General features: G+C 73.4%; 97 protein-coding genes and 2 riboswitches (2 of these 99 cut by a window edge). Of the genes, 52 read left to right on the top strand and 45 right to left on the bottom strand.

The features are described 5' to 3' along the window. The 4 genes from DTB53_RS12005 to DTB53_RS11985 all read left to right on the top strand — a co-directional run. Positions 1–272 carry the final stretch of a LysR family transcriptional regulator gene (locus DTB53_RS12005; protein WP_012378319.1) on the top strand. 622 nt of this gene lie to the left of the window's left edge, so only the last 272 of its 894 coding nucleotides appear in the window; the start codon falls outside the window, past its left edge; the stop codon is at positions 270–272. 507 nt (positions 273–779) lie between these two features. After that, the gene (locus DTB53_RS11995; RefSeq protein ID WP_042495682.1) at positions 780–2,579 is read left to right on the top strand and encodes an AMP-dependent synthetase/ligase; all 1,800 of its coding nucleotides are present in this window, start codon (positions 780–782) and stop codon (positions 2,577–2,579) included. A 141-nt stretch (positions 2,580–2,720) separates the two neighbouring features. Next, complete coding sequence (locus DTB53_RS11990) at positions 2,721–3,557, top strand: aldo/keto reductase (RefSeq protein ID WP_003965020.1); 837 nt, start codon at positions 2,721–2,723, stop codon at positions 3,555–3,557. A 129-nt stretch (positions 3,558–3,686) separates the two neighbouring features. Further along, positions 3,687–4,163, top strand: coding sequence for an RICIN domain-containing protein (locus DTB53_RS11985; RefSeq protein WP_042498202.1), 477 nt, complete (start codon positions 3,687–3,689; stop codon positions 4,161–4,163). A gap of 24 nt (positions 4,164–4,187) precedes the next feature. On the opposite strand, the gene DTB53_RS11980 is transcribed toward DTB53_RS11985, so the two are convergent. Together DTB53_RS11980 and DTB53_RS11975 are read right to left on the bottom strand one after the other, a co-directional pair. Then, positions 4,188–5,120 (bottom strand): class I SAM-dependent methyltransferase, encoded by a 933-nt coding sequence (locus DTB53_RS11980; protein WP_012378322.1) that lies wholly within the window; start codon positions 5,118–5,120, stop codon positions 4,188–4,190. Further along, complete coding sequence (locus DTB53_RS11975; protein WP_012378323.1) at positions 5,117–6,127, bottom strand: AraC family transcriptional regulator; 1,011 nt, start codon at positions 6,125–6,127, stop codon at positions 5,117–5,119. The genes DTB53_RS11980 and DTB53_RS11975 overlap by 4 nt, the downstream gene beginning before the upstream one ends. Positions 6,128–6,321: 194 nt before the next feature. Here DTB53_RS11975 and DTB53_RS11970 point away from each other — a divergent pair, with 194 nt between their 5' ends. Next, positions 6,322–7,248, top strand: a complete 927-nt coding sequence (locus DTB53_RS11970) for a Rossmann-fold NAD(P)-binding domain-containing protein (protein WP_042495687.1) — start codon at positions 6,322–6,324, stop codon at positions 7,246–7,248. A gap of 114 nt (positions 7,249–7,362) precedes the next feature. After that, on the top strand, positions 7,363–8,325 hold the full coding sequence (locus tag DTB53_RS11965; protein ID WP_003965025.1) for a LysR family transcriptional regulator: 963 nt from the start codon (positions 7,363–7,365) through the stop codon (positions 8,323–8,325). Positions 8,326–8,395: 70 nt separating this feature from the next. Here the strand turns inward: DTB53_RS11965 and DTB53_RS11960 are convergent, their stop codons facing one another. Beyond that, positions 8,396–8,701: a 4a-hydroxytetrahydrobiopterin dehydratase gene (locus tag DTB53_RS11960; RefSeq protein WP_012378325.1), complete on the bottom strand. Its 306-nt coding sequence runs from the start codon at positions 8,699–8,701 to the stop codon at positions 8,396–8,398. A 99-nt stretch (positions 8,702–8,800) separates the two neighbouring features. On the opposite strand from DTB53_RS11960, the gene DTB53_RS11955 reads away from it, so the two are divergent. Further along, a complete protein-coding gene (locus DTB53_RS11955) occupies positions 8,801–9,622 on the top strand; it encodes a helix-turn-helix domain-containing protein (protein WP_003965029.1) in 822 nt (273 codons plus the stop codon). A gap of 77 nt (positions 9,623–9,699) precedes the next feature. Here DTB53_RS11955 and secD read toward each other — a convergent pair whose 3' ends face one another. The 4 genes from secD to ligA all read right to left on the bottom strand — a co-directional run bounded on the left by secD (position 9,700) and on the right by ligA (position 16,325). Further along, positions 9,700–12,075 carry a protein translocase subunit SecD gene (secD, locus tag DTB53_RS11950; RefSeq protein ID WP_012378326.1) on the bottom strand — a complete coding sequence of 792 codons (2,376 nt, stop codon included), beginning with the start codon at positions 12,073–12,075 and terminating at the stop codon, positions 9,700–9,702. Between the two features lie 35 nt (positions 12,076–12,110). Continuing rightward, positions 12,111–12,716 (bottom strand): hypothetical protein, encoded by a 606-nt coding sequence (locus DTB53_RS11945; RefSeq protein WP_236586254.1) that lies wholly within the window; start codon positions 12,714–12,716, stop codon positions 12,111–12,113. A 29-nt stretch (positions 12,717–12,745) separates the two neighbouring features. Beyond that, positions 12,746–13,450 (bottom strand): rod shape-determining protein, encoded by a 705-nt coding sequence (locus DTB53_RS11940; RefSeq protein WP_012378328.1) that lies wholly within the window; start codon positions 13,448–13,450, stop codon positions 12,746–12,748. A gap of 736 nt (positions 13,451–14,186) precedes the next feature. Continuing rightward, positions 14,187–16,325, bottom strand: a complete 2,139-nt coding sequence (gene ligA / locus DTB53_RS11935; RefSeq protein ID WP_042495692.1) for an NAD-dependent DNA ligase LigA — start codon at positions 16,323–16,325, stop codon at positions 14,187–14,189. Positions 16,326–16,542: 217 nt separating this feature from the next. Between ligA and DTB53_RS11930 the strand changes: the two genes are divergently transcribed. From DTB53_RS11930 to DTB53_RS11920, 3 genes are all read left to right on the top strand, one after another. Next, positions 16,543–17,481, top strand: coding sequence for a DUF1996 domain-containing protein (locus tag DTB53_RS11930; protein ID WP_003965034.1), 939 nt, complete (start codon positions 16,543–16,545; stop codon positions 17,479–17,481). Positions 17,482–17,572: 91 nt separating this feature from the next. Beyond that, positions 17,573–18,208 carry a DUF305 domain-containing protein gene (locus tag DTB53_RS11925; protein WP_012378330.1) on the top strand — a complete coding sequence of 212 codons (636 nt, stop codon included), beginning with the start codon at positions 17,573–17,575 and terminating at the stop codon, positions 18,206–18,208. A gap of 34 nt (positions 18,209–18,242) precedes the next feature. Beyond that, positions 18,243–19,295, top strand: coding sequence for a LacI family DNA-binding transcriptional regulator (locus DTB53_RS11920; protein WP_003965036.1), 1,053 nt, complete (start codon positions 18,243–18,245; stop codon positions 19,293–19,295). A 119-nt stretch (positions 19,296–19,414) separates the two neighbouring features. Here DTB53_RS11920 and DTB53_RS11915 read toward each other — a convergent pair whose 3' ends face one another. Next, positions 19,415–21,592, bottom strand: coding sequence for a phage holin family protein (locus tag DTB53_RS11915; protein WP_003965037.1), 2,178 nt, complete (start codon positions 21,590–21,592; stop codon positions 19,415–19,417). 227 nt (positions 21,593–21,819) lie between these two features. On the opposite strand from DTB53_RS11915, the gene DTB53_RS11910 reads away from it, so the two are divergent. Both DTB53_RS11910 and DTB53_RS11905 read left to right on the top strand, forming a co-directional pair. Continuing rightward, positions 21,820–22,602 (top strand): MBL fold metallo-hydrolase, encoded by a 783-nt coding sequence (locus DTB53_RS11910; protein WP_003965039.1) that lies wholly within the window; start codon positions 21,820–21,822, stop codon positions 22,600–22,602. Next, complete coding sequence (locus tag DTB53_RS11905; RefSeq protein WP_003965041.1) at positions 22,599–23,237, top strand: DedA family protein; 639 nt, start codon at positions 22,599–22,601, stop codon at positions 23,235–23,237. Before DTB53_RS11910 ends, DTB53_RS11905 begins: the two co-directional genes overlap by 4 nt. Positions 23,238–23,243: 6 nt before the next feature. Here the strand turns inward: DTB53_RS11905 and DTB53_RS11900 are convergent, their stop codons facing one another. Further along, on the bottom strand, positions 23,244–24,557 hold the full coding sequence (locus DTB53_RS11900) for an aminotransferase class I/II-fold pyridoxal phosphate-dependent enzyme (protein WP_012378331.1): 1,314 nt from the start codon (positions 24,555–24,557) through the stop codon (positions 23,244–23,246). Between the two features lie 377 nt (positions 24,558–24,934). Between DTB53_RS11900 and DTB53_RS11895 the strand changes: the two genes are divergently transcribed. The 3 genes from DTB53_RS11895 to DTB53_RS11885 all read left to right on the top strand — a co-directional run bounded on the left by DTB53_RS11895 (position 24,935) and on the right by DTB53_RS11885 (position 27,752). Beyond that, positions 24,935–26,395, top strand: coding sequence for a bifunctional phosphatase PAP2/diacylglycerol kinase family protein (locus DTB53_RS11895; protein WP_003965043.1), 1,461 nt, complete (start codon positions 24,935–24,937; stop codon positions 26,393–26,395). 125 nt (positions 26,396–26,520) lie between these two features. Continuing rightward, positions 26,521–27,330, top strand: a complete 810-nt coding sequence (locus DTB53_RS11890; RefSeq protein WP_003965044.1) for a class I SAM-dependent methyltransferase — start codon at positions 26,521–26,523, stop codon at positions 27,328–27,330. Positions 27,331–27,398: 68 nt separating this feature from the next. Further along, on the top strand, positions 27,399–27,752 hold the full coding sequence (locus DTB53_RS11885; protein WP_003965046.1) for a VOC family protein: 354 nt from the start codon (positions 27,399–27,401) through the stop codon (positions 27,750–27,752). A 26-nt stretch (positions 27,753–27,778) separates the two neighbouring features. On the opposite strand, the gene DTB53_RS11880 is transcribed toward DTB53_RS11885, so the two are convergent. From DTB53_RS11880 to DTB53_RS11845, 8 genes are all read right to left on the bottom strand, one after another. Beyond that, the gene (locus DTB53_RS11880) at positions 27,779–29,758 is read right to left on the bottom strand and encodes a DUF5107 domain-containing protein (protein WP_042495696.1); all 1,980 of its coding nucleotides are present in this window, start codon (positions 29,756–29,758) and stop codon (positions 27,779–27,781) included. Between the two features lie 153 nt (positions 29,759–29,911). Then, the gene (locus tag DTB53_RS11875; protein WP_042495699.1) at positions 29,912–30,820 is read right to left on the bottom strand and encodes an arginase family protein; all 909 of its coding nucleotides are present in this window, start codon (positions 30,818–30,820) and stop codon (positions 29,912–29,914) included. 87 nt (positions 30,821–30,907) lie between these two features. After that, the gene (locus tag DTB53_RS11870) at positions 30,908–31,147 is read right to left on the bottom strand and encodes a LapA family protein (protein WP_003965049.1); all 240 of its coding nucleotides are present in this window, start codon (positions 31,145–31,147) and stop codon (positions 30,908–30,910) included. A 143-nt stretch (positions 31,148–31,290) separates the two neighbouring features. After that, entirely contained in the window at positions 31,291–33,048 is a 1,758-nt protein-coding gene (locus DTB53_RS11865; RefSeq protein WP_042495701.1) for a CocE/NonD family hydrolase, read from the bottom strand. 247 nt (positions 33,049–33,295) lie between these two features. Beyond that, entirely contained in the window at positions 33,296–34,258 is a 963-nt protein-coding gene (locus DTB53_RS11860; RefSeq protein ID WP_012378336.1) for a S66 peptidase family protein, read from the bottom strand. Beyond that, positions 34,255–36,270, bottom strand: a complete 2,016-nt coding sequence (locus DTB53_RS11855) for a S9 family peptidase (protein WP_012378337.1) — start codon at positions 36,268–36,270, stop codon at positions 34,255–34,257. The genes DTB53_RS11860 and DTB53_RS11855 overlap by 4 nt, the downstream gene beginning before the upstream one ends. 42 nt (positions 36,271–36,312) lie before the next feature. After that, positions 36,313–37,656 carry a M20/M25/M40 family metallo-hydrolase gene (locus tag DTB53_RS11850; RefSeq protein ID WP_012378338.1) on the bottom strand — a complete coding sequence of 448 codons (1,344 nt, stop codon included), beginning with the start codon at positions 37,654–37,656 and terminating at the stop codon, positions 36,313–36,315. Beyond that, a complete protein-coding gene (locus DTB53_RS11845) occupies positions 37,649–38,482 on the bottom strand; it encodes a M55 family metallopeptidase (protein WP_012378339.1) in 834 nt (277 codons plus the stop codon). The genes DTB53_RS11850 and DTB53_RS11845 overlap by 8 nt, the downstream gene beginning before the upstream one ends. A 279-nt stretch (positions 38,483–38,761) precedes the next feature. On the opposite strand from DTB53_RS11845, the gene DTB53_RS11840 reads away from it, so the two are divergent. Next, positions 38,762–40,234: an alpha/beta hydrolase gene (locus tag DTB53_RS11840; protein ID WP_012378340.1), complete on the top strand. Its 1,473-nt coding sequence runs from the start codon at positions 38,762–38,764 to the stop codon at positions 40,232–40,234. 118 nt (positions 40,235–40,352) lie between these two features. Further along, positions 40,353–42,038: a purine-cytosine permease family protein gene (locus tag DTB53_RS11835; RefSeq protein WP_012378341.1), complete on the top strand. Its 1,686-nt coding sequence runs from the start codon at positions 40,353–40,355 to the stop codon at positions 42,036–42,038. A 24-nt stretch (positions 42,039–42,062) separates the two neighbouring features. Here DTB53_RS11835 and DTB53_RS11830 read toward each other — a convergent pair whose 3' ends face one another. After that, entirely contained in the window at positions 42,063–43,067 is a 1,005-nt protein-coding gene (locus DTB53_RS11830) for an aldo/keto reductase (RefSeq protein WP_042495713.1), read from the bottom strand. 111 nt (positions 43,068–43,178) lie between these two features. On the opposite strand from DTB53_RS11830, the gene DTB53_RS11825 reads away from it, so the two are divergent. Further along, on the top strand, positions 43,179–44,120 hold the full coding sequence (locus DTB53_RS11825; RefSeq protein ID WP_012378343.1) for a LysR family transcriptional regulator: 942 nt from the start codon (positions 43,179–43,181) through the stop codon (positions 44,118–44,120). Between the two features lie 29 nt (positions 44,121–44,149). Here DTB53_RS11825 and DTB53_RS11820 read toward each other — a convergent pair whose 3' ends face one another. The 3 genes from DTB53_RS11820 to DTB53_RS11810 all read right to left on the bottom strand — a co-directional run bounded on the left by DTB53_RS11820 (position 44,150) and on the right by DTB53_RS11810 (position 47,969). Then, on the bottom strand, positions 44,150–46,636 hold the full coding sequence (locus tag DTB53_RS11820) for an MFS transporter (protein ID WP_042495716.1): 2,487 nt from the start codon (positions 46,634–46,636) through the stop codon (positions 44,150–44,152). A gap of 246 nt (positions 46,637–46,882) precedes the next feature. Further along, on the bottom strand, positions 46,883–47,326 hold the full coding sequence (locus DTB53_RS11815) for an SRPBCC family protein (RefSeq protein WP_003965062.1): 444 nt from the start codon (positions 47,324–47,326) through the stop codon (positions 46,883–46,885). Between the two features lie 250 nt (positions 47,327–47,576). Beyond that, positions 47,577–47,969 carry a VOC family protein gene (locus DTB53_RS11810; RefSeq protein ID WP_012378345.1) on the bottom strand — a complete coding sequence of 131 codons (393 nt, stop codon included), beginning with the start codon at positions 47,967–47,969 and terminating at the stop codon, positions 47,577–47,579. Between the two features lie 131 nt (positions 47,970–48,100). Between DTB53_RS11810 and DTB53_RS11805 the strand changes: the two genes are divergently transcribed. Together DTB53_RS11805 and DTB53_RS11800 are read left to right on the top strand one after the other, a co-directional pair. Then, entirely contained in the window at positions 48,101–49,132 is a 1,032-nt protein-coding gene (locus DTB53_RS11805) for an Rv2578c family radical SAM protein (RefSeq protein ID WP_003965064.1), read from the top strand. Positions 49,133–49,288: 156 nt separating this feature from the next. Next, entirely contained in the window at positions 49,289–50,875 is a 1,587-nt protein-coding gene (locus DTB53_RS11800; RefSeq protein ID WP_012378346.1) for an alpha/beta hydrolase, read from the top strand. A gap of 122 nt (positions 50,876–50,997) precedes the next feature. Here the strand turns inward: DTB53_RS11800 and DTB53_RS11795 are convergent, their stop codons facing one another. Then, positions 50,998–51,570, bottom strand: coding sequence for an adenylosuccinate lyase (locus DTB53_RS11795; protein ID WP_012378347.1), 573 nt, complete (start codon positions 51,568–51,570; stop codon positions 50,998–51,000). 356 nt (positions 51,571–51,926) lie between these two features. On the opposite strand from DTB53_RS11795, the gene DTB53_RS11790 reads away from it, so the two are divergent. Continuing rightward, positions 51,927–53,708, top strand: coding sequence for a 3-hydroxyacyl-CoA dehydrogenase family protein (locus tag DTB53_RS11790; RefSeq protein WP_012378348.1), 1,782 nt, complete (start codon positions 51,927–51,929; stop codon positions 53,706–53,708). 91 nt (positions 53,709–53,799) lie between these two features. Continuing rightward, entirely contained in the window at positions 53,800–54,618 is an 819-nt protein-coding gene (locus DTB53_RS11785) for a TetR family transcriptional regulator (protein WP_003965068.1), read from the top strand. Here DTB53_RS11785 and DTB53_RS11780 read toward each other — a convergent pair. Then, positions 54,605–55,390: a restriction endonuclease gene (locus DTB53_RS11780; protein WP_012378349.1), complete on the bottom strand. Its 786-nt coding sequence runs from the start codon at positions 55,388–55,390 to the stop codon at positions 54,605–54,607. The genes DTB53_RS11785 and DTB53_RS11780 overlap by 14 nt on opposite strands. 154 nt (positions 55,391–55,544) lie before the next feature. Between DTB53_RS11780 and DTB53_RS11775 the strand changes: the two genes are divergently transcribed. The 8 genes from DTB53_RS11775 (at position 55,545) to pssA (ending at position 64,467) form a co-directional block, all read left to right on the top strand. Beyond that, positions 55,545–56,342, top strand: a complete 798-nt coding sequence (locus DTB53_RS11775; RefSeq protein WP_012378350.1) for a GNAT family N-acetyltransferase — start codon at positions 55,545–55,547, stop codon at positions 56,340–56,342. A 355-nt stretch (positions 56,343–56,697) separates the two neighbouring features. Beyond that, entirely contained in the window at positions 56,698–58,035 is a 1,338-nt protein-coding gene (gene ccrA / locus DTB53_RS11770) for a crotonyl-CoA carboxylase/reductase (RefSeq protein ID WP_012378351.1), read from the top strand. A 9-nt stretch (positions 58,036–58,044) separates the two neighbouring features. Beyond that, positions 58,045–60,057 (top strand): protein meaA, encoded by a 2,013-nt coding sequence (locus DTB53_RS11765; RefSeq protein ID WP_003965072.1) that lies wholly within the window; start codon positions 58,045–58,047, stop codon positions 60,055–60,057. Further along, a complete protein-coding gene (locus DTB53_RS11760) occupies positions 60,054–61,028 on the top strand; it encodes an HpcH/HpaI aldolase/citrate lyase family protein (RefSeq protein WP_003965073.1) in 975 nt (324 codons plus the stop codon). Before DTB53_RS11765 ends, DTB53_RS11760 begins: the two co-directional genes overlap by 4 nt. A 2-nt stretch (positions 61,029–61,030) precedes the next feature. Continuing rightward, on the top strand, positions 61,031–61,534 hold the full coding sequence (locus DTB53_RS11755; RefSeq protein ID WP_003965074.1) for a MaoC family dehydratase: 504 nt from the start codon (positions 61,031–61,033) through the stop codon (positions 61,532–61,534). Positions 61,535–61,583: 49 nt separating this feature from the next. Further along, entirely contained in the window at positions 61,584–62,789 is a 1,206-nt protein-coding gene (locus DTB53_RS11750; protein WP_003965075.1) for an acyl-CoA dehydrogenase family protein, read from the top strand. A 180-nt stretch (positions 62,790–62,969) separates the two neighbouring features. Beyond that, entirely contained in the window at positions 62,970–63,617 is a 648-nt protein-coding gene (locus DTB53_RS11745) for a phosphatidylserine decarboxylase (protein WP_003965076.1), read from the top strand. A 22-nt stretch (positions 63,618–63,639) separates the two neighbouring features. Beyond that, positions 63,640–64,467 (top strand): CDP-diacylglycerol--serine O-phosphatidyltransferase, encoded by an 828-nt coding sequence (pssA, locus tag DTB53_RS11740; RefSeq protein WP_030700577.1) that lies wholly within the window; start codon positions 63,640–63,642, stop codon positions 64,465–64,467. 94 nt (positions 64,468–64,561) lie between these two features. Here the strand turns inward: pssA and DTB53_RS11735 are convergent, their stop codons facing one another. From DTB53_RS11735 to DTB53_RS11725, 3 genes are read right to left on the bottom strand one after another with little or no spacing between them, the layout of a single operon-like run. Further along, a complete protein-coding gene (locus DTB53_RS11735; RefSeq protein WP_012378353.1) occupies positions 64,562–65,314 on the bottom strand; it encodes a PIG-L deacetylase family protein in 753 nt (250 codons plus the stop codon). Further along, on the bottom strand, positions 65,299–65,967 hold the full coding sequence (locus DTB53_RS11730) for a DUF1796 family putative cysteine peptidase (RefSeq protein WP_012378354.1): 669 nt from the start codon (positions 65,965–65,967) through the stop codon (positions 65,299–65,301). The genes DTB53_RS11735 and DTB53_RS11730 overlap by 16 nt, the downstream gene beginning before the upstream one ends. A gap of 11 nt (positions 65,968–65,978) precedes the next feature. Continuing rightward, positions 65,979–67,127 carry a hypothetical protein gene (locus tag DTB53_RS11725; RefSeq protein ID WP_012378355.1) on the bottom strand — a complete coding sequence of 383 codons (1,149 nt, stop codon included), beginning with the start codon at positions 67,125–67,127 and terminating at the stop codon, positions 65,979–65,981. A gap of 431 nt (positions 67,128–67,558) precedes the next feature. On the opposite strand from DTB53_RS11725, the gene DTB53_RS11720 reads away from it, so the two are divergent. Both DTB53_RS11720 and DTB53_RS11715 read left to right on the top strand, forming a co-directional pair. Continuing rightward, positions 67,559–68,407, top strand: a complete 849-nt coding sequence (locus tag DTB53_RS11720) for a hypothetical protein (protein WP_042498208.1) — start codon at positions 67,559–67,561, stop codon at positions 68,405–68,407. 55 nt (positions 68,408–68,462) lie between these two features. Continuing rightward, positions 68,463–70,652, top strand: a complete 2,190-nt coding sequence (locus DTB53_RS11715; RefSeq protein WP_012378357.1) for a bifunctional serine/threonine-protein kinase/ABC transporter substrate-binding protein — start codon at positions 68,463–68,465, stop codon at positions 70,650–70,652. 33 nt (positions 70,653–70,685) lie between these two features. Here the strand turns inward: DTB53_RS11715 and DTB53_RS11710 are convergent, their stop codons facing one another. Genes DTB53_RS11710 through DTB53_RS11690 form a run of 5 tightly spaced genes read right to left on the bottom strand, consistent with a single transcriptional unit; the run spans position 70,686 to position 75,558 of the window. Continuing rightward, entirely contained in the window at positions 70,686–71,939 is a 1,254-nt protein-coding gene (locus tag DTB53_RS11710; protein ID WP_012378358.1) for an ABC transporter substrate-binding protein, read from the bottom strand. After that, positions 71,936–73,087, bottom strand: coding sequence for a branched-chain amino acid ABC transporter permease (locus tag DTB53_RS11705; RefSeq protein ID WP_012378359.1), 1,152 nt, complete (start codon positions 73,085–73,087; stop codon positions 71,936–71,938). Before DTB53_RS11705 ends, DTB53_RS11710 begins: the two co-directional genes overlap by 4 nt. After that, positions 73,080–73,970: a branched-chain amino acid ABC transporter permease gene (locus tag DTB53_RS11700; protein ID WP_012378360.1), complete on the bottom strand. Its 891-nt coding sequence runs from the start codon at positions 73,968–73,970 to the stop codon at positions 73,080–73,082. The genes DTB53_RS11705 and DTB53_RS11700 overlap by 8 nt, the downstream gene beginning before the upstream one ends. Next, positions 73,967–74,767 (bottom strand): ABC transporter ATP-binding protein, encoded by an 801-nt coding sequence (locus DTB53_RS11695; RefSeq protein ID WP_012378361.1) that lies wholly within the window; start codon positions 74,765–74,767, stop codon positions 73,967–73,969. The genes DTB53_RS11700 and DTB53_RS11695 overlap by 4 nt, the downstream gene beginning before the upstream one ends. Beyond that, complete coding sequence (locus DTB53_RS11690; RefSeq protein ID WP_030700585.1) at positions 74,764–75,558, bottom strand: ABC transporter ATP-binding protein; 795 nt, start codon at positions 75,556–75,558, stop codon at positions 74,764–74,766. Before DTB53_RS11690 ends, DTB53_RS11695 begins: the two co-directional genes overlap by 4 nt. 265 nt (positions 75,559–75,823) lie before the next feature. Here DTB53_RS11690 and DTB53_RS11685 point away from each other — a divergent pair, with 265 nt between their 5' ends. Continuing rightward, the gene (locus tag DTB53_RS11685) at positions 75,824–76,546 is read left to right on the top strand and encodes a PucR family transcriptional regulator (protein WP_012378363.1); all 723 of its coding nucleotides are present in this window, start codon (positions 75,824–75,826) and stop codon (positions 76,544–76,546) included. A 270-nt stretch (positions 76,547–76,816) separates the two neighbouring features. Here DTB53_RS11685 and DTB53_RS11680 read toward each other — a convergent pair whose 3' ends face one another. After that, a complete protein-coding gene (locus DTB53_RS11680; RefSeq protein WP_042495726.1) occupies positions 76,817–77,935 on the bottom strand; it encodes a glycerate kinase in 1,119 nt (372 codons plus the stop codon). 139 nt (positions 77,936–78,074) lie between these two features. Here DTB53_RS11680 and DTB53_RS11675 point away from each other — a divergent pair, with 139 nt between their 5' ends. After that, positions 78,075–78,572, top strand: a complete 498-nt coding sequence (locus tag DTB53_RS11675; RefSeq protein WP_012378365.1) for an NUDIX domain-containing protein — start codon at positions 78,075–78,077, stop codon at positions 78,570–78,572. Positions 78,573–78,599: 27 nt separating this feature from the next. Here DTB53_RS11675 and DTB53_RS11670 read toward each other — a convergent pair whose 3' ends face one another. Continuing rightward, positions 78,600–78,800 carry a type II toxin-antitoxin system VapB family antitoxin gene (locus DTB53_RS11670; protein WP_003965093.1) on the bottom strand — a complete coding sequence of 67 codons (201 nt, stop codon included), beginning with the start codon at positions 78,798–78,800 and terminating at the stop codon, positions 78,600–78,602. Positions 78,801–78,974: 174 nt separating this feature from the next. On the opposite strand from DTB53_RS11670, the gene DTB53_RS11665 reads away from it, so the two are divergent. From DTB53_RS11665 to DTB53_RS11635, 7 genes are all read left to right on the top strand, one after another. Continuing rightward, positions 78,975–79,766 carry a CoA transferase subunit A gene (locus DTB53_RS11665; protein WP_012378366.1) on the top strand — a complete coding sequence of 264 codons (792 nt, stop codon included), beginning with the start codon at positions 78,975–78,977 and terminating at the stop codon, positions 79,764–79,766. A gap of 1 nt (position 79,767) precedes the next feature. Further along, on the top strand, positions 79,768–80,460 hold the full coding sequence (locus DTB53_RS11660; protein WP_003965095.1) for a 3-oxoacid CoA-transferase subunit B: 693 nt from the start codon (positions 79,768–79,770) through the stop codon (positions 80,458–80,460). A gap of 174 nt (positions 80,461–80,634) precedes the next feature. Further along, the gene (locus DTB53_RS11655) at positions 80,635–81,975 is read left to right on the top strand and encodes an extracellular catalytic domain type 1 short-chain-length polyhydroxyalkanoate depolymerase (protein WP_042495729.1); all 1,341 of its coding nucleotides are present in this window, start codon (positions 80,635–80,637) and stop codon (positions 81,973–81,975) included. A gap of 28 nt (positions 81,976–82,003) precedes the next feature. Then, on the top strand, positions 82,004–83,473 hold the full coding sequence (locus DTB53_RS11650; RefSeq protein ID WP_236586255.1) for a 3-hydroxybutyrate oligomer hydrolase family protein: 1,470 nt from the start codon (positions 82,004–82,006) through the stop codon (positions 83,471–83,473). A 127-nt stretch (positions 83,474–83,600) separates the two neighbouring features. Next, on the top strand, positions 83,601–84,398 hold the full coding sequence (locus DTB53_RS11645) for a 3-hydroxybutyrate dehydrogenase (RefSeq protein WP_042495731.1): 798 nt from the start codon (positions 83,601–83,603) through the stop codon (positions 84,396–84,398). A gap of 182 nt (positions 84,399–84,580) precedes the next feature. Continuing rightward, positions 84,581–85,969, top strand: a complete 1,389-nt coding sequence (locus DTB53_RS11640; RefSeq protein WP_003965098.1) for an MFS transporter — start codon at positions 84,581–84,583, stop codon at positions 85,967–85,969. A gap of 89 nt (positions 85,970–86,058) precedes the next feature. Then, positions 86,059–87,963 carry a helix-turn-helix domain-containing protein gene (locus DTB53_RS11635; RefSeq protein WP_012378370.1) on the top strand — a complete coding sequence of 635 codons (1,905 nt, stop codon included), beginning with the start codon at positions 86,059–86,061 and terminating at the stop codon, positions 87,961–87,963. Between the two features lie 31 nt (positions 87,964–87,994). On the opposite strand, the gene DTB53_RS11630 is transcribed toward DTB53_RS11635, so the two are convergent. Continuing rightward, on the bottom strand, positions 87,995–88,399 hold the full coding sequence (locus DTB53_RS11630) for a (2Fe-2S) ferredoxin domain-containing protein (protein ID WP_003965101.1): 405 nt from the start codon (positions 88,397–88,399) through the stop codon (positions 87,995–87,997). A gap of 376 nt (positions 88,400–88,775) precedes the next feature. On the opposite strand from DTB53_RS11630, the gene DTB53_RS11625 reads away from it, so the two are divergent. Further along, complete coding sequence (locus DTB53_RS11625; protein WP_012378371.1) at positions 88,776–89,360, top strand: TMEM165/GDT1 family protein; 585 nt, start codon at positions 88,776–88,778, stop codon at positions 89,358–89,360. 42 nt (positions 89,361–89,402) lie between these two features. On the opposite strand, the gene DTB53_RS11620 is transcribed toward DTB53_RS11625, so the two are convergent. The 5 genes from DTB53_RS11620 to DTB53_RS11600 form a co-directional block, all read right to left on the bottom strand. Further along, positions 89,403–89,930, bottom strand: a complete 528-nt coding sequence (locus DTB53_RS11620; protein WP_012378372.1) for a methylated-DNA--[protein]-cysteine S-methyltransferase — start codon at positions 89,928–89,930, stop codon at positions 89,403–89,405. A 12-nt stretch (positions 89,931–89,942) separates the two neighbouring features. After that, a complete protein-coding gene (locus DTB53_RS11615) occupies positions 89,943–91,415 on the bottom strand; it encodes an AlkA N-terminal domain-containing protein (protein ID WP_012378373.1) in 1,473 nt (490 codons plus the stop codon). A 130-nt stretch (positions 91,416–91,545) separates the two neighbouring features. Next, positions 91,546–92,079 carry an O-acetyl-ADP-ribose deacetylase gene (locus tag DTB53_RS11610; RefSeq protein ID WP_003965106.1) on the bottom strand — a complete coding sequence of 178 codons (534 nt, stop codon included), beginning with the start codon at positions 92,077–92,079 and terminating at the stop codon, positions 91,546–91,548. A gap of 45 nt (positions 92,080–92,124) precedes the next feature. Beyond that, on the bottom strand, positions 92,125–93,540 hold the full coding sequence (locus DTB53_RS11605; RefSeq protein WP_012378374.1) for a phytoene desaturase family protein: 1,416 nt from the start codon (positions 93,538–93,540) through the stop codon (positions 92,125–92,127). A gap of 93 nt (positions 93,541–93,633) precedes the next feature. Then, a complete protein-coding gene (locus DTB53_RS11600) occupies positions 93,634–94,479 on the bottom strand; it encodes an inositol monophosphatase family protein (protein WP_012378375.1) in 846 nt (281 codons plus the stop codon). 271 nt (positions 94,480–94,750) lie between these two features. On the opposite strand from DTB53_RS11600, the gene DTB53_RS11595 reads away from it, so the two are divergent. Next, positions 94,751–95,446: a type 1 glutamine amidotransferase domain-containing protein gene (locus DTB53_RS11595; protein WP_042498215.1), complete on the top strand. Its 696-nt coding sequence runs from the start codon at positions 94,751–94,753 to the stop codon at positions 95,444–95,446. Between the two features lie 40 nt (positions 95,447–95,486). Here DTB53_RS11595 and DTB53_RS11590 read toward each other — a convergent pair whose 3' ends face one another. Together DTB53_RS11590 and DTB53_RS11585 are read right to left on the bottom strand one after the other, a co-directional pair. Then, positions 95,487–95,870 (bottom strand): Zn-ribbon domain-containing OB-fold protein, encoded by a 384-nt coding sequence (locus tag DTB53_RS11590; protein ID WP_003965112.1) that lies wholly within the window; start codon positions 95,868–95,870, stop codon positions 95,487–95,489. Between the two features lie 110 nt (positions 95,871–95,980). Then, entirely contained in the window at positions 95,981–96,820 is an 840-nt protein-coding gene (locus DTB53_RS11585; RefSeq protein WP_042495736.1) for a TetR family transcriptional regulator, read from the bottom strand. A 169-nt stretch (positions 96,821–96,989) separates the two neighbouring features. On the opposite strand from DTB53_RS11585, the gene DTB53_RS11580 reads away from it, so the two are divergent. Together DTB53_RS11580 and DTB53_RS11575 are read left to right on the top strand one after the other, a co-directional pair. Further along, a complete protein-coding gene (locus DTB53_RS11580) occupies positions 96,990–97,775 on the top strand; it encodes an electron transfer flavoprotein subunit beta/FixA family protein (protein ID WP_012378379.1) in 786 nt (261 codons plus the stop codon). A gap of 75 nt (positions 97,776–97,850) precedes the next feature. Beyond that, positions 97,851–98,813 carry an electron transfer flavoprotein subunit alpha/FixB family protein gene (locus tag DTB53_RS11575; RefSeq protein WP_012378380.1) on the top strand — a complete coding sequence of 321 codons (963 nt, stop codon included), beginning with the start codon at positions 97,851–97,853 and terminating at the stop codon, positions 98,811–98,813. A gap of 74 nt (positions 98,814–98,887) precedes the next feature. Here DTB53_RS11575 and DTB53_RS11570 read toward each other — a convergent pair whose 3' ends face one another. The 3 genes from DTB53_RS11570 to metE all read right to left on the bottom strand — a co-directional run bounded on the left by DTB53_RS11570 (position 98,888) and on the right by metE (position 104,615). Further along, positions 98,888–100,279 carry a lysine N(6)-hydroxylase/L-ornithine N(5)-oxygenase family protein gene (locus DTB53_RS11570; protein WP_012378381.1) on the bottom strand — a complete coding sequence of 464 codons (1,392 nt, stop codon included), beginning with the start codon at positions 100,277–100,279 and terminating at the stop codon, positions 98,888–98,890. A gap of 70 nt (positions 100,280–100,349) precedes the next feature. Continuing rightward, positions 100,350–101,891 (bottom strand): pyridoxal phosphate-dependent decarboxylase family protein, encoded by a 1,542-nt coding sequence (locus DTB53_RS11565; RefSeq protein ID WP_012378382.1) that lies wholly within the window; start codon positions 101,889–101,891, stop codon positions 100,350–100,352. Positions 101,892–102,290: 399 nt separating this feature from the next. Beyond that, complete coding sequence (metE, locus tag DTB53_RS11560) at positions 102,291–104,615, bottom strand: 5-methyltetrahydropteroyltriglutamate--homocysteine S-methyltransferase (RefSeq protein ID WP_012378383.1); 2,325 nt, start codon at positions 104,613–104,615, stop codon at positions 102,291–102,293. A 180-nt stretch (positions 104,616–104,795) separates the two neighbouring features. Continuing rightward, a riboswitch (cobalamin riboswitch) is annotated at positions 104,796–104,985 on the bottom strand. 340 nt (positions 104,986–105,325) lie between these two features. Between metE and DTB53_RS11555 the strand changes: the two genes are divergently transcribed. Beyond that, positions 105,326–105,523, top strand: a complete 198-nt coding sequence (locus DTB53_RS11555) for a hypothetical protein (RefSeq protein WP_003965122.1) — start codon at positions 105,326–105,328, stop codon at positions 105,521–105,523. A 78-nt stretch (positions 105,524–105,601) separates the two neighbouring features. Here DTB53_RS11555 and cobF read toward each other — a convergent pair whose 3' ends face one another. Then, positions 105,602–106,390 carry a precorrin-6A synthase (deacetylating) gene (gene cobF, locus DTB53_RS11550; protein ID WP_012378384.1) on the bottom strand — a complete coding sequence of 263 codons (789 nt, stop codon included), beginning with the start codon at positions 106,388–106,390 and terminating at the stop codon, positions 105,602–105,604. A 259-nt stretch (positions 106,391–106,649) separates the two neighbouring features. Next, a riboswitch (cobalamin riboswitch) is annotated at positions 106,650–106,828 on the top strand. A 228-nt stretch (positions 106,829–107,056) separates the two neighbouring features. On the opposite strand from cobF, the gene DTB53_RS11545 reads away from it, so the two are divergent. From DTB53_RS11545 to lplAB, 6 genes are all read left to right on the top strand, one after another. Next, a complete protein-coding gene (locus DTB53_RS11545) occupies positions 107,057–108,559 on the top strand; it encodes a CoA-acylating methylmalonate-semialdehyde dehydrogenase (RefSeq protein ID WP_012378385.1) in 1,503 nt (500 codons plus the stop codon). Further along, entirely contained in the window at positions 108,556–109,710 is a 1,155-nt protein-coding gene (locus tag DTB53_RS11540; protein WP_003965125.1) for an acyl-CoA dehydrogenase family protein, read from the top strand. The genes DTB53_RS11545 and DTB53_RS11540 overlap by 4 nt, the downstream gene beginning before the upstream one ends. Further along, positions 109,707–110,774 carry an enoyl-CoA hydratase/isomerase family protein gene (locus DTB53_RS11535; RefSeq protein ID WP_012378386.1) on the top strand — a complete coding sequence of 356 codons (1,068 nt, stop codon included), beginning with the start codon at positions 109,707–109,709 and terminating at the stop codon, positions 110,772–110,774. The genes DTB53_RS11540 and DTB53_RS11535 overlap by 4 nt, the downstream gene beginning before the upstream one ends. Beyond that, entirely contained in the window at positions 110,771–111,697 is a 927-nt protein-coding gene (mmsB, locus tag DTB53_RS11530; RefSeq protein ID WP_012378387.1) for a 3-hydroxyisobutyrate dehydrogenase, read from the top strand. The genes DTB53_RS11535 and mmsB overlap by 4 nt, the downstream gene beginning before the upstream one ends. Continuing rightward, complete coding sequence (locus tag DTB53_RS11525) at positions 111,694–112,503, top strand: enoyl-CoA hydratase (protein WP_012378388.1); 810 nt, start codon at positions 111,694–111,696, stop codon at positions 112,501–112,503. The genes mmsB and DTB53_RS11525 overlap by 4 nt, the downstream gene beginning before the upstream one ends. A gap of 246 nt (positions 112,504–112,749) precedes the next feature. Then, positions 112,750–113,294, top strand: partial view of a lipoate-protein ligase LplAB gene (gene lplAB / locus DTB53_RS11520; protein WP_012378389.1) — the 5' portion only. It continues 520 nt past the right edge of the window; the window shows 545 of its 1,065 coding nt (coding positions 1–545); the start codon lies at positions 112,750–112,752; the stop codon falls past the right edge of the window.

Below are 113,294 nucleotides of genomic sequence, written 5' to 3'. Positions count from 1 at the left end.
GGCTCGCGTGCACGAGTACGAGCCTGAGCGGTCTGGTCGCGGCGGCGCGGGCGGGCCTGGGGGTGATGGCGCACTCCCGGGGGATGATCCCGCCGGGGCTGGCGCCGGTGCCGGCCCGGTCGGGGCTGCCGGAGCTCGGCGGCGTCGACTTCGTCCTGCTGCACGGGAACCGCCGGGGCGCGGCCCAGGAGGCGGCCGACGCGCTGGCCTCCGCGATCCTGGCGGGCGGCGACCGGCTGCATCGCGGGACCAGCGTCGGGGAAGGGCCTTAGGTGCTGTCGTCGAACTGCCGTCGTCGCCCGAAGGGCGGCCCTGCGGGGTCAGGCGGCAGTTCGACGACAGCACTTAGCGGCCCGCACCGGTCGCCGAGGTGGTCGCGGTTTCGCGATGGTGGGCGAGGATCGCGGTGACGGCGGTGACGGCGGTGACGGCGGTGACGGCGGTGACGGCGGTGACGGCGGTGACGGCGGTGACGGCGGTGACGGCGGTGACGGCCGAGGTGACACGGTGGTCACGACGATGGCGACGGTCGTGGGTGGGCGCCGCGGTCGGATTCGGTGGAGATTCCGGCGCGAGCCGCTTACCCCGCCGTCAGAACTGGACCGGGCCGACGCCCGAGCCTTGCCCATCTGGCCGGATTTCGACGGTTGACCTGGGCGGACGACCCGGTGTCCGAAGGGTCCTGGCCCCTCCCGCCGGGGCCCCGCTTGGGGTAGCGTCGCGGCGCTGTGCGGAGCGCCACGAGGAGCATGTCATTGCGCGATTTCACTGTCCCACCGATGCCGGCGGCGCCTCAGGTCGGCGGTCTGGCCGATGTGGTCTTCGACTACGCGGAGGACGATCCGCACCGCGTCGCGCTCGGCCGCAAGGACGCCGGGGGCCAGTGGCGTGATGTGACCTCTGCGGAGTTCCGCGATCAGGTGCTGGCGCTGGCCAAGGGTCTGATCGCGCACGGGGTGCGGTTCGGCGACCGGGTCGCCCTGATGTCCCGTACCCGCTACGAGTGGACGATCTTCGACTTCGCGCTCTGGACCGTCGGGGCCCAGTCGGTGCCGGTCTACCCGACCTCCTCCGCCGAGCAGGTCCTGTGGATGCTGCACGACGCCGAGGCGGTGGCGGTGATGGTCGAGCACGAGGACCACGCGATGACCGTCGGCTCGGTGATCGACCGGCTGCCGCGCCTGAAGCGGCTCTGGCAGCTGGACGCCGGGGCGGTGGACGAGCTGTTCGGAGCGGGCGCGGACATCGACGACGAGGTGGTGCAGCGGCACCGTCGCGCGGTGACACCCGACTCCGTGGCGACCGTCATCTACACCTCGGGGACGACGGGCCGCCCCAAAGGGTGCGTGATCACCCACGCGAGCTTCATGTTCGAGAGCGACACGATGGTCACGCGCTGGGAGCCGGTGTTCCACTCCAAGCCCGGTGACGAGGCGGCCACCCTCCTCTTCCTGCCGCTGGCCCATGTCTTCGGACGGATGGTCGAGATCGCCGCGGTCCGTGGCCGGGTCAAGCTCGGGCATCAGCCGGAGCTGTCCGCGAACGCGCTGATGCCGGACCTGGTGACGTTCCGGCCGACGTTCATCCTGGCGGTGCCGTACATCTTCGAGAAGGTGTTCAACGGGGCCCGGCGCAAGGCCGAGGCGGAGGGCAGGGCCGGGCCGTTCGACAAGGCCGTCGACATCGCGGTGAAGTACGCGGAGGCCCTGGAGCAGAAGGCGTTCGGGGCCGGCCCCGGTCCCTCGGCCGGGCTGCGGATGCAGCACCAGTTCTTCGACAAGGTCGTCTACAAGAAGGTCCGCGACGCGATGGGCGGCCGGGTCCGGCACGCGATGTCGGGCGGTTCGGGCATGGACCGCCGGCTCGGACTGTTCTTCGCGGGCGCCGGGGTGAGTGTCTTCGAGGGGTACGGGCTCACCGAGTCGACCGCCGCCGCGACGGCGAACCCTCCCGAGCGCACCCGGTACGGCACGGTCGGCCAGCCCATCCCCGGCACCTCGGTGCACATCGCGGACGACGGGGAGGTGTGGGTGCACGGGCCGAACGTCTTCTCCGGCTATCTGGGCAACCCCGGGGCCACCCGGACGGTGTTGCGGGACGGCTGGCTCGCCACCGGGGACCTCGGTTCGCTGGACGAGGACGGCTATCTGACGATCACCGGGCGGAAGAAGGAGATCCTGGTGACGTCCGGCGGCAAGAGCGTCTCCCCGGCCGGTCTGGAGGAACGCGTACGGGCGCACCCGCTGGTGGCGCAGTGCATCGTCGTCGGCAACGACCGCCCGTACATCGCGGCGCTCGTCACCGTCGACCAGGAGTCCGTGGACCACTGGCTGTCGATGCAGGGCCGCACCCCGCTCGGCCCGGCCGAGCTGGTGCGGGACCCGGACCTGGAGATGGAGGTCCGCCGGGCGGTGGTGGCCGCCAACACGGCGGTGTCCCAGGCCGAGTCGATCCGTACGTTCCGGATCCTGGCGCATCCGTTCACCGAGGAGACGGGGCTGCTGACGCCCTCGCTGAAGCTGAAGCGCAAGGCGATCGAGACGGCGTACGCGGTCGAGGTCGACGCCCTGTACCACTAGGCCCTGTCGTGTCCGCAAAATCTCGTCCGGCCCGCGACGCGGCGAGCCGGTCGAGGCTGCCGGACGGGGGCGGGAATGCTCGGGCTCGCCCGGGCGTTGTCGTGGGGAGTCAACAACCGACGACGTTAGGATCGATCGCTCGTGAGCCAGGTCCCCTCCATCACCCTCAACAACGGCGTCGACATGCCGCAGCTCGGTTTCGGTGTCTGGCAGGTGCCGGACGACGAGGCGGAGAAGGCGGTCGCCACGGCCATCGAGACCGGGTACCGGAGCATCGACACCGCCGCGATCTACGAGAACGAGACCGGCACCGGCAAGGCCATCGCCGCCTCCGGCGTCGCCCGTGACGAGCTTTTCGTCACCACGAAGCTGTGGAACAGCGACCAGGGACACGACAGCACCCTGCGCGCCATCGACGCCTCGCTGGACAAGCTCGGTCTGGACTACGTCGACCTCTACCTCATCCACTGGCCGATCCCGGTGAAGGACGCGTACACCGACACCTACCGGGCGTTCGAGAAGATCCTCGCCGACGGCCGTGCGAAGGCCATCGGCGTGTCGAACTTCCACCCCGAGTACCTGAAGCGGCTGCTCGCCGAGACCTCCGTGGTGCCGGCCGTCAACCAGATCGAACTGCACCCCCAGCTCCAGCAGGCCGAGCTCCGCGCCTTCCACGCCGAGCACGGCATCGCCACCGAGGCGTGGTCGCCGCTGGGCCAGGGCAAGGGCCTGCTGGAGGTGCCGACGGTCGTCGCCGTCGCCCAGAAGCACGGCCGTACGCCCGCCCAGGCGGTGCTGCGCTGGCACCTCCAGACCGGCAACATCGTGATTCCGAAGTCCGTGACCCCGTCGCGGATCAAGGAGAACCTGGACGTGTTCGACTTCGAGCTGGACGCCGACGACCTCGCCGCCTTCGCGGCCCTGGACGAGGGCAAGCGGATCGGCCCCGACCCGGCGGAGTTCAGCGTCGGCGCCTGAGCGTCCCGACGACGGCGCCCCCACCGCATCACGGTGGGGGCGCCGTCGTCAGCCGCGCGCCGGCGGCGCAACAGCGGCACCGCGGTACGGCACTACCGCGACACAGGTCGAAGCGGGGAGATGGGGAACATGAGCGGCGAACTCGCGCCCGTCGTCGAGGCGGGCGCGTACCGCCTGCGCAACGTCGGCAGCAAGCTGGTGCTGGAGGTGTACGGCGCGGCCAGGGGCAGCGGGGCCCGGGTCCAGCAGGGCGCGGACGACGGAACGGCTTCGCAGGTGTGGCGGCTGGCCCCGGTGCACGAGGGCGCGGCCCTCTTCCACCTGGTCAACGAGCACAGCGGGAAGCGCTTGGACGTGGCGGGCGCCGCCACGGAGAACGGCACCCGGATCCAGCAGTGGAAGGCCAACAACTTCGGCGCCCAGGAGTGGCTGATCGAGCAGCACCCGGAGGCTCCCGGGACGGTGACGCTGGTGAGTTTCGTCAGCGGCCTCGTCATGGAGGTCGCCGACCGTTCCACCGCCGCCGGGGGCACGGTCCAGCAGTGGGAGGACACCGACTCCCCGTTCCAGTGGTGGCGGTTGGAGCCGGTGCCCCAGGACGGCTGAGGAGCCCGGGACGGTGGCGCCGGTTCAGTCGCGGCGGCCCAGGTGGACCGTGCGCGCGGCGAGGAGGTGGACGTCGGGGCGGTGGTGAAGGCCTTCGGGGTCCCGCGGGTCCAGCATCCGGTCCAGTACGGCGCTGTCCTCGGCCGACAGCAGGTCGCCCAGGATCTCCCGCTCGCGGGTGATGCTCGCGACGACATGGTCGCGGGCGGGGCCGGAGAGCGGGGCGGGCAGGTCGAGGAGGAAGCTGCGGGTGCCCTGCGGCACGAGGCCGACGGCGGTGAACAGCGCGGCCCAGTCCTCGGTCTCCCGCTTCGCGCCCGGGAGTTCGGACCGCATGCGCTCGAAGCGGGTGGCGGAGGCCGCGCCCATACGGGCCTCCAGGCCGGGCTCTCCGATGCCGATGTCGCGCGGGAGCCGCCGGGTGGGCAGTCCGCCCTCGACGAGCGCGACCGTGCCGCCGGGCCGCAGGAGTCCGGCGAAGCCCGCCAGAGCGGCGCGCTGGTCGCCCAGGTGGTGCAGCGAGTTGCCCGCCCAGATCAGGTCGGCCTCGCCCAACCGGTCGAAGTCCGCCGGGAGTTCGGCCTCCAGGGTCCGGAACCGGTCGCTCAGGCCGAGGCGTCGCGCGCGGTCCTTCGCGCGGTCCAGGAGGGCGGGTGTCGCGTCCACCGCCACCACCTCGGCCTCCGGGAAGACCTCGGCGAGCAGGCAGGAGACGACGCCGGGGCCGCTGCCGATGTCCAGGACCCGGCGGACCTTCGGTGCGGTGGGCAGGCCGGCGATCCAGCGGGCCGCCTCCTCGTACGGGACGCCGTTCAGTTCGGCCTCCTGCTCCAGCAGGGGCCCGAGGACGTCCCAGTCGATGTCCGTCGCCGGATCGCCGCCCGATCCGTGGGCATGCGCGTGGGCGTGGGCGGGTGCGTGCGCGTCGTGGTGGCCGTGACCGGCGTGGCTGCTCATGGGACCAGCTTCTCCAGCGGGCGCCCGTCCGGCAATCTTCTTTGCCGGACCGGCAAATCGAGGTGATCCTCCGGCGGGCTGCCGCGGTACTCCTGCGGGCTGACGCCCCTGACCCTCTTGAACGCCGCGCTGAAGGCGAAGGGGGTGCTGTAGCCGACCTTCCGGGCCACGGCCTCCACCGTGGCGTCGCTCTCGCGCAGCAGGTCGGCCGCGACGGCGAGCCGCCGCCCGGTCAGGTAGGCCATCGGCGGCTCCCCGACCAGTCCGGTGAACCGCCGGGCGAGGCCGGCCCGGGACACCCCGACGCGGGCGGCGAGCGAGGCGACGGTCCAGGGGTGCGCCGGGTCGTTCCGCAGCAGCCGCAGCGCCGCGCCCACGACGGGGTCGCCCATGGCGCGGTACCAGGAGGGGGCGTCGGCCCCGGGCCGGGCGAACCAGGCGCGGAGCACGGCGATGAGCAGCAGGTCCAGCAGCCGGTCCAGGACCACGCGCTGGCCCGGCTCCTCCTGGGCGATCTCCGCGTCGAGGAGGTCCAGCAGCGGCCGGGTCCGCGCGTCGGCGGGAACCGTGAGCAGCGGGGGCACGGCGTCCAGCAGCCGGCTGCTGATCTCGCCGTCCAGCAGATAGGTGCCGACGAGGACCGCCGTGGCGCCGTCGGCCGCGTTCCCCCACGTCCGTACGTTCAGCACCATGTCCTGGGAGAGCGGCCGGCCGTGCAGCGTGGTGCAGACGCCGCCGGGACCGACGAGCGCGTGGGGCGTCGTCCCGGGTGCGTCGGCGACGGTGTACGGGTCGGGGCCGCGGACCACCGCGATGTCCCCGGGGCCCAGCCGGACCGGTTCGCCTCCCCCGGACGGGACGACGAAGGCCGTTCCGCGCCGGACCGACATGAGGCAGATCGGGGCCCGGTCCTCGACCCGTACCGCCCAGGGCGGATCCATCACCATGCGGAGCAGGAACGCGCCCCGGGCCCGAGGTCCGTCCAGGAGTCCGGCGAGAGCGTCCATGGCCGCCAGCCTAGGCCCTGTCGTCGCACTGCCGCCCGCCCCGCGGGCGACGACGGCAGTGCGACGACAGGGCCTGGACGCGCGGCCCCGGACGGAGAAGCGCACCGAGGGGCCCGCGGAGACGTGGACGCAGACGTAGGCGGCTGAGCCTTTGGAGCATGTCCGGGCGGTCGCGGAACCGGGAGGCTGGAGCCATGACGGAGAACGCGATCACGCGGCGGGACGACAACGGCGGCGACGGCGGGAACGGCGGACGGGGCGGGGGACGAGTGGCGGAGCGGGACGCGGGAGTGGCCGCGGGAACGGTTCTGGTGACCAGCGGAACGGGGAAGACCGGCCGTCGCGTGGTGGAGCGGCTGACGGCCCTGGGGGTGCCGGTCCGTTCGGGTTCCCGCACGGGCGAGGTGCCGTTCGACTGGCAGGACGAAACGGGCTGGGCGGCGGCGCTGCGCGGCGTCCGGGCCGCTTATGTGGCGTACTACCCGGACCTGGCGGTGCCCGGAGCGGCGGAGGCCATGGCCGCCTTCGGGCGGACCGCCGCGGCGTGCGGGGTGCGGAGGGTGGTGCTGCTGTCGGGTCGCGGCGAACCGCGGGCGGCCGTCGCCGAGGAAGCGCTGCGCGGGGCCGCCGGGGCGGCGGAGGTCACCGTCGTCCGGTCGGCCTTCTTCGCGCAGAACTTCAGCGAGAGCGCGCTGCTGGAAGGCGTGCTCGGCGGCGAGGTGGTGTTCCCCGCGGGTACGACGGCGGAACCCTTCCTGGACCTCGACGACCTGGCCGACGTGGTGGTGGCCGCGCTGACCGGGGAGGGGCACGCGGGGGCGGTGTACGAGCTGACGGGCCCCCGGAGCCTGACGTTCGCGGAGGCGGCCGAGGAGCTGGGCCGGGCGTCGGGCCGCGCGGTGCGGTACGTGCCGGTGACGGCGGACGCGTACGCGTCGATGCTGGCGGAGTTCGAGGGGTTCGACCCGGAGGCGGAGTTCCTGGCCGAGTTGTTCGCGGCACTGCTGGACGGCCGCAACGCGGGGACGACGGACGACGTGAAGCGGGTGCTGGGCCGGGAGCCGAAGGACTTCTCCGTCTTCGTGTCCGAGGCCGCGGGGGACGGCGCCTGGCACGGCTGAGCCGGAATTCCGCTTCCGGCCGGGGCCCGGCGGCGTACGCCCCGTGTACACCGACCGAACGGTAGGCGGAGCGCACATATTGCCGGGGTGCGCTTGGGCCCATAACTTGCCCTTATGGAGCTGGAGTTGCGCCATCTACGAACGGTCCGTGCCATTGCCGACACGGGCAGCCTCACCAAGGCCGCCGCCACGCTGGGGCTTGCCCAGCCTGCCCTCAGCGCTCAGCTGCGGCGGATCGAGAAGGCCCTGGGCGGTGCTCTCTTCGACCGCGACCACACCGGGGCGCGGGCCACGCCGCTCGGCGAACTGGTGCTGGAGCGGGCCCGGGTGGTGCTGCCGGCGGTCAGTGAACTCCAGGCGGAGGCGGTCCGGTTCGCCAATGCCACGGGGTCGCTGGACCGGTTCCGGCTGGGCGGCACACACGGCCCGCTGCTCGGCGGCCTGGTGGACCGGATGGCCGCCGCGCACCCGTCGGTACCGGTGTCGACGTACACCTCGTGGTCGGTGGCCGAGATCGCCTCGCTGGTGATCGACGGCCGACTCGACTTCGCGCTGATCGGGACGTGCGGTGAGAGTCCGCCGCCGCTGGCGGACCGGCTGGCCTGGGAGGTCGTCGGGGTGGACCCGGTCTTCGTGATGCTGCCGGAGGATCACGCGCTGGCCCATGAAACGGAGTTGGAGCTGGCGGCCCTCGCCGACGAGTGCTGGGCGGACGTGCCCGGGGACGGCTGCTTCGCCGACTGCTTCACCTCCGCCTGCGCGCGGTCGGGGTTCACCCCGGTGTCGGTGTACGAGACGGACACCTCGTCCGTCGTCCATCTGGTCCAGGTGGGGCGGGCGATCGGACTGTGCCGGGCGACGTTCCCGCCGACGCCGGGTGTGGTGACCAGGCCGCTGGCGGGCGCGCCGCTCAGCTGGCGCCATCTGGTGGGCTGGCACCCGCACTCCCCCGCCGCGGACGCCGCGGCGGGGACGGTGGCCGGAGCGACCCGCGCGGCCTACGCCGAGGCGGTGTCGCGCAGCCCGGGCTACGCCCGGTGGCTCGGCGCGCACCCGAGGTTCGGCACCGTGGCCTGAGCCCCGGGCCGGGGAAGGGGCCGGGCAGCCCGTCGTGGCGCGGCCCGGTGGACCGTTCGGCCCCGCCCCGCTATTCCGCTCCGTGGGCCGGGGCGGCGCTCGCCACCCGTTCGGCGAGCGCGAGGTCCTTCTCGGTGACCGCGCCTCCCGCGTCGTGCGTGTGGACGGAGAGGGCGACCGTGTTGTATCCGAGCGTCAGGTCCGCGTGATGGTTCAGCTCGTCCTGGATGCGCGCGATGTGGACCGTCAGCGCGGCGGCGGCGAAGTGCGAGGGCAGCCGGAAGGTCCGGGTGATCCGGTCACCCTCCAGCGCCCAGCCGGGCAGGCTCTCCAGCCGGCGGTCGATCTCGTTCGGCGACAGCGGCTCTGCACTCATGGAACGGCTCCCGTGGGTCTCGGTGGATCGGCCTGTGCGTCACAGCGGGCCGGGCGGCCCGCAACGGCCCCGGCCCGCCGGTGACGTTACGGTCTTGGCATGACGACTGTCTTGCCCGACACGGGAGTGGGGCCGCTGCTGCGGGACTGGCGCGAGCAGCGGCGCATCAGCCAGCTGGAGCTGGCCCTGCGCGCCGACTCCTCGGCCCGCCACATCTCGTTCATCGAGACGGGCCGCTCCCGGCCCAGCGAGGACATGGTCCTGCGGCTGGCCGAGGAACTGAACGTCCCGGTCCGTGAACGCAACGCCCTTCTGGTGGTGGCCGGTTACGCGCCCCGGTACGCGCAGACGCCGCTCGACGACCCCGCGATGGCCTCCCTCCGGGAGGGCCTCGACCGGCTGCTCGCGGCGTACGAGCCGTATCCGGCGCTCGTGGTGGACGGCACCTACGGGGTGGTGGCGGCCAATCGGGGGATCGCCCTGCTGCTCGCGGGGGTGCCGGAGAAGCTGCTGGCCCCGCCGGTGAACGCCATGCGGCTCACGCTCCACCCGGAGGGGCTCGCCCCGCGCATCGTGAACCTCCCGGAGTGGCGGGCGGACCTGCTGGCCCAGATGGACCGCCAGATCGCCCTCGTACGCTCGCCGGAGCTGCGTGCGCTGTACGACGAGGTGGCCGCCTATCCGGTCCCGGAGCGGGCGGCCGGCGCGGACCGGCGCACCGGCGGTGCGGGGCACAGGCGCTCCGCCGCGTTCGCGCTGCCGATGCTGCTCGAACACGGGGGCCGGATTCTGTCGTTCGTGTCGTCGATCGCGACGTTCAACACACCGATGGACGTGACGGTGGCCGAGCTGGCCATCGAGACGTTCCTCCCCGCCGACCGGGAGACGGCCGCCTACCTGCACGCCCACGTCCCGTCCTGACCCCGGGCACAAGGCCCCTCCGGCGCCACGACCCGCCGGGGGGGGGCGGGTCGTGGCGCCGGGGGCGCGGGGTCGCCTCAGACGCGTGCCCCGTTGTCGAGCGGATCGCGCCGGGACGCGCCCGCGCGCCCGCGCGTCGAGCCCTTCCCCTTCCGCTTGCCGGGGACGGGCGGCGGGGTCTTGGCGTTCCGTTCCAGGAGAAGGGCCCCGGGCACGGCGGTGAACACCGAGGACCAGGTGCCGACGACGATGCCGATGAGCAGGGCGAGCGCGAAGTCGGCCAGCGAATCGCCGCCCAGCACCGCGAGGGCGGCCAGGATGAACAGGGCGCCCATCCCGGTGTTCACCGTGCGCGGGACGGTCTGGAGGACGGCCCGCCGGGCGATGGTGTCCAGCGGTGTCCGACGGTTCGCCCCCCACAGCTCCCGTACCCGGTCGAAGACCACCACCGAGTCGTTGACCGAGTAGCCGATCACGGTGAGCAGGGCCGCCAGGAAGATGCCGTCCACCGGCCGCCCCAGCCAGGCGAAGGCCCCCACCACCAGGATCACGTCGTGCACCATCGCCGCGACGGACGACACCGCGAACGTCCAGCGGAACCGGACCGCCAGGTAGGCCAGCTGGACGGCGACGGCGACCCCCAGGGCGATCAGCGCGTTGCGCCGGAGTTCGTCGCCGAGGCTCGGGCCGATCAGCTCGTCCCGTACCTTCGTCGTCTCGCCGCCCTCCTCGGCGAGGGCGGCGCGCAGGGCGTGTTCGCCGTCGTTGTCGAGCTTCCCGGTGCGTACGGACAGGTCGCCGTCGCCCGCGGTGGTGACCTCGGCGTCGCCGAACCCGGCGGCGGCGAGCGTGTCCCGGGCCGTCTCGACGTCGACCGGCCGGCTGGTGGAGTACTCGACCAGCCGGCCCCCGGTGAACTCCACGCCGAGGTCGACGCCGCGCACCACGATCCCGGCCACCGCGACGGCGACCAAGGCCGCCGAGACGACGAGCCAGCGGACCGGTTTCCGGAAGATCTGCGGGTCCTTGCGTGTCAGCCAGGTGCGCACGGCGCCGGGGCGCGCGATGCCGTTGACGTTCCGGTAGTCGCTGACGAAGCGGGAGTTGGCGGCGATCTCGGTGAGCGCGCGGGCGATGACCAGCGCGGAGAACATCGAGGCGATGACCCCGATGGCGAGGGTGACCCCGAAGCCCTTGACGGGGCCCGAGCCCAGGAAGAACAGCAGTCCGGCCGCGATCAGCGTGGTCGCGTTGGAGTCGGCGACCGCGCTCCACGCCTTCTGGAACCCGGTGGTCAGCGCGGAGCGCAGGGAACGTTTCGGCCGGTCGGCGCACTCCTCCCTGGCCCGTTCGAAGACCAGGACGTTCGCGTCGACCGCCATCCCGATCGCGAGGACGAAACCGGCGAGCCCGGGAAGCGTCAGCGTGACACCGAGGGCGACGAGCGCGGCGTAGGAGATCACCCCGTACGCGCCCAGCGCCACGGCGGCCAGCGCACCGAAGAGACGGTAGACGATCGTGATGAACAGCGCGGTGGCGGCAGCGCCGATGAGGGCCGCCTGCGCGCTCGCGTCGATGGCCGCGGCGCCGAGCGTCGGGCCGACGGTCCGCTGCTCGACGATCTCGACGGGCACGGGCAGGGCTCCGCCCTTGATGAGCAGCGCCAGATCACGTGCCTCGTCCGCGCTGAAGGAGCCGGTGATCTGGGTGGCCCCGGACGGCAGTCCGGCCCCGCAGCCGACCGAGGGGTCGACCTGCGGCGAGGAGATGACCTTCTGGTCGAGGACGATGGCGACCCTGCGGCGGTCGTCGCCGGCGGGATGACAGGCCGCTTCGCCGGTCAGCTTCTTCCATTCCTGACCGGCGTCCTTGCGGAATTCGAGCGAGACGCTCCAGCCCGCGCCGCCCTGCGCCTCGAAGCCCGCGGTGGCGTCCTCGACGCCGGCCCCGGAGAGCCGGGAGGGGCCGAGGTCGAGGACGCGGCCCTGCTCGTCGGGGAGGGTCAGCCGGTCGGGGTCGGGGGTGGAGCCGGGTTCGGCGGGGGAGCCCGGTTCGGCGGTCGGGTCGGAGCCCGAGGGCTTCTTCTCCGGTTCCTCGGCCGCCGGTCCCTGGACCGGGTGGAAGGTGAGCTGAGCCGTCCGGCCGATCACTTCGGCGGCCTGGCGCGGATCCTGGACGTCGGGCAGTTCGACGATGATCCGGTCCTCGCCGGAACGGGTCAGGGTCGGCTCGGAGACGCCCAGCGAGTCGATGCGCTGCCGGAGCACCTCCAGGGTGCGGTCGGTGGTCTCCCGGTCCGCCTCGACGGTGGCGGTGTCCCGGGCCTGGAGCACGATACGGGTGCCGCCCTGGAGATCGAGGCCGAGTCTGGGCGACATGGTCAGGCTGATGTAGACGGAGACGAGCAGGACGGCGACAGCCAGAACCGCTCGCACCGCGGTGGCGCGAGTCATGGAAATCCTCCGGTGGGGCGCCCGGCGCCCTCACCTCAGTGAGGACGCGGCGCCGGATCGGCAGAACAGGACGGCTGACCGGTCGTGGGACCGGTGGTCCCGCCCGGAGGCCCCCGTACGCCGGGGAGCGCACCCCTGCGGCCGCCGGGCACGTCGGAGGAGTCCGCGGCGACGTGGTGGACGCCGGGGCGCGGCTCGGACGGCCCCGGCGGAGTGGGCGTCAGCGCGTCGTGCGGCGGCGGTGGCGCGTGGAGAAGCAGGTACGGCCGGCCGGTGCCCGCCCGGGGGGCCTGCGCCGGATCGGCCGCCGCCCTGGGCTGCTCGTGCGCGGCACGCGCCGTCGCCTCCGCGCCCGGCTCGGCCACGGCTCCGCGTGCGCGGTCCGGCCCCGCGCTGCCGGATGCCGCGAGGTGCCCGGCGCGGTGCCGGGAGTCATGGCCGGCCCGGTGCCGGACGTCGTGTCCGGCGTGCCGGATCTGGGGGGCGGTGGGCGCCGAGGCGGCGGTGGTGACGGGCGCGGGGCTCCGGGAGGCCGACGGGGCGAGCGCGGCACCGGCCGCCGAGGCTCCGCCGCCGACCAGGGTGAGGACGGTGAGGAGCGCGAGGACCAGCGCGGCCGACAGAGACCGCGCCCGGGCCACGCGCGACCGGGACGGCCGCGGGCGCGGCGTCACTTCGGTGGGCCGAAGGTCTCGGGCGAGGCGGCCGGACGGCGCAGCACGGAGCTGAGGATCTGTCCGGCGCCGCGCACGACGGTGGTCGACGGGTCGTCGGCCAGGCGCACCCGGGTGCCGAGGCAGCGGGCGATGCGATCGGGGACGTCGGCTCGCAGCGCCCCGCCGCCCGCGAGCACGGGCCCCTTGCGCAGGGCCCCGCGGATCGCGCCGTGCCGGTCGTGCCGCCACATGGACGTGATCATGTCGAGCACCGTGCGGACGAGGGCGACCGGCAGCTTCGCCGGATCGAGGCGGTCGAGGTCGTCGAGTCCGCTCTCGGCCTGCCGGGCGTCGGCGACCAGCCCGTTGACGAGGAGCGTGACCTCGGTCAGCTCGGCTCCCATGTCCACGACGAGGAGGGGGCCCGTCTCCCTCGGTCCGGCGTACGCGGCGGCGGCCCGGGCGCTGCTGAGGACCAGGACGCGGGACGTACCGAGCCCGGCGAGCAGGGCGCGCGCCGCGGTGCGGTGTTCGGCCCCGGCGAGCACCGGGTGGCTGAGAACGATGACGCTGTCGCTGCGGTCGGGGCCCAGGGCCGCGTCGGCGATGCGGCCGAGCAGCCGGCCGCAGGACTCGGGGTCGACGATGCGCCCGCGCCGGACCGGCCGCTCGTCGCCGCTGCCGGGGAGCGGGTCGAGAACCAGCCCCCGTCCGGGCACCCAGGCCCGGGTGCGGGAGCTGCCCAGGTCCAGGGCGAGCCCCCGGGCGGCCGGCGGGAGGCCCGGTGCGTCCTGGGCGCCCGGTGCGCGCAGCCGCTGGTGGCGGGGCCGGAGTCCCGAGGGGGAACGCCCCGCCCCGAATGCCCCGGCGCCGCTTCCGTCACGAAGCGGTCCGGGGCCCTTCCCCCATGGGCCCGCCCCCGGGCGGAGCGGCCCTCGCCGCTCGCCGGGCGCGGAAGTGAGCGGGCCGCGAACGGCCGGAACCGAAGGGGCGGGGAGAGCGGTGGCCGGGGCGGGAACGATCGGAGCGGTGACGGTACGGGCAGGTGCCGCTCGGCCGGACCCCTGAGGCCCATGAAGCCCCTGAAGTCCCTGAGGCCCGGGGTGCCCCTGAGGCCCGTGGTGCCCCTCGAACGCTGTGAGCCCTTGGAGCCCATGAGGCACTCGGCGTCCGTGCAGCCCGTCGGGGGTTCCGGGTCCCCCGGAAACGGGAGACGTCCGGCCCGCGTCCGCGTCGTCGGACGACGGCGGGACGGCGCGACCCGGTCGCTGTCCGTCGTGCACAGAACGCATCGTCCCTCACCCCCGGCCGCCCGTCGCAGCCGCCCACGCACCCATCGGCCCACTGATAGCGAGGCACGACCGAGCCCTCACTATGCAATACGGGGTGGTGGAACGCCACTTCCTCACTGATTCACAGGCACACCGCGGCGGTGCGCCCGGCCGCCGACCCGGCTCAGGCCTCCTCCCCCGCCGTCAGGAAGGCGCCGACCAGCTCCGCGAACTCCTCCGGCACCGCGATCCTGACCCCCAGGTCCTCCGCCTTGGCACGCTTGGATCCGGCCTTCTCCCCGGCCACCAGCAGAGTCGTGCGCCGGGAGACGCTGGAGGACGACTTGCCGCCCGCCCGCTCGATCAGCTCGTTCATCTGGTTGCGCGACAGCTTCTCCAGCGCACCGGACATCGCGCCCGTGACCACCACGGTCATCCCCGCCAGGGGCAGCGCCGAGCCCGTCGCGGCGTCGCCGCCGGGCGCGCCCGCGTCCGCCGTCGCGGGGGCAGCCGCCTCCTCCGTCCCGGGGTCCGGGGGCGGGGTCGCTCCGGGCTCCGTCATGGACACCCCGGCCGCGACGAGCTTGCCGATCAGCGGCGCCAGCTCCACCAGCTCGGCCACCACCGCTGCCGCCTTCTCCTTGCCGATGCCGTCGACCCGCTGGAGCGACTCCGCGTCGGCGGCGACGATCCGGTCCATCGTGGCGAAGTGGCGCGCGATGCGGCGCGACATGGAACGCCCCGTGCCCCGTACGCCGAGGGCGCAGAAGACGCGGGACAGCGGCCTGGTCCGGGCGGTTTCGATGGCCGCCAGGAGGTTGTCCGTGGAGGTCTCCCCCATCCGGTCGAGCGCGAGCAACTGCTCCCGCCGCAGAGTGAACAGGTCCGCGAAGTCCGCGACGAGGCCCGCGTCGACGAGCTGGACGACCCGGGTGGAACCGAGGCCCTCGATGTCGAGCTGATCGCGCCCCGCCGCGTAGGAGACGGAGGCGACCAGACGGCAGTCGCGGCCCCGGGTGCAGCGCCAGCGCTGTTCGCTCGCGTCGATCTCCGAGCCGCACTGCGGGCAGCTCTCGGGGAAGGCGATGGGCGTCTCGTCGCCGGTGCGCAGGTGCACCACGGGGGCCTCGATGCGCGGGATGATGTCGCCGGCCTTGTAGACCATGACCTGGTCCCCCAGCCGCAGGTCGCGGCGGGTGATGTCGGCGGGGTTGTGCAGGGTGGCGTAGCCGACGGTGGAGCCGTCGATCTCCACCGGTTCCAGGACGGCGCGGGGGGCGATGATGCCCGTGCGCCCGACGTTCCACTCGACGGCCAGCAGGCGGGTGATCTTCTCCACGGCGGGCAGCTTGTAGGCGACGGCCCAGCGGGGCGCGCGGGTGCCGGAGCCGGCCTCCTGCTGGTCGGCCGCCAGATCGGCCTTGATCACGATCCCGTCGATACCGAACGGCAGTGCGGCGCGCAGGGCGCCTATCCCGTCCACCCGCGCCTGGACCTCCTCGACCGTGGTGGCCCGGAGCGGCGCGACGGCGGTGCCCGCGGCGGTGTGCACGCCGAGACCGGCCACGTACGCCAGGACCTCGCTGTGGGGCAGTTCGGCGAGGGCCTCGCCCAGCTCCCCGGAATCGGGCAGCGGCAGGGCGCCGTAGGCGAAGAAGGTGGTCTCCACCCGGTAGGCGCGGTCCTTGGCGCGCAGGGTCCCCGCCGCCCCGTTGCGCGGGTTGGCGAAGGGGGCGCCGCCGTGTTCCGTGCGGATCGCGTTGCCCTGTGCGAACTGCTCGTTCGTCATGAGGATCTCGCCGCGCACCTCGATGGTGACCGGTTCGGCGAGCCGCTCCGGCAGGCCGACGACGGCGCCGGCCGCGTGCGAGACGTCCTCACCGGCGGTGCCGTCGCCCCGGGTGATGAGGCGCTCGAACCGGCCGTCCCGGTAGCGCGCGGCGACGGCCAGGCCGTCGAGCTTGGGCTCCACGCTCCAGGCGGTCACCGGCCTGCCGATCCGGCGCTCCAGCGAAGCGGTCCAGGTGACGAACTGCTCCGCCGAGAACACGTTGTCCAACGAGAGCATGGGGACCGTGTGCGGCACGTCGCCGACGGCGGCCCCGCCCGCGACCTTGCCCGTCGGGGAGTCGGCGAGCACCTCCTCCGGGTGGTCCGCCTCGTACGCGGCTATGCCGCGCGCGAGCCGGTCGTAGGCGTCGTCGTCCAGCGCGCTCTCGCCCGTGGCGTAGTACGCGGCGGCGGCGAGGGAGGCCTCCTCCACCGCGGCGGCGTAGGCGGCGGCATCGGCGAGCACAGCAGCTGAGTTCGTCATGGCCACCATTCTTCCGCCCACCACTGACAACGCCCCCGGTCCCGCTTCAGCACCGAAGAAGGAGAGCGCTCTCCCACTCTTGGAGCCTCAACTCGCCTTCCAGAGAGCATCTTTGCCGAGGCTGCGCATTCTCTTGACAGTCCCACGGGGCAATTCTACGTTCCCTTCAAGAGAGCGCTCTCTCGCATGATCCCAGGAATCCCCCACTTCCCCCGACAGGAGTGCCGTGCTCTTCCGCCACCGACGCAACCCCGATCACCGCCGCCAACGATCCCTGCCGCCCTGGCGGTACAGAATCGCCGGACTCGCCGCGGCCGCCCTCGCCCTCTCCTTCCTCCAGGCCAACGTGGGCAACGCGGCGGCCGAGCGGGCCGCCGCCGAAACCGCGCCGAAGGCCGCCGCCGACGTGGTGCGGGTGGCCGAGTTCCTCGCGGAATGCCCGTACACCCACCGGGCCCCCGACGACCCGATCGTCTTCCCCGGGCTGCCGGGCGCCTCCCACATGCACAGCTTCTTCGGCAACGACACCACGCACGCCGGCTCCGACCTGGCCTCCCTGGAACGGGGCCGGACCTCGTGCGCCCCCGAGACCGACCTGTCGTCGTACTGGGTGCCCACGCTCTACGACGGCGACAGGGCGGTGGAGCCCACCGGAACCACGTTCTACTACCTGGGCGAGGGCGTGAGCGACGACGTCATCCGCCGGATCCAGCCCCTCCCCAAGGGCCTGCGCATCGTGGCGGGCAACGCGAAGGCGACCGGCCCGCAGGACAACACAATCGCCCGCTGGTCGTGCCTGCACGCGGGCGAGGTGAACCCCTCGCAGAACTTCGTCAACTGTCCGCCCGGCACGATGATGGAGTCCTACCTGGACTTCCCCCAGTGCTGGAACGGCAAGGACCTCGACTCGGCCGACCACAAGAGCCACATGGCCTACCCCGTGGCCGGGAACTGCCCGTCCACCCACCCGGTGCCGGTGCCCAAGCTCCGGCAGGTGCTGCGCTATCCGGTGAACGGCGACCCGGCCCGCTTCCGGCTGGCGTCCGGCCCCGGCTACACGATGCACGGCGACTTCTTCAACGTGTGGCCCGAGGCAGAGATGGCGCAGCGCGTCCGCGACTGCATCAACGCCATCGTCAAGTGCGGCTTCGACGGCAAGCCCTGACCGGCCGTCCGACCCGCTGTCCACCGCTGCGCGTCCGCCCCGGGGCCCTGCTCCGGGGCGGACGCCCTCCCCTCCCGTACGAGGACGGCCCATGAACCCCTTGGACTCCCCGGCGCTCCACCGGGCCACAGCCGTCGGCCTGCTGCTCGCGGTGGGGCTCGCCGGTGCGGCCGGCTGCTCGTCGGCGGCGGATCCCGCGCCCCGCAACGCCCCGGCGCGGCGGTCCGCTCCGGCCGTCTCCCCCACGCCGTCCTCCACCGTGTCCGCCACCCCCACCGACATCGGCTGGGTCCAGCTGATGACCCCCATGAACCAGCAGGCGGTGAAGCTTTTGACGCTCGCCGCCGAGCGGGCGTCCGAACCGCGGGTGCGCGCCTTCGCGGTACGGCTGCGCACCGGCCACGAGTCCGAACTCGAACGCCTGCGTGCCCTGTTGACCCGTATGGGGCTGCCGCTCACCGATGTGCACGCCGGGCACGACATGCCCGGCATGGTGACCGGACAGGACCTGTCGGCCGCCCACGCCGCCGAGGGGCCCGCGTTCGACCGGCTGGTCCTCGCGCGGATCCGGGACCATCTGCGCCACTCCGCGCGGGTGTCGCGCTCCGAGACCACCGCGGGCGGCCGGGCGGACGCCCGCGAACTGGCCCGCGCCCTCGTGACGGCGCGCGAGACCTTCCTCGCCGAGCTGGAACGGCTGCCGGGAGCGGTGCGGGCCCTCGGCTGAACGGGGCGGCCGGCCTGCGGGTATAAAGGGCTGCATGACAGCCGAAGTGCCGCAGCCCGTACGCCCCGCGACCTTGGAGGACGTGGCGGCCGTGGCCGGTGTGTCACGGGCGACGGTGTCCCGGGTGATCAACGGGGCGACCACGGTGGACCCCGCCCTGCGCACCGTGGTCGAGGAGGCGGTGGCGACCACCGGTTACGTGCCCAACCGGGCCGCCCGCTCGCTGGTGACACGGCGCACCGACTCGGTGGCCCTGGTGGTCTCGGAGCGGGAACGGCGGCCGATGTCCGAGCCGTTCGTCGGCCGGATGTTCTCCGACCCGTACTTCGGGCGGGTCGTCAGCGGGCTGTTGGAAGTGCTGCGCCCGGCGGGCATCCAGATGGTCGTGATGCTGGCCGACGACGAGGCGTCCCGGAGCCAGTTGCTCTCCTACCTGCGCCACGGCCACGTCGACGGGGTCGTGCTGATCACCACGCACGCCGACGACCCGCTGCCCGGTCTGCTCCAGGACACCAGGATGCCCGCCGTGCTCGCCGGCCGCCCCCACCGTCCGTCCCCGCTGGCCTATGTGGAGGTGGACCAGCACGCCGGGGCGCGGCTGGCGGCCGACCACCTGGCCGCGCTGGGGCGACGGCGCATCGGCACGATCTCGGGCCCCCAGGACATGCCCGCGGGACAGGTGCGGCTGACCGGTTTCCTGGAGGCCGTCGCCGCCCACGGCATCGACGACGTGGCCTGTGCCGAGGGGGACTTCACGCATCTGGGCGGGGCCGCGGCGATGCGGCGGCTGCTGGCGGACCGCCCCGACCTCGACGGGGTCTTCATCGCCTCCGACCTGATGGCCCTGGGCGCGCTCCCGGTCCTGCTCCGGGCCGGGCGCGATGTGCCGTCCGACGTGGCGGTGGTCGGCTTCGACGACAGCAGCGCGGCTGCCGCCTGCGACCCGCCCCTGACCACGGTGCGGCAGCCGGTGGAGGAGATGGCCGCGGAGATGGCCCGGCTGCTGTTGAAGCAGATCGGCGAACCGCGCGGCCCCTCGCCCTCCGTGCTGTTCCCGCCGACGCTGGTACGGCGGCAGTCGGCCTGAGCGCACGGCGTACCGTCGGCCGTCGGCGGCAGCCGGTACGGGCCGGCGGCGGACACCCCGTCGGGGAGACGGACGGCGCGAGTCCTCGGCGGACAGCCCGCCCGGGGACGCTCGGGCCGTCAGGCCGTCTCTCCCGGCGCCTCCCGCGCCTGGGCGTCGCCCGGGAACGGCTCGTCCGCCAGACCGGCCCCGCCGAAGCCCTCGGCCCGCACCGGCACCTGCGGCCCCGAGGCCTCCTGGAGCCAGCGGGTCAGCACCCGGTGCACCGCCTCGGCGCCCACCAGGCCGCCGCCCGGCGGCGGGGGCGCGCCCGCCGCGGTCTCGGCGGCCACGATGTCGAGCGGGTCCGTCAGCGCGCGCGGCCAGAGCAGGAACGGCCGGGACTGTTCGCCGCCGAGGCCGCCGTGCGAGCCGACCTGCTCCTCGAAGGCGTGCACGGTCCCGGTGGCGGGGTCGTACATGGAGTTGACCATCACGTCGGCGACGTGCGGGAAGGTATCGGTGCGCCGTACCGCGGCGGCCGCCCCGACGCCGAAGACCGCGAGCGGGCCCTCGCCGTCGGTCAGCTCGGCGACGGGCACCTCGGCCCCGCCGGGGCCGAGGACCACGGAGCCGTGCTCGCCGTCGCCGACGAGGAGGAAGCCGATCCCCGGATGGTTGGCGAGCGTGGAGAGCAGCGCCGGGTGGCGGCGCTCGATCTGTTCGCGGGAGGCGCGGCCCTCGATGTCGGGGAAGGAGATCAGTCCGAGGTTGCCGGAGGCCAGCACGATCGGGTCGGAGAGCTTGGCCGGGTGCTCGGCCTCCTGTCCCTCGACGGGGCGGTGCAGGGCGATCCGTACCGCGTCGCGGGCCTCGGACGCGCTGCGGGTGCGCTGCGCCCGGCGGGGCACGGGCAGCCCGCAGCCCGCCCGGACGAGGTCCTTGAGCGTGAGTCCGTACTGTCCCGCGAACGTCTCACCGGAGCTCTGGCCGTGGTCGGAGAGGAGCACGATCCGGTAGGCGCGCGGGGTGTGGTCGGCGATCTTGGCGATCAGGGCGAGGGACCGGTCGAGGCGTACGAGGACCTTCTCCGCGTCGCGGCTGTGGGGCCCCGAGTGGTGGGCGACCTCGTCGTAGGCCACGAGGTCGGCGTAGACGGCGGTGCGTCCGGCGAACATGTCGCCGAGGACGGCGGCGGCGACCACGTCGCGCTCCACGACGGTCGCGAACGCGCGGATGAAGGGGTAGAGCCCGCCGCGCTTGACCCGCGGTGTGACCTTCCGGGCGCGGGCCCGGCTCGACTGGCCGATCTCCCGGAGGACCTCGGCGGCGTAGGAGAGGGCGGTGCGGGTGGCGTTCGCGGGATCGGAGAAGTAGGCGAAGTATCCGGCGCGGGAGCGGCGGCCCTTGCCGCGCCGGGCGGCCATCGAGAGGACCAGGGCGAGCTGTCCGGCTCCGCCGCTGAAGAGGTTGCCCCGGCTCGCGCCGTCGACGGTGAGCAGACCGCCGTCGCGGGTGTGCTCGATGGCCCGGCGCTGCATCTCCAGGGCGCTGGCGGGACGGCTGGAGACCATGACGGTGCGGGTCTCCTTCTCGTACCAGCGGAACGCGGGCACGTCGTGGTTGCTGCCGTGCAGGATGGCCAGCTGGCTGGCGCCGGTCTGACTGGACCAGTCGGTGCGCCAGGGGGTGAGCCGGTGTCCGGAGGAGTCGGCGAGCCAGCCGGCGACGGTGGGCATGAGGCCGTCGGCCGCGGCCTTGACCAGGACGTCGTGGCCCACTCCGTCGAGCTGGAGGAAGACGGTGCCGGGCGGTCCGTCGCGGCCGGGTTCGGCCGGTCCCGGGGGTCTGCCGCGCCGGCGGCGCCGGTCGGCGAGCCGGGACAGCCGTCGGCGGTAGGCCTCGTCGTCGCGGACCGCGAGGGCGGTGGAGGTGGCGGAGGCGACGGCGGACATCACTGCGGCGACGACGACCGCCGTCTCCGGGTTGGCGTCGCCGCGCCCGTCCGGGATGAGGCGCAGCGCTATCAGCAGCAGGGAGCCGTTGAGGAAGAAGACCAGGGCGCCCAGGACGAGCGCGGGCACGATGAGCAGGGCGCGGACGAGGACGGGCCAGACCAGGGCCGACAGGAGGCCGAAGGCGCCCGCGCCCCAGGCGGCGGTGAAGGCGGTCCTGGTGACGGTGTCGCCGTCGTCGGACTGGAGCTGGAAGTCGGGCAGGGCTCCGGCCAGCACGAGCATGGTGAGGGTGGACACCGCCCAGACCGCGGTCACCCGCATCAGGGCCCTGCCCGCCGTGCGCCACTTCCCGTCACCCACGCCGGTCCACCTCGTGCCTCTCCGCCCGGGGCCCCGGTCGTCCGAAGCCTGACCTTCAGCTTTTCACAGCGCCGGCGCCGGTCATCGACCGCGGCGGGAGCCTCCGGGGCTCGACGGGACGGTACGGGGGGCGCATAGGCTCGTACCGGCAGCGCACCCGGTCCCGGGCCGCGCGGGCCGCGGGTCCCGGGGTCGCGGGGCCACGGGCGTCGGGCGAGGAGGCGGAAGTGCCGGTGGAGATCACCTGGTGGGGTCATGCCACCTGCACGATCGAGGACTCCGGGGTGCGGGTGCTGACCGACCCCCTGTTCGTACGGCGCTTCGCGCATCTGCGGCGGCGCAGGGGCGAGGTACCGCCACCGCTGGCCGCGGTCGCCGAGGTGGTTCTGGTCTCCCATCTGCACTCCGACCATCTCCATCTGCCGTCGCTGGCCCGGCTGGCTCCCGGCAGCCGGCTGGTCGTGCCGAGCGGCGCGGTCGCGGCCGTGCCGGGCCTGCGGGCGCTGCGGCGGATGCGGCGGCTGCACGTCACCGAGGTGCGGCCGGGCGAGACGGTGCGGGTCGGCGAGGTGCGGGTGCGGGCGGTCCCCGCCCTGCACGACGGGCGGCGGCTGCCGGTCGGGCCGCACCGCACGCCGGCGCTCGGCTATGTGGTCGAGGGCGAGGCGCGGACGTACTTCGCCGGGGACACCGGCCTCTTCGACGGGATGGCCGACGCGGTGGGGCCGGTGGACGTGGCCCTGCTTCCGGTGGGCGGCTGGGGACCCTATCTGGGGCACAGCCATCTGGACCCGGCCCGCGCCGCGGAGGCGCTGACCCGGCTGGCGCCGAGGTCGGCGGTGCCGGTGCACTACGGAACGTACTGGCCGATCGGCCTGGACGGGGTGCGCCCGCACGAGTTCCACGCGCCGGGCGACGAGTTCGTACGGCACGCGGCGAGGCGCGCGCCCGAGGTGGCCGTGCATCTGCTGGGCCACGGCGAGCGGGTCAGACCGGAGGCGGGCCGGTGATCCAGGAGATCCAGCAGGTGGTGCGGGAACTGCCCACCGAGTCGGCCCAGCAGGCGGTCGGCTATCCGACGCTGTTCGCCCTGGTGGCGCTCGGGTCCCTGGTGCCGGTGGTGCCGACGGGGGCGCTGGTGAGTTCGGCGGCGGTGGTGGCCTTCCACCAGACGTCGCCGCTCACCCTGCTCTTCGTGTTCCTGACGGCGTCGACCGCCGCGTTCCTCGGGGACGTCTGCCTCTACTGGCTGGGGCAGCGCGGGGTGCGGTCGAAGAACGGCTCGAAGTGGCTGGAGGCGATCACCCGCCGGGCCGCGCCGGAGCGGCTGGCCCAGGCGCAGGAGAAGCTGGCGGAGCACGGCGGGACGGTGCTGGTGCTGTCCCGGCTCGTTCCGGCCGGGCGGATCCCGGTGATGCTGGCGTGCCTGCTGGGCCGGATGCCGTTGCGGCAGTTCGTCCGGGGCGATGTTCCGGCCTGCCTCGCCTGGGCGGCGACGTACCAGTTGATCGGCATCCTGGGCGGTTCGCTGTTCCCGGAGCCGTGGCAGGGGGTGGTGGCGGCGGTCGCCCTGACGCTGCTGATCAGCGGGGCTCCCGCGGTGTGGCGCAGGCTGCGGTCGCGGTTCGGCCCCGAGCCCTCGTGACCGCGCTCAGCGCAGCCCGCCGAACACCGCCGCGAAGCGGTCCAGCGCCCGCGCCACGTGCGCGAGCTCCAGGGGCTCGGCCGCGGTGAGCGACTCCGTCCGCTGCCGCGGCGTGGCCCCCAGCAGCGGCCCGGTGCCCAGGCGTACGCGCAGGGCGCCCAGCTCGTCCCCGAAGCGGTGTCCGCCCGGGGCCGGTGCGCCCAGCCGGTCGGTGAGGTACTCCTCCAGCTCCATGGAGTCCGTCACGCCCACGCCCGCCAGCCGCGAGCGCAGCGGTCCCAGGTCGGCGTAGAGGTGGCGGCCCGCCTGCGGGGGGCGGGCCAGCGCGCCGGAGCCGAGGACGGCGCGGTGGGCGGCGGCGGCGACCTCGGCGTGGAGCTCCGCGGCGCGCCGGATCCGCTCGCGCACGGGCTCCGGCTCCCCCAGGGCGTGGGCCGCCGCGTGGGCGACCGGGGTCGCGACGAGGGCGCCGAGCGCGGTGAGGATGTCCAGGGTGCGGGCGTGCCGGACGGCGGCCCGGGCGGTGTCCGGGAAGCGGGCGACGGCGACCGGCCAGGCCGGCGGGGTGAGGGCCCCGGACAGGTCGGCGATCACCGTGACGTCGTCCGGGCACATCTCGGCGGGGCTCAGGAGGACGGTGTCGCGGGGCCGGTGCACGGTGTCGCGCCAGGTCTCGTCGCTGATGATGTGCAGCCCTTCGCCGACCGCCGCCTCGCACGCCTCGTGGACCAGCTCCGGCGGGGCGACGGTGGCCGTGGGGTCGTCCACGACGGACAGCAGCAGCAGTTTCGGCCGGCCGCCCTCCGCGCGGACCCGGCGGACGGTCTCCAGCAGGGCGTACGGGTCGGGCACGCCGCCGCATTCGGCCGGGGTCGGCACGTGGTAGGCGGGGCGGCCGAGCAGGCGGGCCTGCGGCATCCAGGCGGCCGGGCAGGGGCGCGGCATCAGGAGGTCGCCGCCGTACGCGCCGATCAGGGCCAGGAGGAGGGGTGGGGCGCCGGGGGCGGCGGCGATGCCGCCCGGCGCCCCGTGGAGCCCTCGCCGGTCCCAGTAGCCGCGGGCCGCCTCACGCAGCCGGGGCCCTCCACCGGGGGGTTCGAGTCGGGTCCGGCCGGAGGCGGCGGCCAGGACGGCGGCCAGCTCCGGGAGGACCGGGAGACCGGGGTCGGGGGCGGGCGGCCCGAAGCGGACGGGGCCGTGGCTCGCGTGCGCGGGTGCCTGGTCCTTGCCGTCGTGCGCGGGTGCGTGGTCTCCGCTCTCGTGCGCGGGTGCGTGGTCTCCGCCCTCGGGCGCGGGTGCGTGGTCCTCGGTCCCGGGCATCCGGCCCTCCTCCGCCGCTCGTCGCTCCCCGGCTCCGTGCCCCGGACGGCCTCGGCGTCCTCGCCGCGCCGCCGGGAGCACTCGGCCGCGTTCCCCCGCAGGTCCGCCCCCGGCTCCTGGGGACCGATGGTCTCCGCTGCTCGGCCGGGAGCCTCTGGCTTCTTTATACGGAGGTTCCGGGCGGCCCGCCCGCCCAGTCGCACGCCCGCTCCGGGGCCGTCGCCGCGTGGACCGTTGCGCCGGTCGGCGGGGGTGCGTGGCCCGGGTCTCAGCGCGCCTGCTGGTTCAGCGTGACCCGGCCGGGTATTCGCTGATCCATGTCCACACGGAGAACGTCACCCCCCACCGTCCACACCACCGCTCCCGCCGTCACCCGGATGCGCGACTGGCTCCAGGAGCGGGACCTGGCCGTGTTCCGGAGCGTCGCGGACCGGCACTGGCCGGGTGCCGATCCGCTGCTGCCGAAGCTGAGCCGGAGCGCCAACCACGGTCTGCTCTGGTTCGGGGCGGCAGCCGGGATCGCGGCCCTCGGCAGCAGTGCGCGCTCACGCCGGGCCGCGCTCCGCGGGGTGGCGTCCCTCGCCGTGGCCTCGGCGGCGATCAACACGGTCGGCAAGGGCGCGGTGCGCCGCGAGCGGCCGATAGCGGACCTGGTGCCGGTGGTGCGGCAGCTCAAGCGGCAGCCGATCACCACCTCCTTCCCGTCCGGCCACGCGGCGTCGGCGGCGGCCTTCGCCACCGGGGTGGCCCTGGAGTCCAAGGGCTGGGGCGCGGTCGTGGCCCCGGTCGCGGTGGCCGTGGCCGCCTCCCGCGTGTACACCGGGGTGCACTATCCGAGCGATGTGCTGGCGGGTGCGGCGCTCGGCGTCGGGGCCGCGTTCGCGCTGCGCGGGGTGGTGCCCACCCGGGGCCAGCTGCCCGCCCCCGGCCGCCCGCCGGGCGAGGCCCCGGCGCTGCCCGCCGGGAAGGACCTCGTCGTGGTGGTGAACCAGGCGTCGGGAACGGCGACCGCGACCGCCTCGCTGGTGCGCGAGGCGCTGCCCGCGGCGGAGGTGGTGGAGGTGCCTCCCCAGGAGCTGTCGGCCGCGTTGGAGAAGGCGGCGGGCCGGGGTCGGGCGCTGGGGGTCTGCGGGGGTGACGGCACGGTGAATCTGGCGGCCTCCGTGGCGGCGACGCACGGGATGCCGCTGGCGGTCTTCCCCGGCGGCACGCTGAACCACTTCGCCTACGACCTGGGCATCGAGACCGTCCACGAGACGGCCGCCGCCCTCACCGCGGGCGATGCCATCCGGGTGGACCTCGGCCGTTTCCGGCCGGGGCCCAGGGGTGCGGAGGGGGCGGACGGGTACTTCCTCAACGCCTTCTCGCTGGGGGTCTATCCGGAGCTGGTGCGGACCCGGGAGCACTGGTCGCCGCGGATCGGCGGCTGGCCGGCCGGCGTGCTCGCGGCCTTCCACGTGCTGCGCGGGCGGCAGCCCCTGGAGGCCGAACTCCAAGGGCGCAGGCGCCCGTTGTGGCTGCTTTTCGTCGGCAACGGACTCTTCCAGCGGGTGGGCCCCGCCCCGGGCCGCCGCCACAACCTGGCGGACGGGCTGCTGGACGTCAGGGTGGTGCACGGGGGCCGGACTCCCGCGTTGCGGCTGCTGGCGGCGGCGGTGGCGGGGCCGCTGACCCGCTCCCCCGCCCACGCGGCGGTGCGGCGGCGCCGGGTGCGGATCGGCGGCCTCGCGCCGGGGACTCCGTACGCGTACGACGGCGAAGTGGCCCGCTCGGGAACGGAGCTGACGATCGACAAGCTGCCCGAGGCGCTGACCGTCTACTGCCCGATGCCGGTCTGACGCACCGGGAGCGCAAGTCCGCATGGCAAGACGGCTATCTCACGATCCGACATGACGGCGTACGGTGGTTCCCTCGCCGCGCCCGCCGGCGCGGGGCTTCCGGGAGAGGGAGAGGGCGTCACGCCATGCCGAAGGAGACCGCCGTGTACACGCACGGCCACCACGAGTCCGTCCTGCGCTCGCACCGCTGGCGGACCGCCGCCAACTCGGCGGCGTACCTCCTCGACGAGCTCCGCCCCGGCCTGGCCGTGCTGGACGTCGGCTGCGGTCCCGGGACCATCACCGCCGATCTGGCCGCACGGGTCGCCCCGGGCCGGGTCACCGCGGTGGACACCACCGAGGAGATCCTCGGCCAGGCCGCCGCGGTCGCCGCCGGACGCGGCCTGGAGAACGTCGGGTTCGCGGTGGCCGACGTGCACGCCCTGGACTTCCCCGACGACTCCTTCGACGTGGTCCACGCCCACCAGGTGCTCCAGCACGTGGGCGACCCGGTCCAGGCGCTGCGCGAGATGCGGCGGGTCTGCCGCCCCGGTGGCGTGGTGGCGGCGCGGGACAGCGACTACGCCGCGATGACCTGGTATCCGGAGACCCCCGGCCTCGGCGAATGGCAGGACGTGTACGGCCGGGTGGCCCGCGGCAACGGCGGCGAGCCCGACGCCGGCCGCAGGCTCCTCTCCTGGGCGCGGCAGGCCGGGTTCGACGACATCACCCCGACCGCGGCCGCCTGGTGCTTCGCCACCCCGGAGAGCCGCGCCTGGTGGAGCGGTCTGTGGGCCGACCGTACGACGGACTCGGTCTACGCCGAGCTGGCGGTGGCGGGCGGCCATGCGAGCGCCGGGCAGCTCACGGAGATCGCCGGGGCGTGGCGCTCCTGGGGCGAGGAGGGCGACGGCTGGTTCATGGTTCCGCACGGTGAGGTGCTGTGCCGGGTGTGAGGGGAAGCGGCCTCGGGCCCGCCCGGAATCGATCACACCAATCGCCGCCGCCAACTACCCTCGTACGCATGGAGATCCTCGGAACCACGCTGCGTATCTGCGTCGACGACCTGGAGGCCGCGGTGGCCTTCTACGAGGGGCTGACCGGCACGTCGGCCCTGCGCTTCGAGCGCGGTGGGGTGTCGGTGGCCGCGATCGGCTGCTTCCTGCTGATGAGCGGGCCCGAGTCGGAGCTGGAGGTGCTGCGCAAGGTGGGGGCGACCATCGCCGTCAAGGACGTCGACGAGGCGAACGAGGCGCTGACCCGGGCGGGCGCGCGGGTCATCGCGGGGCCGGTGCCGACCCCGGCGGGCCGTAACCTCATCGCCCTGCACCCGGACGGCTCGGTCTTCGAGTACGTGGACCGCAACGTCACCGTCTGACCGGCCGCCCGGGAGGGCCTCGACCGCTACGCCTGCGGTGGGCTCATGCCGAAGTCGTAGGCGGCGGGCAGCGGCTCGTCGCTGACGGACGCCCACAGCTCGCCGAGGATGCCGGCGCCCTCGCGCAGGTCGGCGACCTCGAATCCGGCGTCGAAGATCGCCCGGGCCGCCCCGGTGTCGCCCTCGGCGGCCAGGGTCCGGGCCAGGAGCAGCCGGAAGCGTCCGAGCTCGCGGATCGCCTCCGGCAGTCCGGCGAGCAGCGCCCGGGCCGCCCCGGGCCGGCCGGCGGACAGGTGCGCCTCGACGGTCTCGCGGGCCAGGGCGGCGAGGAGGGCGCTGCCCTCCGCCGACGCGGTGAGGTCCGTCGTACCGGGGGCGTCGAGGTCCGCGAAGGCCTCGGCGTACAGCTCGGCGGCGTGGTCCGGCCTGTCGCCCTCCTCGGCGGCGACGGCGAGGCAGCGCAGCAGGGGCCAGCGTGGCGCGGGACCGCTCTCCAGGCCGCGTTCCCAGCTGCGGACGGCCTGCGCCCGGTCGTCGGCGTGCCACTGGGCGATGCCGAGGTGGTATTCGGTGTGCGGGTCGGCGTCGGCGGTCTCCAGCATGTCCCGCCAGGGCGGCGAGACCTGGGTGGGGCCGGGTGGACCGGCCGGCTTCGGCAGCGTGCCGTGCTCCAGCAACTCCCGCCAGGGTTCCTGCTGTTCACCGAGGGTGGCGGTGGGGAACGGGGTGCCGGGCAGTCGGTGGCCGCCGCGCAGCACCTCCAGGGCTCCCCAGCCGGAGCCGGTGGCGAGCGTCTCGCCCGGTTCGGCGTCGGCGTGCGGCAGCCAGGCCGCGTACGCCTCGTCCACCGCGCCGCGCGGGAGCGCCTCCTCCAGCCGTGCGGCGGCCTCCCCGGTGGCCGCCGCCCAGTCCCGGCCGTGCACGACGGCCGGGTCGGCGGACAGCGGGCCGTAGGACTCCAGCCAGCTGAACGCGGCGCCCGACTCCAGCGGGACGTGTTCCAGCTGGGTGCGGGACAGTCCGGCCTGGATCTCCGCGTAGCCGCCCTCCCCGGGCCCGTTCAGCCATTCCTGCCAGCGGCGGCCGCCCCTCCCGTGCCCCCAGCGGAAGAGTTTGCGGCCGCGCAGCAGGTCGGTGGAGGTCTGGGCGAGCCCGTGGCCGTCCGCGTCGAGCGCGGCGATCCAGCGCCGGGCGCCCTCGGGCAGCTCGTAGAAGTGGTCGGCGGGGTAGGCCGAGCGCCGTGGATAGGTGTGGTCGAGGCCGTCCGACTCCGGGACGCCGACCCGGGTGAGGGCGTGGTCGTAGCCGAAGTGCCAGGCCTCGTCCGCCGGGGCCAGCACACGGGTGTCCGGGGTCTCCGGGACGGCGGTGTTGGACCACCAGTAGACCGGTGCGGGCTGTTCGTGCGGGTTGCGTATCCGCACGCCGACGTGGAGGAAGTCGGAGTCGTCGGGGAGCCAGAGGTCCACCTGGAAGGGCAGGTCGCGCAGTCGTTCCCATTCCCAGAGCCGGACCATCGTGGAGCCGTCGGGGCCGGGCACGAGTGCGGCGTGGAGCGGGGCGCAGGACAGGGTGGTGTGGCCGGTGGCGCCGATGTTCCACTCGATGCCGCCGGAGAACCAGGCCCCGTTGAGCGCGAAGGCGGCGGGCTGGAGGACCGGGTTGCGGTGGAGCAGTTCGCGGCCGGTGGGTTTGTGGTGCAGGGAGTGGATCCGGCCGCCGAGTCCGGGCAGCACGGTGACGCGGAGCCGGGCGTTCTCGATGACGACGGCGTCGACGTCGGTGGGGGTGCGCTCGCGCCCGTAGCCGTCGAGCAGCCGGGTGGGCAGGACCGTGCGCAGCGGCCGGTGGCCCAGTTGGCGGGCCATGTCGCGGGGCAGGTCCGCCCGGCCCCGGGGGTCGGGCACGGGCGGTGCGGCGGGCGTCCGCAGGGGCGGGAGCGGGTTCTCCGGCCCGAGCGGCGCTGCGGGCAGGTTCAGTACGGCACGTCGTACGGTCGTGGCCAAGGCACCCTCGTTCCCTCGCGGCGGGCCGCCGCAGGTCCGGGCGCCCCCGGTGACCATGGAACACGCAGGTGGCCGCGTGGGCCAGAGGCCCGTCGGCCGGATTTTCGCGGGCGCGGGATCCGCCGCGGCCTCCGCGCGGCCGGGCCCGGCCGGTCAGGCCTCCGGGGCGGTGCCCGTGAACGCGTCGACGACGAGGTCGGCGAGCAGGGCGCCCGCCGTGCCGTCCGGGTCGAGATCGGGGTCGTAGATGGTGACGTTCAGCCCGACGCAGCGCGGGGAGGAGACGAGCGCGCGCAGCAGCGGGGCGAGTTCGTGCGGGAGGAGGCCGCCGTCGTCGGGGCTGTCGACGGCCGGCATGACGGCCGGGTCGAGGACGTCGGCGTCCAGGTGGACCCAGTAGCCGTCGAGCGCGGGGGTCTCCAGGCTCTCCACCGCGGCCCGCCCGAGGGTGTCCGGGCCCCCCGCGCGGATCTGCCCGACGGTGGCGTGGGGGATCTTCAGCGCGGCGAGCTCGGCCCGGTCCTCGTCCTCGTCCCGCATGCCGAAGAGGCGGACGTCCTCGTCCCTGAGGTAGGGGCCGAGCCCTTCGATGTCGCTGAGGTCGGCCTGGCCCCGGCCGGTGGCGATGGCCAGTTCCTCGCCGCCGGCCGCGCCGATCCGGTCGCTGTTGCCGGGGTGCCGGAAGTCCGCCGACCCGTCGACGGCGGCGAGTCCGTAGCGGCCGATCCGGCGCAGGGCCAGGGCGGCGCCGAGCTGGATGGAGCAGTCCCCGCCGAGGACCAGGGCGAACTCCCCGGCCCGTACGTGGCCTTCGATGCGGTCGGCGAGGGTGCGGGTGTACCGGGCGATGGCGGCGGCGTTGAACACCCCGTCGCCCTCCCGCCAGTCGCCCAGGTCGTAGCGCGGCGGGACGACGACGCCGCCCTCCAGCGCTCCGAGGCGGCGCACGATCCGCTGTTCGCGCAGGGCGCCGGCCAGTTTGTAGCAGCCCGGGACGGTGCCGGGGGCCGGCGGGCGCAGCCCGAGGTTGGAAGGGGCGTCGAGGACCACGATCGTACGCATACGGCCCATCCTCGCCTCGACGGCCCGGAACCCTCAAGGGGTTTCACCGTGCCGGGAAACCCCTTCGGGTCCGCTGCCGGCCGCCCCTCACCTGCCCTTCCGGCGGAAGAGGTAGCCGCCGCAGCCGAGCCCGATGAGGAACATGGCCAGCAGCGCGGACCACAGCGGCATCGTCACCTCGGGGATCAGCACCCGGATGGTGACGTCCTCCGTGTTCACGCAGATGAAGACGATGACCAGCACGACGAGCACGCCGACCACGACGCGTCCCGGAGTGAGCCACCCCTGGGCGCGCCCGCTGCCGCTCGATACGTCCTTGGGGCTCATGGTCCGACCCTTCCGCTGTTTCCTCGGCCGTCCGGCCCGCCGTCGTCGTGCACGGGGCCGCCCCCCGGGGTCCCAGCATGAGCGGATGCCGGGGGCGGGGGGCGGTACTGTTGCGCCGTTCGGGTGAACGGGAGGGGCGGGGGTCAGCCCGTGGGGACCGCCGGGAGTTCCAGGACGCCGGTGTCGTCGGGCGCGTGGAGCACCGTGACGGGTTTGACGCCCCGGTTGCCGAAGTAGGCGGTGTCGCTGGCGGCGATCACGAACTCCAGGCGGTGCCCCTTCTCGTAGCGGTGGACGATGCCGGGGAGCTCGACCGTGAAGGGCCGGGTGACGTCGGGGACCCGGACCGGGGAGACGAGCCGGTTCACCAGCTTCCTGCCGCCGTCGGGCGCGATGTCGTAGACCTTGGCGAAGAGGACGAGCTTGTCGGAGGCGTCGCCGCTGTTCTGGACCCGTTCCGCCTTCGGCGAGGAGACCTTCAGGGTGGCTCTCGGGGAGCCGACGACGTCGAGGGGCTCGGTGAGGGGCTCGCTGCGCCAGCCGAGGTAGGTGCCCTTCGTGTCGTACGGCTCGGGGTCGGGCAGTCCGATCAGCGGGGCGATGGAGCTCTCGGAGTGGCTGGTGGGAACGAGCCAGTTGGTGTACTTCCGGCTGCCGCGCGCCACCTTGGAGCGGTTGTCGACGAGTTTGCCGTCGCCGGAGAGGTACAGGGACCGGGAGAGGGCGGGGACGTCGGCGGCGGAGCCGTAGCCGTCCTGCCAGTCGCGGTAGTAGGAGAAGGCGGGTCCGGTGTCGGCGCCGGTGTTCTCCCGGAGGTGGCGGTCGAACCAGGCGAGCACCCGCTGTCCGACGTGGCTGGTCTCCAGATTGCCCTGGCTCAGGTCGAGTTCGCCGGGCACCTGGCCGCCGCTGTGTCCCCAGGACTGCCAGATCATCTTGGTCTCGGTGCCCCGCGCCTTGAGCGTCCGGTAGGTGGCGGTGGCCTCGTTGAGGTTGAAGAGGCTGTCGGCCTGGCCCTGGACGATGAGGGTGGGGGCCGTGACGCGGTCGAGGTAGGAGACGGGCGAGACGCTCCGGGCGTACGCGAGCATCTCCTCGGTCCTGTCGGCGGGGTAGCGGCCGGAGTTGAGCAGCCGGACGGTCTCGCAGGCGCGGGTGGCGAAGTGCAGGCAGTCCAGCCGGTTGATCCGGGAGGGGTCCAGGCTCGGGTTGAGGAGGGGCTGTCCTTCACCGATCAGATAGAAGCCGTTGGTCCACTGCCACTTGAAGACGCCGGGAGTGTCGGAGGTGACGCCCTCGCGCGCCCCGGTGTTGTTGGGCGCGAGCGCGTAGGCGAGGTCGTTCCAGGTGATCAGGGGGACGAGGGCGTCGACGCGGGGGTCGACGGCGGCGGTCGCCAGCTGGATCGCTCCGCCGTAGGAGCCGCCGATCATGCCGACCCGGGGGTCGCCGTCGGCGTCCCGGGTGACGAAGTCGGCCTCGGTGCCGTCGTCGGCAGCGCGAACTCCCCCGAGGAAGTCGAGGAGTTCACCGGCCGCCCTGCCGTCGATGGCGGGGTCGTCGAGGGTGATCAGGCAGCCGGACCCGCCGAAGCCGAGGCCCGAGTAGACGAGTCCGACGTAGCCGCGCTCGGCGAAGGCCTTGCCGATGGTGTCGGTGGAGCCGTCGGACTTGCTGCCGCCGAAGCCGTTGGTGGCGAGGACGGCGGGGGCGGGGCTGTCCGCGTCGGCCCCGGCGGGCCGGTAGAGGTCGGCGTCCACCGTGCAGGTGCGGCCGCCGGCCTCGACGGTGAACTCCAGCGGGGTGACGGTGTACGGGCCGGCCTCCGCGTGGGCCGGGCCGGCGAGGAAGAGGGGGGCGACGAGGGCCGCCCCGGCGACCGCCACGAGCGGGCCGCGCACTCTGGAAACAGCACCTGACACGAAGACCTCCACACCGAGGACACCTTACCGACCGGTAAGTATTGGGCCCGTGCCCATGCTGTGACAGAGCTCACGCCCGTGTCAACGTACGGTCAGCGGTTCTTGACGGATGTTCACGTTCCCCGCGCGGACGCACACATCCGGGCGGGCCGGGGACGGGCAGTCCCGTCCGGACTCCGGGCGGGCCGGACGGGAGCGCCCGGGCGCGGCCCGGGAGGAGAGCGCGTCAGCGCAGGGCGGGCGTGTCGACGGTCAGGGTGCACCGCCCGCCGTCCGCCGGTGCGTCGAGCACGGCGGGCACGCCCAGCGGGATCGTCAGGGCGGTCGCACCGTGGCCAAAGCCCAGCTCCTCGACCACGGGTATGCCCAGCGGGCCCAGCCGGTCGGCGAGCACGGCGCGGATCTTCTCGTACGGGCCGCACTCCTGCCAGGAGCCGCAGGCCACCCCGGCGACCGAGTCGAGGGCGCCGGACCGCAGGAGCCGGGTGAGGATGCCGTCCAGCCGGTAGGGCTCCTCCCCGGTGTCCTCGATCACCAGCAGCCCGCCCCGGGCGTGGGCCCGCCCGCCCGGGGCGCCGGTGCCGGCGGCGAGCAGGCTGACGCAGCCGCCGTACAGGACACCCCGCGCCCGGCCGGGGACCAGGGACCCGGCCGACTCCAGGCCGAGGGTGGTGACGGTCTCCGGGGCGAAGAGAGTGGCGCGCAGGTGCTCGCGGGTCGCCGCGTCGTCGAGGAACGTCTCGGTGGCGACCATCGGCCCGTGCAGGGTCGCGAAACCGGCGCGCAGGGCGAACGCCTCGTGCAGGACCGTGATGTCGCTGTAGCCGACGAACGCCTTGGGCCCGGCGGCCCGGACCGCCGCCCAGTCGACCAGGTCGACCATCCGGTGGGCGCCGTATCCTCCCCGGGCGCAGAACACGGCGTCCACGGACGGGTCGCACCACGCCCGCTCGAGGTCCGCCGCCCGGCCCGTGTCCGGCCCGGCGAGATAGTCCAGCTCCGGGTGCACGGTGAGCACGTGGGCGCCGACGACGGGTTCGAGTCCCCAGGCGCGCAGGACGGCGAGGCCCTTCTCCAGCCGGTCGGCGGGGACCGGGCCGCTGGGCGCGACGACGGCGACCCGGGAGCCGGGACGCAGCCGGGGCGGCCGGGCGAGGGGCACGGCCGGGCCGTGGTCCGCACGGGTCACGTGGTCAGCTCCAGGAACGGCACATCGGGGCGGTCGATACCGAATGTCTGCGCGTAGAGGGAGAGTTCGGCCTCCAGTGCGCGGACCATGGTCTCCACGCGCCGGAAGCCGTGGCCCTCGCCCTCGAAGGCGATGTAGGCGTGGGCGACGCCCCGGCCGTCGAGGGCGGCGAGGAACCGCTCGCACTGTGCGGGCGGGCAGATCACGTCGTCCAGGCCCTGGAGGAGCAGGAAGGGGGTGCTCAGCCGGTCGGCCCGGTGGAGCGGCGAGCGTTCCCGGTAGCGCTCGGGCACCTCGGCGAACGGTCCGACGAGGGACTCCAGGTACCGCGACTCGAAATCGTGGGTCTCGTCCGTGGCCCACCCCTCGAGATCCAGGATCGGGTAGAGGATCGTCCCGCAGGCGTAGACGTCGGTACCGGTCAGTGACGCCGCGGTGGTCCAGCCACCCGCGCTGCCGCCCCGGACGGCGAGCCTGTCCGGGTCGGCGGCGCCCTCCTCGACGAGGGCCGAGGCGACGGCCGCGCAGTCGGCGACGTCGACGACGCCCCACTGGCCGCGCAGGAGCTCGCGGTAGCCGCGGCCGTAGCCGGTGGAGCCGCCGTAGTTGACCTCGGCCACACCGATGCCGCGCGAGGTGAAGTAGGCGATCTCCAGGTCCAGGACGAGCGGGGCGTGGCCGGTGGGCCCGCCGTGCGCCCAGACGACGTACGGGGGCTTCTCGCCCTCGGGCCCGGTGCGGTCGGGGCTGTGCGGCGGGTAGATGTGGGCGTGGATCCCGCGGCCGTCGGGGCCGGTGAAGGTGCGGTCCTCGGGCACCGGGTAGTACGCGGGGTCGACCGCGTCGTGGTGGGGTGCGCCGATGACGCGGGTGTGCCCGGTCGCGGTGTCCAGCTCGACGACCTCGGGGCTGCTGCGGGGGCTCGCCGCGACGCCGACGACCCGGCTGCCGTGGACGGCGAGCGTGTCGGACCAGGAGGTCCAGGGGCCCGGCACGTCGGCGAGTTCCCCGGTCTCCGGGTCGAGGATGCCGAGCCGCAGGCCGCCCCTGCCGTGCAGGACCGCGATCAGTCCGTTGTCCAGCGGATGGAACCAGCGCAGCCCGATCTTCCAGAGCGGACCGCCGAACTCCTCGCCCCGGGGCGGCAGGAGGCGGCTGCTGGGGACCGCGCCGCCGGCGACCGCGTCGGGGCGGATGCGCTGGAGCTCCCACCAGTCGGCGAGGTCGGAGACGAACAACAGGCTGCCGTCGCGGTCCCACTCCACCTGGCAGACCGATTCGTCGAGATCGCCGACCAGGGGCCGTACGCCGGTGAACCCGCCCGTTCCGTCGATCTCCGCCAGCATGACCACCGTGCCGTCCCACGGCATCCGGGGGTGGTCCCAGGCGATCCAGGCCGCCCGTCGGCCGTCGTGGGAGACCTTGGGGCCGGTGACGAACCGGTGCCGGTCGTCGGAGAGTTCGCGGACCGCCGCCCGGTCGTCGGCCGCCGAACCGTCGAGCGGCACGGCGGCGACGACGCGCCGCACGTCGGTGAGCGCGGGTCCGGTGAACTCCTCCAGCACGCACCAGACCTCGCCCGCCGCCCCGTGCTCCGGGCGCACCTGCGGGTCCGCCCAGCGCAGCCCGCCGCCGACGTCCGACACCGGGGTGAGCGGCCACGGCGCCGCGGGCCCGTCGGGGGCGTACGCGTACAGCCGCTGGTCGGCGAAGTGGACGAACACCACGAGGAGTTCGCCCCTCTCGCGCACGGTGCCCGCCCAGGGCTGGCCGCCGTACTCGATCACCCGGCTGCGGATGTTCCAGGGGGCGGGCAGCACGGGGGCCGTGGTGCCGTCGGCGCGGCGGCGCATCAGGGCGCGCCGGCCGTTCTCGGCGGGGCGCGGCTCGGTCCACCACACCTCGTCCCCGATGGTGCCGAGGTGGTCGGGGCGGCCGTCGTGCGAGGCGGCGAGTGCCGCGTCGACCGGCGACGGCCAGGTTCCGTACGGGGCTGCTGGCACGGTGTTCACGTTGGTCGGTCCCCCCGGGGCGCGGATCGGGTCGGCAGGCGGTCAGGCGGTGCGCAGGTAGTGGTCGAGGACGCGGACGCCGAAGTGGAGGGCGTCGACGGGGACGCGCTCGTCCACTCCGTGGAAAAGCCGCTGGTAGTCGAAGCCGACGGGCAGCTTCAGCGGGGTGAAGCCGTAGCCGGTGATGCCGAGGCGGGAGAACTGCTTGGCGTCGGTGCCGCCCGACATGCAGTACGGGACGGTGTGCGCGTCCGGGTCGAACCGCTCGACGGCGGCGCGCAGCTTGGCGTAGGTCGGTGAGTCGACGGGGGCCGTCAGGGCCTGCTCACGGTGGTGGAACTCCCAGGAGACCGAGGGCCCGGTGAGCCGGTCCAGCGTCGCGTGGAACTCCTCGTCGCCGCCGGGGACCATCCGGCCGTCGACGAAGGCGGTGGCGTGGCCGGGGATGACGTTGACCTTGTAACCGGCGTCCAGCATCGTCGGGTTGCTGCTGTTGCGGACGGTGTTCTCGACCAGGGACGCGGCGGGGCCGAGCTTGCCGAGGAGTTGGGCGACGTCGACGTGCGGATCGTCGAGGTCGGCGGTGATGCCGTGCAGGGCGGCGATCTCGGTGATCGCCGCACGGACGGTCGGGGTGAGGCGGATGGGCCACTCGTGTGCGCCGATCCGGGCGACGGCGGCGGCCAGGGCGCTCACCGCGTTCTCCCGGTTGACCTTGGAGCCGTGGCCGGCCCGGCCCTCGGCGGTCAGCTTCAGCCAGCCGGTGCCGCGCTCGCCCGCCGCGATCGGGTACAGCGAGAGCCCGTCGCCGGCGTGGAAGGTGAAGGCTCCCGACTCGCTGATGCCCTCCGTGCAGCCCTCGAACAGCTCGGGGTGCTGATCGACGAGGAAGCCGGAGCCGTCGACGGCGCTGTCCTCCTCGTCGGCGGTGTAGGCGATGACGATGTCGCGTGCCGGGCGGAAGCCCTCGCGGGCCCAGCTCCGGACGACGGAGAGGACCATCGCGTCCATGTTCTTCATGTCGACGGCGCCCCTCCCCCACACGACTCCGTCGCTCACCTCGCCGGAGAAGGGGTGCACGCTCCAGTCGGCGGGCTCGGCGGGCACCACGTCGAGGTGGCCGTGGACGAGCAGCGCGTCGGCCGACGGGTCGGTGCCGGGGATCCGGGCGACCACGTTGGTCCGGCCGGGGGTCCGCTCCAGCAGCGTCGGTTCGATTCCGGCGTCGGCGAGCCGCTGGGCGACGTATTCGGCGGCCGGCCGTTCCCGGCAGTCTCCGCCGCCCCGGTTGGTGGTGTCGATGCGGATGAGTTCGGAGGTGAACGTCACCGCTTCGTCGAGAGCCTGCCGGTCGACGGGGCCGAGCAGGTCGGGGGCGTCAGCCATACTGTTCCTCCACAGCGGCCGACACGATCGTCGTCACCGCCTTGAACGTGCGAATTCCTTCGTACATCGTCGCGCTGGTGTACGCGACGCGCCTCTCCCCGCTCGGGGCGACTCCGGGGACCACGGTCGCGGCCGCCGCCAGATGTTCGGCGTCGAACTCCAGCTCGACGGTGAACGTCTTCCCGGTGACGGGGGCCCGACGCCCCGCGAGCGCGGTGGCCGCCTTCGCCGCCGCCCTGATGTCGGCGGCGGTACGGGCGGGGGTGCGGCACACGGCGGCGTAGCGGGAGACGTGGTCCTTGACGGCGACCTTCCGGGCGCCGGGGGCGTATCCCTCGGCGTCCACACAGGTCAGGTCATCGCCGGTGACGAGGACGACGGGCACGCCGTACTCGGCGGCGACGTGCGCGTTGAGCAGCCCCTCGCTCGCGCGGATCCCGTTCAGCCAGACGCCGGTGATCGAGTTGGCGAGGTAGGTGTGGGCGAGGACGCCCTCGGCGCCGGCTCCGGTGTGGTAGCCGACGAAGGCCACCGCGTCCACGTCGCCGTGCTGGATGCCCTCGACCATGGACAGCGACTTGTGCTTGCCGGTGAGCATCTGGACGCGTTCGTCCATGTGCTCCAGCAGCAGGTTGCGCATCGACCAGTGGGCCTCGTTGACCAGGACCTCGTCGGCGCCGCCCTCGTAGAAGCCCAGTGCCGCCGCGTTCACGTCCGAGGTGAACATCGACCGGCAGCGCTCCCACTGCGGGGTCCCCGGCAGCACGTCGGCCGGCCAGGTCACTCCGGTGGCGCCTTCCATGTCCGCGCTGATGAGGATCTTCATGCCGCCACACCGTACGCGCCGTGAGCGGCGCGGGCCAGGGAGGGGCGGCCCGTCAGAGGTCCAGTCCGCCGAAGGTCCCTCCAGTGGTCCCGTCGGCCTCGGCCACGGCCGCTCCCGGCTTCGCTCCCGCCACTGCTCCGCCGGTGGCCCGCACCGGGCGGCCGGGGCGAACTCTATGAACGCAATGCGCGCGGGGCTTCTCCCCCGGGTGCGGCGCTTCCTAGCATCCCGGCATCCCGGCGCACGTCCGCGCCGGGCAGAGAGCCAGGAGCCGCCCCCGTGAACTCCCCCCACGCGCCCGCCCCCGTACTGCCGCTGTACCGCCGTCGCAGGTTGCGCTCCGCCGCGCTCGCCGCCGCGGTCGCGGCCCTGCTCCTCGGCGTGGCCGGCGAGGCCCCGGCAGTCCCCGCGGAGCCCTCCCCGGCCGGGGCGCCGGCGGTCGCCGACTGCCCGGAGGTGCTGGCCGGAAAGGCGCGGTGTTACACGGGCCAGGACGGGAACGGGGCGCATTACGCGCTCGCCGTCCCGATCCGCTGGAACGGCTCCCTGGTGGTGCACGCCCACGGCGGGCCCGACCTGGGCGACGCGTCGGACCCGGCCCGCTCGACCGAGGACCTGGAGCGCTGGGCCGTCATGGTGGAGGAGGGGTACGCCTGGGCGGGCTCCTCCTACCGGCGCGGCGGCTACGGGACGCGGATGGCGGCGGCCGACACCGAGAGCGTGCGCCGGGTCTTCACCGACCGGTTCGGGAAGCCGGGGCGTACCTATCTGCACGGCCAGTCCTGGGGCGGGAACGTCGCCGCCAAGGTCGCGGAGACGTACGGCACGAAGCCCGGGGCCTACGACGGGGTGCTGCTGACCAACGGCGTCCTGGGCGGCGGTTCGCGCGGCTACGACTACCGGGTGGACCTGCGCGTGGTCTACCAGTACTACTGCGGCAACCACCCGCGTCCCACCGAGCCGCGGTACCCGCTGTGGCAGGGGCTGCGCCCGGACTCCACGATGACGTCCGCCGGGCTGAGCGCCCGGCTGCGCGAGTGCACGGGGTTCGACGCCGAACCGGCCGGCCGGAGCGCGCTCCAGCAGCGCAACCTGGACGACATCCTGGCCGTCACCGGGATCCCGGAGCGGTCCCTGGAGTCGCATCTGCGGTTCGCGACGTTCACCTTCCGCGACATCGTCTCGACCCGGCTGGAGGGACGTAACCCCTTCTCCAACCGGGGTGTGCGGTATACCGGCTCGCACGACGACCGGGCGCTGAACGCGGGCGTGGAGCGATTCTCGGCGGATCCGGGCGCGCGCCGGGACCTCTCGTGGGACAGCGACTTGACCGGGCGGGTGTCCCTGCCCGTCCTCACGCTGCACGCGATCGACGACCCCACGGCCTTCGTCGAGCACGAGTCCGCCTACCGGGCCACGCTGCGGGGCGCGGGCCGGGAGCACCGGCTCGTGCAGTCCTTCACCCGGGAGCGCGAGCACAGCGGGCTCAGCAGCGCTGAGTACGCCAACTCCATTGCAGCACTTGACCGTTGGGCCCGCAGCGGCCGCAAGCCCACCGCGCGTTCGCTGGCCGCCTCGTGCGCCGCCTTCGACCGGACGTACGGCACGGGGTGCTTCTACGATCCGGGGTTCCGGCCCTCCCCGTACGCCTCCCGGGTGCTGCCCCGGCCGGGCGGGCTCGGCTGGCCCGCCATGACCGCCGGTCAGGAGCGGGCCTGGAGCCGGATCGACGGGGTGGGCATCGCCCCCTGAGGCGCGGGCACGAACCGCAGCCCTCCCGGCACCCCCTGACGTCCCGCTGGTATACCGTAACGCCGCCTTCACACCGGCCGTACGCGCGGGAAACGGCGGCTGCCTAGCGTCCCCCGCCATGGATACCCGCACGCAACTCGCCGAACCGTCCCCGCCGGACCCCGCACCGCCCGCCGCTCCTGACGAACCCCAGGCGGTGCGGGAGACGCTGGAGGACTACACCCTCCGCTTCGCGCCGCGCGCCTACCGCCGCTGGACCCCGATGGTCGTCGCGACCACCGCGCTCGGCGGCATCGCCTACATGGCCGACTTCTCCATCGGGGCCGGGATCGCCATGGCCCACGGCACCGGCAACGCCCTGGTCGCGATCACCGTCGCGGCGGCCCTCATCTTCATCACGGGCTTCCCGCTCGCCTACTACGCGGCCCGCTACAACATCGATCTGGACCTGATCACCCGGGGCTCCGGCTTCGGCTACTACGGATCGGTCCTCACCGGCGTCATCTTCGCCAGCTTCACCGTCATCTTCTTCGCCCTCGAAGGCGCGATCATGGCCCAGGGCCTCAAGCTCGGCTTCGGGCTGCCGTTGTGGCTCGGCTACGCCGTCTCCACCCTCATGGTCATCCCGTTGGTCATCTACGGGATGAAGGCGCTCAGCAAGCTCCAGGTGTGGACCACCCCCATCTGGCTGCTGCTGATGGTCGGCCCGCTGGTCTATCTGGTCGCCACCGACCCCGGCACGGTCGACAGCTTCCTCGCCTACGCGGGCACCGACGGCGAGGGCAGTCTGAACACGGCCTCCGTGCTGCTCGGGGCGGGCGTCTGCCTCTCGCTCATCGCGCAGATCGGTGAGCAGATCGACTACCTGCGCTTCATGCCGCCGAAGACCGAGGCGAACCGGCGCGGTTGGTGGACGGCGATGGTCATGGCCGGGCCCGGCTGGGTGGTGCTCGGGGCGATCAAGCAGGCCATCGGGGTCTTCCTCGCCGTCTACGTCCTCTCCGAGGTGGGACCGGCCGCGGCGACCGAGCCGATCCAGCAGTTCCGCGGGGCGTTCGACGCGATGATGCCGTCCTGGCTGGTGGTCCCGCTGGCCGTGGTGCTGGTCGTGATCAGCCAGATCAAGATCAACGTCACGAACGCCTACTCCGGCTCGCTGGCGTGGACGAACTCCTTCACCCGCGTCACCAAGCACTACCCCGGCCGCATGATCTTCGTCCTGGTCAACCTGGCCTTCGCGCTGATCCTGATGGAGGCCGACATGTTCAGCTTCCTCAACAGCATCCTGGGCTTCTACTCCAACTGCGCCATCGCCTGGGTGGTCACCGTCGCCACGGACATCGGCGTCAACAAGTACCTGCTGAAGCTGTCCCCGCACGCGCCGGAGTTCCGCCGGGGCATGCTCTACGCGGTCAACCCGGTCGGCGTGACCGCGTTCACGGCCGCGTCCGGGCTCTCCATCGCGATGTACTTCCACGCCTTCGGGGACACGCTCCAGCCGTACTCCCCCGTGGCCGCCGTGGTGATCGCCTTCGTCCTCACCCCGGTCATGGCGGTCGTCACCCGGGGCCGGTACTACCTGCGCCGGAGCGACGACGGCATCCCGGTGCCGCTGCTGGACGCCGAGGGCAACCCGAGCGCGGTCACGTACGACTGCCACGTCTGCCGGCAGACCTTCGAGCGCCCGGATCTGGCCGCCTGCCCGGCCCATGACGCCGTGGTCTGCTCGCTGTGCCTGAGCACGGACAAGGCGGGCGACCATGTCCTGCCGGCCGCACCGCCAATCCCGCTCTCCGGCGCCTGACCCGCTGCCCGGACGCGACCGGCGTCAGCCCGTCCTCGCGTCCGCCAGCAGCTCCTCGATCCGGGCCAGCTCGTCCTCGGTGAACTCCAGGTTCCGGATGGCGTCGACGCTGTTCTCCAGCTGGGCGACGCTGCTCGCGCCGACGACGGCGGAGGTGAGCCGGCCGCCGCGCAGCACCCACGCCAGGGCCAGCTGCGCGAGCGACTGGCCGCGCTCCTTCGCCACCGCGTCCAGCGCGCGCAGCCGCTCCACCAGCCGCGGGGTGACGGCGTCGGCGCTCAGGAAGGGGCTCGCGCCCGCCGCCCGGGACCCGGCCGGAATGCCGTCGAGGTAGCGGTCGGTCAGAATGCCCTGCTCCAGCGGGGAGTAGGCGATGGACCCGGCGCCCAGCTCGTCCAGGACGTCCGGCAGCCCGTCGTCCTCGATGCGGCGGTCGAGCATCGAGTAGCGGGGCTGGTGGATGAGCAGCGGGGTGCCGAGGTCCTTCAGGATCGCGGCGGCCTCCCGGGTCTGCGCGGCGGAGTAGTTGGAGAGGCCGACGTAGAGGGCCTTGCCCTGCCGTACGGCGGAGTCGAGCGCGCCCATGGTCTCTTCGAGCGGGGTGTCCGGGTCGGGTCGGTGGGAGTAGAAGATGTCGACGTACTCGACGCCGAGGCGCTTGAGGCTCTGGTCGAGCGAGGAGCGCAGGTACTTCCGCGAGCCCCACTCCCCGTACGGCCCCTCCCACATGTGGTAGCCGGCCTTGGTGGAGATGACGATCTCGTCGCGCAGGCGGGCGAAGTCGGTGGCCAGGGCGCGGCCCAGGGTCTCTTCGGCGGAGCCGGGCGGCGGGCCGTAGTTGTTGGCCAGGTCGAAGTGGGTGATGCCGAGGTCGAAGGCGCGGCGCAGGATGGCGCCCTGCGTCTCGGGCGTCCTGTCTCCCCCGAAGTTGTGCCAGAGGCCGAGGGAGAGCGCGGGCAGCTTCAGACCGCTGCGGCCGGTGCGCCGGTAGGGCATGGCGGAGTAGCGGTCGGTGGACGGGAGGTACATACGAGAGGCTCCGCGGGGAGAGGGCCGGGGGGACATGCCCAGGGTTCCGCAGATGGATCCAGCAGTCCAACAGGAGATTCCGCTCGGATTCATCGCCTAGATTGCTCAATCATGGAACTGCGCCAGCTGGAACACTTCGTCGCCGTCGCCGAGGAGCGGCACTTCACCCGTGCCGCCGAGCGCCTCGCCGTCTCGCAGTCCGGGCTCTCCGCCTCCGTACGGGCCCTGGAGCAGGAGCTGCGGACCCCGTTGTTCAGCCGCACCACGCGCACGGTCCGGCTCACCGAGGCCGGGCGGGCCCTGCTGGTGGAGGCGGAGCGCACCCTGGCGGGCGCGCGGGCGGCGCGGGACGCGGTCGATGCCGTACGGGGGCTGCTGCGCGGGACGCTGACGGTCGGGGTCGAGCAGTGCGTGGCGGGGGTGAGCCCGGCGCGGCTGTTGGCGGCGTTCCACCGGGACCATCCGCAACTGGAGCTGAGGCTGCGCCAGGAGGGCACCAGCAGCCTGCTGGACGGGGTGGCGGGCGGGCGTCTGGACCTGGCGTTCGCCGCGACGGTCAGCCCGGCGGAGTGGCGCGGGGAGCTGGTGCCGCTGGCCCGGGAGCCGATGGTGCTGCTGTGCGCGGCGGGGCACGCGTACGCGGAGCGGCGGGCGGTGGGGGTGCAGGAGCTGCCGGGGGCGTCGTTCATCGACTTCCATCCGGACTGGGGTCCCCGGCGGGCCGCCGACGAGGCGTTCGCCGCGGCGGGGGTGCGCCGGACGGTGGGTCTGGAGGTCAACGATGTGCACAGCCTGCTGGAGCTGGTGCAGGAGGGGCTGGGGATAGCGGTGGTGCCGCACCACTTCTCCCGGAAGCCGGAGGCGGCCCGGCTGGTCGCCGTGGAGCTGACGGGCGCCCGTCGGCCGGTGTACGAGAGCGTGGTGGTGCTCCCGGCGGCGCGGGATCTGAGCCCGGGGGCCCGGGCGCTGATGCGGCTGGTGCGGGAGGACCCGCTGCGGGAGGCGCGGGAGGCGGCACGAGAGGTGCGGGAGCCGGTGCGGGCACGGCCTTGACGCCCGGCCGGCCCCGGTCCCGCGGCGCGTCAGTCCTCGTGCCCGAGCTGGAGATCGCGTTCGGTGCGGCCGCCGCCCGCGACCTGGAGGACGGTGGCGACCGGCGGGTATCCGGCGGCGATCACGGTGTACTCGCCGGACGACAGGTCGACGAACCGGAACGATCCGTCGGGTCCGGTGGTGAGGGTGTCCACCACGTTGCCCGCCGCGTCGAGCAGGGTGACCCGGGCGTCCTCGACGGGGCGTCCGCCGGTGGCCCGCACGACGCCGCGCAGGACGGCCCCGCCCGCCAGCTCGATGTCCTGGCGGGTCTCCCGGGCGGCCTGCACGCTGACCGGGAGGGCGGCGGGGCGGAACGCGGGGGCGCTGGCCGCGAGGGTGTACTCGCCGGCGACCAGTTCGCCGATGACGTAACCGCCCTCGTGGCCGGTGCGGGTGGAGGCGACGACCTCGCCCCGTACGTCGGTCAGGGTCACGGCGGCGTCGCGTACGGGCGCGCCGTCGGGGGTGAGGACGGATCCGGCGAGCCGCCCGGCGCCGCCGAGCACCACGTCCAGCTCGACGGGGCGCTCGCCCACGGTGACGCTGACGGCCTGCGGCTGGTGCCCGCCCGCGGCGGCGATCAGGACGTAGGAGCCCGCACCAGGGACGCTCAGCGCGTACCGCCCGTCCTCGCCGCTGGCCCCGCGGCCGATCTGCCGCCCCTGGACGTCGATGAGGGTGAGGGCGGCGCGGGGGACGGTCGTGCCGTCGGGGTGCTGGACGCTCCCGTGGACCGGGACACCGGAGAGGTAGCCGGAGGCGGGCCGGCCGGAGTCGGCGCGGGCGGCGGGGATCGGGGAGGTCATGGCCTCGGCTGCGGCTTCGGGGCTGTGGTGGGACACCAGCGGTTTCTCCTTGAGGAAGAAGGCGAGGACCAGGCCGAGCACGAGCACCGGCACCAGGTACAGGAAGATGCGCGGCATCGCGTCGACGTACGCCTGGATGTAGGCGTCGCGCAGCGCGGGCTCCATCGCGTGGACGATCTGCGGGGTGATGGACTCGGGATCGGGCAGCTCCGCACCGGCGGGCAGGCGTGCGCCGAGCGCGTCGGAGAGCCGTCCGGCGAACAGCGTGCCGAAGATCGCCGCGCCGACGCTGCCGCCGATCTGCCGGAAGTAGTTGTTGGCGCTGGTCGCGGTGCCGAGGTCCGAGGGGCGTACGGAGTTCTGCACGGCGAGCACGAGAACGGACATGACCAGTCCGATGCCGGTGCCGAGGACTGCCTGGTAGAAGCTGTACGCGAGAGGGGAGGTGTCCGCCTCCAGCAGGGACAGCAGTCCCATGCCGACCACGGAGACGGCGCTGCCGACGATCGGGTAGATCCGGTAGCGGCCGGTGCGGGTGATGAGCCGGCCGGAGACGACGGACCCGCCGACGATGCCCATCATCATCGGGAGCATCAGCAGCCCGGACTCGGTGGCGCTGACCCCGTCGACCATCTGGAGGTAGGTCGGGAGGTAGCTGGCCGCCCCGAAGAGGGCGACGCCGACGACCGCGCCGACCAGACCGGTGACGTTGAAGACGGAGTCGCGGAAGAGTCGCAGCGGAATGATCGGTTCTGCGGCCCGGTGTTCGGCGGCGACGAAAAGCGCCGTCGAGACGACCGCGCCGGCCGCGAGCCCCAGGATGGTGCGCGAACCCCAGGCGTACTCGGTGCCGCCCCAGCTGGTGACCAGCACCAGGCAGGCGGAGGCGACGGCCAGGAGCACCGCGCCCAGGACGTCGAGCCGGGGCCGGAGGGCGGGTTTGGGCAGCTTGAGGACGACGGCGATGACGGCGAGGGTGACCAGGCCGAAGGGGACGTTGATGTAGAAGCACCAGCGCCAGGAGACATGGTCGGTGAAGAACCCGCCCAGGAGCGGGCCGGCGACCGAGGCGAGCCCGAAGACGGCGCCGATGAGGCCCAGGTAGCGACCGCGCTCCCGGGGCGGGACGATGTCCGCGATGATCGCCTGGACGCCGATCATGAGACCGCCGCCGCCGATGCCCTGGAGGGCGCGGAAGGCGATCAGCTCGTCCATGGTGCGCGACCAGCCCGCCAGCGCCGAGCCGATGATGAACACCACGATGGCGAACTGGAAGACGCCCTTGCGGCCGAAGAGGTCGCCGAGCTTGCCGTAGAGCGGCAGGACGATGGTGGAGGCGAGGAGGTAGGCGGTGACCGCCCAGGACATCTTCTCCAGGCCGTGCAGCTCACCGACGATCTTCGGCAGGGCCGTGGCGACGATCATCTGGTCGAGCGCCGCGAGCAGCAGGGTGAGCATCAGCCCGAGGAAGACCGCGCGGACCTTGCGGGGGCTGATCTCCGCCGCGTCCGGTCCGGGCCCGGGTCCCGCCGGAGGGGGCGGCGGGGGCGGCGCGGCGGGGAGGTCGACCGTGGCCGCCGTGCCGTCCGGCGTCGGGCCGTCCGGTCCCGGGCCGTCCGGTCCCGGGCCGTCCGGCTCGTCCTTCACCAGCGTGATACCACCCACCACGTAACGCTCCCCTCGTCCGCACCTGCGCCGCCCATTTCTCGCATCGCGCGGCAAGGCAGGGCAAACGTGACGAGGGGCGTACGCGGCGCGCACGGAAGGCTTATGCGCCGGTGAGAGGTGCTACGGGCGCACCACCGGCCGCCCCGGAAAACCACCCGTTCCGGTGAGGCCGGTCGCCCCACGGAAGCCGGATCCGTCCGGCCTCCGTGCGGGGCGGGAGGCGGACGGACCCGTGGCCGGCCGGTCCTACTTCTCGACCTCGGTGGCGAGGTTCTGGAGCACCTCGTCGTAGATCCGGCCGAGGCCCTTGGGCGCGAAGGTCCGCTCGAAGAACCCGCCGATGCCGCCCGCGCCGTCCCAGACCGTGGTCACGACGGCCTTGGACTTCCCCTCACCGGCCGGGGTGACGGTCCAGGTCGTGACCATGGAGGAGTTGCGGTCCTTCTCGACGAGCTGCCCGTCGGTCGGCTCGGTGACCTCCAGCAGGCAGTCCCGGACGCGCTTGCTGGTCGCCTGGAGCTTCCAGTGCACCAGGCTGCCCTCGCCGTCGCCGCCCTCCCGGACCTCGTACTCGCTGAAGTGCCCGGTCAGCACCTTGCCGCGGACGTCCTTGTAGTCGGCCAGCGCGTCGAACACCGTCTCCGCGTCCGCCGCGATGATCCGCTCCGTGGTGGCCTCGACCTGCGCCATGGCTGTTCCTCCAGCACTCGGTTGTTCGGTGGGTGAGCTGAGCCAACCACCTCGGGCACGGCCGCTCAAAATCACGTCCGGCCGCGAACGGTTCCGCACACCCGCGCCACCGGGACGTGACCCGTGCGGCGAGCCCGCGCCCCGCCGCGGCGGCGAGGGCTGCCACCAGCCGTCCGGGGACGCGCCGGACCGTCACGTGGACGCCTCCCGGGCGCAGTTCGGTCGTGCGCGACCTCCCGGCCGCCGGGGTTCAGGGGCGACGATCCCGCAGGACGCAGAATTCGTTGCCCTCCGGGTCGGTGAGCACGACCCAGCTCGCGTCACCCTGGCCGACGTCGAGGCGGCGGGCCCCCAGGCCGAGCAGTCTGCGGACCTCGTCGCCCTGGTCCCGGTCGCTGGGACTGACGTCGATGTGGAGGCGGTTCTTGGCGGTCTTGCCCTCGGGCACCCGGGCGAAGGCCAGCACCGGCGCCACGGGCCCGGGGCGGTCCGCTCCCCCACCCGCCGCGGGCGGACCGATGGTGACGACGCCCTCCTCCGCCTCCTCGCCCAGCACCTCGTAGTCGAGGACCGAGCACCAGAACCGGGCGAGCCCGACGGGATCCGCACAGTCGATCGCGAGCTCGGTGAACTTGGCTGCCATGGTCGGGACCTCCCGGTCGGAACGGCGGGTCTGCCGGGGCCACAGGCTAGCCGCAGGGCGGTACGGCCCGTCGCGCACGATCAAGGGAACAAGTGTTCTATTCTGCGGGGAGTGCTACCGAGGAGGCGTCCATGCGCTGGGACAATCTGGTCGAGAAGAACTCGACGGCCGGGAACAGCGCGCTCTTCGCCGCGGACGCGGTGACCACGCGCACGTTCGACACCCCGGAGTTCCGGGGCATCACCTTCCACGAGATCCGGGCCCGTTCGATCCTGAACCGGGTGCCCGGCGCCTCGCGGATGCCGTTCGAATGGACGGTGAACCCGTACCGGGGCTGTACGCACGCCTGTGTGTACTGCTTCGCCCGCAAGACCCACAGCTACCTGGACCTGGACACCGGCACCGGCTTCGACTCCCAGATCGTCGTCAAGGTCAACGCCGCCGAGCTGCTCCAGCGGGAGCTGGCCTCCCGGCACTGGCGGGGCGAGCACGTCGCGATGGGCACGAACGTCGACTGCTACCAGCGGGCGGAGGGCCGCTACCGGCTCATGCCGGGCATCATCGGCGCCCTGCGCGACCGGGCGAACCCCTTCTCCATCCTGACCAAGGGCACGCTGATCCTGCGGGACCTGGAGCTGCTGCGGCAGGCGGCGGAGGTCGCCGAGGTGGGCGTCTCGGTCTCCGTCGGCTTCACCGACCGGGAGCTGTGGCGGACGGTCGAACCGGGCACCCCCTCCCCCGGCCGCCGCCTCGACGCCGTCCACACGCTGACCCAGGCCGGGATCGGCTGCTCGGTCCTGATGGCGCCCGTCGTCCCCTTCCTCGGCGACAGCCCGGAGCAGCTGCGCGCCACGGTCTCCGCGATCGCGGCGGCCGGGGCGGTGTCGGTGACCCCGCTCGTCCTGCATCTGCGCCCCGGCGCCCGCGAGTGGTATCTGCGCTGGCTCGGCCTGCACCACCCGCACCTGGTGGAGCGGTACGAGCGGATGTACGGGGACGGGGCGTACGCCCCCACCTGGTACCAGCGCCGGATCACCCGCCAGGTGCACGAGCTGGCGGACGAGTTCGGGATCGGCCCGGCACACCGGGGGGAGGGCCGGCGGATCGGCCGGACGCCCGCCGCCGCCCCGGAGCCGGGCCCCACCCAGCTGACCCTGCTGTGAGGTGCGCGGCGGACCCCGGCCGCCCGCCCGCAGGGCCGATGGCGTGACCGTACGGGCGACTCCGCGCGGAACCGGCCCTTCCGCGGGGGTATTCGGGGAGCATGCGGCGCGGGGACCGGTGATCCGGCGCCGCGTCCCGTCACCCCGGGAGGCCCCATGACGAAACGTGCAGGAATCCTGGTCGCCGTCGGCGCGACCGTCGCCGGTCTGCTGACCGCCGCGCCCGCGCCCGCCGCCACCACCGCGGCGAGCACGCCGCCCGCGTCCAAGCCGAAGTGGACCGACTGCCCGACCGAGAGCTACCCGACGCTCCAGTGCGCGAAGGTCAAGGCCCCGCTGGACCACCGCCACCCCTCGGGACGTCAGATCACGCTCGCCCTCTCCCGCGTCCCGCACACCGCGAAGACCTTCCAGGGCCCGCTGCTGGTCAACCCGGGCGGCCCCGGCGGCAGCGGTCTCTCGATGGCCGGGTTCGTGGCGTCCTCGCTGCCGAAGAAGGTCGCGGCCCAGTACGACGTGATCGGTTTTGACCCGCGCGGGGTCGGCAGGAGCACCCCGGCGCTGAACTGCCTGCCGGGCCACTTCGATCCCGTGCGCCCCGACACGGTGCCGGACTCCGCCCGCTCGGAGCGGATCAACCGCGACCGGGCGGAGTCCTTCGCGCGGGCCTGCGGCGAGAAGCACGGCGACGTGCTGCCGTACATGGACACGGTCAGCGCCGCCGAGGACCTCGACGTGATCCGCCGGGCGCTCGGCTCCCGGCAGATCAACTACTTCGGCTACTCCTACGGCACCTACCTCGGCGCGGTCTACGCCAAGCTGCACCCGGAGCGGGTGCGCCGCCTGGTCCTGGACTCGGTCGTCGACCCGGACGACGTCTGGTACGAGGGCAACCTCGGCCAGAACTACGCGTTCGACGACCGGCACAAGGCGTTCGCCGCCTGGGTGGCGAAGAACGACGCCGCGTACGGCCTGGGCAGCGACCCGGCCGGGGTGGAGGCCGCCTGGTACCGCATGCGGGCGGACGTGGCACGGAAACCGGCGGGCGGCACGGTCGGCGCGGGCGAGCTGGAGGACACCTTCATCCCCGGCGGGTACTACAACGGCTACTGGCCCTATCTCGCCGAGGCGTTCGCCGCGTACGCGAAGAACCGGGACACCGAGGCGCTGGTCGAGGTGTACGAGAACTTCGGCGCGGTCGACGCGGGCGGCGAGAACGGCTACTCGGTCTACACGGCCGTCCAGTGCCGCGACGCCGGCTGGCCCGAGCACTGGAGCACCTGGCGCAACGACAGCCGCCGGATCCACAAGAAGGCGCCGTTCATGACCTGGAACAACACCTGGTACAACGCGCCGTGCGCGAGCTGGCCGGTGGCGCCGCTGCGGCCGGCCCCGGTGAACAACCGTCAGCTGCCCCCGGCGCTGATCCTCCAGGCCACGGACGACGCGGCGACCCCGTACGGCGGCGCGGTCAGCATGCACCGCAAGCTCACGGGGTCCAGCCTCGTCGTGGAGGAGGGCGGCGGCAACCACGGCATCACGCTGAGCGGCAACGACTGCCTGGACGGGCACCTGGCGGCCTACCTCGCCGACGGCACGGTCCCGCGCGGCCGGGGCGAGGCGGACGCGGTCTGCGCCGCCCTCCCGGAACCGAAGCCGCTGCCCGCCGAGAAGGCGGCCGCCCAGTCGGTGGACAACAGCAGGGGCAGCCGTCTGCACGGGCTGCTCGGCTTCCGCCGCTGAGCGGCACGGACCGCCCGCGCACCCGGCGCAAGCGAACGCCGGGCGGTCCACCGGGGCGGTGACGACCGCCGGGGCGGGGTGACCGTGGAACGCCCGCCCCGGCGCGAGGGCCCGTCCCCCGCTCACGCCCCCGGCAACCGCCCGAGGGCCTCCGCCGCCGCCGTACCGAGGCGCGGGTGCGGCAGGGCCGCCGTGAGGACCGGGCGGGCCTGCTCGTCGGCGAGGCTGCCGAGCCCCTCGACGCAGGCCAGGGCCACGCGCCAGTGCGGATCGCCGGGCGCCAGCAGGCGCTGGAGGGTGGCGACCAGGGCCGGGACCGACTCGGGGGCCCGCAGGGTGGTCAGCAGGCGCACCGGGTGGAGGGCGTAGGCGGTGCGCAGGGCGTTGGTGGCGAGCGCGGCGGCGGCCCGGGGCGTGCGGGGGTCGTCCAGTACGGCCAGGGCGTGGGCGGCGGAGACGCAGCGTTCGGGGTCGCGGTGGTTGAGCAGCAGCACCAGCGCCTCGAAGGCCCGCCGGTCGCCCGCGCAGCCGAGCCGGAAGGCCGCTATCTCGCGGGCCCACAGGGGGCGGCGGGGTTCCACGAGGACCCGGGCCAGCTCCTCGGGGTCCTCGGCGGCGACGAGGCGGGCGTAGTACGGCGACCCGGCCGCCTCGGGTTCCAGCCGGTCCATGAGTGAACGGAACTCCTCATCCATGACGCTCAGCGTATCCACGGACACGTTCCGTGCGGGCCGGCATCGGGGAGTTCCTGTGGCCCAGGGCACAAGGATCCAGGGGTGGCGCGCTCGTTACTCGCCGGTTACTCTCATCTGAGCGGGGCACACTCCCCGCAGGCTCCGGTGGCCTGGTGACGCAGCCATCCGGAGTGCTTGTCGGTTCGGCTTTTCCGTGCGACGGAACCCGGGACAGGGTCCGTCACCCCACGGCCGGGCGCGCTTCCCGCGCGACGGCCCCGTGCTCCACGACACGCAGCCTCCGTACGCCACGCGCCGCTCCCTCATCGCCGCGCGTTCCGTGCTCCCACAGTCGTCACTCACCCTGGAGTCCCCTGATGGACACCTCTCTCTCCACCATCGCCGTCGTCGGCCTCGGCACCATGGGCACCGGCATCGCCGAGGTCCTGGCCCTGGCGGGCCGCGAGGTCATCGGCATCGACGTCAGCGAGGCCGCCGCCCTCGGGGCCGTCGCCTCCCTCGAAGCGTCCACCGCGCGGGCCGTGCGCCGCGGCCGCATCACCGAGCGGGAGCGGACCGACGCGCTGGCCCGGTTCCGCACCTCCGACGATCTGCGCGCCGCCGCCGGGGCCGAGCTGGTCGTCGAGGTGGTGCCCGAGACGTACGAGATCAAGCAGCAGGTGTTCCGGGAGCTCGACGCGATCGTCTCCCCCACCACGATCCTGGCCACCGGCACCAACGCCCTGTCGGTGACCCGGCTGGCCGCCGAGTCCCAGCGCCCCGAGCGCGTCCTCGGCCTCCACTTCTTCAATCCGGCGCCCGCGATGAAGCTGGTCGAGGTGGTCTCCTCGGTGCTGACCGCGCCGCCGGCCGTCGAGGCCGTCACCGCACTGGCCCGGGAGCTGGGCAAGGAGCCCGTCGCGGTCGGCGACCGCCCCGGGTTCGTCGCGGACGGGCTGCTCTTCGGCTACCTCAACCAGGCCGCCGCGATGTACGAGGCGAACTACGCCTCCCGCGAGGACATTGACGCCGCGATGAAGCTGGGCTGCGGGTTGCCGATGGGCCCCCTCGCCCTGCTGGACCTGATCGGCATCGACACCGCCCGTACGGTCCTGGAGGCCATGTACGCCGAGTCCCGCGACCGGCTGCACGCCCCGGCCCCCGTGCTCGGGCAGCTCAGCAGCGCCGGTCTGACCGGCCGCAAGGCCGGGCGCGGCTTCTACACGTACGACGCCCCCGGCGGCCAGGCGGTGGTGCCCGACGCACTGACCCCGGTGGCGGACGCGGTCTCCGGAGCCGGGCGCGCCGTGGCGTCCGTCGGCGTCGCGGGCTCCGGGACGATGGCCTCCGGGATCGCCGAGGTCTTCGCGAAGGCCGGGTACGAGGTCGTGCTGGCCGCCAGGTCCCGGGAGAAGGCCGACGTCGCCAAGGGCCGGATCGCGAAGTCGCTGGAGCGCTCGGTGGCCAAGGGGCGGCTGACCGCCGAGGCGCGGGACGAGACGCTGGCGCGGATCACGACGGCCGGTTCGCCGGACGCGTTCGCCGAGGTCGACCTGGCCGTCGAGGCCGTCGCCGAGGACCTGGAGGTCAAGCGGCAGCTGTTCGCCGCGCTGGACAAGGTCTGCCGGCCGGGCGCGGTGCTCGCCACCACCACGTCCTCGCTGCCGGTCGTCGCCATCGCGCGGGCGACCGCGCGCCCCAAGGACGTGATCGGGATGCACTTCTTCAACCCGGCGCCCGCGATGAAGCTGGTCGAGGTGGTCCGCACCGTCCTGACCGCCGACGACGTGCACGCCACGGTCCGCGCGGTCTGCGCGAGGATCCGCAAGCACCCGGTGGACTGCGGGGACCGGGCCGGGTTCATCGTGAACGCGCTGCTGTTCCCGTACCTCAATAACGCGATCAAGATGGTGGAGGAGCACTACGCCTCGCTGGACGACATCGACGCGGCGATGAAGCTGGGCGGCGGCTACCCGATGGGCCCGTTCGAACTGCTCGACGTGGTCGGCCTGGACGTCTCGCTGGCCATCGAGAAGGTGCTGCACCAGGAGTTCCGCGACCCGGGCCTGGCGCCCGCGCCGCTGCTGGAGCACCTGGTCGCCGCGGGGTGCCTCGGCCGCAAGACGGGGCGCGGCTTCCGCGAATATGCCCGTCGCTGACCCGGGAGCCGGGTGGGGCGGGCTGCTGGGACCCTCCGGCGGTCCGCCCCCGCAGGCGCGCTCTCCTGCACCGATGCGTTACGTTCATGCCATGTCCCAGCCCGCCAAGTCACCCCGTGCCACCGCCGCGACCGACGCCCCGGAGTCCACCACCGCGGGGACGCGCGCCGCCGCCCAACGGCTCAAGATGCGCCGCGAACTGGCCGCCGCCGCGATGGAACTCTTCGCGACGAAGGGCTACGAGGCGACCACCGTCGACGAGATCGCGGGGGCCGCGGGCGTCGCCCGGCGGACGTTTTTCCGCCACTTCCGCTCCAAGGAAGAGGCCATCTTCCCGGACCACGACGACACTCTCGTCAGGGCCGAGGCCGTCCTCAACGCCGCCCCCGCGCACGAGCACCCGCTCGACACCGTCTGCCGGGGCATCAAGGAGGTCATGAAGATGTACGCGGCCAAGCCCGCCGTCTCCGTGGCCCGCTACAAACTGACCCGTGAGGTGCCGACCCTCAGGGAAGCCGAGATCGCGTCGGTGGCCCGCTACGAGCGGCTGTTCACCCGCTACCTCCTGGGCCACTTCGACGAACGCGACCACCACGTGGGCAACGACGACCCGCTGCTCGCGGAGGTCGCCGCGTCCGCCGTGGTCACCGCGCACAACCATGTGCTGCGCCGCTGGCTGCGGGCGGGCGGGCAGGGTGATGTGGAGGCCCAGCTCGACCGCGCCTTCGCCATCGTGCGCGACACCTTCGGCACGGGCATCGGAGCGGGCCGGACCGCCGGCGCCGAGCCCGAGCGCGCCCCGGCCGCGGCCGTGGCCTCGGACGGCGAGGTGCTCGTCGCGGTGGCCCGTACGGACGCCCCGCTGGACGAGGTCATGCGGACGATCCAGCAGGCGCTCAAGGAGCGTTGAACCCGGCGGCCCGCTCCTCGACGGGCGCCGCCACCGCCTCCCAGGGCGGTGGCGCGCCGCCCTCGCTCCAGGCCGCCAGTTCCTCGGGGCCGTAGCAGAGGATGGCGCACTGCTCGGCGTAGTCGAGGGCGGGTTCGGTGAAACCGCCGGTGGAGACGACGAGCGCCACGTCCGCCGCGTGCACGGCGTAGCAGGTGCCACCGAAGCGCTGGAGGTCCTGGGAGCCCGCGCGGTTCTCCGGTCCGTAGCGCTTGCACTGGACGACCAGGCGGCGGCCGTCGGGGGTGGTGCCCACCACGTCGGCGCCCAGGTCGCCCGCGCCGCCCACCACCTCGGCGTCGGCGCAGCCGTCGCGGCGGCAGAGTTCGGCGACGGCCTCCTCGAAGGCGTACGGGTCCAGTTGGGCGTAGTCGACGGGGTGGCCGGTCGGCTCCGGGGGTGCGAGGCGGGCCTCGGCGCGGGCCGCTTCGGCGGCGTCCAGTTCCGCGAGGCCGACCTCGACGATGCCGTAGGCGGCCTGGGTGACGGCCTCCGCGACCCGGCGGGCGCGCCGGCGGCGGCGCAGCAGCAGGCAGGCGCCGACCAGGACCGGGAGGACCACGAGGGCGGCGAGGAACGGGTGGCGGACGGCGCTGTGCCAGGCCGCCCGCAGCGTCACGCCGCCGCCCGCGACGATCAGGGCGATGAGGGCGAAGCCGAAGGAGGTGCGCCGCAGGTCGAAGGGGGCTCGGCCCTGCCCGTCGCCCCGTCTGCGGCCGATCGGTATCGCCATCGGTGCCCCACCCCTGTTCCCTGCTCGCTTCAAGATCACTTGGTGTCGATCATGTGCCCCGTGCCGCGCTTTCGACGCGCCCGGCGGGGCCGGCGGGCCCGGCGTCGGCCGAAATCGGCTGGTTCCCCGGGCGTCGCCGTGCTGAGGTGCGCGGATGCGACCTGACGAGATCCGTGACCTGTTCGACCGCGAGCTGCGGGAGCACGCGCGCCCGGACGGGCCCGGCGTACGCGTCGAGCGTGCCGGGCCCGTGGTCCGCCAGGTGGGCGGGCCCGACGACTGGAACGGGGTGGTCTGGTCGGAGCCGGGCCTGGGCGCGGCGGGGGCCGACGCGGCGATCACGGCCCAGATCGCGTACTGGGGAGGGCTCGGCCACGCGGAGTTCGAGTGGAAGCTCTACTCCCACGACGGCCCGGCCGACCTGGGGGAACGGCTGCGGGCGGGCGGTTTCTCGGCCGAGCCGTCGGAGACCCTGCTGGCCGCCCCGGTCGAGGCGCTGACCGCGCTGCCCGGCGCGGAGCCGCCCGAGGGGGTCGAGCTGCGGCCGGTGACCGACGCGGCCGGGGTGGAGCTGATGGCGCTGGCCCACGAGCGGGCGTTCGGCACGGACGCGGGGCGGCTGCGCCACCAGGTGCTGACGCGGCTGGAGCGGGCCCCGGACGGCTTCGTGGCGCTCGTGGCGCTGGCCGGCGGGGAACCGGTCGGCTCGGCCCGCATGGAGCTGTACCCGGGCACGGGCTTCGCCGGGCTCTGGGGCGGCGGAACGGTCGCCGAGTGGCGCGGCAGGGGCCTGTACCGGGCGCTGGTCGCCCATCGGGCGCGGATCGCCGCCGAGCGCGGCTACCGCTTCCTCCAGGTCGACGCGACGGACATGTCGGCCCCGATCCTGGTCCGGCTGGGCTTCGCGGCGCTCGGCACGACGACGCCGTATGTGTACCGCGCGGCCCGATAGCCGCCCGCCAGCAGGACAGAACGTCCCGTAACACCCATCGTGTTGCTCATGCGTGCCCACGGGATGACAAGTGAGAGAAATTGTTGGCACTGGGTGCCTTGTCAGGTGTCACGGAGTGCCATACGTTGAGGGTGTCCGGGCGGCCGGCGTACCGGGATCTCACGTACGCCGGCTGTCCCCGCAACCACCGTGCTGCGCGCCCGGACGCCTGCGTCACAGGCACCCTTCTGCTCCACCCGAGCAAAGCCGAAGCTCCACACCCGCCGAACCGACGGCAACACCTCCAAACCGCCCCTCCCCTGCCAGCAGGGCCCCCCGAGCGTTCCCTCGACGCCGCATCACCGGAGGCAACACCGTGAAGGAAATCCTGGACGCGATCCAATCCCAGGACAGCACCGCCGCGGACTTCGCGGCCCTGTCCCTCCCCGAGTCCTACCGCGCGATCACCGTGCACAAGGACGAGGCGGAGATGTTCGCCGGGCTGGAGTCCCGCGACAAGGACCCGCGCAAGTCGATCCACCTGGACGACGTCCCGGTCCCCGAACTCGGCCCCGGCGAGGCCCTCGTCGCCGTGATGGCCAGTTCGGTGAACTACAACTCCGTCTGGACCTCGATCTTCGAGCCGGTGTCGACGTTCGGCTTCCTGGAGCGCTACGGGAAGCTCAGCGAGCTGACCAAGCGGCACGACCTGCCGTACCACGTCATCGGCTCCGACCTGGCGGGCGTCGTCCTGCGCACCGGCCCCGGCGTGAACGCCTGGAACCCGGGCGACGAGGTCGTCGCGCACTGCCTGTCGGTCGAACTGGAGTCCTCCGACGGCCACAACGACACGATGCTCGACCCCGAGCAGCGGATCTGGGGCTTCGAGACGAACTTCGGCGGCCTGGCGGAGATCGCCCTGGTGAAGTCCAACCAGCTGATGCCGAAGCCGAAGCACCTCAGCTGGGAGGAGGCCGCCGCCCCGGGTCTGGTCAACTCCACCGCCTACCGCCAGCTCGTCTCGCGCAACGGCGCGGGCATGAAGCAGGGCGACAACGTCCTGATCTGGGGCGCCAGCGGCGGGCTCGGCTCCTACGCCACCCAGTTCGCGCTGGCCGGCGGCGCCAACCCGATCTGTGTCGTCTCCTCCCCCGAGAAGGCCGAGATCTGCCGGGCCATGGGCGCGGAGGCGGTCATCGACCGCAACGCCGAGGGCTACAGGTTCTGGAAGGACGAGCGCACCCAGGACCCGAAGGAGTGGAAGCGCTTCGGCAAGCGCATCCGCGAGTTCACCGGAGGCGAGGACATCGACATCGTCTTCGAGCACCCGGGCCGCGAGACCTTCGGCGCCTCGGTCTACGTCACCCGCAAGGGCGGCACCATCACCACCTGCGCCTCCACCTCGGGCTACATGCACGAGTACGACAACCGCTACCTGTGGATGTCCCTCAAGCGCATCATCGGCTCCCACTTCGCCAACTACCGCGAGGCCTGGGAGGCCAACCGCCTCATCGCCAAGGGCAAGATCCACCCGACGCTCTCCAGGACGTACTCCCTGGAGGACACCGGGCAGGCGGCGTACGACGTCCACCGCAACCTCCACCAGGGCAAGGTCGGCGTGCTCGCCCTGGCCCCCCGCGAGGGACTCGGCGTGCGCGACCAGGAAATGCGCGAACAGCACATCGACGCCATCAACCGCTTCCGCAACGTCTGAGGTTCCCCGATGAACGAGCGTCAGAAGGACCGGCCCTGGCTCATGCGGACGTACGCCGGTCACTCGACCGCCGAAGCGTCCAACGAGCTGTACCGCCGCAACCTCGCCAAGGGCCAGACGGGTCTCTCGGTCGCCTTCGATCTGCCCACGCAGACCGGATACGACCCGGACCACATTCTCGCCCGCGGCGAGGTGGGCCGCGTCGGTGTTCCCGTCTCGCACCTCGGTGACATGCGGCGGCTGTTCCAGGACATCCCCCTGGAGCAGATGAACACCTCGATGACGATCAACGCGACCGCCATGTGGCTGCTGGCGCTCTACCAGGTGGTCGCGGAGGAGCAGGGGGCCGACCCCGAGAAGCTCCAGGGGACGACCCAGAACGACATCGTGAAGGAGTACCTCTCGCGCGGGACGCACGTCTTCCCGCCGGTGCCCTCCCTGCGGCTGACCACGGACATGATCACGTACACGGTCAACCGCATCCCCAAGTGGAACCCCATCAACATCTGCAGCTACCACCTCCAGGAGGCGGGGGCCACCCCGGTCCAGGAGATCGCGTACGCCATGTCGACCGCCATCGCGGTGCTCGACGCGGTCCGCGCGTCGGGCCAGGTGCCCGAGGAGAAGTTCGGTGACGTGGTCGCCCGGATCTCGTTCTTCGTGAACGCGGGCGTCCGCTTCATCGAGGAGATGTGCAAGATGCGGGCCTTCGGCCGCATCTGGGACCGCGTCACCCGCGAGCGGTACGGCGTCGCCGACCCCAAGCAGCGCCGCTTCCGCTACGGCGTCCAGGTCAACTCACTGGGGCTGACCGAGGCCCAGCCGGAGAACAACGTCCAGCGCATCGTCCTGGAGATGCTGGCCGTCACCCTCTCCAAGGACGCCCGCGCCCGCGCCGTACAGCTCCCGGCCTGGAACGAGGCGCTGGGGCTGCCCCGGCCCTGGGACCAGCAGTGGTCGCTGCGGATCCAGCAGGTGCTGGCGCACGAGAGCGATCTGCTGGAGTACGAGGACATCTTCGCCGGTTCCCACGTCATCGAGGCCAAGGTGGACTCGCTGGTCGAGGAGTCGCTCGCGGAGATCGACCGGATCCAGCAGATGGGCGGCGCGATGGCGGCCGTCGAGTCGGGCTACCTCAAGTCTGAGCTGGTCTCCTCGCACGCGACACGGCGGGCCCGGATCGAGGGCGGGGAGGAGAAGATCGTCGGCGTCAACATCTACGAGACGACCGAGCCCAACCCGCTCACCGCCGACCTCGACGGCGCGATCATGACGGTCGATCCCGAGAACGAGGCCCGGGTCGTGGCCGCCCTGCACGAGTGGCGGGACAACCGCGACGAGACGCGCGCCTCCGAGGCGCTGGCCGCGCTGAAGAAGGCCGCCGCCGGCACCGGGAACATGATGGAGGCCACGGTCGAGTGCGCCCGCGCGGGCGTCACCACCGGCGAGTGGTCCTGGGCGCTGCGGGACGTCTTCGGCGAGTTCCGCGCGCCCACCGGGGTCTCCTCGGCCCCGGTGGCGGTCACCGCCGAACCGGGCAGCACGCTCGCCCTGGTCCGCGAGAAGGTCACCCGCACCTCCGCCGACCTGGGCGTGGGGCGGCTGCGTCTGCTGGTGGGCAAGCCCGGCCTGGACGGGCACTCCAACGGGGCCGAGCAGATCGCCGTACGGGCCAGGGACGCCGGGTTCGAGGTGGTCTACCAGGGGATCCGGCTGACCCCCGAGCAGATCACCGACGCGGCGATCGCCGAGGACGTGCACTGCGTGGGCCTGTCGATCCTGTCCGGCTCGCACGCCGAGCTGGTGCCCGACGTCCTGCACCGGCTGCGCGAGGCCGGGGCCCCGGACATCCCGGTGATCGCGGGCGGCATCATCCCGCCGGCCGACGCCACCGCCCTCATCGAAGCCGGTGTGGCCGCCGTCTTCACCCCGAAGGACTTCGGCATCACGGAGATCATCGGCCGTATCGTCGACGAGATCCGGAAAGCGAACAAGCTCGACCCTCTGGAGGTCCCCGCATGACCACGCCCACCCCCTCGGTCAACCGCCTGCGCCCGCGTCGCTCGTGCCTGGCCGTGCCGGGCTCCAACCCGCGCTTCCTGGAGAAGGCCCAGGGGCTCCCGGCCGACCAGGTCTTCCTGGACCTGGAGGACGCCTGCGCGCCGCTCGCCAAGGAGGGCGCCCGCCACACCATCGTGGACGCGCTGAACAACGGTGACTGGAGCGGCAAGACCCGGGTCGTGCGGGTCAACGACTGGACGACGCACTGGACCTACCGCGACGTCATCACGGTCGTCGAGGGCGCGGGTCCGAACCTCGACTGCATCATGCTGCCGAAGGTCCAGGACGCGCAGCAGGTCGTGGCGCTGGACCTGCTGCTGACCCAGATCGAGAAGACGATGGGCTTCGAGGTCGGGAAGATCGGCATCGAGGCGCAGATCGAGAACGCCAGGGGCCTGGTGAACATCGACGAGATCGCCGCCGCGTCGCCCCGACTGGAGACGCTGATCTTCGGCCCGGCCGACTTCATGGCCTCGATCAACATGAAGACCCTGGTCGTCGGCCAGCAGCCGCCCGGCTACCCGGCGGACGCCTACCACTACATCCTGATGCGCATCCTGATGGCGGCCCGCGCGCACGACCTCCAGGCGATCGACGGCCCGTTCCTCCAGATCCGTGACGTGGACGCCTACCGCGAGGTCGCCGGCCGCGCCGCCGCCCTCGGCTTCGACGGCAAGTGGGTGCTGCACCCGGGCCAGGTCGACGCGGCCAACGACGTGTTCTCGCCCTCGCAGGAGGACTACGACCACGCCGAGCTGATCCTCGACGCCTACGACTGGTGCACCTCCGAGGAGGGCGGCAAGAAGGGCTCCGCGATGCTCGGCGACGAGATGATCGACGAGGCCAGCCGCAAGATGGCCCTGGTCATCGCCGGCAAGGGCCGGGCCGCCGGAATGCAGCGCACCTCCAAGTTCGAAGCCCCGGAGGCCTGATCATGCAGTTCGGACGCACCTTTGAGGAGTTCGAGGTCGGTGCCGTATACAAGCACTGGCCCGGAAAGACGGTCACGGAATACGACGACCACCTCTTCTGCCTGCTGACCATGAATCACCACCCGCTGCACATGGACAGCAACTACGCGCAGGAGACGACCGACTTCGGCAAGAACGTGGTCGTCGGCAACTACATCTACTCGCTGCTGCTCGGCATGTCGGTGCCGGACGTCTCCGGAAAGGCCATCGCCAATCTGGAGGTCGAGTCGCTCAAGCACATCGCGCCGACCTTCCACGGCGACACGGTCTACGGCGAGACGACCGTGCTGGACAAGACCCCGTCGAAGTCCAAGAGCGACCGCGGGATCGTGTACGTGGAGACCAGGGGCTACAAGCAGGACGGCACGGTCGTCTGCGTGTTCCGGCGCAAGGTGATGGTTCCCACCGAGACGTACATCAAGGAGCGCGGCGGGGAGCAGCCCGGCCGCCCGACGCCCGCCAAGTAACCGTGTGAAGCCTTAAGGCCATCCGCGTGAAGCCACAGGAGAAGCAGCCATGACGCGACTCGCCCAGACCGCCGGTCTGAACGACATCCAGCGGGAAATCCTTTCCACGGTCCGGGATTTCGTCGACAAGGAGATCATTCCGGTCGCGACCCAGCTGGAGCACCGCGACGAGTACCCCACGGAAATCGTGGAGGGGCTCAAGGAACTCGGCCTGTTCGGGCTGATGATCCCCGAGGAGTACGGCGGGCTGGGCGAGTCGCTGCTCACCTACGCGCTGTGCGTGGAGGAGATCGCGCGCGGCTGGATGAGCGTCTCGGGCATCATCAACACGCATTTCATCGTGGCCTACATGCTCAAGCAGCACGGCACGCAGGAGCAGAAGGACACGTTCCTGCCGCGGATGGCGCTCGGGGAGGTGCGGGGCGCGTTCTCCATGTCCGAGCCGGCGCTCGGCTCGGACGTGTCGGCGATCTCCTCGAAGGGCGTGAAGGACGGCGAGGAGTACGTTCTCAACGGCCAGAAGATGTGGCTGACGAACGGCGGAACCTCCACGCTGGTGGCCGTTCTGTGCCGAAGTGACGAAGGCCACCCCGAGGGGACCGCGCCGCACAAGTCGATGACGACCTTCCTCGTCGAGAAGGAGCCCGGCTTCGGAGAGGTCCGGCCGGGTCTGACCATCCCCGGGAAGATCGACAAGATGGGCTACAAGGGCGTCGACACGACCGAGCTCATCATGGACGACCTGCGCATTCCGGCCAATCGTGTCCTCGGGGGCACGACCGGCCGAGGGTTTTACCAAATGATGGACGGCGTCGAGGTCGGGCGGGTGAATGTCGCCGCGCGTGGTTGCGGGGTCGCGCAACGTGCATTCGAGCTGGGCGTTTCCTACGCGCAGCAGCGCCACACCTTCGGCAAACCCATCGCCCAGCACCAGGCGATCCAGTTCAAACTGGCCGAAATGGCCACCAAGGTCGAGGCCGCCCATGCGATGATGGTCAATGCGGCACGCAAAAAGGACTCCGGGGAGCGAAACGACCTGGAGGCAGGGATGGCGAAGTACCTCGCCTCCGAGTACTGCAAGGAAGTCGTCGAGGACGCCTTCCGTATCCACGGCGGTTACGGCTTCTCCAAGGAGTACGAGATCGAGCGCCTCTACCGTGAGGCACCGATGCTGCTGATCGGTGAAGGTACCGCCGAGATCCAGAAAATGATCATTGGCCGGCGCCTCTTGGAGGAGTACCGATTCCAGGGCTGAATGTCCCTTTCGGGGTGATTTGGTGGCGAAGAACATCACACCGGGTCACCCTCGACGGGTGCCTTTCCGCCGTCCGACTCGGCTGCTGGCTTGCCCAGTTGCGCCCGGCAACCGATAGCATCGCCGGAAAGCCGCCGTCCCCCGTTGCCAGCGCGGCATCATCCGCTACGAAGGTCATTCATGCCCGACAGCACTTCCTCCGCATCCCGCGGCGGGGTCCGCATCGCCCGCGGAGCATCGCCGTGGCTCCTGCCGACCGTCGCCACCGCAGCCCTCAGCCTGGCCCGCGCCCGCAAGTCGGGGCGCTGGGCAGCAGTGGCTGTGCCCACCACCGCGCTCGCGGCGGGCATGCTGTGGTTCTTCCGTGACCCCGAGCGCGAGATCACCGACGGCCGGGTCATCTCCCCGGCCGACGGCGTGGTGCAGAGCATCATGCCGTGGAAGGACGGGCGCACCCGCGTCGCGATCTTCATGAGCCCGCTCAACGTCCACGTCAACCGCGCGCCGCTGGCGGGCACCGTGACGTCGGTCGAGCACATCCCGGGCGGCTTCGTTCCGGCGTTCAACAAGGAGAGCGAGAACAACGAGCGCGTTGTCTGGCACTTCGACACCGAGCTCGGCGACATCGAGATGGTGCAGATCGCGGGAGCGGTCGCCCGTCGGATCGTGCCGTACCTCCCCGAGGGCACGAAGGTGGAGCAGGGCGAGCGCATCGGCCTGATCCGCTTCGGCTCGCGCGTGGACATCTACCTCCCGGAGGGGATCGATGTCGCGGTCGAGGTCGGCCAGGCCACCACCGCGGGGGTGACTCGAATTGACCGTGATTGATCCTGATACCAAGGCCGGCTGGGTGCCGGAGGCCGACGACGAGAACGACGTCGACGGTGCGGAGGACATGCCGCTCTCCATGCGGCTGTCGATAGCGGACACGCTCACGCTCGGTAACGCGACGTGCGGATTCATGGCGGTGTACTTCACCACCACGGGCATTCTGATCCCGCACCTCACGGGCAGCGACGAGACCGGCATGGCCCGGCACTCGGCCGCCACCGCCGTGATCCTCATGCTGATGGCCGCGATCTTCGACCTGTTCGACGGTCTCGTGGCGCGGAAGCTGCGCTCCTCGCCGATGGGGGCCGAGCTGGACAACCTCTCGGACCTCATCAGCTTCGGGCTCGCGCCGGCCTACTTCGTGCTCGTGTACGGCATGGTCGCCGACGACGCCCACCAGCGGGTGTCGGCACTGGCGGCGATCGTCGTGCTGCTTGCGGTGGTCCTCAGGCTCGCCAGATTCTCGTGCGTGACGCTGAAGGACGGCATGTTCCAGGGCATGCCGAGCCCCTTCGGAGCGCTGACGGTCGTCTCGATCGTGCTCCTGGAGCTGCCCTTCATCCCGACGCTGCTCGCGATCGTCGGTGTGGCGTGGCTGATGGTGAGCCGGGTGGAGTACCCCAAGCCGCGGGGCATCCTCGCGGTGGCGATGCTCGGATGGATCGTGGCCGCCATGGGGCTGCTCGCGGCGTGGGCGTTCGACGCGCCCGGCGGTCAGCTGCTGCTCCAGACGGGCTGCGCGCTCCAGGTGGTGCTCGGCGCGGTGATCCCGCTGTTCGCCACGGCGCGACGGGTGAACACGTTCCGTGACAACCGGCGCGAGGCACGGGCGGCACAACTGCCGTAGCGGCGGACGGACGACTCAGGGCGAGGGCCTCGGATGCTCCCCGGCATCCGGGGCCCTCGTGCGTGTACCCGCGCCACCGGGCCCCGCGCCCGTCTCAGTCGGCGTCGCGGGGGCCCAGGCTCCAGATCAGCTCGGCGCGCAGCGGTCCCGACCGGGACAGGACGGCCCCGTGGACGGGGGCCAGCGCGGCGAGCTGCGAGGCGTGGCACAGGACCGCCTCGCGCTTGGCCGCCCACTGCTCGTCGGAGAGCACCAGTTCGTGGCGGACGGTGAGCCGGTGGGTGCGGTTGAGCTCCCGGTAGGCGGGCCCCCAGTCGTCGCTCGCGGCCAGCGCCTCGCCCGCCCCGGGGGTGCCCCATTCGGGGAGGTGCCCGGTGTAGGGCAGGTCGGCGTAGACCCAGGGCTCGGGGGCCCCGGCCTCGGCGAGGACCCGCTGGGTGCGCAGCCGGACCGCCTCGTGGTCCGGCTGGTTGGTGGCGAGCGGCACGAGCACCCGGGTGCCGGGGGCGAGCGAGCGGAGCAGGGCGTCGAGTCCGACGGGCTCGTCGCCCTCGCCGACGTACGGACCGTCGGGGTGGTCGATGAGGACCTGCTCGGCCCCGAGCAGGTCGCAGGAGCGGGCGTCCTCGGCCCGGCGCGCCCGGTACGCCTCGACGGGCGAGCTGAATCCGCAGAGGGCGTCCCACCCCGAGACCGGGAGGCCGGGGGCCGGGGAGCCGCCGTGGACGGTGACCACGGCGAGGGGGCCGGGCAGGGTGGGCAGCAGTCCCGTGAGGGAGAGGGCGGCGTCGTCGAAGTGCGGTGAGACGACGACGGTGCGCCAGGGCGGGGTTACGTCTGCGGGCACGGTTCCTCCGGAGGGTGCGGGCGGGTGTCGGGGGTCCCCGGGATGCGGCGGGGAATGTCCAGCGGGGCCAGGGCGGCGTCCCAGGCGGCGTCGTCGCCCTCCCAGCGGCCCGGGCTGAGGGCGGCCGTGCCCCACAGGATGCCGGGCGGCAGGGCGTCGGCGTCCGCCGGGGGCGTACGGCGCAGCCACAGCAGGTCGAACGCGTGGTCCGGGTAGCGGGAGCGCAGCAGTCGGTGCAGGTCGGCCAGGTCGGGGGCGGCGCTCTCGTCGAACGCGTCCTGGTGGACGTACAGGACGCGGGACCGGGAGGCGGTCAGGGCTCTCCACCGGTCGGCGAGGTGGGTGAACTTGGCCCGGACGGCCGGATGCTGCTCGGCGATGAGGGCCGGGGTCAGCGGGGCGCCCTCCGGGGCGTGGAACTCGTGGAAGAAGCGGATGTTCGAGCCCCGGTCCCGTACACAGGCGCCGTCGCTGAACGGTTCGCCGAGGCCGGGGCGCAGGACGTTGGCGAAGTCGGCCTCGATGGTCTCCTTCACGGCGATGAGGTCGAGGTCGAGCCAGTCGAAGAAGTGGGCCCGCTCGACGCCGGTGATCCGGCGGAGCTGGTAGGTCGACTCGCAGTGGTAGCCGAGCCCGACGCAGACGTCGTACATCGCGGGCTCCGTCAGGCGCCGGTGCGCCGCAGCAGGACGCCGATGCTGCCGCGCTTGCTCAGATAGGCGCGGCCGCCGCACACGGACTCCAGCGCCGGGGCGACGAGCGGCGTCTCGTCGGCCTTCTCCCAGTGCCGGGTGTGCGCCAGCCAGGGGGTGAGCCGGGCGGCGAGCGTCTCCGGTTCCAGGGCGACGAAGACCAGGTCGGCGGGGAGGCGGTCGAGCAGGTCGAGATCCTGGCCGTAGTACAGCATCTCGATCAGCAGGTAGGCCGCGCCGGGGAGTTCCCGGCGGGCGGCCAGCTCCTCCAGGGACTCCGCGTGGATGTGCGCGGCGGCCCCCGCGTGGCCGGCCAGCCGGTCCCGGAAGGCCCGGTTGGGCTCGGTCGCGTGGACGGTGAAGCCCTTGTCCACGAGCCGGGTGGTGAGGGCGCCTTCGCAGGCCCCGACCTCGACGAGGGGCCCGCCGCCGGGCGGGAGGTGCCCGGCGATCCACGCGACGGTGGTGTCCAGCCGCTCCGCCTCGTAGCCGGAGGTGGCGAACTCCCAGGGGTCGGGGACCGTGGCGGCGTCCTCGTCGAGACTGGCCAGGAGGGCGAACAGCCGGTCGCGTTCGTCGGGTCCGGCCGCGAAGAAGCGTTCGGTGGCATGGACCCGGCCGGTCCGCACGACGTGCTCCTCCGAGGCTGTGCGCAGCAGGTGTCCGCAGTGCCGGTTGACGAAGTCGAGCTTGGCGGCGACCTCGGTCCGGTCCAGGGGGCGGTCCAGGTCGCTGATGAACTGGAGGTAGGGCGAGTGGCCGACGGCGTGCAGGACGGCCCGCTCCCCCGCGGCGTCGGCGGCGTCCCGGCCGAGCCGGCCGCGGCTGCGCCGGGTGTCGGCGGGCGAGTGGGTCCAGAGGCGGGCCGGACCGGCCGGGGCGGATGCCTCGACGAGGGCCGCCAGGGCCGCGGGTCCCGGCGAGGCGGCGTGCTCGTCGACCGGCCCGACCAGCCGGGCCAGGGCGTCGAGCCGTTCGGCGAGGGGCCGGCCCGCCGGGAGCACCAGGCGCTCGCCGGTGTCGCCGCACAGGACGTGGACCTCGTTCTCCCGGCCGCCGATCACGGAGAGGAAGTCCAGGGCGGCGTCCTCGGCCCTGAGTATCGCCACGATGTCGATCACGGATGGATCCCCTCAGCAGGACTCGGCAGGACATGGTCAAAACTGGGCGGACCCGGCCCGAAGGCGCGGAGTCCGGAATGAGCTAATCACCGGCATTCCATGTGGTCCAGACCAATTTTCCGCCGATCATGAAGCCCCGGAGGAGCGGCTGCCCGAGGCCCGCGCCCCCACGGGCACCGCGCCGGAACAGGCTTCCCGCTCGCGTCGACGGTTGAGATCCGGCCATGCGCGGACGTCCTTCATGTCCGGCGCCTACCATTCCGCGCGCCGGACCGCCAGAGCCGGAGCCCCGTCGTCGGCTGAGCGGTTCCGCCGGTCGGATGAGTAGCGGGTTCCCGTCCCCGGGGCGCTGTCCGCTTCTAGAATCGCCTCGCCACCGACGCCCGGACCGTTCGGCCGGGGTGCGGTGCGGGGGACCAGGGGGTCGGATGATGAAGCTGATGCTGGTGGGGACACGCGTGGCGGCCGTCGCGGCGGCGGGGGCGCTGCTGGCCGGGTGCGGCGGGTCGGCGTCGAAGGGCGGGGACGGGCCGGGCCCGGAGCCGAGCGGATCGGAGCGGCAGGGCGGCCCGGCGGCCGACGGCGAGAAGACGGGGGCGTCGGGGAAGCCGGACGGGAAGGAGTCCACGCTGCCGGGGGCGCTGCCCAGCGCCTACACGTTCACGCCGAACCCGGCGCGGGTGCCGAAGGACGCGGACCAGGCCCGGAGGCTGACCCGTGAGGCCGCGCTCGGGGAGAACGACTGGACGGCCGGGATGGTCCGGCACACCCCGTACGAGAGCGGCGGCAGCTGGCCCGTGCTCCCCGACTCCTGCGTCTGGACCCGCTCCGCGCTGCCGTCCGGCGTCCTGGACAGCTTCACACGGCGGCTCGACATCCCGGCGCGGGACGGCAGGGGCCGGGTTCAGGGGGCGGTGACCGTGACCGTGCACCGGAGCGTGGCGGGCGCGGAGGAGGAGATCAAGGACACCGTCCAGGAGAGCTTCCGCTGCCCGGAACAGGAGCTGGGCGGCGGGCAGCGCCTCAGCGGTCTGATGTCGCTCCGGTTCGACCAGAAGGACGTGCGCAACGCGGACGCCTCGCTGTTCGAGGCCGGGAAGTACACCGGTCCGGAGTCCGGCGGCACCCAGGACTACGTGTGGACCAAGTCCCGGATCGGCCCGGTGACGACAGCCGTGTCCGTCAAGGGCGCGAAGGGCTACCGGAACAGCGATCTGCTGCGGATCGCCGCCGAGGGCGGCGCCAAGGTGCTCTACCGCGTCGAGTTGGAACTGACGTGACCGCGGGCCTGGAGGCGACGTGACCGCGAGCCCCGAAGAAAGGCACTGACCCCTGATGGAACCGCTCCGTTCCACCGACCCGGCACGGATCGCCGGGTACCGCGTCCTCGGCCGGCTCGGCGCCGGCGGCATGGGCGTGGTGCTGCTGGGCCGGTCGCCCGGCGGCGCACTGGTGGCGATCAAGCTGATCCGGGCGGAGTACGCCGACGACACCGCCTTCCGCACCCGCTTCCGGCGGGAGGTGGCCATCGCCCGGCAGGTCCGCAACCGGTGGGCGGTACCGGTGGTCGACGCCGACACCGAGGCGCCCGCCCCGTGGCTGGCCACCGAGTTCGTGCCCGGCCCCGCCCTGAGCGAGGCGGTGGGCGGCGGGGGGCCGCTGCCGGAGCGCGGGGTGCGCGCGCTGGGCTCGATGCTCGCGGAGGCGCTGGACGCGGTCCACGCGGCGGGGCTCGTGCACCGGGACGTGAAGCCCGGCAACGTGCTGCTGGGCCTGGACGGGCCCCGGCTCATCGACTTCGGGATCGCGCGGGCCCTGGACGACACCGTCCTCACGGCGACGGACGTGATCGTCGGCTCCCCCGGCTTCCTCTCGCCCGAGCAGGCGCAGGGGCGGCGGATCGGACCGGCGAGCGACGTCTTCTCACTGGGCTGCGTGCTGGTGTACGCGGCCACCGGCGGGCGGCCGTTCGGCAGCGGCCCGGTGGAGGCGATGCTGTTCCGCACCGTGCACGACACGGCGGACCTGAGCGCGCTGCCGCCCGGGCTGCTCCCGGTCGTCGGGGCGTGCCTGTCGAAGGACCCGGGGGACCGTCCCGCGGCGGCGGACGTCCGCCGGGCGTTCGCCGAGGACCTGTCGGGCGGCAGCTGGCTGCCCGGTCCGGTCACCCATCTGATCGCCGAGCGCTCGGCGCGGATGCTCGCCCTGCCCGACATCGACGCGACGAGCCTGGACGCGGGCGGGGGCGGCGGTCCGTTCGGTGGCCCTGACACGGGCGCCGGAACCGGGGCCGGGAGCGGAGGCCGGGACACGACGGCCGTGGCCCCCTCCCCCGGCCGCCGTCGCTTCCTCGCGTACGTCGCCGGGGGCGCGGCCCTCGCCGCGACGGGCACCACCGCCGCGTGGCTGGTCTCCTCCGGTGGGGGCGATCCGGTCGGCGGGAACGGGGGCGACGACGGGAAGGCGGCCCGCCCGGAGCTGCGCATCGGACTCCAGGCCGACCTCAGCGGCCCGTCGGCCGCCCTCGGCAAGGGGCAGGAGCGGGCGGTCCGGCTCGCCGTCGCCGAGCACAACGCGCGCGGGGACGCGGCGTTCACGCTGCGGCTGACCACGGTCGACGACGGGGGCGACGAGGAGCGGGCGAAGGCTGCGGTGCGCCGGTTCGCCGAGGACCCGCTCCTGGTGGCGGCGATCGGGGCGACCGGCACGGACGCGGCCCGGGAGGCGCTGGTCGCCTACGACGAGGCGGCGCTGCCGCTGCTCAGCGTGGTCGACGGGGACATCCGCCATCTGAACCGGATCTTCCTGTGCGCCCGGCCGCGCAACGACATGCAGATGCTGCCGGTGGCGCAGTTCCTCGGGGCGTACGAGATCGACAGGGTCGCGCTGGTCGACGACGGCACCGAGTACGGCCGCCAGACCACCCGCTTCCTCGACGCGGGGCTCCGCGGCAACGGGCGCACGGTGCTCGCGGAGACCGTGCGGGAGGGCAGCCGCGACCTGGACGCGGAGGCGGAGCGGATCGCCGCGAAGCGGCCGGGGGCGGTGGTGTACGGGGGTGGCTGGTCGGATGCCGGCCGGTTCGCGAAGTCGCTGAACAGGGCCGGGTTCCTGGGGCCGAGGATCGCCACCCAGGCCGTGCACGACCCCCGGTTCCTTGCGGAGGCCGGTCAGGACGCGGCGGGCTGGCTGGTCGTCTCGACGGCCGCCGACCCGGCTTCCGTGCCCTCGGTGCGCCCGTTCGCGGCCGCCTACCGCAAGCGCTTCGACGGTGTGCCTCCGCTGTTCGCGGCGGAGGCGTACGACGCCGTCGGGCTGATCGCCGCCTGCGCCGAGGGGCTGGGCCGGGAGAAGGTGGGCCGGCAGGACCTGCTGCCCGCGCTGCGGACGACCACGTACAAGGGGGTGTCCAAGAGCTACGCCTTCGAGCCCGCCAACGGGACGTACACCGGGACCGGGGTCTTCGTCTACCGCGTGGAGCGGGGGCGCTTCCGGTACATCGGAACGGACGGCCGGGAGGTCTGACCGGGTGGCACCGGCCGGACCTCCCGGCGCGGCTCAGGAACCGGCGGTGAAGGTCTCGGCCGCCGCGGCGACCTCGGCCGGCCGGACCACCTTCAGCCCGCCGGCGGCACCCGCGTCCGGCTTCATGATGACGCTCTCGCGGGTGGACGGGGCCTTGGGGTCCGAGAAGTCGTGCGACACCCCGAACTCGCTCCCGTACCCCTTGATCGTCAGCAGCGCCTTGTCGATGCCCTCGCGGGTGAGGTCCTTGTCGTCGCAGGCCTTCGACAGGGCCTCGCCGAACAGGGAGGCCGCCGTGTAGCCGGCGACGACGCCGTTGTCGAGCACGTCCTTCGGGTACTGGGCGGCGTACTCCTCGGCCAGCTTGGCGGGGCCGTCGCCCGGGTCGCCGATGGGCAGCGTGGAGGCGGCGACGTAGTAGTCCTTGAGCAGCGCGGGGCCCGCCTGGGTCTTCAACAGCTGCGGGGCGAAGGCCGAGTTGTTGCCGACGACCGGGACGCCGAAGCCGGTGGCCGCCGCGACGCCGACGAGGGAGGCCGCCTGGCGCGGGCCCGCGCTGACGATCACGGCCTTGACCCCGGCCTGCTTGAGGGCGGCGACCTGGGCCGTCATGTCGTTGTCGGTCGGCTTGATCTTCTGCTCGACGACGGTGAGACCGGCCTCCTTCGCCGCGTGCTTCGAGCCGACGAGCGCGTTCTCGCCGTAGTCGCCCTCGAAGTAGACGTGACCGATCCTGTCGCCCTTCGCGATGCGCTTCTCGGCGAGGAGGTAGTCGACGAGGTTGATCGTCTCGACGTCGTAGGTGGCGCCGATGACCCTGACGTACGGGGAGCCCAGCAGATTCGCCGACCAGGCCTGCGGCAGCACCAGGCCCTTGTCCTGGCCGTCGATGCGCTGTTCGACGGCGGCGACGAACGGGGAGCCGATGAACTGGGCGAAGCCCACCACCTCCGGCTCCAGCTCCGTGTAGGCCGCGATCGCCTTCTGCGGATCGTATCCGTGGTCGCGGACCGTCAGTTCGATCTTCCGGTCGCAGATGCCGCCCGCGTCGTTCGTCTGCTTCACCCACAGCTGCTGGGCCTGGGTGACGCTCTTGCCCAGTGAGGCGTAGACGCCGGTCATGTCGGTCAGCACACCGAGGGAGATCGTCGAGGAGGAGACCCCGGGACCCGTCTTGATGCCGCCCTCGCCCTCCTCGGCGGCCTTTCCGTCGGTCGCCTTGCCGCTGCACCCGACGAGGGTGACGGCGAGGGCCGCGACCACGGCCGTGAGCACTCTGAGTTTCATGACTTCTCCCCTGGATTCTTCGGAGCCGCGGGCTTCTTCGCGCGTGCGAGGCCCAGGCGGGCGAGGCCGCCGGGCAGGAACAGGACCACCGCGACCACCGCGGCGCCGTACAGATAGCGGGACGCCTCACCGGGTGCGAGACCGCCCGTGCCGGGGGCGGAGACCAGCGGCAGGGAGTCGCTGTAGTGCGTGAACACCTGCGGGAGCAGGGAGACGAAGGCGGCGCCGACCACCGCGCCCGCGACGCTGCCGAGCCCGCCGATGACGATCATGGCGAGGTATTCGAGGGAGAGGATCATGCCGAAGTACTCGGGCACGGTCCGCTGGAAGACCAGGGCGAGCAGGACGCCGGCGAGCCCCGCGTACATCGAGGACAGGACGAAGACCCCGGCCCGGTAGCGGGCCACCGGCACACCCATCACCCCGGCGGCGATCCGGTGGTCCCGGATCGCGTTCATGGCGCGTCCGGGCCGGCCGCGCAGCACGCCCCGGGCGAACAGGGCGCTCAGCAGGAGCGCGAGAAGGCCCGCGTACCAGAGCTTCTCCGACGATCCGAACGGCACGGCGGCGACGACGAGTTCGGAGTCGTCGAAGGTGAACCCGAAGACGGACAGCGGCGGTACGTTCCGGCCGTTGTAACCGCCGGTCAGGGAGCCCGCGTTGAACAGGACGTGCTGCCCGATGAAGATCAGGGCGAGCGTCGCGATGCCGAGGTACGCGCCGCGCAGCCGTCCGGCGATGGGGCTGAAGATCCCGCCCGCCGCTCCGGCGAGCAGCACGGCGAGGATCGCGGCCAGCCAGGTGGGCAGTCCGAGTCCGGTCAGCGCGTGCCCGTTCTCGGTGCCGCTCTCCCCCGCCAGGACGGAGTAGCCGTACGCGCCGACGGCGAGGAAGAACGCGTGGCCCATGGAGAGCTGCCCGGTGGCGCCGGTGAGCATGTTGAGCCCGATGGCGCCGATCGCGGCCGCCATCGCGAACAGTCCGGCCTGGAGCCAGAAGCGGTCCAGGTAGAACGGGAGGACGAGGAGCAGGAGGGAGCCGATGAGCACGGCGTACGTGCGGGGGCCGCGCAGCCGGTCGGTGAGGTTTTCCGGGCCGCCCCGCACGGGGGAGGTCGCGGCAGGGGCTTCGGCGGTGGTGTCAGACACGGGCCGGCTCCTTCGTGCCGAAGAGTCCCGCGGGGCGGATCAGCAGGACGGCCACCATCACCAGGTAGGGCGCCAGATCGCCGATGCCCCGGCCGAGGAAGGCGAGGTCGCTCTGGTAGCCGGTGGCGAACGATTCGGTGACGCCGACGATGAGACCCCCGGCCAGCGCCCCGGTGGTGGAGTCGAGTCCGCCGAGGATCGCGGCGGGGAACGCCTTGAGCGCGGCGAGCGAGGTGGCGCGCTCCAGGCCCGGGGTCGGGAACACGGTGAGGAAGAGGGCGGCGACGGCGGCGAGTGCTCCGGCGACCGCCCACGCGGCGAGCGAGACCCGCCCCAGCTTGATGCCCATGAGCGCCGCCGTCTGCGGGTTCTCGGCGGCTGCGCGCATCGACACGCCCCACGAGGTGTAGCGGAAGGCCAGCAGGAACACCGTGATCAGCAGCCCGGCGGCGAGGAACGCGGCGATCCGGGTCTGGGCGAGGGTGACACCGCCGACGGAGACGACCTCGTTGCCCCAGGGGTCGCCGAGGGCGAGCACGTCCGTGCCCATCCGGCGGGTGAGTTCGGTGATCAGGAGGATGTCGACGCCGATGGTGACGATGGCCAGGACGCTGTGGTCGCTGCCCCGGTAGCGGCGCATCACGAAGAACTCGATGCCCGCCCCGACGGTCGCCGCCCCCGCGATCCCGACGAGCAGCGCGGGCCAGAACCCGATGTCGTCGTGGAGCACGGCGGTGACGTAGCCGCCCGCCAACAGCAGGGACGCGTGGGCGAAGTTGACGACCTCGGTGGCCTTGAAGATGACGACGAACCCGAGCGCGATGAGCGCGTAGACCGAGCCGATCGACAGGCCGCCGAGGAGGAGTTCGACAGACGTGGTCATTGAGGTGCTCCCAAATATGCCTGGACGACGGCCGGATCGTTCTGGACCTCGGCGGGGGCACCCCCGGCGATCCGTCGTCCGAAGTCGAGTACGGTCACCGCGTCCGCGAGCCGCATCACCACCCCCATGTCGTGCTCGACCAGCACGATGGAGATGCCGAGGCTGTCGCGTACGTCCGCCACGACGGCCGCGGTGCGGCGGCGTTCGTCCGCGGTCATCCCGGCGATCGGCTCGTCGAGCAGCAGCACCTTCGGCTCCATGCACAGCGCGCGGCCCAGCTCGACGAGCTTCTGCTGCCCGTACGGCAGCGATCCCGCCGGGCGCTCCAACTCCTCGTCCAGGCCGATGAATTCGGCGATCTCCCGGACCCGTTCGCGGTGGCGCCGTTCCTCCCGGGCGGCGGAGGGCAGCCGCAGACCGGTGGCGAGGAACCCGGAGCGGGTCAGCCGGTGGCGGCCGAGGAGAAGGCTGTCGGCGACGGTGGCGTGCGGGGGCAGTGCCAGGTTCTGGAAGGTGCGGGCGACCCCGAGGCCCGCGATGGTGTGCGGCGGGAGTCCGGTGAGTTCGGTGTCGCCGAGCCGGACGTGTCCTGAGGTGGCGCGGTAGACGCCGGACAGGACGTTGAAGCAGGTGGACTTGCCCGCGCCGTTGGGTCCGATGACGGCGTGCACACTGCCGGGTTCGACGGTGAAGGAGACGCCGTCGAGTGCGGTGAGCCCAGAGAAGCGGACGGTGACGTCCTCGACGGCGAGTGCGGCCGTCGTGCTGTGCGCGGCGGCCGTGGCGGTGGGGGTCACGCGGACCACCTGCTCAGGGTGCGGCGGTTCCGGGCGGCCGGGTCGGCGTCCGCCGCCGCCTCGTCGACGACGCCCAGGTAGCGGCGGCGGACCTCGTCGGAGGCGGCGAGTTCGTCGGCGGGCCCGGACAGGGCGACCTCGCCGACGTCGAGGACGTACGCCGTGGAGGCGAGCCGCAGGGCGATCGCCGCGTTCTGCTCGACGAGCATGACGGAGGTGCCGCCCGCGTTGATCTCCTGCACGGTCTCGGCGATCCTGGCCGCCATCAGCGGGGCGAGACCGAGCGAGGGCTCGTCCAGCAGGAGCAGCCGGGGTCCCGCCATCAGGGCGCGGCCCATGGCCAGCATCTGCTGCTCGCCGCCGGACAGCAGCCCGGCCCGCTGGTGCGCGCGGTCGGCGAGCACCGGGAAGAGTTCGTGCACCCGGGCGAGCGCCGCGCCGGTCTCCTTGCGCCCGCCGCGGGCCCCGAGGGCGCCCGCCCGCAGGTTGTCGGCCACCGTCATCCGGGCGAAGACCTGCCGGCCCTCCGGCACCTGGACCACCCCGGCGGCCACCACCTGGGCGGGCCGCAGCCCCTCCAGGGGGCGGCCGTCGAACCGGATGGTCCCGGTGCCCGTCCCGCGGTGGAAGCCGAGGGTCCGCGACACGGCCCGCAGCAGCGTGGTCTTGCCCGCGCCGTTGCCGCCGAGTACGGCGGTGATCCCGCCGTCCGGTACGTCGACCGAGATGTCGCGCAGCGCCCGGACCGGGCCGTAGCCGACGGACAGCGCGCGGATCTCCAGCGTTGCCATGCGTCCTCCTCCTTCCGCCATGTCGTCCCCGTGTTCACCGGTCGTGCTCAGCGGTGAAGGCGTGGCGTCGTGTGTGGTGCCACAGACCAGCACCGGGCGGGACGTGCGTCCACGGCGCGGGACCGACTCGATGCGGACGACCAGCCAACGAGGGGCCTCGTTGTGCACGCGCACAGACGCGGTGACGGGTGGGCGGCCCCGGCTACGGACGCTGGCATCCTCATCGGTCGTCAGGGACGCCCGGACCCGGGGGACGGAGCGGCGGATGCGGTGTGGGACGCGGTACGGGGCGCTGCTCGGGCCGCTGTTGGCGGGCGGGGCGCCGCCGGACCTGGTGGAGCGCGCGGCGCGCGGCCTCGGACTGCCGGGGCGGGGGCGTTTCGCGGTGGTGGTGCTGGGCGCGCCCGTGCCGGAGGCCGCGGTGGCCGAGGGCCCGGACGGGGACGGGGCGCGCTGGTGGTGGTGGCGCGGTGCGGGGGGCGGGGACGTCGCGGTGGTGCTGCTGGGCGCGGCGGGCCCGGCCGGGGCGGTGGCGCGGCTCGGGGAGCACGGTGCGGGGCCGGGAGGGATGAGTCCGGTGGTGGGCTCGCCGGCGCAACTGGGCTCGGCCCGGCGGCTCGCGGTCACGGCGCTGCTGACGTGCGCGCCCGGCAGCCGGGAGGTCGTACAGCTCGACGAGCGGCTGCCGGCGGCCCTGCTGGTGAGCCTCCCGGAGCTGTCGGCGCGGCTCCTCGCGGAGGTGTTCGGTCCGCTGCTGGCGCTGGTTCCGGCGGAGCGTGCGGTGCTGGTGGGGACCTTGGAGATGTGGCTGGAGTGCGACGGTTCGGTGGGGCGGGCCGCGCTACGGCTGCGGTGTCACCGCAACACGGTGTTCAACCGGCTGCGGAGGCTGGAGCGGTTGACCGGGCGCGCGCTGTCCCGTCCGCGTGAGCTGGTCGACCTGGTGCTGGCGCTGGACGTGCTGAGGCTGTCGTCCGCGGCGCCGTGAGGCGGGGGGGGCGAGATGAGGTGGGGTGCTGCCGCGTGCGTTGCGCCGGGCCGTCCCGTGCGGCGGCCCCGCGCACGGGACGGCCCGGCGTGGAGGCGCGACGGCCCTGCGCACGGGAGGGGCGACGCACGGAGGGGGCGACGCACGGAGGGGGCGACGCACGGAAGGGGCCCGGCGTCTGTCCCCGGGCCCCTCCCTGTGCTCTCTGCGTACGCCCCCTTCGCCTACGCGCGTTCGGCGGGGGTCCGGCCCTCGGGCGTCCGCTCCACGTCAGCGCGGCAGGAAGTCCCGGGCGATCGACTCCGCCACCCGCTCCAGCAGCGGCCCGGCCTGGGCCATGGACACGGCCGGGTCCGGTTCCAGCTCGGCCAGGGCGTAGGCGCGGCGGATGCCCGCCTTCTCCAGGGCCTCCGGGGACAGGGCGAGCCGGCCGCAGACCGCGACGACCTCGATCCCGGCCGCGCGGGCGGCGGCGGCGACCCCGGCCGGGGCCTTGCCGTGCAGCGTCTGCTCGTCCAGCGAGCCCTCGCCCGTGACGACCAGGGTGGCGCGGGCGAGCGCGGGGGCGAAGCCCAGCACGTCGAGCATCACCTCGATGCCGGGGCGGAAGCGGGCGCCGAGGGCGACGAGCGCCCCGTAGCCGATGCCTCCGGCCGCGCCCGCGCCGGGCAGGGCCGCCGTGTCCGGGCCGAGGACCGAGGCGTAGTGCGCCAGGGCCGCGTCGAGGACCGCGATGTCCTCCTCGCTCGCGCCCTTCTGCCGGCCGTACACCTCGGGCGCCCCCTTGGGCCCCGTCAGCGGGTTGTCCACGTCGCTGGCCAGGACCAGGTCGATGTCGGCGAGCCTGGGGTCGAGCCCCGCCAGGTCGGCCTCGGCCAGCTCCGCGAGAGGGCCGCCGCCGGGTCCCACGGGCTTGCCGTCCGCGTCCAGGAAGCGGGCCCCGAGGGCGGTGAGCATGCCCGCGCCACCGTCCGTGGTGGCGCTGCCGCCGACCCCGAACACGATCGTCGTCGCCCCCGCCTCCAGGGCGGCCAGCAGCAGTTCGCCCGAGCCGTGCGTGGTGGCCGTGAGCGGGGCGAACACCCCGTCGGGCAGGTGCTGGAGGCCCGAGGCCTCGGCCATCTCCACCACGGCGGTGTCCCCGCGCAGCGCGTACGCCGCCGTCACCGGGTCCCCGAGCGGACCGGTCACCCGGACCTCGCGGCGCTCGAATCCGGCGGCCACCGCCGCCGCGACCGTGCCGTCGCCGCCGTCCGCGACCGGCAGGGTCTCCACCGCCAGGCCGGGGACGACGCGCCGCAGCCCGGCCGTCACCCGCTCCGCGACCTGTACGGCCGTGAGCGAGCCCTTGAACTTGTCCGCCGCCACGAGCACGCGGGCGGTCTCCACATCTGCTCCGTCCGTCACCTTGCATCCCTTGCTTTCGAACAGGCAGTCGCGCCGCACCGACCCTATCCGCACGACCCCTGATCTGCCCATGGCCGTCCACGGCCGTACGGTCCGGACCCGGGCCACTACGCTGTCGGCCGTGACGACACCCGATGCCGACTACGCCACGTACATCGCCGGGCTCCCCCGGGTCCTCGCCGGTGCCTCCTCGGTCTTCCGCGCCGCGGACGGGCGGATCCTGCTGGTCGAGCCGAACTACCGCGAGGGCTGGGCGCTGCCCGGCGGGACCGTCGAGTCGGAGACGGGCGAAGGCCCCCGGCAGGGCGCACGGCGCGAGACGGCGGAGGAGATCGGCCTCGATCTGGCGCCGGGACGGCTGCTCGCGGTGGACTGGGTGCGGGGTGCCGGCCGGCCGCCGATCGTGGCGTACCTGTACGACGGCGGGGTGCTCACCGCCGACCAGCTGGGGGCGATCCGGCTCCAGGAGGAGGAGCTGCTGTCCTGGCGGCTGGTGGCGCCCGCCGATCTGGACGGCTTTCTGCTCGGCACGCTCCGCGGCCGGGTCCGGGCGGCGCTGGAGGTCCTGGGTTCCGGCGGCGGGACCGTGGAGCTGGAGGACGGCGAGCCGGTCGCGTAGGACCGCTCGCGACGGGGGCCGGGGTGATCAGCCCTGCTGTGCCTCGGGCTTGATCTCCACGTCGCGCACCGCTCCTTCGCGGTCCGCGACCAGGGCCTCGGTGCGGTGGCCGCGCGCGATGTAGTCGCGCACCACGAGTTCGACGGCGTCCTGGGGGGTGCCGACCCCCGCGAGCACCATCACTTCGACGACGAGTTCGGCATCCAGACTGACGGTCACCTTGGCCATGCGCGGACCCTACCCCGGCCCGCTCCGCACGCGGGCCGGATTGGCCGAGGAGCATCGGACCCGACCGTCGTGACCACCATCCCCGCCCCCGCCGCTATGGGGTCGGCCGCCATGGCCGTGAGCCGCCGGCGGTTCCTAGTCTCGTGCGCAGTCGACGAGGCGAGAGGTGGACGGATGAGCAGGGACAAGGTGGTCGCCGACCCGGCGGACGCGGTCGCGGACGTCGGGCGCGGGGCGTCGCTGGCCGTGGGCGGATTCGGGCTGTGCGGCATCCCCGGGGTGCTGGTCCACGCGCTGCTGGAGCGGGGCGTCGGCGGGCTCAGGGTGGTGTCGAACAACTGCGGGGTGGACGACTGGGGCCTCGGCCTCCTGCTGCGTGCGGGGCTGATCGCGCGGATGACCAGCTCCTACGTGGGAGAGAACAAGGAGTTCGCGCGCCAGTACCTCCAGGGAGAGCTGGAGGTGGAACTCGTCCCCCAGGGCACCCTGGCGGAACGGTTGCGGGCCGGCGGTTCGGGCATCCCGGCGTTCTACACGCCCGCCGGCGCGGGCACCGTGATCGCGGAGGGCGGTCTGGCCTGGCGCCACGGCCCCGACGGATCCGTCGCGGTGGCCTCACCGCCCAAGGAGAGCAGGATCTTCGGCGGGCGCGAGCACCTCCTGGAGGAGGGCATCACCACCGATTTCGCGCTGGTGCGGGCGGCCGTGGGCGACCGGCACGGGAACCTCCGCTTCGACTCCTCCGCCCGTAACTTCAACCCGCTCGCCGCGATGGCGGGACGCATCACCGTGGCGGAGGTGGAGAAGCTCGTCGAGCCCGGTGAACTCGCCCCCGACGACGTCCATCTGCCCGGGATCTTCGTGCAGCGGGTGGTACCCGTCGGCGCGGACGATCCGCGCGCCGAGAAGCGCGTCGAGCGCCTGACCGTCCGCACCGCCTCCGATGCCCACGAGGGGACCCGCTGAGATGCCGCTGACCCGTACGCGGATGGCGGCCCGCGCCGCCGGGGAGCTGCCCGACGGCTCCTACGTCAACCTCGGCATCGGTCTGCCGACGCTCGTCCCCGACCAGCTGCCGGACGGCGTCGAGGTGGTGTTCCAGTCGGAGAACGGGCTCCTCGGCGTCGGTCCGTACCCGGTCGCCTCCGAGGTCAGGGCCGACCTGATCAACGCGGGAAAGGAGACGGTGACCCTGCTGCCCGGGGCGTCCTGTGTCGACTCCGCGCTCTCCTTCGCGATGATCCGGGGCGGGCACATCGACGTCGCGGTGCTGGGGGCGATGCAGGTGTCCGCCTCCGGCGACCTCGCGAACTGGGTGGTTCCCGGCAAAATGATCAAGGGGATGGGCGGTGCCATGGATCTCGTCCACGGCGCCCGGCACGTCATCGTGTTGACGGAGCACACCGCGCGCGACGGTTCTCCCAAGCTGCTCGGGGAGTGCACCCTGCCGCTCACCGGCCGGGGCGTGGTGCACCGGATCATCACCGATCTCGCGGTGCTCGACGTCACCCCCGGCGGTTTCCTGCTGCGGGAGGTGGCCCCCGGGGTGACGGTGGATCAGGTCCGCGCCGCGACCGGGGCGGAGCTGGCCGTGGCGCACGACCTCGCGCCGACGACCCGAACGCCGCCCCGGGCCGCCGCTTCTCCGCCCGTCCCGTAGCAGCGGGCCGCGTTCCCGGCAACGGGCGGCGGCCCCCGGCCGACGGGCGGGTTGTGGAGGGCGCCGCCATTCCCGGGCCGCCCGTCGGCTTCCTACGGTGACCGCACCCCGGCGGCGCGGCCGGGGAGCACGGGATCACGAACGCTCCCGTGCGCCGTCCCACGGGAGGTCACCATGGAGTACGTCGATCCGTCGCACCCGGCCCCGCCCGGGGCCCCGCCGCCGAGGACCGGACGCGGCGGGCGGTGGAGCCGTGCCGTCCGCCGCCTCGGCGCCGTCGTCGCCCTGGTCACGGGGGCGGCGCTGGTGGGCCCGGGGACGGCCGGTGCCGCTCCGGCGGGGCCGATGGCCGCCGGAGCGGGACAGCCCGGCCCCGCGGCGTCCGCCGCGCCCCGGGCGGCGGCCTCCCTGGAGCGCGTCACCGCCTTCGGGGCCAACCCCGGCAACCTGGCCATGTACGTGTACCGGCCCGCGGGCCTGCCGGCGGGCGCGCCCGTGGTCGTCGCCCTGCACGGCTGCACCCAGAGCGCGCGGGTGTACTCCGACAACGCCGGGCTCGACACCTTCGCCGACCGCCACGGATTCCTGGTCGTCTACGCCGAGACCACCGCCGCCAACAACGCCAACACGTGCTTCAACTGGTTCCAGCCGGGCGACACCCGGCGCGGGCAGGGCGAGGCCGCGTCGATCCGGCAGATGGTCGCGCATGCCGCGTCCGCCTACGGGGCGGACGGGCGGGTCCATGTCACGGGCCTCTCGGCCGGCGGGGCGATGACCTCGGTGATGCTCGCCGCCTACCCGGACGTCTTCGCCGCCGGGGCGGTCGTCGCGGGGATCCCCCAGGGCTGCGGGGTCGACGTGGTGACCGCGTTCGGCTGCATGAGTCCCGGCGTGGACCGCACCCCGGCGGCCTGGGCGCAGGCCGTCCGGGACGCGTACCCGGGACACACGGGTCCCTGGCCCCGGGTGAGCATCTGGCACGGTGACCGCGACGCGACCGTCGTCCCGCGGAACGCCGACGAGCTGCGCGACCAGTGGACGGCCGTGCACGGGCTCGGCCAGTCGCCGGACCGGACCTCCACCATCGGCCCCAACGGCACCCGCAGGAGCATGTACCTGTCCGCCGGGGGCGCGAGCGTCGTCGAGGTCAACCGGGTGCCGGGGATCGCCCACGGCACCCCCGTCGATCCGGGCGGCGGCGGCGAGCAGTGCGGCGCCACCGGCACCCAGCACTTCATCGACTCGATCTGCTCCAGCCACTGGATCACCCGCTTCTTCGGGCTGGACGGCGGCACCACCCCCGAACCGCCCGTGGACCCGCCCACCGAGCCCGCCGCCTGCTGGACGGCGAGCAACTACGAGCACGTACGCGCCGGCCGGGCCACCACCACCGGCGGACAGGTGTACGCGAAGGGCTCGGCCCAGCACCTGGGGCTCTACAACACCTTCGTGACCCACACCCTCAAGGAGTCTCCGGCGGGCCACTACGTCCTCGCCGACTCCACCTGCCCCTGACACCGCTCACCCGACGGAGGCCCCACCCATGCCAGTCGCCCCATCGACCGTCCAACGCACCGGACCACGACCCGACGCCCCGCGGGGTCCGGCCCGCGGCCGGTGGCTGCGCGCGACGGCCGCCGCCACGGCCGTGCTGGCGGCCTGGACCGCGGCGTTGTCCGCCGCGTCCCCGCTGCCGCCGGACGCCGGCCGGCCAGGTCACTGCTCGCGCCCGGACACCATCGAGGTGCCCGGGGCCGCCCACCAACAGGCCGCATGCCTGGCGGAGTTGACGACCGCCGGGACGGTGGCCTCCGGGCACACCGACCCGGCCGACTGGGCGGGACTGACCCCGAAGGACCTCGCCACCCCCCGTGGCGTGCCGGGCCTCCAGATCGACGGGTACTTCCCCGACTCCTCGACCGGCAACACCAACCACGGCTGGAACCACGACTCCCAGTTCGTCATCCGACTCCCGGACCGCTGGAACGGCGGCCTCGTCGTCGCCGGTTCGCCCGGCGTGCGCGAGCAGTACGCCAACGACCGGGCGTTCGGCGACTGGGCGCTCGCCCGGGGGTACGCGTACGCCGCGACCGACAAGGGCAACACCTCGGCCGCGTTCCACCGGGACGGCGCCGCCCCCGCGGACGCCATCGCCGAGTGGAACACCCGGGTCACCCAGCTCACCCGCGCGGCCCGCCGGGTCGTCGCCCAGCGCTACCACCGTCCGCCCTCCCGCACGCTGGCGATGGGCCTGTCCAACGGCGGCTACCTGGTGCGCTGGCAGTTGGAGAACCACCCCGGGCTGTACGACGGCGGGGTGGACTGGGAGGGCGCGCTCTGGCGCTCCGAGGGGCCGAACCTCCTCACCTTCCTGCCGCCGGCCCTGCGCGCCTACCCCCGCTACGCGGCCGGGGGCGCGGACGCCGGGGCCGCCCACCGGACCATGACGGCCGCCGGCTACCCGGCCGGCTCGGAGTTCCTCTGGCCCTACCACCACCAGTACTACTGGGACCTGACCCAGCGGATCTACCGGGAGGAGATCGACCCGGAGTTCGACGGCTCGACCGAGGCGGGCACTCCCTTCTGCGCGCCGGGCACCCCCGCCTGCGACGCCGACTACGCCTACGCGGAACGGCCGGCCCAGGTGCGTGAGGCCGTGGAGAGGATCGCGCTCACCGGCCGCATCGGGAAACCGCTGATCAGCTTCCACGGCACCCTGGACGTCCTGCTCCCGATCTCCCAAACCTCGGACGCCTACGCGCGCCTGGTGCGGCGGGAGGGCCGCGGAGCGCTCCACCGCTACTACCGCGTCGAGGGCGGCACCCATGTGGACTCGCTCGTCGACACCTTCCCCGACCGGCTGCGTCCGCTCGTGCCGTGCCACCGTTCCGCGGCCGCGGCCCTGGAACGCTGGCTGGACGACGGCCGGCGGCCCCCGTCGAGCCGCACCCTGGAGCTGCCCGAAGGGGCCGGCCCGGCCGAGCTGCTCGCCCGCTGCCCGCTGGACGGCTAGGTCCTGTCCGGTCGAGGAATGGCGGTGCCCTCTCCCCGAGAGTGGCGGCGCCCGCCACTCCTGCGCCGTTCACTGTGGAGTTCCGCACCATGGGATGTCCGGCCGGGTGTCTCTAGCGTTTCCGGCCATGACGAGCCAATTTCACGCAGCTTCCGGTTCCTCCGCGCCGGGCGCCGGGGCCGTGGACCTCACGGGGCGCACCGCCCTGGTCACCGGCGGCGGCAGCGGCATCGGGCGGGCCACCGCCGAGGCGCTCGCCGGGGCCGGCGCCCTCGTTCACGTGGTCGACCGCGAGGCCGGGAGCGCCACGTCCGTCGCCGCCGCGATCGGCGGCGTGGCGCACGTCGTGGACCTGGCCGAACCCGAGGCGGTCGCGACACTGCCGACCGGGGTGGACGTGCTGGTCAACAACGCCGGGCTCCAGCACGTGGCCGCCATCGAGGACTTTCCGCCGGACCGCTTCGAGCTGATCCAGAAGGTGATGGTGACCGCCCCGTTCCTGCTGATGCGGCACTGCCTCCCGCACATGTACGCCGGGGGGTGGGGCCGGATCGTCAACGTCTCCAGCATGCACGGGCTGCGGGCCAGCGCCTTCAAGTCCGCCTACGTCGCGGCCAAGCACGGCCTGGAGGGGCTGAGCAAGGTGGCCGCCCTGGAGGGCGCCCCGCACGGGGTGACCAGCAACTGCGTCAACCCCGGCTATGTGCGCACACCGCTGGTGGAGGGCCAGATCGCGGGCCAGGCCGCCGCGCACGGGATCCCCCCGGAGGAGGTCGTCACCGGCATCCTCCTGGACCGGTCCGCGATCAAGCGGCTGATCGAACCCGAGGAGGTCGCCGCCGTCTGCCGCTGGCTCTGCGGCCCCCACACCGGCTACATCACCGGCGTCTCGCTCCCCGTCGACGGGGGCTGGGGCGCCCACTGACCCCGGGCCCGCCACGGCCCCCCACCGTCGGCACCGGCCCCACCCGCCCCTACCGCTCCCCCCGTCCGTACCCCTCGACCAGCCGGAACCGCTCGTACCGCTCGTACCGCTCGCGCCTCCGCTCCCCCGACCCCGCACCCCCGTCCCTGACAGCCCTGCCAACGAAACGCGGTGACTCCACCATGGGTTCCCCCAGCTCCGTCCAGCCCCCCAAGGGCAAGATCGGCCGCATCGTCGCGGCCAGCCTCGTCGGCACCACCATCGAGTGGTACGACTTCTTCCTCTACGGCTCCGCTGCCGCGCTCGTGTTCAACACCCTCTTCTTCCCCAGCAGCGACCCGCTGGTCGGCACGCTGCTCGCCTTCCTGACGTACGCGGTCGGCTTCGCCGCCCGGCCGCTCGGCGGCGTCGTCTTCGGCCACTACGGCGACAAGATCGGCCGCAAGAAGCTCCTGGTGCTCAGCCTGCTCATGATGGGCGGCGCCACCTTCGCCATGGGACTGCTCCCCACCCACGCGAGCATCGGCGTCTGGGCGCCGATCCTGCTGACCGTCCTGCGCCTGGTGCAGGGCTTCGCGCTCGGCGGCGAGTGGGGCGGCGCGGTACTGCTCGTCTCCGAACACGGCGGCGACGAACGCCGCGGCTTCTGGGCCTCCTGGCCGCAGTCCGGCGCGCCCGGCGGCAATCTGCTGGCGACCGGCGTCCTGGCGCTGCTCGCCGCCGTCCAGTCCGACGAGGCGTTCCTCGCCTGGGGCTGGCGCATACCGTTCCTGCTGTCCGGCGTCCTCGTCATGATCGGACTGTGGATCCGGATCTCGGTCGAGGAGTCCCCGGTCTTCCTCGAGGCGCAGCGGAAGTCGGACGCCGCGGCGGCTCGGGGCGTCAAGGAACAGGCCCCGGTCGTCCAGGTGTTCCGCAAGAGCTGGCGCGAGGTGCTCCTCGCGATCGGCACGCGCTTCGGCGAGAACATCTCGTACTACATCCTCACCGCCTTCCTGCTGGTCTACGTGACCGTGCATCTGGAGATGTCCAAGAGCGACGCCCTCAACGCCGTCCTGATCGGCTCCGCGGTGCACTTCGTCACCATCCCGCTGTGGGGGGCGCTCTCGGACCGGCTCGGGCGCCGCCCGGTCACGCTGATCGGCGCGGTCGGCATGGCGTTCTGGGCGTTCGGCTTCTTCGCCCTCCTGGACACCGAGTCCTTCCCGGTCATCGTCCTCGCGGTCACCCTCGGGCTGCTGCTGCACGGTGCGATGTACGGTCCGCAGGCGGCCTTCATCTCGGAGATGTTCGACACCAAGGTCCGCTACTCGGGCGCTTCGATGGGCTCCCAGCTCGCCTCCATCATCGGCGGGGCCCTCGCCCCGCTCATCGCGGTGGAGCTCCTGAAGGACTACGAGTCGTCGGTCCCGATCTCCCTCTACCTCTGCTTCGCCTCCCTGGTCACCGCGGTGACGGTCTGGGTGGCCAAGGAGACCCGCGGCCGCGACCTCACCCAGGACGGGCTCGGCGACTCCGTCCCGGCGGCGCCGGCGACGGCCGTCAAGGACTCGGTCCCCCTCGGCCACTGATCCCACGCCCTCCCGCCCGCCGCTGCACGCGGTGCGCGGGAGGGCCGTCCCCGTTGTCCGCTCGGCCCCTCCCGGGAGGCGATCACCGTATGCTCACCGGCGTGACACCACCGGCCGCCCAGCACTCCGCTCCGGCCCTGCGCCGGCTCCTCGACCTGCTGGCCCAGGGCGCCGCGGTGGAGGAGTTCGACCGGCCGGCCGCCGCCGCCCGGCAGGCGGGAGCGACCGCGGCCGAGCTGGCCGAGATCGCCGAGGCGGCCGGCGTGGCCCTGCGCATCCGGCGCACGCTCGGCCAGCACCGGGTGCGCGAGGCACAGCTCACCGCCCTGTTCGACACGGCCAGCGACCTGGCGGCCCTGCGCGATCTGGACGCCGTCCTGCGGGCCATCGTCCACCGGGCGAAACTGCTGCTCGGCACCGACGTCACCTACCTCTCGCTCAACGACGACGCCGCGGGCGACACGTACATGCGGGTCACCGACGGGTCGGTGGCCGAGGACTTCCAGCGGCTGCGGCTCGGCATGGGCGAGGGCCTGGGCGGGCTCGTCGCCCAGACCGCCCGCCCGTACGCCACCGGGGACTACCAGGCCGACCCCCGCTTCCACCACACCGGCCCCATCGACAGCGCCGTGCTGAACGAGGGCCTGAGGGCGATCCTCGGCGTACCGCTGCGCCTCGGCGCCCGCGTCATCGGCGTGCTGTACGCCGCCGACCGGGCGCCCCGCGAGTTCTCCGCCACCGAGGTGGCGCTGCTCTCGTCGCTGGCCGACCACGCCGCCATCGCGATCGACGGGGCACGGCTGCTGGAGGAGACCCGCGCCGCCCTGGTCGACCTCAACGCCGCGTCGGAGACCATCCGGACGCACAGCGAGGCGATGCGGCGTGCCGAGGAGGCCCACGACCAGCTCACCGACCTCGTCCTCCAGGGCGGCGGCGCCGACGACGTGGCGGCGGCCCTCGCCGACATCCTGGACGGCGGGATCCTCATCCACGACGCGGACGGCGCGGAGCTGGCCCGCGCCCGCACCGAGCCGCTGCCGCAGCCGATCCCCGCGGTGTCCGCGTCCCGGGCCAGGGGCCGGGCCGTTCCGCTGGGCGGCACCTGGGTCTGCGCCGTCCTCGCCGGCCCCGAGCTCCTCGGCTCCATCGCGCTGACGGGCCGGGCCGGGCTGGCGGACGCCGACCGACTGCTGTTCGAGCGCGCCAGCGTCGTCACCGCGCTGCTCATGCTGTTGCGCCGTTCGGTCGCCGAGACGGAGGACCGGGTGCGGGGAGAGCTGCTGGGCGACCTGCTCTCGCGCACCGGCGACCCGGGCACCCTGACAGCCCGCGCACGACGGCTGGGCGTCAACCTGGGCCGACGGCACAGTGTGTTCGTCGCGCACAGCGAGGTGGCCCCGCGCCACCGGCTGCTGGCGGCGACCGCCCGGAGCGCGCAGGCCCGCAACGGGCTGGCCGGGCTGCACCACGACCACATCGTCCTGGTGGCGCCCACCGACGCGCCGGGGCCGGCCGCCCGGGCGCTCGCCGCCGAGCTGGGCCAGGCGGTCGGCTTCCCCGTCACGGTCGGCTCGGCGGGCCCCGCCACCGGTCCGGCCGAGCTGCCCCACGCGCACAGTGCGGCCGACCGCTGCCTCTCCGCGCTGCGCGCCCTCGGCCACACCGGGAGCGGCGGCGCCGTCGGGGACCTCGGGTTCATCGGCGTGCTGCTGGGAGACCAGGCGGATCTGGGCGGCTATGTGCACCGGACGCTGGGGCCCGTGCTCGACTACGACAGCAGGCGCGGGACCGATCTCGTCGCCACGCTGGACGCCTATTTCGCCCAGGGGGCGAGCCTCACCCGGACCAAGGACCTGCTGCACGTCCATGTGAACACGGTGGTGCAGCGGCTGGAGCGCATCGGCCGGCTCCTCGGGCAGGACTGGAACACTCCTGCCCGCACCCTGGAGATCCAGCTCGCTCTGCGGCTCCACCGCCTGACGCGGGGCCTGTGACGGGGCGGGTCCGGTGCCCCGCCGGCGGGCCTCAGCCGTCCAGGCCCGCCCGGACCCGGCGTGAGGGCTGGAAGACGTAGAGGTCGAGGATGTCCGGGGCGTCCGCGAGCCCGGGGCCGCCGGCCGCCGCCCACGTCACGATGTCCTGCTCGGCGTGCTCGTCGTTGACCAGGCCCAGCCAGACGGGCCGGCCGCCGGCCCGGCGGCCGTCGGCGGAGGGCTGCACCACGATGACGTTGCCCTGCTCGCAGGCGTCGAGGCAGTCGACCGCCCGTACGGTGGCGGCGCCCTCCAGGCCGGAGCGCAGCCGGGACAGCTGGGCCGCGTGGTCCACGCCCGGGATCTTCTCCGTGCCGCAGCAGCAGCCCCGGCAGACGCTGACGGTGGGCCGGGGGGCGCCCTGGGCGGGCACGTCCTTGCGGGGGCGGCGGCTCATGGGGGCACTTCCCGTCGCGGTGGGTGGAGTCGGGTGGCGGCGGACCGCCGGGGGCCCGGTGATCATCACGATGCTACCGAGGCGCTCACGGTGCGAACACCGGCACCCGGTCCGACCGGGTGAGGTATCGTTGACGGCTGCGAAGGGGAGTAGCCCCGCAAACCGGTCGTCGACATACTGGAGCCTCCGGGTTCCCGGTGACCGGGCTCGTGCGTCCTGCGAAGGACTGCCACGGGCGGGCGAGACCTTCGGTCCTGTATGACACGTCCACGTCCTGTGGGCGGAGCCGTCATGCCGGGCCGAGTGGTCCTCCGAAAAGCCCGAGCGGCGCTTCGCGAAGATCCGGGGCCCGGCTCGAAACAGAAAGTCACCCGGAATGCACCTCGACTTCCTGGCGATCATCACCGCCTTCGGGCTGATCTTCCTCGCGGAACTCCCCGACAAGACGATGTTCGCCTCGCTGGCCATGGGTACGCGGATGCGGCCGCTCTACGTGTGGTTCGGCACCTCGTCCGCGTTCATCGTGCACGTCGCCATCGCCGTCGGCGCGGGCAGCCTGATCGGGCTGCTGCCCGACTGGATCGTCAAGCTCGTCTCGGCCTCGCTGTTCGCGCTCGGTGCGTTCCTCCTGCTGCGCGGCAGCGGCGGGGACGACGACGAGGACGCCGAGGTGAAGACGGTGACCGGTTTCTGGCCGGTCTACTCGACCGCGTTCATGGCGGTCTTCATCAGCGAGTGGGGTGATCTGACCCAGATCACCACCGCCAACCTCGCCGCGAGCAACGGCACCTGGTCCACGGCGATCGGCTCGGCCGCCGCCCTGATGTCCGTCTCGGCGCTGGCGCTGCTGGCGGGGAAGTTCATCGCCAGCCGCGTACCGCTGAAGACCGTGCAGCGGATCGGCGGGATCTGCATGCTGGGTCTCGCCGTCTGGACGACCGTGGAGATCTTCACCGGCTGAGCGGGGCGGGGGCGTACCGGGTTCGGCACGCCCCGGCCGCCCTCAGAACAGCGCCTGCGGCCCGTCCGCGCTCCCGCCGCTCTCGAAGGCGAGCAGCCGCTGCTTGCGGTCCAGGCCGCCGCCGTAGCCGGTGAGGCTCCCGGAGGCTCCGATCACCCGGTGGCACGGCACGATGATCCCGACGGGGTTCTTGCCGTTGGCCAGTCCGACCGCCCGCGAGGCCCCCGGTTTTCCGAGCTCCTCGGCCAGTTCGCCGTAGGTACGGGTCTCGCCGTACGGGATCCTCAGCAGCTCCGCCCAGACGCTCCGCTGGAACGGGGTGCCCGCCAGGTTCAGCGGCAGGTCGAAGGTGGTGCGGTGGCCGGCGAAGTACTCGGTGAGCTGCTGGATCGTCTCGCCGAAGGGCTCCGGGTCCGGGACGCCGAAGGTCTCCTCGGGCGGGCGGTGGCGCTGGTCGGTCATGTAGAGGGCGGAGAGGACTCCGTCGGTGGCGACGAGGGTCAGCGGGCCGTAGGGGCTGTCGACGACCGTGTGCCGTCTGGCGGCGGCGGTGGCGGGTGCGGCGGTCATGGCGGTGCTCCTTCAGTCGGGCAAGTGGTTGATGGGGTGGTCGTCCACCGTCCAGAGGTACTGCACGGCGTACGCCCGCCAGGGGCGCCAGTCGACGGCCCGTGCGGTGAGGGCGGCGGGGGTGGCCGGCAGGCCCAGCCGTCCGGCCGCCCGGCGGATGCCGAGGTCGCCCGGGAGGAAGGCGTCGGGGTCGCCGAGGGCCCGCATGGCGATGGACTCGACGGTCCAGGGCCCGAAGCCGGGCAGGGCGGCCAGTTCGGTGCGGGCCCGCTCCCAGTCGGTGTCGGTGTCCAGCCGCAGCCGGTCCTCCGCGAGGGCGGCGACGAGCGTGGTGAGGGTCGTTCGGCGGGTACGCGGCAGGGCCAGGGCCTCCGGGTCGAGTCCCGCCAGCGCCTCCGGCGTCGGGAAGAGGTGGGTCAGCCCGCCCTCGGGGTCCTCGACCGGGACGCCGTGGGCGGTGACCAGCCGGGCGGCGTGGGTGCGGGCGGCGGCGGTGGAGACCTGCTGGCCGAGCACCGCGCGCACGGCGAACTCGGCCCCGTCCACGGTGCGGGGCACCCGGCGGCCGGGGCCCGCGTCGACCAGCGGGGCGAGCACCGGGTCGGTGCGCAACTGCGCGTCGACGGCGACCGGGTCCGCGTCCAGGTCGAGGAGCCAGCGGCAGCGGCTGATGGCCCGGGTGAGGTCGCGGGGGTCGGTGAGGGCGAGCCGGCAGGCGATGTGGTCGGGCGCGGGACTCAGGGCGACGACGCCGTGGCCGTACGGGAGGGTGAGGGTGCGGCGGTACGCTCCGTCCCGCCACTCCTCGACGCCGGGGACGGCGGTCGCGGCGAGGTGGCCGAAGAGGTTGCCGGGGTTGAGCGGGGCCCGGTAGGGGAGGCGGAGCGCGATGACGCCCGGCACGGCGGCGGGTCCGGGGCCCCGGGCGGCTCGGGTGCGCAGCTCGCCGGGGGCCAGGCCGAAGACCTCGCGGACCGTCTCGTTGAAGGTGCGGATCGAGGAGAAGCCGGCGGCGAACGCGACCTGGGCCATGGGCAGCGCGGTCGTCTCGATGAGCAGGCGGGCGGTCTGCGCCCGCTGGGCGCGGGCCAGGGCGAGCGGTCCGGCGCCCAGCTCGGCCAGCAGCTGGCGTTCGATCTGCCGTGCGGAGTAGCCGAGCCGGGCGGCGAGCCCGGACACGCCCTCGCGGTCGACGACCCCGTCCCGGATCAGGCGCATGGCGCGGGCGACCGAGTCGGCGCGGGCGTTCCACTCGGGGGATCCGGGGCTGGTGTCGGGGCGGCAGCGCTTGCAGGCCCGGAATCCGGCCTGCTGGCAGGCGGCGGCGCTGGGGTAGAAGGTCATGTTGCGGACCTTGGGCGGCACGACGGGGCAGCTGGGGCGGCAGTAGATCCGGGTGGTGAGGACCGCGGTGAAGAACCAGCCGTCGAAGCGGGAGTCCTTGGACTGGACGGCCCGCACGCAGCGCTCGGTGTCGGTGTGCATGGTTCCAGGATGGTGCACCGGTCAGGGGCTTGGCTGGCGGAAATCCGACAGGGCCCTCGCGCGGGAATCCGACAGGCCTGAAGCCTTCCGACGGGCGCCGGGCACGGATCCTTCGGGGCGCGGGGCGGGCTCAGCGCATCGCGAGGACTTCCTCGAACTCCACGTACGCGTGGGCGTCGAAGAGGACGAAGCGCACCTCTTCGATCGGCTCCACGGCCTCCGCCAGGACCGTGCGCACGGCGATCTTGGCGCCGTCGTCCATCGGCCAGCCGTAGATGCCGGTGGAGATCGCCGGGAACGCGATGGACCGGGCCCCCAACTCCGCTGCCAGGCGCAGGGATTCTCGGTAGCAGGAGGCGAGCAGGGCGGACCGGTCCTGGGCGCCGGAGAAGACCGGGCCGACCGTGTGCACGATCCATCGGGCGTCGAGGCGTCCGGCGGTGGTGGCGACGGCCTGCCCGGTGGGCAGTCCCTTCCCGTAGTGCGCGGCGCGCAGTTCGCGGCAGGCGGCGAGGATGTCGGGTCCGCCGCGCCGGTGGATGGCGCCGTCGACTCCGCCGCCGCCGAGCAGCGAGGAGTTCGCCGCGTTGACGATGACGTCGACGGACTGGTCGGTGATGTCGCCGCGGACCAGGCGTACGGCGGGGGAGACAGAGGTGCTCATGCGGACATCATGCCGCGCGCCGGGGGCCTTCGCCGCCGGGTCCGGTCAGGAGGCCCGCAGCCTTCGCCATACGGCCTTGGCGGCGTGGTGGCCGGACATGCCGTGGACCCCGGGTCCGGGCGGGGTGGCCGAGGAGCAGAGGAAGACCGCGGGGTGCGCGGTGGCGTAGGGGACGCGGGCGAGCTTGGGGCGGATCAGCGTCTGGAGGCCGGCGAAGGCTCCGCACGCGATGTCGCCGCCGACGTAGTTGGCGTTGCGGGCGGCGAGTTGGGGCGGTCCCGCGAGGGCGCGGGCGAGAACGAGGTCGCGGAACCCCGGGGCGAAGCGCTCCAGTTGGCGTTCGATGACGTCGGTGGCGTCGCCCTCCCAGCCGGCCGGGACGTGCCCGTACACCCAGAAGACATGGCGTCCCTCGGGGGCTCTGGAGGGGTCGGTGACGCTGGGCTGGGCGGTGATGAGGAAGGGCACGCTCGGGTCGCGGCCCTCGACGGCCGCCCTCAGCGCGGTGTCGATGGTCCCGGCGTCGGGGCCGATGTGGACGGTGCCCGCGCGGCGGGCCTCGGACGCGGTCCACGGGACGGGGCCCGACAGGGCATAGTCGATCTTGAAGGCGGAGGCGCCGTAGCGGTAGTGGTGGTACGCGGAGCCGAGGCCCGCGATCCGGGCGAGCGCGGAGGGCGAGGTGTCAAAAATGTAGGCGCGGGCGGGCGGGAGTTCGTCCAGGCGCTTGACCTCGCTGCCGGTCCGGATCGTGCCACCCTGTTCGCGGAGGAAGGAGGCGAGGGCGTCGGAGATGGCCTGGGAGCCGCCGCGCGGCACCGGCCAGCCGTTCTCGTGGGCGGCGAGCGCGAAGACGAGGGCGATGGCGGAGGTGGCGAAGCCGCTGGTGGGAGCTATGGCGTGGGCGGCGAGCCCGGCGAAGAGGCCGCGGGCCTTCTCACCGGCGAAGCGGCGGGAGACCCAGGTGGCGGGCTGGAGGCCGAGCAGGCCGAAGCGGGCCAGCCGGTAGGGGTCGCGGGGCAGACCGTCCCAGGGGGTGCGCAGGAAGTCGGCGGCCAGGGTGTCCCAGCGGCCGACGAAGGGGGCCACGAGCCGGCGGTAGGCCCCGGCGTCGGCGGCCCCCAGCGACATCGCGCTCTCGCCCACCGAGCGGGTGAGCGTGACCGCGGTGCCGTCCGGGAAGGGGTGCGCGAGGTCGACCTCGGGGTGCAGCCACCGGAGGCCGTGCCGGTCCAGCGGCATGCCGCGGAACGCGGGCGAGCCGATGCCGAGGGGGTGCACGGCGGAACAGGGGTCGTGCCGGAATCCGGGGAGGGTCAGCTCCTCGGTGCGGGCGCCGCCGCCGATGGTGTCGAGCGCCTCGTGGACCTCCACCGCTAGGCCCCGGCGGGCCAGTTCGGCCGCGGCGGTCAGTCCGTTGGGACCCGCGCCCACCACGACCGCATCGAGCATCGACGGCACCTTGGGACTCCTTCGTCGGCCGGAAGTCTGACTCCCAGGGTATGCGCAGCCACCGACTGTGCGGACGCGGGTCCCCGGGCCGGGCGGGGCGGGTCAGACTTCGGTGCGCAGGGCGGCCAGTACGCGCTGGACGGTGGCCTCGTCGCGGGCCGCCGTGAACGGCAGTTCGTTGCCGCCGGCGATACGGAACGGGGCGCCGGACAGGGTCGACTGGGCGCCGCCCGCCTCGGTGACCAGGAGCAGGCCCGCGGCGTGGTCCCAGGCGTATTCCCAGTTGAAGGCGGTGGCGTCCAGGTCGCCGCGTGCCACCGCGAGGTACTCCAGGCCGGCCGAGCCGCAGGGGCGGGCCGCGATGCCTTCGGTGCGCAGGCCGAGCAGGGCCCGCTTCTGGGCCTCGGTGGTGTAGTCGGGGTGCGACATCGCCACGGTCAGCTCGGCGCCGGGTGCGGGCGCCCCGGAGCGTATCGGCACCCCGTTGAGCGTGGCGCCCCTGCCTCGTACGGCGACGGCCATCTCGCCCCGGACCGGTGCGTACGTCCAGGAGGCGTACACCTCGCCGTGGAGGGCGAGCGCGACCAGGGTGCAGAAGCCGGCCTCGCCCCGGACGAACTGGCGGGTGCCGTCGACCGGGTCGACGATCCAGACCGGGGCGTCGCCGCCGAGGGCGTCGTAGACCGCCGGGTCGGCGTGCACGGACTCCTCGCCGACGACGACCGAGCCGGGCAGCAGCTTGGTGAGGGCGGCGGTCAGGTGCTCCTCGGCCAGCCGGTCGGCGGCGGTGACCAGGTCGTGCGGGCCGTTCTTCTCGATGATCTCGTGGGCGGCGAGCTTCCGGTGGCGCGGCATGATCTCGGCCGCGGCGGCGGCGCGCACGGCGGCCTCGACCTCGGCCTGCGGTCCGGTGTGCCCGGCGGTCCCGTACAGGAAGTCATCGATCATGGCTCCAGCTAAGCACGGCCGTACGAGCCCTCGTCCTCCGGGTGAATGCGGACATCTCCGACGGGGCGGCCCGCCCCCGGAGGAATCCGCCGGCCGATTCCGCCCTGGACGGTTCGGGCCGTGCGCCGGGGGCAGGCGATCCGCCGGACGGCCGATCGCCGCCGCCCCGTCGGAAGCCTCTTTCCGGCACACGTGGGCGGGAGGCGGATCCAGGCCCGGCCGGGCCTACCGTCGGCCTGGTCAGCCACCCCGACCAACGGAGATGTACGACATGGCAAAGATCCTTTTCGTGGTGTCCGGCGCGGACCACTGGACCCTGGCGGACGGTACGGCCCACCCCACGGGCTTCTGGGCCGAGGAGGCCGTGGCGCCGTACCGGGCGTTCACCGCCGCCGGGCACGAGGTGGTCGTCGCCACCCCGGGCGGCGTCGTCCCGACCGTGGACCGCGGCAGCCTGGCGCCCGAGGTCAACGGCGGCCAGGAGGGCGCCGACGCGGTGGCGGCCGGTCTTGAGGCGTTCGAGGAGCTGCGGCGGCCGGTCGCCCTGGAGGACGTGGACCCGGACGCGTACGACGCCGTCTTCTACCCCGGCGGCCACGGCCCGATGGAGGACCTCGCGGTGGATCCGGTCTCCGGGCGGCTGCTCGCGCGGGTGCTGGCCTCGGGCAAGCCGCTCGGTGTGGTCTGCCACGGCCCTGCGGCGCTGCTGGCCGCTACCGGCCCCGACGGCGCGAACGCGTTCGCCCGGTACCGCCTGACCGGCTTCACCAACGCGGAGGAGGCCCAGGCGGGCTTCGCGGACCGGGCTGAGTGGCTCCTCCAGGACCGGCTGGTGGCGTTGGGCGCGGACTTCCAGGAGGGTGAGCCCTGGGCGCCGTTCGTGATCACCGACCGCAACCTGATCACCGGTCAGAATCCGGCCTCCTCGGTCCCGTTGGCCACGGAAATGCTCAACCGGCTGGGCTGACCGGCCGCCCGGCGTCGCGCCGCCCGGCCGGCCGGGACGCTCAGACCCAGTCGCGCCGCGCGGGCGGCTCGCAGAGCTCCAGGACCACCTCGCCCGTCTCCGGCTCGTCCCCGGGGACGGGCCGCACGCGCGCGCCGACCGTCACCAGGTGCGGAGCCGCCCCCACGATCCGGCAGCGGAAGACGAACCCTTCGGAGAACCGCACGAGGGACTCGTTGCGCGCCGCCTCGGTGTAGCGGTGGACCACGGCGGTCCGGACGACCGTGCCGTGGCCGTTGGTGATTTCGGGCTCCAGTTCGCTCGACGCGCACACCGGGCACAGCAGCCGCCGGAACGAGGCGGTGCCGCACCAGCGGCAGCGGTTGTAGGAGAGGCCGCACTCCTCGTGCGCCTTCTGGACGGTGCCCGTAGCTGTCTGGGACACGGCTCGACCCCCTGCGCTCGACTCGGACGCGCCGCACCTGCGCTGCGGGCGCGTCCGCACCATATGGCACTCAGTGCCGGACAGTAAAGGCACTGAGTGCCCATTGATGCTCAGTTCTCACCGACGGCTGCCTCGATCTGCTGCACGACGCGCCACATCGGGGTGCCTTTCCGGGCGACCATCACGATCACCTCTCCGTCGCCGGAGACGGGAAAGAGGGAGGCGGGAGGGGCGGGGGCGGATCCGGAGGACGCGGTGGAGGCGGGAAGGGGACCGGCGGACGAGGGAGCGGCGGGAGGAGACGCGGCCGGGCCGGCCGCGAGAACCCCTGAGGCGCCTTCCCCTCCCCCGCCCCCCTCCGGCGACGGCGCACCCGCACCCGCCTCCGCCTCCGCCACGGACCGCCCCCACACCTCACGCACCAGGGCGAGCGCATGGTCGACGGCCACCTCGGGATCACCCTCCCCACCCGAACGCAGCCACAGCCGGAGCCCGTTGTTGTGGGCGGCGACCACGGAGGCGGCGATCACCTCGGCCCTCAACTCCCCGTCCCCGCCCTCGCCGAACCGGCCGCGCAGATGACCGGCGAGGGTCTGCTCGTAACGGCGCACCACCGACAGTTCGTACGTCCGCAGCCCGGGGACCTCCCGGGTGAGGCGGTAACGCTGCACGGAGAACTCCGGGTTGGCCGCGTACATCCGCAACACGATGCGGGCGGCGTCGCACACCGCGCCGACCGGGTCGCCGCCGTCGACGACGGCCAGGAACTCGGTCATCTCGGCGAGGCAGCGCTCATGATCCGGGAAGACCGCGTCCTCCTTGGACGGGAAGTAGCGGAAGAACGACCTCCGGCCCACCCCGGCTCTCGCCACGATGTCGTCCACGGTCGTCCGCTCGAAGCCCCGCTCCAGAAAGAGCTGGAAGGCCGCCTGCGCGAGCACCTCCCGCATGGGTGCCTTCTTCTCGGGTCCTCGCGCCTCGCTCATGCGGCGAAACGTAGCACCGGAAGGAGCAGTTTGGCACTGGGTACCTTTACAGAGGGTACTGAGTGCCATAATCTGTGGACCAGTACGAAGGACACCCAGGTGGGACCACACCCAGGTAGGCAGGAGAGCCGGCGTGAGCTTGAGGATCGTTGTCTGTGTGAAGTACGTGCCCGACGCGACCGGTGACCGGCGTTTCGCCGATGACCTGACGCTGGACCGTGAGGATGTCGACGGTCTGCTGTCGGAGCTGGACGAGTACGCGGTCGAGCAGGCGTTGCAGATCGCGGACGAGGCGGACGATGCGGAGATCACCGTGGTGACGGTGGGTCCGGAGGATGCCAAGGACGCGTTGCGCAAGGCGTTGTCGATGGGTGCGGACAAGGCGGTTCACGTCGAGGACGACGATCTGCACGGCACGGATGTGATGGGCACGTCGCTGGTGCTGGCGAAGGCGGTCGAGAAGACCGGCTATGACCTGGTGATCTGCGGGATGGCCTCCACCGACGGTGTGATGGGGGTGCTGCCGGCGCTGCTGGCGGAGCGGTTGGGTGTGCCGCAGGTGACGCTGCTGTCCGAGGTCGCTGTGAACGGTGGTGTGGTGACCGGGCGGCGTGACGGTGACACCGCGACCGAGCAGCTTCAGGCGTCGCTGCCGGCGGTGGTGTCGGTGACCGACCAGTCGGGTGAGGCGCGCTACCCCTCCTTCAAGGGGATCATGGCGGCGAAGAAGAAGCCGGTGGAGTCCCTGGACCTGGAGGACCTGGAGCTGGACGCGGACGAGGTCGGCCTGGCGGGTGCGTGGACGGCGGTCGACTCGGCGACCGAGCGTCCGGCGCGCACCGCGGGCACGATCGTGAAGGACGAGGGTGAGGGCGGCAAGCAGCTCGCCGAGTTCCTCGCGGGCCAGAAGTTCATCTGATCCCGCGCCCGCGGTCCCCTTCTCTCCTGCCTCTTCCCCCGTTTTTCTTCTCTCGTCTGTCTGGAGTGCGTTGTCATGGCTGAAGTTCTGGTTCTGGTCGATCATGTGGACGGTGCGGTCCGTAAGCCCACGCTGGAGTTGCTGACGCTGGCGCGTCGCATCGGTGACCCGGTCGCCGTGGCGCTGGGCGCGGGTGCCGAGAGCACCGCGGGTGTGCTGGGTGAGCACGGTGCGGTGAAGGTCCTGGCCTCCGATGCCCCGGAGTTCGCGGACTATCTGGTGGTGCCGAAGGTGGACGCGCTGCAGGCCGCGTTCGAGGCGGTGTCCCCGGCGGCGGTGCTGGTGGTGTCCTCGGCCGAGGGCAAGGAGATCGCCGCCCGCCTCGCGCTGCGTATCGGCTCCGGCATCATCACCGACGCCACCGATCTGGAGGCCGGTGACGAGGGTCCGGTGGCGACGCAGGCGGTGTTCGCCGCCTCCTACACCACCAGGTCCCGGGTTTCCCGGGGTGTTCCGGTGATCACGGTCAAGCCGAACTCGGCGCCGGTCGAGCCGGCGGCCGCCGCGGGTGCGGTCGAGACGCTGGCGGTGTCGTTCGGTGAGGGGGCGACGGGCACGAAGGTGGTCTCGCGGACGCCGCGTGAGTCGACCGGCCGTCCGGAGCTGACCGAGGCGGCGATCGTGGTCTCGGGCGGGCGCGGGGTCAACGGTGCGGAGAACTTCCCGCTGATCGAGGCGCTCGCGGACTCGCTGGGCGCCGCGGTGGGCGCGTCGCGTGCGGCGGTGGACGCGGGCTGGTACCCGCACACCTCGCAGGTCGGGCAGACCGGCAAGTCCGTCTCGCCGCAGCTGTACATCGCCTCGGGCATCTCCGGCGCGATCCAGCACCGGGCGGGCATGCAGACCTCGAAGACGATCGTCGCGATCAACAAGGACGCCGAGGCCCCGATCTTCGAACTCGTCGACTACGGCGTCGTCGGCGACCTCTTCACGGTCGTCCCCCAGCTCACCGAGGAGATCAACACCCGCAAGGGCTGATCACTCGCCCCACCCCGCCCCGGGCCGCACGGTGAACCCCACCGCGCGGCCCGCCGCCGTTCCGGGCGCCACCGTCACCGCCGGTCCTCGGCCGCGTGCGACGCGGGATCCCGGTCCTCGCGGACCTGTGCGCCGAGGCCGAACGTGGTGAAGGCAGTGCGTTCGGGCAGCGGGTAGAACTCCTTGCCCGTCAGCGCGTTGACGATCACGGCGGACCGCCAGGCGGCCAGTCCCAGGTCCGGCGCACCGACTCCGTGCGTGTGCCGTTCGGCGTTCTGCACGAAGACGGAACCGGTTATCTCCGGTGCCAGAACGAGTCGTTGGGCCTCGTCGACCTGCGGACGCCCGGCCCCGTCGCGGACGATGGAGGGGGCGAGGGCGGCGAGCAGCCTCTCGACGGGGCGCTCCCGGTATCCGGTGGCGAGGACCACGGCGTCCGTGACGAGGCGGCCCCGCGCCTCCTGCTGGCCGTGCTCGACGGCCAGCTCGATGCGGCCCGCCCCGGTGACGGCGGCGCCGGTGACCTCGATGCCCGGGGTGAGCGTGACGTCGGGCCAGCCTCCGCCGAGACTGCGCCGGTACAGCTCGTCGTGGATGTCCCCGAGCGTGTCCCCGCTGACGCCCTTGTAGAGCTGCCACTGACGGGGCAGGAGCCGGTCCCGGGTCGCCTGCGGAAGTCCGTGGAAGTAGCGGGTGTAGTCGGGGGTGAACTGCTCCAGGCCGATCTTGCTGTACTCCATGGGCGCGAACGCCGGCGTACGGGCCAGCCAGGTCAGTCCCTCCGCCCCCTCGGGCCGGGACCGCAGCAGGTCCAGCAGGACCTCGGCGCCCGACTGGCCCGAGCCGACGACGGTGATGTGCCGGGCGGCCAGCAGCCGGTCCCGCTGGGAGAGGTAGTCGGCGGAGTGCAGCACCACCGCGCCCGGGTCCCGGACCAGCGCCCGCAACGGCTCGGGGACGTGAGGGGCCGTACCGACGCCGAGGGCCAGGTTGCGGGCGTGGGCGAGCCCGGTCGTGAGCGTCTCCCCGTCGGGTCCCAGCCGGGTGAACTCCACGGCGAACGCTTCCTGTCCGGGGTCCCAGGCCACCGTGTCGACCCGGTGTCCGAAGCGGGTGGCGGGAAGTTCGGCGCTCACCCAGCGCAGATAGCTGTCGAACTCGGAGCGGTGTATGTGGAAGTGCTCGGCGAAGTAGAACGGGAAGAGTCTGCGGCGGGTCTTGAGGTAATTGAGGTAGGACCAGGGACTGGTGGGCTCGACGAGGCTCACCAAGTCGGCCAGGAAGGGCACTTGGAGCGTCGCACCCTCGATCAGCAGCCCGGGGTGCCAGTGGAAGGCGGCGCGCTGCTCGTGGAAGACGGTGCGCAGCCCGGGGACGCCGTCGGCGAGCGCGGCGAGGGAGAGGTTGAAGGGCCCCGCCCCCACTCCCAGCAGGTCGAGCGGCGGCGTGCGCGGTCCGGGCGTCATCGGGTTCCTCCGGCGGGGGTCGCTGGTGCGGCGGCGGGTCGTCCCGGGCGCGTCGTGCGCGTCGTCGGCGTCATGGCGACAGCCTTTCCGCCAGGGGGGCATCGGTATCTTCGGCCGCCGGCGCTTCGGCCGCCGCGTGGTCCGCCGCCGCACGGTCCGCCGCCGCCGTGACGAGGTCGAGCAGGGGCAGCAGATCGGCGGTGGCCGCGTCCGGGTGCAGCAGGGTGGCCTTCAGCCACAGGCGGCGCCGGCCGTCGCCGTCCTCCGCCAGGGCGCGGCCCAGGACGGCGCGGCCCTCGGCGAGCAGGGTGCGGCGGACGGCGGCGACCACGGCGTCGCCCGCCTCGTCCGGCAGCGCGTCGGCCGCCGCGGGGCGGAACAGCACGGTGCTGATCCCGATGTCGCCGGGGCGGCGGCGCAGTCCGGGGCGGGCGTCGACGGCCCGGCCGAACTCCTGGGCCGTACGCACGCAGTGCTCCACCAGTCCGCCGAGTCCCCGGCGGCCGAGGGCCCGGAAGGTGACCGCCATCTTCAGGGCGTCGGGGCGCCGGGTGGTGCGGATCGAGCGGCCCAGCAGGTCCGGGAGTCCGGCCTCGGTGTCGTCGTCGGCGTTGAGGTAGTCGGCGCGCAGGGACAGCGGCGCGAGCATCCCGGCGTCCGCGACGGCCAGCACTCCGGCGGCGACCGGCTGCCAGCCGAGTTTGTGCAGGTCGAACGTTACGGAGGCGGCGTGCTCCAGGCCCGCGAGCAGCGGGGCCAGCCGCTCGCTGAACAGCAGCGGGCCGCCGTAGGCGGCGTCGACGTGGAGCCGGGCCGCGTGCCGCTCGGCGACGCGGGCGATCTCCGGGAGGGGGTCGATCCGCCCCTCGTCGGTGGTTCCTGCGGTGGCGACGACCAGCAGCGGTGCTCCGGCGAGGGCCGCCAGGGCGTCGTCGAGCGCGGCCGGGTCGATCCGGCCGTCGCGGCAGGCGACGACCACGGGAGCGGGCAGACCGAGCATCCATGCGGCGCGGTGGACGCTGTGGTGGGCGTTGGAGCCGGTCACCACCCGGAGGGTGCCGGGGGTCGCCCGTTCCCGGGCGAGGAGCAGGGCGACCAGGTTGGACTCGGTGCCGCCGCTGGTGATGAGGGCGTCGGGGGCGAGGGCCGTCGGGTGGATCAGCCGGGCCAGGGCGGCCGTGGTCGCCTCTTCGATCACCCCGGCGGCGGGCGCCTGGTCCCAGGAGTCCATCGAGGGGTTGAGGGCCGCCCCCGCCAGGTCCGCGGCCACGGCCACGGCGAGCGGCGGGCAGTGCAGATGGGCGACGCAGGCGGGATCGGCCGGGTCGGCGGCCCCTTCCGCGACCGCGCGGACCAGGTCCCCGAGCGCGGACTCGGGCCCGATGCCCTCCTCCGGCAGGACCGGGTCGAAGCGGGCGAGCGTGTTCCGGGCCACGGCCTCGGGCCCCCCGGCGGGCAGCGGGCCGCCCCGGGCCGGGGCGGCGTCCTCCAGCGTGTCCAGGACGATCGCGGTGAGGGCCCGTAGCCGGCCGGGCCCGTGCGCTCCGCCCGCGACGAGGCCTTCTTCCCGCGGACGGTCCGGGCCGGGTGCCGGCGGCGTCGCGTCGCTCACACCGCACGCTCCACGGGGAGTTCGCAGGACGGCAGGCCCTGAGCACGCAACATGGCGAAGTCCTTCGGTCGGAGTGCGCGGCGGGTCGTGCGGGTGTCGCGCCCGCGCGCGGGGCGGCACCGGTCACGGAAAGATCCACAACCGGGTATTCGCTGGTTAGGCTAACCTAACTCCGACCGTGCGGCGGAATGCGTTCCCACCGTACGGGGCGATCCACGGACGTCCGAACTACCGTTCCTCCGAGCGTAGTCGGGACGCGGCCGACGGCCCATGCCGGCATCCTTCGGCGGGGCTCCGCCCGTGCGGGGGCGTCGAGCCGTTCCCCGCCGTCGTCCCCGGGGGCCGTACGGGCGGGGCCCGGTGCGGAAGCGGTGGTGACCGCCTCCGCACCGGGCCGGATCACGCCGCTCCGGTGGGCAGCTCCGCGCGGATCTGCCGCGCGGCGGCGACCAGATTCTCCAGGGAGGCCCGGGTCTCGGGCCAGCCACGGGTCTTCAGGCCGCAGTCGGGGTTCACCCACAGGCGCTCGGCGGGGATGGCCTCGAGTCCCTTGCGCAACAGGGCCGCCGCCTCCTCGGCGCCGGGGATGCGCGGGGAGTGGATGTCGTAGACGCCGGGTCCCGCCTCGCGGGGGTAGCCGTGGGCGGCGAGTTCGCGGGCGACCTGCATGTGGGAGCGGGCCGCCTCCAGGCTGATGACGTCGGCGTCGAGGTCGTCGATGGCCTGGACGATGTCGCCGAACTCCGCGTAGCACATGTGGGTGTGGATCTGGGTGTCCGGCCGCACCCCCGAGGTGGCGATCCGGAAGGACTCCGTCGCCCACTCCAGGTACGCGGCGTGCTCGGCCGCCCGCAGCGGCAGCGTCTCGCGCAGCGCGGGCTCGTCGACCTGGATCACCGACGTACCGTTCGCCTCCAGGTCGTTGACCTCGTCGCGGAGGGCGAGGGCCACCTGGCGGGCGGTGTCGCCGAGCGGCTGGTCGTCGCGGACGAAGGACCAGGCGAGCATGGTGACCGGGCCGGTGAGCATGCCCTTGACGGGGCGTGCGGTCAGCGACTGCGCGTACGTGGTCCAGCGCACGGTCATGGGCTCCGGGCGCGAGATGTCGCCCGCGAGGACCGGCGGCCGGACGTAGCGGGTGCCGTAGGACTGCACCCAGCCGTGCTGGGTGGCGAGGTAGCCGTCGAGCTGCTCGGCGAAGTACTGCACCATGTCGTTGCGTTCGGGTTCGCCGTGCACCAGGACGTCGATCCCGGCCTTCTCCTGGAAGGAGAGGACCTCGCGGATCTCGTCCTTGACGCGTTCCTCGTACTCGGCCTCGTCGATCCGTCCCGCCCTCAGCTCCGCGCGCGCGGTGCGCAGCTCGGTGGTCTGCGGGAACGAGCCGATGGTGGTCGTCGGCAGCAGCGGGAGCCCGAGGCCGGCGCGCTGGGCGGCGGACCGCTCGGCGTACGGCTGGGAGCGACGGCCGTCGGCCTCGGTGACGGCCGCCGTGCGGGCGCGTACGGCCGGATCGCGGGTGAGCGCCGCGCCGGTGCGGGAGGCCAGGTCGGCGCGGTTGGCGGCGAGTTCGCTCGCGATGGCGTCCGTGCCGCTGCCCAGGCCGCGGGCCAGGACGACGATCTCCTCGGTCTTCTGCTTCGCGAAGGCGAGCCAGCGGGCGGTCTCCGGGTCGATGCCGCGTTCGGCGTCGGCGTCCAGCGGGACGTGCAGCAGCGAGCAGGAGGCGGAGACGTCGACCCGGTCGGCGAGGCCGAGGAGGGTGCCGAGGGTGGCGAGCGACTTCGCGTAGTCGTTGATCCAGATGTTGCGGCCGTTGACGACACCGGCGACCAGGCGCTTGCCCGGCAGGCCGCCGGCCGCCGCGAGGTCGTCGAGGTTCCCCGCGCCGGACTCGGTGAAGTCCAGGGCCAGCCCGTCGACGGGGGCCTTGGCCAGGACCGCCAGGGCTTCGCCGAGCCGCCCGAAGTAGGAGGCGACCAGCAGTTGGGGCCGGTCGGCGCGTCCGCCGAGTTCGCGGTAGGCGCGGGCGGCGGCGTTCAGCTCGGCCGGGGTGCGGTCCTGGACGAGCGCGGGTTCGTCGAGCTGCACCCACGTGGCGCCCGCCGCGCGCAGGTCGGCGAGGATCTCGGCGTACACCGGAAGCAGCCGGTCCAGCAGCGTCAGCGGCTCGAAGTCCGCCGCCACTCCGGGGGCCGCCTTGGCGAGCAGGAGGTAGGTGAGGGGGCCGACCAGCACCGGCCGGGGCGTCCACCCGAGTGCCAGCGCCTCCCGGAACTCCGCGACCTGCTTGGCGGAATCGGCGCTGAACACCGTATCGGGCCCCAACTCGGGCACCAGATAGTGGTAGTTGGTGTCGAACCACTTCGTCATCTCCAGCGGGGCGACGTCCTGCGTGCCGCGGGCCATGGCGAAGTAGCCGTCGAGGGCGTCGGCTTCGACCGACGCACGGTGCCGCTCGGGTACGGCGCCGACCATGACGCTGGTGTCCAGGACGTGGTCGTAGTAGGAGAAGTCACCGGTCGGCACCTCGTGGACCCCGGCCTCGGCGAGCTGCTGCCACGTTCCCCGGCGCAGCTCGGCGGCGGTCTCCCGGAGGGCGTCGGCGTCGACGCGGCCCTTCCAGTAGCCCTCGATGGCCTTCTTCAGTTCACGGTGGGGACCCTGACGGGGGTAGCCGTACACGGTGGCCCGTGCTGCCGCGGCTGCGGGCTTCGCTGTCACGTGACTCTCCTTCGCGAGCGTGTCTGCGGGAACAGACCCCGGGACGGGCACGCGGACGCGAAGGGATGACGCATCGGGCGGAGACCGGGACGCGTCGCATCCGTGTCCGTCCGCCTGATGGTTACGCCGACCCGCCCACGAGGTCACCGAGATCTCCGCACGCGAACGGTCGCGTGCGGGCAACGGGCAGGTCTTCGGACTCGCGGGCACGCCTGCCGGGGCAGACACCTAATGGCCGTCGCTTCCCAGACCCGGCCGGGCCCAGTGCGTATGACGGCGGTCGTTCCCACTCACCGCTGCGGGGCAGTCCCGGATTCCCACCGGGTTCCCTCTTGCGACACCCTGCCTGGCGGACAGGGCGAACCAGCTGCACCGGCCACCCTAAGGGGACGCCCGGCCCGCGCACACCGTTGTTCACACTTCGGACGGTGATATGAGACACGGCCCGGCGCACCTCCCCCGGCGCCGGGCCGGCTCCGGCGCGGAGGACCACCGCGCCGGGCCACACGCGTTCGTCCTTCGTTCGGCCGTTCGTCAGAGGCGCGCTGACCGCCAGTCAGGTCGCTCGCGCCCACTGGACGTGACAGTGACACAGATGTAACCGAATGGCGTAGGGACTGCGGAACCACCGAGCGTCACAAGCCGTTCTTCTTCCCACTACACGGCCGCCGACCCGCGGCGAGGCCGACCGAGGAAACGGAAAACGCCAGATGAAGAAGACAGTCGGGTGGGCCCAGGACGGCGACGACTGGACGATCACCGTGAACGGCACGCTGTATCGCGCGACCGAACGACCGGCGGACGGCCGGGTGCACGACTACCTGGTGAGGGGCGACGACTTCACGGCCGAATGCCCCAGCCTGGGACACGGTCTCGGCGTGATCAGGGCGCACGAGACCCGGCGCTGACACTCCCGCCGGTCCGACGACGAGGTGCGGAGGCCCTCGCCGCCCGCGCCTCGACGTGGCCCCGTCGGCCTCCGGCCGTCAGTCGCCGTCGCCGCCGGACGTCGGGCTCAGCAGATAGGTGTCCATGATCCAGCCGTGCCGCTCGCGGGCCTCCGCGCGCAGCCCGCTGATCCGGCCGGCCACGTCGTCGAGCGGGCCGGAGACCAGGATCTCGTCCGGGGTTCCGATGTAGGCGCCCCAGTGGATCCACCACCCCCTGCCCGTCAGATGGGTGAAGCTCTCGTGGCCGTCGAGCATCACGACGAGGTCGCAGTCATCGGGGAACCCCTGGGCCAGACGTCGTCCCGGGGTGATGTGGACGGGGCGGCCGACCTGGTTCAGGGTGACGCGGTGGCGGGCGGCGAGGGCGGAGACGCTGCTGATGCCGGGAATCACCTCATGGCCGAATTTCACCGTTCCGCGGCCCCGGATGTCGTCGAGGATCGCGAGGGTGCTGTCGTACAGGGACGGGTCGCCCCACACCAGGAAGGCCCCGCACTGCCCCGGTGCGAGTTCCTCGGCGATCAGGCGTTCGCAGAGGTCGGCCCGCCGGTGGCGCCAGTCGCGCACCGCCGAGGCGTAGCGCCCGGCGTCCTGCTGGGTGCGGTCCCGCCACGGGTCCTCGGCCTCGACGACACGGTAGGGGCCGGTCAGGTGCTCGTCGAGGATGTCCCGCCGCAGCCGGGTCAGCGCGTCCTTCTCCTTGCCCTTTCCCAGCACGAAGAAGACGTCGGCCCGGCGCATGGCCTTCACCGCGGCGAGCGTGAGGTGGTCGGGGTCGCCGGCGCCCATGCCGATGACGAGGATGTGGCGTGGTGCGTCGTTCATGTCAGCCCGTTCCTTCCGGTGGCGCCCGCGATGCGCCGCGCCTCGTGTCCGCGGACGGGCGCCCCCGCCCGGACCCGTGCGCGCCGGCACTGCGGCGTCCCGGTCCACCCGCCCTCGAACGACCCTAGGCCCTGTCGTCGAACTGCCGCCTGCCCCGCGGGGCCGCCCTTCGGCGGATCGGGTCCGGGGCGAGGCGGGGTGGACTTACTAGGACGTCCAACTATATCTTCGGGGCAACGGGGTGACCGGTGCGCTGCCGATCGCCCTCAAGGCCCGCGGTGTCAGGGAAGCCGGTGCGAATCCGGCGCGGTCCCGCCACTGTGACCGGGGAGTTCGTCCTCGCAGGACACGCCACTGACGGTGAAGCGGCCGTCGGGAAGGCATGAGGGCGCGCGCTGATCCGGGAGTCAGGATACCGGCCGCGGGATGTTCCGTGTTTCCACGAGGATGGAGCAGACACGCATGGCACCGGTCCGTAGTCACGGCCCCGCGATCCCGTCCCGGCGAGCGGTTCTCCCCGCCCCCTGACGGCCCCTGCCCTTCGCGTCCACGACGGCAGTCCCCTTCGCGCACCACGCCCGGACCACCGGCGCGCCGTGCGACGGTGGCCGCCGCGTGCCGTCCCCGGATCTCACCTGACGATCTCACCGACGAGAGCAGGCTTCCATGGTCCGCGAACTCACCCATGTCATCGGCGGCAAGCACACGCCCGGCGCCTCGGGCGCGTACGGCGATGTCTTCGACCCCAACACCGGCCGGGTCCAGGCCCGCGTGCCGCTGGCCGGCCGCTCCGAGACCGAGGCGGCCGTCGCCGACGCCGAGCAGGCCCAGCGCGAGTGGGGCGAGTGGAACCCGCAGCGCCGCGCCCACGTGCTGCTGCGCTTCCTCCAGCTGGTGGAGAAGGAGAAGGACTCCCTGGCCCGGCTGCTCTCCTCCGAGCACGGCAAGACCGTGGCCGACGCGCACGGCGACATCGCGCGCGGGCTGGACGTCGTGGAGTTCGCCGCCGGTGTCCCGCATCTGCTGAAGGGCGAGTTCAGCGACAACGCGGGCGCCGGGATCGACGTCCACTCGCTGCGCCGGCCGCTCGGGGTCGTCGCGGGCATCACCCCGTTCAACTTCCCCGCGATGATCCCGCTGTGGAAGGCCGCACCTGCTCTGGCCTGCGGAAACGCCTTCATTCTCAAGCCGTCGGAGCGCGACCCGTCGGTGCCGCTGCGGCTGGCGGAGCTGTTCCTGGAGGCGGGGCTCCCGCCGGGCGTCCTCAATGTCGTCAACGGCGGCAAGGAGGCCGTGGACACCCTGCTGGAGGACCCGCGCGTCAAGGCGCTCGGCTTCGTCGGCTCGACGCCGGTCGCCGCGCACATCTACGCCACCGCCGCCGCCCACGGCAAGCGGGCGCAGTGTTTCGGCGGGGCGAAGAACCACATGGTCGTGATGCCGGACGCCGACCTCGACCAGGCGGTGGACGCGCTGATCGGCGCGGGCTACGGCTCCGCGGGCGAGCGGTGCATGGCGATCTCGGTGGCCGTGCCGGTGGGCGAGGCCACAGCGGACGCGCTGGTCGCCCGGCTCACCGAGCGGATCGCCGGGCTGCGGATCGGCCGCTCGGACGACCCGGACGCCGACTTCGGGCCGCTGGTGGGCCGCGACGCGGTGGACCGGGTCCGCGGCTATGTCGACCTCGGTGTCCGGGAGGGCGCCGAACTGGTCGTCGACGGGAGGGACTTCTCCCTGGAGGGCCACGAGGACGGCTTCTTCGCGGGCGCTTCCCTCTTCGACCGGGTCACTCCCGACATGCGGATCTACCAGGAGGAGATCTTCGGCCCGGTGGTGTCGGTGGTCCGCGCGGCGGACTACGAGGAGGCGCTGCGGCTGCCCTCGGAGCACCCGTACGGCAACGGCGTCGCACTGTTCACCCGCGACGGCGACACCGCCCGCGACTTCACGCGCCGCGTCGACACCGGCATGGTCGGCGTCAACGTGCCGATCCCGGTGCCGGTGGCCTACCACACGTTCGGCGGGTGGAAGCGGTCCGGCTTCGGCGACCTCAACCAGCACGGCCCGGACGCCATCCGCTTCTACACCCGTACGAAGACCGTCACTTCGCGCTGGCCCGCCTCGGGAATCCGGGACGGCGCGAGCTTCACGATTCCGACCATGGGATGAGCACCGTGACCACGCTCCTCACCGACGACCAGTTCGCCGTCGTCGAGACGACCCTGGACTTCGCCCAGGAACACCTGGCCCCGCACGCCGTGGCCTGGGACCAGGACAAGCACTTCCCCGTCGACGTGCTGCGCAAGGCGGCCGGCCTCGGCCTCGGCGGCGTCTACGTCCGGGAGGACCTCGGCGGGTCGGAGCTGACCCGCTCCGACGGGGTCCTCGTCTTCGAGGCCCTGGCCACCGGATGTCCGTCCATCGCGGGCTATCTGTCCATCCACAACATGGTCGGCTGGATGATCGACCGGTACGGCACCGAGGACCAGCGGGCCCGCTGTCTGCCGGAGCTCTGCACCATGGAGCAGCTCGGCAGCTACTGCCTGACCGAGCCGGGCGCCGGGTCCGACGCCGCCGCGCTGCGCACCCGCGCGGTGCGCGACGGCGACCACTACGTGCTGACGGGAACGAAGCAGTTCATCTCCGGGGCGGGCGCCTCGCACCTCTACATCGTGCTGGCCCGCACCGGCGACGACGGGCCGCGGGGCATCTCCGCCTTCCTCGTCGAACGGGACGACCCCGGGCTCTCGTTCGGGCCCGACGAGAAGAAGATGGGGTGGAACGCCCAGCCCACCCGGCAGGTCCTGCTGGACGGGGTGCGGCTGCCGGCCGACCGGCTGCTCGGCGAGGAGGGCGGCGGCTTCCGCATCGCGATGAACGGGCTCAACGGCGGCCGGCTCGGTATCGCCGCCTGCTCACTGGGCGGTGCGCAGAGCGCGCTGGACCGCAGCCTCGCCCATCTCGCGGACCGGGAGGCGTTCGGCGCCCGACTGCTGGACGCGCAGGCGCTGCAGTTCCGGCTGGCCGAGATGGCGACCGAACTGGCCGCCGCCCGCGCGTTGGTGCGGCAGGCCGCCGAGGCGCTGGACCGGAACGTGGCCGGCGCTCCGCAGCTGTGCGCGATGGCCAAGCACTTCGCCACGGACACCGGCTATTCGGTCGCGGACCGGGCGCTCCAACTGCACGGCGGCTACGGCTATCTGGCGGAGTACGGCATCGAGAAGATCGTCCGGGACCTGCGGGTCCACCAGATCCTGGAAGGGACCAACGAGATCATGCGCGTCATGGTGGCCCGGAGCCTGACGGGAGCCCTGCGATGACCGAGGAGCACGTGCTCGTGCACACCGAGGGGCGTACGGGGGTGGTGACCCTGAACCGCCCGAAGGCGCTGAACGCCCTCACCCGCACGATGGTGGAGACGATCGCGGCGGCGCTCGACCGGTGGGAGCACGACCACGGGGTGGCGACGGTCGTCATCACCGGCGCCGGTGAGCGCGGTCTGTGCGCGGGCGGCGACATCCGGTCCATCCACGAGGACGCCAAGGCGGGCGGGAAGGCGTCGGCGGCGTTCTGGCGCGACGAGTACCGGCTCAACGCCCGCATCGCCCGCTATCCCAAGCCGTACGTGGCGGTCATGGACGGCATCGTGATGGGCGGCGGGGTCGGCGTCTCGGCGCACGGCAGCGTCCGGATCGTGACCGAGCGCTCCGGGGTCGCCATGCCGGAGACCGGGATCGGCTTCGTGCCGGACGTCGGGGGCACCTACCTGCTGGCCCTCGCACCCGGGGAGCTGGGCACCCACCTCGCGCTGACGGGTGCCGTGGTGGGGGCCGGTGACGCGCTGCTGTGCGGGCTCGCCGACCACTTCGTACCGCAGGCGGAGCTGCCCGCGTTCCTGGCAGCGCTGGCGAGCGAGGCCCCGTCGGCGGTGCTCCCCCGCCACGTCCGGGCCGCGCCGCCCGGGGTGCTGGAGCACCACCGTGCCTGGATCGATCACTGCTACGCCGCCGACACGGTCGAGGAGATCGTGGAGCGGCTGCGCGCCTGTGACGCCCCGGCGGCGGGTGAGGCGGCGGCCACGATCCTCGGCCGCTCCCCCACCGCGCTGAAGGTCACTCTGGCCGCGCTGCGCCGGGCGCGCGAACTCGGCCCGCTGGAAAGGGTGCTGGAGCAGGAGTACCGCGTCTCGTGCGCGGCCCTCTCCTCCCTCGACCTGGTGGAGGGCATCCGCGCCCAGGTGATCGACAAGGACCGCGCACCCCGCTGGAAGCCCGGCACGCTGGTCGAGGTCACGGACGCGGACGTGGCCCGGTACTTCGCACCGACCGGCGACGAGGGGCTCTCCCTCGCCGCGTCCGACTCATCGCAGGAGGTGCCCTGGTGACCACGACCGTCGCCTTCGTCGGACTGGGCCACATGGGCGGCCCGATGGCGGCCAACCTCGTCAGGGCCGGGCACCGGGTGCTCGGCCACGACCTGGTGGAGTCCTGTCTGTCGGCAGCCGTGGCGAACGGGGTCGAGCGGGCCGGGTCCGCCGCCGAGGCCGCCTCGGCGGCCGACGCGGTGATCACGATGCTGCCGGCGGGCCGCCATGTGCTCTCCCTGTACGGGCCGGAGGGCCTGCTCGCCGCCGCCCGTCCCGGCACCCTGTTCGTCGACTGCTCGACCATCGACGTGGCCGACTCCCGGGCGGCCCACGCGGCGGCGGAGGCGGCGGGCCACCGCTCCCTGGACGCCCCGGTCTCCGGTGGGGTGGTGGGCGCCGAGGCGGGCACGCTCACGTTCATGGCCGGGGGCGAGGAGGCCGCGTTCGCGGCGGCCGAGCCGCTGCTCTCGGTGATGGGGAGGAAGGCGGTGCACTGCGGGGCGGCGGGCGCCGGACAGGCGGCGAAGATCTGCAACAACATGATCCTCGGCGTCTCGATGATCGCCGTCAGCGAGGCGTTCGTGCTCGCCGAGAGCCTCGGCCTGTCCGACCAGGCGCTGTACGACGTGGCGTCGGCGGCCTCCGGCCAGTGCTGGGCGCTCACCGTCAACTGCCCGGTCCCCGGCCCGGTCCCGGCCAGCCCGGCCAACCGCGACTACCGGCCCGGGTTCGCCGCCCCGCTGATGGCCAAGGACCTCGGCCTGGCCGCCAACGCGGTCCGCGCGGGCGGCGTCGAGGCCGAACTGGGTCTGCGAGCGGCCGAGCTCTACGCGCGGTTCGCCGAGGGCGCGGGGGCCGACCAGGACTTCTCCGGGATCGTCCGGGCCATCCGGGCCGCCTCGGCCGGCACCACCGACCCGCGAAAGGGCGTCACCGCATGAACGAGAACCGCACGGGCCCGTCCACCCCGGGCCCGTACAGCACCATCCTGGTCGAGCGCCGGGGCCGTACGGCCCTGCTCACCCTGAACCGGCCCAAGGCGCTCAACGCCCTGAGCCTGGACGTCATGCGGGAGACCGTGGAGGCGACGGAGGCGCTCGACCGCGACCCCGATGTCGGCTGCATCGTGATCACCGGCAGCGGGGAGAAGGCGTTCGCGGCCGGAGCGGACATCAAGGAGATGCAGCCGCGGAGCTACATGGACATGTACCTGAGCGACTGGTTCACCGCCTGGGACCGGCTCGGGCAACTGCGCACGCCCACGATCGCCGCCGTACGGGGCTACGCCCTGGGCGGCGGCTGCGAGTTGGCGATGCTGTGCGATCTGGTCATCGCGTCGGACACGGCCGTCTTCGGGCAGCCGGAGATCCGGCTCGGCGTGATCCCGGGCATCGGCGGCTCCCAGCGGCTCACCCGGGCGGTCGGCAAGGCCAAGGCGATGGACCTCTGCCTCACCGGCCGGAACATGGACGCCGAGGAGGCGGAGCGGGCCGGTCTCGTCTCCCGGATCGTGCCGGACGCCGATCTGCTGGAGGAGGCGCTCGCGGTCGCGGGGACGGTCTCCGGTAGGTCGGCGCCCGTCGCGATGATGGCGAAGGAGGCGGTGAACCGGGCCTTCGAGACGACGCTCGCCGAAGGTGTGCGCTTCGAACGCCGCCTGTTCCACGCGGTGTTCGCGACGGAGGATCAGAAGGAGGGCATGCGGGCGTTCTCCGAGAAGCGTCCCGCGGCGTTCACCCACCGCTGATCCGCCCGGGGGTCGCGGACCGGCCGTCGTCCGCCGCCGGGCACGGCACACGGCTGCGCCGGTCCGGCCGGCGGGACGGCCGTCCCGCCGGCTGTCCCCCGGCCGGCGCGCGGCACCGGCGCGTACCGGCGGATGACCGCCCGGGGCGGGGATGATCGGCACTCCCGCGAGCGTTATAGGCGGGTGTGTCCGGCTCGTCGCCGAGCCGGGCCCGCGCGACGGACATCGGAGAGTGGAGGCGGCACGGTGCACGGTGAGTACAAGGTTCCCGGCGGCAAGCTGGTCGTGGTGGACCTGGAGGTGGCGGGCGGGGTCCTGCGGAACGTCCGCGTCGCCGGGGACTTCTTCCTCGAACCCGACGAGGCGATCCTGGCGATCGACGCGGCGCTGGAGGGAGCCCCGGCCAACACCGACACGGCCGGGCTCGCCGCCCGGATCGAGGCGGCGCTGCCCGACTCCACGGTGATGCTCGGGCTGAGCGCGGAGGGCGTGGCCGTCGCCGTGCGCCGGGCGCTCGCGCAGGCCACGGAGTGGAGCGACTACGACTGGCAGCTGATCCACGACGCCCCGCAGTCGCCCGCCCTGCACATGGCGCTGGACGAGGTCATCACCGCGGAGGTCGCGGCGGGGAAGCGGCCACCGACGTTGCGGGTCTGGGAGTGGGACTCCCCCGCCGTGATCATCGGCAGCTTCCAGTCGCTGCGCAACGAGGTCGACCCGGCGGGCGTCGAGCGGCACGGGGTGAACGTCGTACGGCGGATCTCCGGCGGCGGCGCGATGTTCGCCGAGCC

The organism is Streptomyces griseus, assembly GCF_900460065.1.
Classification (GTDB): Bacteria; Actinomycetota; Actinomycetes; order Streptomycetales; family Streptomycetaceae; genus Streptomyces; species Streptomyces griseus.
The sequence above is the reverse complement of the archived record's forward strand: the minus strand, read 5'-3'. Positions and strand labels throughout refer to the sequence as shown.

What these genes read in the sequence shown, in the direction of transcription:
- DTB53_RS11980 (WP_012378322.1), bottom strand. Translation starts at nt 5,120, where the DNA reads ATGAGCAGCCACGCCGGTCACGGCCACCACGACGCGCACGCACCCGCC.
- DTB53_RS11720 (WP_042498208.1), top strand. Translation starts at nt 67,559, where the DNA reads ATGAAGCTGATGCTGGTGGGGACACGCGTGGCGGCCGTCGCGGCGGCG.
- DTB53_RS11690 (WP_030700585.1), bottom strand. Translation starts at nt 75,558, where the DNA reads ATGGCAACGCTGGAGATCCGCGCGCTGTCCGTCGGCTACGGCCCGGTC.
- DTB53_RS11700 (WP_012378360.1), bottom strand. Translation starts at nt 73,970, where the DNA reads ATGACCACGTCTGTCGAACTCCTCCTCGGCGGCCTGTCGATCGGCTCG.
- DTB53_RS11955 (WP_003965029.1), top strand. Translation starts at nt 8,801, where the DNA reads ATGACGACTGTCTTGCCCGACACGGGAGTGGGGCCGCTGCTGCGGGAC.
- DTB53_RS11625 (WP_012378371.1), top strand. Translation starts at nt 88,776, where the DNA reads ATGCACCTCGACTTCCTGGCGATCATCACCGCCTTCGGGCTGATCTTC.
- DTB53_RS11785 (WP_003965068.1), top strand. Translation starts at nt 53,800, where the DNA reads ATGTCCCAGCCCGCCAAGTCACCCCGTGCCACCGCCGCGACCGACGCC.
- DTB53_RS11555 (WP_003965122.1), top strand. Translation starts at nt 105,326, where the DNA reads ATGAAGAAGACAGTCGGGTGGGCCCAGGACGGCGACGACTGGACGATC.
- DTB53_RS11985 (WP_042498202.1), top strand. Translation starts at nt 3,687, where the DNA reads ATGAGCGGCGAACTCGCGCCCGTCGTCGAGGCGGGCGCGTACCGCCTG.
- DTB53_RS11710 (WP_012378358.1), bottom strand. Translation starts at nt 71,939, where the DNA reads ATGAAACTCAGAGTGCTCACGGCCGTGGTCGCGGCCCTCGCCGTCACC.
- DTB53_RS11575 (WP_012378380.1), top strand. Translation starts at nt 97,851, where the DNA reads ATGGCTGAAGTTCTGGTTCTGGTCGATCATGTGGACGGTGCGGTCCGT.
- DTB53_RS11660 (WP_003965095.1), top strand. Translation starts at nt 79,768, where the DNA reads ATGCCGCTGACCCGTACGCGGATGGCGGCCCGCGCCGCCGGGGAGCTG.
- DTB53_RS11750 (WP_003965075.1), top strand. Translation starts at nt 61,584, where the DNA reads ATGACGCGACTCGCCCAGACCGCCGGTCTGAACGACATCCAGCGGGAA.
- DTB53_RS11870 (WP_003965049.1), bottom strand. Translation starts at nt 31,147, where the DNA reads ATGAGCCCCAAGGACGTATCGAGCGGCAGCGGGCGCGCCCAGGGGTGG.
- DTB53_RS11890 (WP_003965044.1), top strand. Translation starts at nt 26,521, where the DNA reads ATGCCGAAGGAGACCGCCGTGTACACGCACGGCCACCACGAGTCCGTC.
- DTB53_RS11885 (WP_003965046.1), top strand. Translation starts at nt 27,399, where the DNA reads ATGGAGATCCTCGGAACCACGCTGCGTATCTGCGTCGACGACCTGGAG.
- DTB53_RS11925 (WP_012378330.1), top strand. Translation starts at nt 17,573, where the DNA reads ATGAACCCCTTGGACTCCCCGGCGCTCCACCGGGCCACAGCCGTCGGC.
- DTB53_RS11975 (WP_012378323.1), bottom strand. Translation starts at nt 6,127, where the DNA reads ATGGACGCTCTCGCCGGACTCCTGGACGGACCTCGGGCCCGGGGCGCG.
- DTB53_RS11525 (WP_012378388.1), top strand. Translation starts at nt 111,694, where the DNA reads ATGAACGAGAACCGCACGGGCCCGTCCACCCCGGGCCCGTACAGCACC.
- DTB53_RS11850 (WP_012378338.1), bottom strand. Translation starts at nt 37,656, where the DNA reads ATGGCTGACGCCCCCGACCTGCTCGGCCCCGTCGACCGGCAGGCTCTC.
- DTB53_RS11805 (WP_003965064.1), top strand. Translation starts at nt 48,101, where the DNA reads ATGCGCTGGGACAATCTGGTCGAGAAGAACTCGACGGCCGGGAACAGC.
- DTB53_RS11920 (WP_003965036.1), top strand. Translation starts at nt 18,243, where the DNA reads ATGACAGCCGAAGTGCCGCAGCCCGTACGCCCCGCGACCTTGGAGGAC.
- DTB53_RS11630 (WP_003965101.1), bottom strand. Translation starts at nt 88,399, where the DNA reads ATGAGCCGCCGCCCCCGCAAGGACGTGCCCGCCCAGGGCGCCCCCCGG.
- DTB53_RS11540 (WP_003965125.1), top strand. Translation starts at nt 108,556, where the DNA reads ATGAGCACCGTGACCACGCTCCTCACCGACGACCAGTTCGCCGTCGTC.
- DTB53_RS11780 (WP_012378349.1), bottom strand. Translation starts at nt 55,390, where the DNA reads ATGGCGATACCGATCGGCCGCAGACGGGGCGACGGGCAGGGCCGAGCC.
- DTB53_RS11650 (WP_236586255.1), top strand. Translation starts at nt 82,004, where the DNA reads ATGCCAGTCGCCCCATCGACCGTCCAACGCACCGGACCACGACCCGAC.
- DTB53_RS11595 (WP_042498215.1), top strand. Translation starts at nt 94,751, where the DNA reads ATGGCAAAGATCCTTTTCGTGGTGTCCGGCGCGGACCACTGGACCCTG.
- DTB53_RS11535 (WP_012378386.1), top strand. Translation starts at nt 109,707, where the DNA reads ATGACCGAGGAGCACGTGCTCGTGCACACCGAGGGGCGTACGGGGGTG.
- DTB53_RS11825 (WP_012378343.1), top strand. Translation starts at nt 43,179, where the DNA reads ATGGAACTGCGCCAGCTGGAACACTTCGTCGCCGTCGCCGAGGAGCGG.
- DTB53_RS11585 (WP_042495736.1), bottom strand. Translation starts at nt 96,820, where the DNA reads ATGCGGGAGGTGCTCGCGCAGGCGGCCTTCCAGCTCTTTCTGGAGCGG.
- DTB53_RS11645 (WP_042495731.1), top strand. Translation starts at nt 83,601, where the DNA reads ATGACGAGCCAATTTCACGCAGCTTCCGGTTCCTCCGCGCCGGGCGCC.
- DTB53_RS11895 (WP_003965043.1), top strand. Translation starts at nt 24,935, where the DNA reads ATGCGCGACTGGCTCCAGGAGCGGGACCTGGCCGTGTTCCGGAGCGTC.
- DTB53_RS11810 (WP_012378345.1), bottom strand. Translation starts at nt 47,969, where the DNA reads ATGGCAGCCAAGTTCACCGAGCTCGCGATCGACTGTGCGGATCCCGTC.
- DTB53_RS11900 (WP_012378331.1), bottom strand. Translation starts at nt 24,557, where the DNA reads ATGCCCGGGACCGAGGACCACGCACCCGCGCCCGAGGGCGGAGACCAC.
- DTB53_RS11665 (WP_012378366.1), top strand. Translation starts at nt 78,975, where the DNA reads ATGAGCAGGGACAAGGTGGTCGCCGACCCGGCGGACGCGGTCGCGGAC.
- DTB53_RS11755 (WP_003965074.1), top strand. Translation starts at nt 61,031, where the DNA reads ATGCAGTTCGGACGCACCTTTGAGGAGTTCGAGGTCGGTGCCGTATAC.
- DTB53_RS11790 (WP_012378348.1), top strand. Translation starts at nt 51,927, where the DNA reads ATGGACACCTCTCTCTCCACCATCGCCGTCGTCGGCCTCGGCACCATG.
- DTB53_RS11765 (WP_003965072.1), top strand. Translation starts at nt 58,045, where the DNA reads ATGAACGAGCGTCAGAAGGACCGGCCCTGGCTCATGCGGACGTACGCC.
- DTB53_RS11685 (WP_012378363.1), top strand. Translation starts at nt 75,824, where the DNA reads ATGCGGTGTGGGACGCGGTACGGGGCGCTGCTCGGGCCGCTGTTGGCG.
- DTB53_RS11745 (WP_003965076.1), top strand. Translation starts at nt 62,970, where the DNA reads ATGCCCGACAGCACTTCCTCCGCATCCCGCGGCGGGGTCCGCATCGCC.
- DTB53_RS11775 (WP_012378350.1), top strand. Translation starts at nt 55,545, where the DNA reads ATGCGACCTGACGAGATCCGTGACCTGTTCGACCGCGAGCTGCGGGAG.
- DTB53_RS11960 (WP_012378325.1), bottom strand. Translation starts at nt 8,701, where the DNA reads ATGAGTGCAGAGCCGCTGTCGCCGAACGAGATCGACCGCCGGCTGGAG.
- DTB53_RS11570 (WP_012378381.1), bottom strand. Translation starts at nt 100,279, where the DNA reads ATGACGCCCGGACCGCGCACGCCGCCGCTCGACCTGCTGGGAGTGGGG.
- DTB53_RS11965 (WP_003965025.1), top strand. Translation starts at nt 7,363, where the DNA reads ATGGAGCTGGAGTTGCGCCATCTACGAACGGTCCGTGCCATTGCCGAC.
- DTB53_RS11795 (WP_012378347.1), bottom strand. Translation starts at nt 51,570, where the DNA reads ATGGATGAGGAGTTCCGTTCACTCATGGACCGGCTGGAACCCGAGGCG.
- DTB53_RS11835 (WP_012378341.1), top strand. Translation starts at nt 40,353, where the DNA reads ATGGATACCCGCACGCAACTCGCCGAACCGTCCCCGCCGGACCCCGCA.
- DTB53_RS11715 (WP_012378357.1), top strand. Translation starts at nt 68,463, where the DNA reads ATGGAACCGCTCCGTTCCACCGACCCGGCACGGATCGCCGGGTACCGC.
- DTB53_RS11610 (WP_003965106.1), bottom strand. Translation starts at nt 92,079, where the DNA reads ATGAGCACCTCTGTCTCCCCCGCCGTACGCCTGGTCCGCGGCGACATC.
- ligA (WP_042495692.1), bottom strand. Translation starts at nt 16,325, where the DNA reads ATGGTGGCCATGACGAACTCAGCTGCTGTGCTCGCCGATGCCGCCGCC.
- DTB53_RS11545 (WP_012378385.1), top strand. Translation starts at nt 107,057, where the DNA reads ATGGTCCGCGAACTCACCCATGTCATCGGCGGCAAGCACACGCCCGGC.
- DTB53_RS11970 (WP_042495687.1), top strand. Translation starts at nt 6,322, where the DNA reads ATGACGGAGAACGCGATCACGCGGCGGGACGACAACGGCGGCGACGGC.
- DTB53_RS11845 (WP_012378339.1), bottom strand. Translation starts at nt 38,482, where the DNA reads ATGAAGATCCTCATCAGCGCGGACATGGAAGGCGCCACCGGAGTGACC.
- DTB53_RS11600 (WP_012378375.1), bottom strand. Translation starts at nt 94,479, where the DNA reads ATGATCGATGACTTCCTGTACGGGACCGCCGGGCACACCGGACCGCAG.
- DTB53_RS11730 (WP_012378354.1), bottom strand. Translation starts at nt 65,967, where the DNA reads ATGTACGACGTCTGCGTCGGGCTCGGCTACCACTGCGAGTCGACCTAC.
- cobF (WP_012378384.1), bottom strand. Translation starts at nt 106,390, where the DNA reads ATGAACGACGCACCACGCCACATCCTCGTCATCGGCATGGGCGCCGGC.
- DTB53_RS11760 (WP_003965073.1), top strand. Translation starts at nt 60,054, where the DNA reads ATGACCACGCCCACCCCCTCGGTCAACCGCCTGCGCCCGCGTCGCTCG.
- DTB53_RS11670 (WP_003965093.1), bottom strand. Translation starts at nt 78,800, where the DNA reads ATGGCCAAGGTGACCGTCAGTCTGGATGCCGAACTCGTCGTCGAAGTG.
- DTB53_RS11830 (WP_042495713.1), bottom strand. Translation starts at nt 43,067, where the DNA reads ATGTACCTCCCGTCCACCGACCGCTACTCCGCCATGCCCTACCGGCGC.
- DTB53_RS11655 (WP_042495729.1), top strand. Translation starts at nt 80,635, where the DNA reads ATGGAGTACGTCGATCCGTCGCACCCGGCCCCGCCCGGGGCCCCGCCG.
- secD (WP_012378326.1), bottom strand. Translation starts at nt 12,075, where the DNA reads ATGACTCGCGCCACCGCGGTGCGAGCGGTTCTGGCTGTCGCCGTCCTG.
- DTB53_RS11995 (WP_042495682.1), top strand. Translation starts at nt 780, where the DNA reads ATGCCGGCGGCGCCTCAGGTCGGCGGTCTGGCCGATGTGGTCTTCGAC.
- DTB53_RS11815 (WP_003965062.1), bottom strand. Translation starts at nt 47,326, where the DNA reads ATGGCGCAGGTCGAGGCCACCACGGAGCGGATCATCGCGGCGGACGCG.
- DTB53_RS11635 (WP_012378370.1), top strand. Translation starts at nt 86,059, where the DNA reads ATGCTCACCGGCGTGACACCACCGGCCGCCCAGCACTCCGCTCCGGCC.
- DTB53_RS11875 (WP_042495699.1), bottom strand. Translation starts at nt 30,820, where the DNA reads ATGCGTACGATCGTGGTCCTCGACGCCCCTTCCAACCTCGGGCTGCGC.
- DTB53_RS11800 (WP_012378346.1), top strand. Translation starts at nt 49,289, where the DNA reads ATGACGAAACGTGCAGGAATCCTGGTCGCCGTCGGCGCGACCGTCGCC.
- DTB53_RS11640 (WP_003965098.1), top strand. Translation starts at nt 84,581, where the DNA reads ATGGGTTCCCCCAGCTCCGTCCAGCCCCCCAAGGGCAAGATCGGCCGC.
- DTB53_RS11620 (WP_012378372.1), bottom strand. Translation starts at nt 89,930, where the DNA reads ATGACCGCCGCACCCGCCACCGCCGCCGCCAGACGGCACACGGTCGTC.
- DTB53_RS11615 (WP_012378373.1), bottom strand. Translation starts at nt 91,415, where the DNA reads ATGCACACCGACACCGAGCGCTGCGTGCGGGCCGTCCAGTCCAAGGAC.